Genomic DNA, 115,343 nt, shown 5'->3' on the forward strand with positions numbered 1-115,343 from the left:
GGCGGATCGGTGATCTTCCTCCCGGACCCCGACCAGCCGCCCACCCTGCTCGCCTTCACCGCCGCGACCCTCGGCGTCCAACTGCTCCCGCAGGCCGCCGGGATGGCGCACTGCGACGGGGCGCGGCTGAGGGACATCCTGGCGAAGACCGGCGTCGCCCGGCTGGGGGTCCGCTCCGGCGACGGGCAGGCGATCTTCCCCGAGCAGACGCTGCGGGAGTGGGCGACTTACGGGTCCGGGGCGGAGATGCGGCTCGACTGGTCCACGGACCCGGTGGCCATCGCCCTGCGCGACGCGCTCTCCCGCCGGATCGGCGGGTTTCCCGCCGTCCGCTCGGCGTGGGTCGCGCAGGTCCGGTGGCAGGAGAGCGGCGAGCAGCACCTGCTGCTGCACATCGCGGTGGACGAGGAACTGCCCTCGGCCTCCGCCGACCGCCTGATGCAGGTGCTGCTGGGAGAGGAGGTGGAGCTGGGCCCCACCCACCCCAAGGTCGGCATGCTCGCCCTGAACACCACCACCCACGCCGACACCATCGCCGACCTGGACCGGAGGGGCCTCGACACCGTGCACCACGACGCGCAGACGGGCCGGATCAAGGTCATCTCCCGCGAGTACGACACCCCGCCGGCCGACCCCCGCCCCAAACGCCGCTGGTTCGGCCGCTCCTGAGAAGTCGGCCCCGCCGACTTCTCGTGCAGCGTCCCCCTCCCCGCCCGGCGTGGGCGCCGGGCGGGGAGGGGGGACTTCAGGGGTGGTGGGCGGTGATGGTGATGCGGTGGGTGGTCCAGGTGGTCATGCTGCCGAGGTAGAGGGTGGTGCTCCAACTGCCGTGGCGCGTGAGGCAGCTGGCGACGCCGTCGCCGCCGGCGGGGCCGATGCACAGGCGGATGAAGTCCCGGTGGGCCTCGCGGATGGGGAGGCTGCGGACCTGCTCCCAGAGAATGGGCAGCGCGCGCTCGAGGTCGGGGAAGAGCGTGGGTGGCATGAGTCCGGTGATTTCGGCCCGGACGGGGGTCACGCGGCGGCGGCCTGGAGGTGGCACCAGATGAACTTGCCGATGCCGCCCGTGCGCGGGCAGCAGCCCCACTGGGTGGAGAGTTCGCGGACGAGGAGGAGGCCACGGCCGGTCTCGTCGGAGTCGGAGGCGTCGCGGGGGGTGGGCTTCTCGTTGTCGGCGTCGTGGACTTCGATCCGGAGGATGCGGTCGCGGGAGAAGTGGAAACGGACGAAGATCAGCCGGTCGCGCGGGGCGCGGGCGTGCTGGACGGAGTTGGTGACCAGCTCGCTGACGAGCAACTCGGCGTTGGGGAGGAGGAGTTCGCCGGAGGGGAGGGGGAGGAGGAAGGAACGGAGTTCCTGGCGGGCGGCGCGGGGGGACTTGCGGTGCCGGGGGAGCCAGCAGGTGTGTTCAGGCATGGCGGGGCCACCTCTGCGTTGGTCTGGGTGAGAGCGGCTGAAGAAGGCATGGGGATGCCCGGTGAAAGCCCACCATGATCACGATGTGTCGCATGGAGGACTACGTTGAGTAGCATGCACCTGTAGCGATGCAATCTGCAAGCAAAACAAACTGCAACGATGCAGATGTGGTTCGCTGGATTGACGCATCGTCACAAGGCAGACTGGGGCGGGTCATGGAGAGGATCTATGCATGGCTGATGAACTGAGGCCGACTGTCCGTGCGCGCAGACTCGGCTCGGAGCTTCGTCGCCTCCGCGAAGCTGCGGGCAAGAGCACGGAAGATGCCGCGAAGGTGCTCGCCTGTTCTCGGGCCAAGATCAGCCGCATAGAGACCGGCGCCTCGGGCGTTCGTCGTTTGGATCTCGGGATCTTGCTGGATCTGTACGGCGTGGCAGCGAACGAACGAACTGGGCTTGAGGAGTTGTCCCGCGAGAGCAAGAAGCGGGGGTGGTGGCATGACTACGGGGACACGATCCCCTCGGCGTATGTCGATGTCCTTGGGCTTGAAGATGACGCTCGGTACATCCGCATGTGGCAGACCATGGTTGTGCCGGGCTTGCTGCAGACGGAGAGCTATGCGCGGGCGTTGCTTGAAGCCAATCCGGCTGCTGTGAGGCCGGAGCGCATCGATCAGTTGGTAAAGATTCGGATGGAGCGGAAGGAGGTTCTCGCGAAGCCGGACCCGGCCAGGTTCTGGGCGATCCTCTGGGAGCCCGCGCTCCGGTGTCCGGTGGGAGGGGCAACAGTTCACAGAGAGCAGCTCGTGCACCTGACGGAGATGGCGCAACTGCCGAACGTCACACTGCAAGTGGTGCCGCTGGGTGTTGGCGCTACGGCTGGGGCCTGTGGGGCGTTCGTGATGTATGGCTTCTCCGACTCACCCACTCCCGGGGCAGTGTTTCTGGAGACTTTGACAAGTAGCCACTACCTGGAGGAGCAGGGCGAACTGGATGGCTATGGACTGGTCTTCGAGTACTTGCGATCGGCGGCTCTGAACCCCAAGGAGTCGCTGGATATGATCGCGGCCATCGCGGCGGAGACGTGACGAGACTGAACAAGAGGGTGAGCGCATGACCGTGTCGGAGATCGCCGCTCGGGGTTGGTACAAGAGCAGCTACAGCGCCCAGGCGAATGAGTGTGTGGAGATTCGGCAGGTGGCGCCGGGTGGCGTGGCCGTCCGCGACTCGAAGGACCAGGCAGGGCCGGTTCTCGCCTTTCCGGTGGATGCGTGGGGCTCGTTCCTAGCGGGCCTCAAGGGCGGGGATTTTCCGACCGGCTGAGACAACCGAGATGCCCCGCACGAGCCTTGGCTGTGCGGGGCATCCGTTGCTTCTACATGAAGTTGTCGTACCAGAAGAACAGGGCCCTCAGCACTGCGCCGGGGGCGCCGGCGCCGAAGGTGATCACCAGGGCTTGCGCTATCGCCACATCGGTGGGGTCTATGCCCTGTGACCACGTCAACCTCGCGTGGCGGCCGGGGATGGTGGCGCCAGGCGCGTAAGCGCGCAGGGGGCTGCTGGCCCGAGCGATGACCGTGCCGTTGCGTCGTACCTCTGCTCGGCGGAGGCTGGTGGGGCGCAGTTCGTACGTTCTGTCGCCGACTACCGCTGTCCGGGCGCGGCTTCGGTTCCGGGTGGTGGGGACGGGCCTTCCACCGAAGTTGATGCTGCCGTGCTGTCGATCAGGCACCGTGGTCACGGGCGGGATGCCTGGTCCATGAATGCGCGCGACGACGGACGGCCACGGGTCGTAGTCGATCTGCACCGGGCCGAAAGGACTGTTCACTGATATTCCCCCGTAGATACAGCGGAGCTGCCGTAGGCCAACGCCTACGGCAGCTCCGCTACTAGCTGACTTAGAAGTCGTCGTCGAAGGAGACCGAACCCTCAACAGCGACCTGGTACGCCGACACCCGGCGCTCGAAGAAGTTCGTCAGCTCCTGGACGTTCTGCAGCTCCATGAAGCCGAACGGGTTGCTGGACCCGTACCGGATCGGCATGCCGAGGCGCGCGAGACGCTGGTCGGCAACAGCCTGGAGGTACTCCCGCATCGACGCGGTGTTCATGCCGGGCAGACCCTCACCGCACAGGTCCTGGGCGAACTGGAGCTCGGCCTCGACGGCCTCCTCCAGCATCTCCGTGACCTGCTTGGCCATCTCCTCGTCGAAGAGGTCGGGCTCCTCCTCGCGCACGGTGTCCACCACCGAGAACGCGAAGTCCATGTGCATGGACTCGTCGCGGAACACCCAGTTCGTACCGGTCGCGAGACCGTGCAGCAGACCCCGGCTCCGGAACCAGTACACGTACGCGAACGCGCCGTAGAAGAACAGCCCCTCCACACACGCCGCGAAGCAGATCAGGTTCAGCAGGAACGCCCGCCGGTCCTCCTTGCTCTGCAGCGAGTCGATGTGGTCGACCGCGTTCATGTACTTGAAGCAGAACTGCGCCTTCTGGTGGATCGACGGAATGTTCTCCACCGCCGCGAAGGCCGCGTTGCGGTCCTCCGGGTCCGGAAGGTACGTGTCGAGCAGCGTCAGATAGAACTGAACGTGCACGGCCTCCTCGAACAGCTGACGCGACAGGTACAGCCGCGCCTCCGGGGAGTTGATGTGCTTGTACAGGCTCAGCACCACGTTGTTCGCCACGATCGAGTCACCCGTGGCGAAGAACGCCACGAGCCGCCCGATCATGTGCCGCTCGCCCTCGCTGAGCTTCGCCAGGTCGGCCACGTCCGAGTGGAGGTCGACCTCCTCCACCGTCCAGGTGTTCTTGATCGCGTCCCGGTACCGGTCGTAGAACGACGGGTACCGCATCGGGCGCAGCGTCAGCTCGAAGCCGGGGTCGAGCAGCATCTTCTCGCGGTCGTCGGGCTGGGACATCACTGGCACGCCTCGCAGGACTCGGGGTTCTCCAGGGAGCAGGCGATGGCGTCCTGCTCGGCCTGGGACATGGTGGGGGTGTTCACCGGAACCGGCGCGGGCGCAGCCGTACGCGCGGCGCCGGAGGCGGCCTGGGCGATGCGGGTGGCCGGGCGGGAGCGCAGGTAGTAGGTGGTCTTGAGACCCACCTTCCACGCGTAGGCGTACATCGAGCTGAGCTTGCCGATGGTGGGCGCCGCCATGAAGAGGTTCAGCGACTGGCTCTGGTCGAGGTACGGCATGCGGGCCGCGGCCAGGTCGATCAGGGCGCGCTGCGGCAGCTCCCACGCGGTGCGGTACAGCGAGCGCACCTCGGCGGGCAGCCAGCTGAGCTCCTGCACCGAGCCGTTGGCGTCGCGCAGGGAGTCGCGGGTCTGCTGGTCCCAGACGCCGAGGTCCTTGAGCTCGCGCACCAGGTACGGGTTGACCTGGAGGAACTCGCCGCTGAGCGTCTCGCGCTTGAACAGGTTGGACACCTGCGGCTCGATGCACTCGTACACGCCGGCGATGGAGGCGATGGTCGCGGTCGGGGCGATGGCGAGCAGCAGCGAGTTGCGCAGCCCGGTCTCGGCGATCCGCGCCCGCAGCGCGTCCCAGCGCTCGCCCCACTGCGGCGACACGTCGAAGTGGTCGATGTGCAGCTCGCCGCGGGCGGCGCGGGTCTCGCCGTACGCCTCGTGGCGGCCGAGCTGCTCGGCCAGGTCGGCGGAGCGCTCGTACGCGGTGAGCATGATGCGCTCGGCGATGAGGGTGGACAGCTTCGCGGCCTCGGCCGAGTCGAAGTCGATCCGCAGCTTGAAGAAGACGTCCTGGAGGCCCATCACGCCCAGGCCCACGGGCCGCCAGCGGGAGTTGGACGTCCCGGCCTCGGTCGTCGGGTAGAAGTTGATGTCCACCACGCGGTCGAGGAACGTCACGGCCGTACGGACGGTGGCGTCGAGGCGCTCCCAGTCCATCGCGCCGAGCAGGTCGTCGACGGAGGCCCCGACGGCCACGTGCGCACCGAGGTTGACCGACCCCAGGTTGCAGACGGCGGTCTCGGAGTCGTCGGTGACCTCGAGGATCTCGGTGCACAGGTTGGAGGAGTGCACCGTGCGGCCCGGCAGGGCGGTCTGGTTGGCGGCGCGGTTGGAGGCGTCCTTGAAGGTCATCCAGCCGTTGCCGGTCTGCGCCAGGGTGCGCATCATGCGGGCGTACAGGGTCTGCGCGGGGATGGTGCGCACGGCCTTGCCGGCCAGCTCGGCCTTGCGGTACGCCTCGTCGAAGTCGGCGCCCCACAGGTCGACGAGCTCGGGGACGTCGGCCGGGGAGAACAGCGACCAGTCCGCGTTGGCGTTGACGCGGCGCATGAACTCGTCCGGGATCCAGTGCGCCAGGTTGAGGTTGTGGGTGCGGCGGGCTTCCTCGCCGGTGTTGTCGCGGAGCTCCAGGAACTCCTCGATGTCGGCGTGCCAGGTCTCCAGGTAGACGCAGGCCGCGCCCTTGCGCCGGCCGCCCTGGTTGACGGCGGCGACGGAGGAGTCGAGGGTGCGCAGGAACGGCACGATGCCGTTGGACTTGCCGTTGGTGCCGCGGATGAGGCTGCCGCGCGAGCGGATGCGCGAGTAGGACAGGCCGATGCCGCCGGCGTGCTTGGACAGGCGGGCGATCTGCGCGTAGCGGCTGTAGATCGAGTCGAGGTTGTCCAGCGGGGAGTCCAGCAGGTAGCAGCTGGACATCTGCGGGTGCCGGGTGCCGGAGTTGAAGAGCGTCGGCGAGGAGGTCAGGTACTCCAGGCGGCTCATCAGGCGGTACAGCTCGGCGACCTCGGCCACGGACTGCTCGTCGTCGCCGACCGCCAGGCCGGAGGCGACGCGGAGCAGGAAGTGCTGCGGGGTCTCGACGACCTTGCGGGTGATCGGGTGGCGCAGCAGGTACCGGGACTGGACGGTGCGCAGGCCGAAGTACTCGAAGCGGTCGTCGCCCTCGGTGTCGATCAGGGCGTCGAGCGCGGCGGCGTGCTTGGCGACGAACGCGGCGGTGGTGTCGCCGATCAGGCCCTCGGCGTGGCCGACGGCGATGGAGGCGGAGAAGGTGGTCGAGCCCTGGCTGTTCGCCTCGTCGACGATCTCCAGGGCGAGCAGTCGGGCGGCCAGCTTCGAGTACTGGGGGTCCTCGGCGATCATCGACGCGGCGGCGTCCACGGCCAGCCCGCGCAGCTCGGCGAAGTCCGAGCCGGCGTGGCGGCCGCGCAGCGCGGCGGCGGCGACATGGCCCGGGTCCACCTCGGGGAGATCGACGCTGCGGTCGGTCAGCAGCCGCAGGAGCGCACCGCCCGGGTCGGAGACCGTCGGGTCGGTGAAGGCGGTGCCGGTGCCCTGGGCGGGCAGGGTGGCTGAGGCAGCGGTGGTCAAGGCGCTCTCTCCTGGCGGCGATCGGCGGCGTGATCGGACGGGCGCCGGACCGTTCGGGGCAGGGGAGCTCGGCGCGAACGCGAGGAACGCGTACGCGCGACGGTGACTCCCCGGCCCGCCCGCGAGGCCCGGAGGGGGTGTGCTGGTGCTGGCGCGGCCTCTGCGGGAGGGCCGTGGGCACGCCGTCGGCAGGTACTCGGACTTACGGGCAGGGCTCTTCGAGCCGCCCGTTCACCGCTGCGGGGCAGTCCCGGACTTCCACCGGGTTCCCCTGCTTCGACAGCAGGAGTGAGCATACATCTAGTGCCAGTAATCCAATGCAGCACCACATGTAGTGTCGCCGGAGTGTTGCGCGGCGAAGTTGTTCGACTACGTGTGCGATAAGCTGATCAAGCCGGGGGGTGCCATTCCTGGCCCGGACGGGCCGCGCAGGGTCGCATACGCACCTGTGCGGAGGCCCCTGCGGAGACCCCTGGATTCTCCAGGCAGCGCCCCGTGTCCTGGTTCGCGAGCTGGCCCGTTCGGGTGACCCCCCAGCGCTGCCCGTAGCCCGCCGAACAGCCGGTGAGGACGGGCGCGCCGAGGTTGGAGTCCTCCACGCAGCGCCCGCTCTGTTCGATCGTCCCGGTGTCCCCCATCGTCCAGGTCTGCGCGGGGGAGCCGTCGCAGGTGCCGGCCCCGACCGCGGCCGGATCGCCGCTCACGCGGCTGTCGAGGCAGAGTCCGGGCAGGGCCGAGGTGATCGCCCCGCTGGGCGCTCCGGCGGCCGCCTGGAACGAGAACGAGTCGCCGGCGAGCCCGGCGCCGCCCTCCCAGATCTCGAACCCGGCCTGGACGGCGCACAGGTACGAGCCGGCCGGGACGTAGCCGCGCTGGACGGCGTCGCGGGTGAAGGCCCGCAGGTCGAGGTCGGTCACGGAGGTGGTGCTGGTGGCGGCCTCGTAGGTGATCAGGGTGTGGCTGCTCTTCTTGGGCGCCTGGAAGACGCGGTAGGAGGCGCCGCCGGCCTTCAGCTCCCCGGCCGCGTCGCCGAAGGGCGATTTGCCGTTGCCCCGCAGCCAGATCATCAGCTCGGCGCTCTCGGTGAAGGAGCAGCTGGTGCGGCTGCTGCTGTACCAGAGGTCGTACGAGACGTTGTAGACGCCCGAGTCGACCTGGGTGGTGTGCCAGCTGCTGGTGGCGTACCGCAGGTTGCCGACGGGGATGGGCAGCGGGCCCGCGCCGCCCTGGAGCGGGGTGCTGACGTACGGGTAGGCACCGGGTCCGCGGTCGGGGTCGGTCAGGCTCTCCGGGCCGACGCCGCTGCGGGTGACCCGGAAGCCGGTGGCGCCGTCGGTGCTGCCGATGCACAGGCCCCCGGTGGAGTTCCACTCGTTGGGGTTGAGCAGGTAGCGGCCGGAGTCGACGGCCTGCGAGGGGTAGCGGTTCTCCCCGGTGGAGCAGATCTCCCCGGCGGTGGCGGCCGGCAGCGGTGTGACGGCCCTGGTGGGCGTGGCGGCGGCCGCCGGGGTGCCGGGGCCGGCCTGCGGGCGGTCGCGGGGCAGGAGGACGGCGCACAGGATCAGTGCGACCACGGCGGAGGGCGCGAGCCACCACCACGAGCGCCGGTCCGCGCGCCCGGGGCCGGGCGTGGCGGAGATGGGCGTGGCGGGGTCGGCCATGGGGTTCTCGCCTCGCTGCTGCGGTGTGTCCGGCCGGTACGCGGGCCGGGTGGGGGGCGCGTTCACCCGTCGGAGGTGGGGGTCTTGGGCCGGGTCGCGGTGGGCGTCGGCTTCCTCGCGGGAGGCTTCGTGGTCGGCGCGGGCGTGGCCGGGGGATCGGTCGTCGGTGCCGGGGCCGGTGGGGGCGGCGGCGGGACGCTCAGCGTGGGCTCGGAGTGGACCGTCCAGGAGGTGTTGTACCGGGGCGCGGAGACGCCGTTGGCGAACGCCTCGGAGGCGGCGGGGGAGACCGAGACCCGCCAGTCGACCTCCTTGCGCGACTCGTACCAGATCACGCCGATGATGTCGGGGTGCTGGGACAGCTGCGAGAACATCTCGGTGATCCACTGCGCCTTGAGGCCCGAGGTGTCGGTGGCCCCGGTCTCGGTGATCACCACGGGCTTCTGGCTGAAGCCACGCAGCTGCGCGATGGTCGGTCCGAAGATCTGGTCGAACGACTTGTACTTCTCGACGCCGGTGGTGCCGTAGTAGCCGGACAGGCCGAGCCAGTCGACGTAGTCGTCACCGGGGTAGAGCGTGCCCAGGGTGGTGGCGTTCTCGTAGTCGACGTTGGGGCTCCACACCCAGGCGACCCTGGTCGCGCCCGCCTGCTTGAAGAGGTCGTGCACGTGTCTCCACGCCTGGACGTACTGGCCCTTCTGGTTCCCGTTGGCCTGCTCGCACCACGGGTACCAGTAGCCGTTCATCTCGTGGGCGAAGCGCAGTGCGACGGGGTAGCCGAGGTCCTTGATGCCCTGGGCCCAGGCCTTGATGTAGTCGTCGAAGCTGCCGTCGAGGATGTGCGCGAGGGAGTACTCGGGCTGCAGGCCGCGCAGCTTGTCCTCCTTCGCCTCCTTGCGGTAGTCCCAGGGCTCCCAGGCGACCATCGGCATGATGCCGCGTTCGGCGACGGTGTCGAAGACCCGGCGGTCGAACTTCCGGTCCCACCAGCCGACCGAGAACTCCAGCACGTTCGGCTGGTGCTTGACGGCCGTGGCGAACTCGTCGAGCGGGCCGAGGTCGTACGGGCCGGCCTTGGTCATGATGCCGGTGAACGCGGTGCCCGCGGCCGGGAAGCGCGGCGCCGGGGGCGGCCCGGGGGTCGCCGTCGCGGAGGGCGTCGCGGCGGGGGTGCCGGGAGCCGGGGTCGGCGTGGGCGGCGGCAGGGCCAGGGCGGCGGTCAGCCAGCTCGGCTTCGCGGTGGGGGCGCTGCCGGCGAAGGCGTACGGGTCCTGGTCGTGGTTGCGGGAGAGCCGGGGCGCGAGCACGAAGGTGTACCCGACCATCAGGGCCAGGGCGAGCAGGGCGGCGATCCGGGGGGCGGTGATCCGCAGCATCAGCGGGCCCCCCGTTCACGTCGTCCGCCGGCCCGGGCGGGCTCGCGAGGTTCCTCGAACGCGTCCTCTTCCGCCGGCCGGGCCGGTTCGGCCGCCGTACGCGGCCCCCGCTGGACGGGTACGGGTACGGGTACGGGCGCGGGCTCGGGCTCGGGCTCGGCCGCCCGCTCCGCCTCGGCCCGGGCCTCGGCGGCCCGCTGGGCCCGGCGCTCGCGGCGCGCGCCGACGAAGGAGATCACCGGCGGCGCGACGCCCGTGAACAGGCTGATCCCGGCCCAGAAGCGCAGGATCCAGATGTCGTGGTGGAGCGTGAAGCTCGCCCCGAGCAGCCCGCCCGCGACGGCCGCCCACAACAGGTGCAGCCGGAACGTGGACAGGGACTCGGCGCTGCGCAGGTCCCCCTTGGCGGTGACGGCGTAGGCGAGCGGGCGGCGCAGCAGCGCCGCGATGGCGGCGGCGACGTACACCGGCCCGGCGAACAGGGCGAGCCCCATCCCCGCCACGCCGATCTCGCGCCGCTCGTGCGCGGCCAGGTTGAAGCGGCGCAGCCAGAGCCACAGCACGAACCAGCTGCCCATGCTGGCGCCCCACAGGGCCATCCAGTGGGTGCTGTTGAGGTGGATGGAGGTGACGCCGAGGGCGAGGTAGACGGAGGTGGCGAGGCTGCCGAGGAGGGTGCTGATCGCCACGCTCGGGTAGTAGAACTGGACGAGCCCGTAGAGCACGCGCTGGCGCAGCCGCAGTCTGGGGCCCGAGCGCAGCCGGCTCCGGGTGAGGATCTCCCAGATGCCGTACGCCCAGCGCTTCTGCTGGTTGAAGTAGTCGGTCCAGGAGGTGGGGCCCTCGCCGACGGCCAGGACGTCGGGCGTGTAGACGCCCTTCCAGCGGTGCCCGGTGGCGGGGTTGGCGGTGGCCTGGACCCGCATGCTGGTGAGGTGGTCCTCGATGATCGAGTCCTGGTAGCCGCCGATCTGGCGCCAGGCGGTGGGCCGGTACAGGTGGTTGGTGCCGATCAGCAGCGGCGCGTCCATGCCGTTGCCGCCGCGCTCGACCAGGCCGGAGAAGAGGTACTGCTGCACGGAGGCGCCGTGGGCGACCCAGTTGTCGTACATGTTGCCGTACACCTGGGGGGCGACGACGAAGGCGACGTCGGGGTCGCGGAAGTAGCCGAGGGTGCGCTGCAGGAAGCAGGGCAACGGGACGTGGTCCGGGTCCATCTGGGCCACCACGTCGTAGCCGTGCTCGTGCTCGGCGCGCCAGGAGTTGTGGTTGCCGGACTTGGTCCGGGCGCGGAACTCGCCCTCGGCCTGGTTGTACTCGGGGCGTCCCTTGCGGCTGAAGTGGTGGACGCCGAGGCGGGCGGCCATCTTCTTGACGCGGTCGTCGTCGCCCTCGTCGAGGATCCAGACGTCGACCCGGCCGTCGTACTCGATCCGCAGCATCGCGGCGAGGGTGCGCTCGACGATCTCGATCGGCTCCTTGGAGGGCACGATCGTGGTGAGCACCGCGACCCGCAGACCGGAGGGCGCGGTGACCGGCACCGGGTCCTTGGCGCGGAACGCGAAGACCCAGACGGCGAGGTTCTGAACCAAACGGATGGCTTCGACCGTGATAACAGCACAGAAGCAGATTCGCGCGAGGTTGATCCGCCAGTCCGGGGACCAGCCCACGCCGGTACCGGGGATGTGCTCGGGAAGGAGCAGCCAGCCGACGAAGGCGAGGCCCGCGAGGGCGTTGACGGCCACCAGGAGGGTGGTCGTGAACGTGACGCCGCGCGAGGAGACGGAGCGGTAGCGGACGGCGGCGCCGTCCTCGCCCGGGGTCAGTGGCCCGGCGGTCTCCGCGCAGGCGATGTAGGCGCGTTGGGCCGAAGCGTTGCGTAACTCCCGCCGGACGATGCGCCGTTCGTGCCGGGCACGCGGAAGGACGCGTCCGTGGCGTCCGCGCCCCCGCTTGCCCCGGTCCGTCGTGTGCTCGTTGGTGGAATCCACCAGGTAAACCCCCGTACCACCGCCTCGACGGGCGGTGGGCCTGCGCTCATAGGTTTGGCTGATGTTCAGTCAAGCTGTCTTTGCACGCGGCCTAGCATACGGGTCGTGGTCGAGCGATCACGGGCCGGACCCCGGTTCCGGTGGAACCGGGGCGTCCCGGCAGGTGAGGCGCGGTGCGCGTCGCCCGGACAGGGCCCAGACCCGTCAGGGAGTGATCTTGACGGTGTTGGCGATCTGGTCCATCAGGGCCAGCGGCGGCGCCTCGGCCGCCTGGTCCAGGCAGATCTGCAGCACCGGCACGGTCGTGGCCCCGGGGGACGGGGTGACCTCCAGGACGCCGCAGTAGCTGTCCGGCGCGGAGGAGTTGCTGGACATCGGGACGTGCCAGAGCGCGAGGTAGCCGTCCAGGCCCTGGATCTTGACGGGCGACTGCTTCACCGGCTCCGGCGGCGTCGGCGAGTCGGAGCCGTAGCGGGCGTTGTAGAGCAGCTGGCCCATGCCGAGCACCAGCGACTTCGGGTCGGACCAGCCGCCGTTGAGCACCCGGAGGTTCTGGACGACGAGGCCGCGGGTGCAGGCGCCGCTGCCGTGGCCCACGCAGGCGTACGGGTTCACCGCGTAGCGGATCTCGTTCGGGGCCTTGGCGTCGACCTGGACCTGCCACTCCTGGGGCAGCATGAAGTTCATCTTCGAGTCCTGGCCGGTGATCTGGCGCCCGCCCGGGAGCTGCTGACCGCCGGTCAGGGCGGTGCCCATGAAGCCGTTCGGGCTCTTGGGGTCGGCGGCGGGGGCCGAGGGCTTGGCCGGGTCGGCGGCCTTCGTGCCGGGGCCGGAGCCCTTGTGACCCACCAGGTAGCCGCCCGTGGCCATGACGGCCGACAGCACCACGGCGCCGACCGCCAGCAGCACGCGCTTCTTGCCGCGGTTCGGCTCGACGGTCTCGAACACCACCGAGGTGGGGACGGGCTTGACGGGCGGCAGGCCGGGCGAGGGCGAGGCGACGGGCTCGGGCCGGGGCTGGGACTGGGGCGAGGCGGCGGCCTGGAACGGCACGGAGGGCATCGTCGCCGTGGGCGGAACCGGTGCCGGAGCCGGGGGCGGACCTGGCATCGGGGCCTGCTGCCGCGGCGGCGCCGTCTGCGTGGTCGCCGTCGGTGAGACGGCGTCCGCCGCGGCGTGGCCGGGGAAGGGGCTCACCGGCGCAGCGCCGCTCGCCGGTTTGGCCTGAACCTTGTCGGTCCAGGTCGAACCGTCCCACCAACGCACCGTGTTGGGCTGCCCCGATGGATCGTCGTACCAGCCGCTAGGAACACTCCCCGTCGTCATGCGGCGGATATTAGCAGTGCGTCGATGGGATGGTCATTTCAAGTCACCGCAGAGGTGCGCGGACTGACCGTGCCTCAGAACGCCATGGTGTAGACCATGAGGTTCATGCCCGGGATCGGTGCCCAGTCGCGCTCGGGGGTGCGCAGGAAGCCGATGCGCTCGTAGACGCGGTGGGCGGTGGTCATGGTGGGCTGGGTGGAGAAGGCCATGCCGACCAGGCCGAGTTCGCGGCTGCGGGCGATGCCCGCGCGTACGAGGGACTCGCCCACGCCGCGGCCCCGGGCGGCGGCGTCGGTGGCGAGCATCCGGATCTCGCCCTCCTCGGGGGTGGCGATGTCGGCCCACTCGGTGCCGCCGACGGCGAAGGTCACGCAGCCGAGGACCCGCTGGTCGGACACGTCGACGGCGACCAGGAGCTCGGCCTCGCGGGAGCGACGCCCGGCGTCGCCCAGCAGGTCGACGTAGGGGCTGTCGGGCCGGGTGAAGCCGCCGCCGACGAAGGCGTCGACGGTGATCCGGCCGGCGTCGGCGAGGTCCTGGGGGAGGGCGCGGCGGATGAGGATGTCCATCGGGCCAGTGTGCCGGAGTCGGGTGCGGTGCTGGTCAGGGGGGTGGTCCGTACCGGAACGGCGTGGGCGGCGCGGTGGCCGCCGGGGCGGTGGTAGGTGCCGGCGGCCGGGCCGCGGGCGAGGTCGCGGCCGATCAGGGTGCCGAGCAGGCCGAAGCCGCCGACGGCGCCCGCGAGGGCCAGCGCCGAGGCAAGGGTGTCGCTGTCCATGACTCCACTGTGGCCGGGCGGTGCGGGTGCCCACGAGTGGCAGGAACGGCCGATGACCGCGAATTCCTGCCACCGGGGCCCTTCCCCCGCCCACCGGCTGCCGGGCATCCTGGGCGGCATGCTGAAGAACGTCGTCGCGGTGGTGCTGGAGGAGGTCCACCCCTTCGAACTGGGCGTGGCCTGCGAGGTGTTCGGCCTGGACCGCACCGCCGAGGGACTGCCGGGGTACGAGTTCGCGATCGCGGGCGAGCGCCCGGGCCCGCACGCCACCCACGCCGGGTTCACCCTCGACGTGCCGCACGGGCCCGAGCGCCTGGCCGGCGCCGACCTCGCCCTGGTGACGGCCTCCGGGGTGCGCGAGACGTACCCGGAGCCGCTGCTGGAGGCCCTGCGCCAGGTGGTGGCCGACGGCGGCCGGGTGCTGTCCATCTGCAGCGGCGCCTTCGTGCTCGGCGCCGCCGGACTGCTGGACGGGCGCCGCTCGGCCACCCACTGGCGCTACAGCCGGCAGCTGGCCGCGCGGTTCCCGGCCACCACCGTCGAGCCCGACGTGCTGTACGTGGACGACGACCCGGTGCTCACCTCGGCCGGTACGGCCGCCGGCATCGACGCCTGTCTGCACCTGGTGCGCAAGGTGCAGGGCGCCGAGGTGGCCCGGGAGATCGCCCGCCGGATGGTGGTGGCGCCGCACCGGGAGGGCGGACAGGCCCAGTTCGTCAACCGCCCGCTGCCGGAGCGCGACGGCGTCTCGCTGGCCCCGCTGCTCGACTGGATGCGCCACCACCTGGCCGAGGAGGCCACCGTCGAGCAGCTGGCCGCCCGGGCGCACCTGTCCCCGCGCACCTTCGCCCGGCGCTTCCAGCAGGAGACGGGCACGACCCCGCACCGCTGGCTGGTCGGACAGCGGGTGCTGCTGGCGCAGCGGCTGCTGGAGTCCACCGCCGAGTCGGTGGACGCGATCGCCGCCCGCTGCGGCTTCGGCAACGCGGCGGCGCTGCGGCACCACTTCGGGCGCCGGCTGGGCACGACACCGGTGGCCTACCGGCGGGTTTTCGGTGAAGGCTGAGGCGGGGGCTGAGGTGGAGGCTGAGGCAAGGGCGGAGGCGAGGGCCGGCCCGAGCGGCGGTCAGTCCGCGTCGAGGTGCCCGAGGCCGTTCCACTGCTCGGCCCGCAGCCGCCCGTCCTGGGCGCGCCACAGGCTGGTGGAGCAGTTGTGCACCGGCCCGAGCCCGACGAGCTGCTCCTCGCTGAGCCGGTCGAGCACGTAGCGCAGCATCAGCACGGTGCAGTCGTGCGCCACGAGCAGGACGGGCCGCCCGGCCTCCTCCTCGCCGAGGTCCCGCAGCAGGCTGCGCACCCGCAGCGCGACGTCGGCCCAGGACTCGCCGCCCGGCGGGCGGTAGTACAGCTCGCCCATCTTGCGGCGGCGGGCCGCCTCCTCCGGGTGCCTGGCCTCGATGGCGGCCTTGGGCAGCATCTCCAGGATGCCGAGCTCACGGTCGCGCAGCCGCTCGTCGTAGCGGACGGCGAGGGTGACGGGTACGGCGCCGAGGCCCGCGGCCTGGGCGAGCGCGATGCGGGTGGTCTCGGCGGTGCGCACGTACGGCGAGCACCAGACGCTGCGCGGGCGGTCGGCGGCGGGCAGGCCCGCCCACCAGCGGCCGAGGTCCTGGGCCTGCTGCCGGCCGTGCAGGGAGAGCGGGATGTCGGCGTCGCGGCAGCTGATCGGGACGCTGAGGGCGCCGGAGGCCTCGGCGAGCTGGAACTCGACGTTCGCGGTGGACTCGCCGTGCCGGGTGGCGATGAGCAGGGACGGCAGCGGCCGGACGGCGGCGTGCCGGTGGGCGTTCAGGTGGTGGTGGCCGTTCGTGTGCTGGCCGTTCTGGTGCTGCGTGGGCTGGAGTTGCGTGGGCTGGTGCTGCGTGGGCTGGTGCTGGCCGTTGAGGGTGGTGCCGAGTTCTGCCATGGCCGCGAGCTCCCCGTGGGTCGATCAGGTCCCGGCCGTTCGCCGGTCCGGTGAGGTGGTGCCCGGCGTGCACGTCGGTTCATACATATGATCGCGCCGCCTTTTCCAGTGTTCACGGAGAAGGCGGCGCGACCACAGGGCGCGTGAGGCGTGAATCAGTGCGCCGCTACGGGCTCCGGCGCGCTCTTCGGCTCGTCCCCGCCGCCCTCGGCGCCGTAGTCGGCGGGCGAGGTCTCGTCCGGTCCGACCGGCGCCTTCGCGGCCCGCAGCACCAGGGTGAGCACCACCGCGACGAGCAGGTTGAGCACGAAGGCCGTCAGCCCGATGTAGCCGAGCTCGCCGATCCCGGGGATCTCGGCCGAGTTGCCGCCGAAGTGCTTGGTGGCCTTGCTGGGGATGTCGTACGCCTTCCAGGTGCCGTAGACCATGCCGGCCGCCCACCCGGCGAACAGCGCCCAGTGGTGGAACCAGCGGGTGAACAGGCCGCCGACGATCGCCACGAAGGTCTGCAGGATCCACAGGCCGCCCAGCAGCTGGAGGTTGATCGCGGCCTGCTTGTCCATGCCGAGGACGAAGATCAGCGCGCCGACCTTCACCAGCAGCGAGACCAGCTTGGCGACCCGGGTCTCGTCGGCGGGGGTGGCGGTGGGCCTGAACCACTCCTTGTAGATGTTGCGGGTGAACAGGTTGGCCGCCGCGATGGACATGATGGCGGCCGGCACCAGCGCGCCGATCCCGATCGCGGCGAAGGCCACGCCGGTGAACCAGTCCGGGAACATGCTCGCGAACAGCTGCGGCACCGAGAGCTGGGGGTTGTAGCCCTTCTCCTTGGTGCCGACGCCGGCCGCGATGGCCATGAAGCCCAGCAGCGCCAGCAGGCCCAGCATCAGCGAGTACGCGGGCATGATCGCCATGTTGCGGCGCACGGTGTTGCGGGACTTGGAGGCCAGCACGCCCGTGACCGAGTGCGGGTACATGAACAGCGCCATCGCCGAGCCGAGGCCGAGCGTGGCGTACACCCACTGCTTGTCCTCGGGGACGGTCATCGAGCCGGTCTTGGTCTGCTTGAAGTGCTCCGCGACCGAGTCGAAGATGTGGCCGTAGCCGCCGAGCCGGATCGGGATGTAGATCACCGCGACGATGATCACGATGTAGACCAGCGCGTCCTTGACGAAGGCGATCAGCGCCGGGGCGCGCAGCCCGGAGGAGTAGGTGTAGGCGGCCAGCACGCCGAAGGCGATGAACAGCGGCAGGTCCTTGGCGAACCAGCCGGCGTTCGCCCCGCCGCCGAGGCCCAGCACGTCCAGCACCGCCTGGATGCCGACGAGCTGCAGGGCGATGTACGGCATGGTGGCGAGGATGCCGGTGAGGGCGACCACCAGGGACAGCGGCCGCGAGCCGTAGCGCCCGCGCACGAAGTCGGCCGGGGTGACGTAGCCGTGCACCCGGGAGACCGACCAGAGCCGGGGGAGGAAGAGGAACACCAGCGGGTAGGCGATGATCGTGTACGGCACCGCGAAGAAGCCCGCCGCGCCCGTCGCGTACACCGCCGCGGGGACGGCGATGAAGGTGTACGCGGTGTAGAGGTCGCCGCCGAGCAGGAACCAGGTCACCCAGGTGCCGAAGCTGCGCCCGCCCAGCCCCCACTCGCTCAGGTGGGCCGCGTTGTCCGCGCGGCGCCAGCGGGAGGCGAGGAAGCCCATCACGGTGACCAGGGCGAAGAAGAGGACGAAGACCACGAGGGCCGGAACGTTGACGTCCTTCATCGGGCACCCCCGGTCCGGGCCGCCTTGCGGGCCTTCTCGTCACGGTTGATCAGCAGGTAGGCGGCGACGGTGAAGACCGCCGACACCGGCACCCAGAGCAGCTGGTACCAGTAGAAGAAGGGGACACCGGACACCGCCGGGTCGGTCTTGTCGTACGAGGACACCCAGAGCATCGCGACGATGGGCACGAGCAGGGCGAGCCCGGCGAGCACCCGTTCGGGCGTCACCGCCGGGACGGTGGGCCCGGTCGACTGGGGCATGACATCTTCGAGTGGATCGGGTTCTGACGGCATCTCGGCTCCGCTCCGGAGGGCTTCTTACCCGTCGATGCCGCAGCCCCCGGGATACCGCACGCCCCCGCGAGCCCGCCGAGCGGCACCAGAGGTGATCGACGGTCGGTACGGCTGCGAAATGTAGAGCATGGCGTGACCCGTGTCACCGGGAACGGCGGAACTTCCCACCGGTCGGACCGGCCGCGCGCCCGCGTGCGCCGGTCCGCGGCCGGTCCCCTCCTGCTACTCCGGGCGCTTGAGGCGGGTGATGAACTTGTAGCGGTCGCCGCGGTAGATGGAGCGGACCCACTCGACCGGGTCGCCGTCCGCGTCGAAGGAGTGCCGGGAGAGCTGGAGCATCGGCAGGCCCAGGTCGGAGCCGAGCAGCCCGGCCTCGCGCGGGTTGGCCAGGGTGGTCTCGATGGTCTCCTCCGCCTCGGCGACGGTGACCCCGTAGACCTCGCGCAGCGCGGTGTAGAGGGAGTTGTGCTTGGCCAGGTTCTTGCGCAGCGCGGGGAAGCGCTTGGCGGACAGGTGGGCGACCTCGATGGCCATCGGGTCGCCGTTGGCCAGGCGCAGGCGCTCGATGCGCAGCACGCGCCCGCCGGGCTTGATGTCCAGCAGCGGGGCGAGCCGGTCGTCGGCGGTGATGTAGCCGATCTCGATCAGCCGGGAGGCGGGCTCCAGGCCCTGGGCGCGCATGTCCTCCGTGTAGGAGGTGAGCTGCAGCGCCTGGGCGACCTTGGGCTTGGCGACGAAGGTGCCCTTGCCCTGGATGCGCTCCAGCCGGCCTTCGACCACCAGCTCCTGGAGGGCCTGGCGCACGGTGGTGCGGGAGGTGTCGAACTGCGCGGCGAGCGCCCTCTCCGGCGGTACGGGCGTGCCGGCGGGCTGGGTCTCGGTGAGCTGGAGCAGGTGGCGCTTGAGGCCGTAGTACTTGGGGACGCGTGCGGTCGGGTCGGTGCCGGCCTGCGTGGCCAGGTTTCTCACCTCGGGGTCGTTGACCTGGGCGCTGGTTCCCCCGTCGCTGCTCATCCGGCCTGTTCTCCCGCTTCTCGCGGGGCCTTTTACGGCCCCGCCACATCGTTAACGGACCACATCGTTGCATGTATGGCTACGGAACGAATACCTCATCACGCGATGAACGATGTGCGGTGTCGGCTTGATAACGGGTGGTCGAGATCGGTCCAACGGCCGTTGACAGGCCCATTGGTCTAGGCCAAGCTCCAGGCATCTGGTCTACACCACTAGGCCGGTTCCGATGAATCCCCCCACCCGTTCGAAGGGGTCCGCGGCACCTTTCCTCCCGCTTTGCGTGGGTCTGCCGCTGCCGCCCGACGTGGGGTAACCCAATGGCATCCCTCAGGAGGATGGCGTGAAGCGTCAGCTCATCGCGGCGGTCGGCGTCGCAGCAATGGTCGTCGGCGTGGCGGCTTGTGGCTCGGACAGCAAGAAGTCGGAGGACAAGGGTTCGTCGACCTCCGCTGCCTCCTCGGCCGACAAGTACAAGGGCAAGACGCTCAAGGTGTGGACCATGAGCGGCACGGCCCCCAAGGGCTGGACCGACTCCGTGAAGACCGAGTTCGAGACCGCCTACCCGGGCTCGAAGGTCGAGTTCGCCATCCAGGAGTGGGGCGGCATCGGCGCCAAGGTCACCGCCGCGCTCTCCGAGGGCTCGGTCGACGTCCTGGAGGTCGGCAACACCCAGACCGCCGGTTACGCCGCCTCGGGCGGTCTGCTGGACATCACCAAGGACAAGTCCGCCCTCGGTGGCGACGACTGGGCCGCCAACCAGAACGAGTCCGCCGTCCTGGACGGCAAGCAGTACGCCGCTCCGTGGTACGTCACCAACCGCGTCGTCGCCTACAACAAGGACCTCTGGGCCAAGGCCCAGCTGACCGACGCCCCGAAGACCCTCGACGAGTTCTACGCCGACCTCGACAAGCTCAAGGCGACCCCCGGTGTCGCCGACCCGATCTACATTCCGGGTCAGGAGTGGTACGTCTACTTCGGTCTGCTCACCAGCGAGGGTGGCAAGATCGCCAAGAAGGACGGCGACAAGTGGGTCGGCGGCCTGTCCTCCCCCGAGGCGAAGGCGGCGTTCGAGACCTACAAGACGCTGCAGAGCCACTCGGTCACCGGTCCGAAGGACAAGGACGAGGCCACCCCGCAGCAGAAGGACGTCTTCGGCAAGGGTGACGTCGGCGCCATCATCGGCCTCGGCTGGGAGCTCCCGAAGGAAGAGGTCATCCCGGCCAGCAAGATCGGGTTCTTCCCGCTCCCCGGCAAGACCGCGGACAAGGCCTCCGGCGTGTTCCTCGGTGGCTCGAACCTGGCGATCGCCGCGCAGAGCAAGAACACCGACATGGCCAAGGACTTCCTGAAGATCGCTCTCAACGACAAGAACGAGAGCATGTTCGCCGCGGCCGGCAGCATCCCGAACAAGGCCAAGCTGAACAGCCAGATCAAGGGCGACTTCGCCGTGGCCGCGCAGAAGGCCGCCGCGGTCGGCGCCATCACCCCGAACACCCCGAACTGGGCGAGCGTCGAGGACAACCCGAACCCGGTCAAGGAGTTCCTGACCGCGGCCCTGACGGGTGACTACGCCGCCGCCGCCAAGAAGGCGGACGACGAGATCGCGAAGCGTCTCAACCAGAAGCAGTAAGTGCTGAGCGGCGTCGCTCACCGGCCCCCGGCGGGGGGCCGGTGGGCGGCGCCTGTCCGTCGTGGCCGGTTGTGAGGAAGTGAGAACGATGGCTGTGCATTCGGAGCGGGTGCAGACAGCGTCCCCGGAGGCTGGGGACGAGGTCGTGGCCAAGGAAGTGAGCGGTGCCGGGAACGGCGGGGGCAGGCGCTCCACGCCGAAGGGCACCAGATCCGCGGGCGGCCCGAGCCTGGGCGCCCGCTTCGCGCCGTACGCGCTGCTGCTGCCCGCCACCGTGGCGACCCTCGCCCTGCTGGGCTGGCCGCTGGTGAAGATCTTCCTGGTGTCGTTCCAGAACCTCAACCGGCGCCAGATCGTCATGCACCTCACGGAGTGGGTGGGCTTCGACAACTACTCCGAGCAGCTGAAGGACCCGGAGTTCTGGGCCGTCACCGGGCGCACCGTCGTCTTCACCGGCGTCAACGTGGCGCTGACCATGGTCGCCGGCACCCTGGTGGGCCTGCTGCTCAACATCCTCGGCAAGAAGATGCGCCTGGGGCTGTCGATCGCGCTGGTCCTGGCCTGGGCCATGCCGATCGTCGCCGCCACCACCGTCTACACCTGGCTGTTCGACTCCCAGTACGGCGTCGTCAACTGGATCCTGGACAAGGCCGGCTGGCACTCGATGGCCGGCTACAACTGGATGAGCCAGGAGTACACGACGTTCTTCGTCGTCACCCTGCTGATCGTCTGGCAGTCGATCCCGTTCGTGGCGTTCAACATGTACGCCGCGCTGACGACCATCCCCAAGGAGCTGTACGAGGCCGCCCGCATGGACGGCGCCGGCTCCGGCAAGATCTTCAGCCTGGTGATCTTCCCCAACCTGAAGCCGTTCTTCCTGGCCACGACGTTCCTGGAGATCATCTGGATCTTCAAGAGCTTCACCCAGGTCTACGCCATCAACGCCGGCGGCCCCGACAAGCTCACCCGGACCCTGCCCGTGCACGCCTACCTGGAGGGCACCTCCAGCCAGCACTACGGCGTCGGCGCCACGATCGCCGTGCTCACCATCCTGATGCTGTGCGTGCTGATGGCGTACTACTTCCGCATCCTGATCAAGCAGGAGGACGAGCTGTGAGGCGCTCTCTCTTCGGACGTACCTGGCCGAACGCGATCGCGGCCGTCCTCATCGTCTTCTTCATCTTCCCCGTCTACTGGATGATCGCCACGTCCTTCAAGAAGGACCAGGACATCAGCAGCAAGACGCCGGTGTTCATCCCGTTCAACGGCACCCTGGAGCACTACACCACCGCCACCGGCGTGGAGAAGTTCTGGGAGTACGTCACCAACAGCGTGGTCGTCACCGTCGCCGCGGTGCTGCTGTCGCTGGTGATCGCGACCATGGCCTCCTTCGCCATCGCGCGCATGAGGTTCCGCGGCCGCAAGGCGTTCGTGCTGGTCGTGATGATGGCGCAGATGGCGCCCTGGGAGGTCATGACCATCGCGGTCTACCTCATCTCGCGCGACAACGACATGCTGAACAGCCTGGTCCCGCTGACCCTCTTCTACATGATGATGGTCCTGCCCTTCACCATCTGGACGCTGCGCGGCTTCATCGCCGCCGTGCCCAAGGAGTTGGAGGAGTCGGCCATGGTGGACGGCTGCACCCGCACCCAGGCGTTCGTGAAGGTGATCTTCCCGCTGCTGGCCCCCGGCCTGATGTCGACCTCGCTGTTCGGCTTCATCACGGCGTGGAACGAGTTCCCGCTCGTCCTGACCCTCAACAAGGAGCAGGGCAAGACCCTCCCGCTCTGGCTGTCCTCCTTCAAGACCGCCTTCGGCAACGACTGGGGCGCCACCATGGCGGCCTCGACGATGTTCGCCCTGCCGGTCCTGATCCTGTTCATCTTCCTGCAGCGCAAGGCGGTCGGCGGTCTGACCGACGGCGCCGTGAAGGGCTGAGCCGACGTGAGCATCCTCGTCCCCACCTCCCTGGACAGTGACCAGCTGCACCGGGACGCGCTGACCGTCCTGCAGCCCGGCTTCGTCGGCACCGAGCCGCCGGAGTGGCTGCGCCGCCACCTCGCCGCCGGTCTCGGCTCCGTCGCGCTGTTCGACCGCAACGTGGCCGACCTCGAGCAGCTGTCCGCGCTCACCGCCGCGCTGCGCGCCGAGAACCCCGACCTCCTCATCGCCATCGACGAGGAGAGCGGCGACGTCACCCGGCTGGAGGCCGGCTCCGGCTCCTCCTGGCCCGGCAACCTCGCCCTCGGCGCGATCGACGACCCGGCGCTGACCCGGGACGTCGCCCGCGAGCTGGGCCGGGCGCTGGCCTCCGCCGGCGTCAACTACAACTGGGCGCCCACCGCCGACGTCAACTCCAACCCGCGCAACCCGGTCATCGGCGTCCGCTCCTTCGGCGCCGACCCCGAGCTGTGCGCCCGGCACACCGCCGCCTGGGTGGAGGGCCTGCAGTCGGCCGGCGTGGCCGCCTGCTCCAAGCACTTCCCCGGCCACGGCGACACCGCGGTGGACTCCCACCACGGCCTGCCGGTCATCGACGTCGACCTGGACGTGCTGCGCGCCCGCGACCTGGTGCCCTTCCAGGCCGCCATCGCCGCCGGCACCAAGGCCGTGATGACGGCCCACATCATGATCCCGGCGCTCGACCCGAAGCTGCCGGCCACCCTGAGCCCGACCGTGCTGCGCGACCTGCTGCGCGCCGCCCCGGCCGAGGGCGGCCTCGGCTACCAGGGCCTGATCGTCAGCGACGCGATCGAGATGGGCGCCATCGCCGACACCTTCGGCATGGGCGAGGGCACCGTCCTGGCCCTGGCGGCCGGCGCGGACGCGATCTGCGTCGGCGGCGGGCTGGCCGACGAGGAGACCGTGCTGATGCTGCGCGACGCCATCGTGGCGGCCGTGCGCTCGCGCCGGATCTCCGAGGAGCGGCTGGCCGACGCGGCCGAGCGGGTCCGCTCGCTGGGCAGCTGGGGCCGGATCGCGGCCCAGGGCGACCAGCCGGAGCCGGACCTCGCGGTCGGCCTGCGCGCCGCCCGCCGGGCGCTCAGGGTCGTCCGGGCGCCGGGCCGCGAGGTGCTGCCGGTGACCGAACGCCCGTACGTGGCCTCGTTCTCGGACGAGCCGAACATCGCCGTCGGCGACGTCACCCCGTGGGGCGTGGCCGGCATGCTGGCCGACCGCTTCCCCGGCACCCGCACCCGCGAGGTGTCGGCCGCCGAGGCCGCCCCCGAGCTGCTGGACGCGCTGGTCGAGGAGCTGGTGGCCGGCGCCGAGGGCCGCCGCCTGGTGCTGGTGGTCCGGGACGCGCACCGGCACGCCTGGATGTCCGCCGCGCTGGGCCGCCTGGTGGCGGCCCGGCCGGACGCCGCCGTGGTCGAGATGGGCCTGCCCCAGTCCGAGCCCTCCGGCGCGCTGTACATCGCCACCCACGGCGCCGCCCGGGTCTGCGGGCTGGCGGCCGTGGAGGTCCTCACCGGGCAGCCGGGAGCGATCGGCTGACACCTTTGAAGGCGTCACCCACAGTGATCGGGGGCGCCGCGCGAACGGGCCCGTCATGCGCATGCCGCATGGCGGGCCCGCCGCGTTTCCACCCCGTTGACCTGCGCGATCATCGAATGACCGTGCTCCCTCAAGTGGGCCTTAAATCGGCCTTAAGTTCCACTTAGGGTGACCATGAGGCAACTGATCGCCACCGGGTACAACGGCTCTGCAACGGCCTTGGCAACAAGGGCTGTTGGCCGTTGACACCACACTTGGTCTAGGCCAGAGTCCACTGCAACCGGTTCGAACTTCAACCTCACCGGTGTGGTATCAGCGCTCCCGAAGCACCTCGCTGCCCCGGCCCGGACTCTCCGTGGCGGGCACCATCACGCTCCCGGCGGGCATCACGGCTCTCACAACCCCTCGGAGGATGGCGTGAAGACGCGTCAACTCAAGACGACGTTCGGCATCATGGCGCTGGCGATCGGACTCACCGCCTGCTCCTCGTCCGGCTCGACCTCGGCCGACAAGAGCCCCGCCTCCGACCCCAAGGCCGCCGGCGGCAGCGTCACCGTCTGGCTGATGGACGACGCCCAGAAGAACTGGCCCGACCTGGTCCAGCGCGTCAACGACGAGTTCGCCGCGAAGTACCCCAAGGTCACCCTGCGCCTGGTGTACCAGGGTTGGGCCGACAAGGTCACCAAGCTGGACAAGGCCCTCGCCGACGGCAACGCCCCCGACGTGGTCGAGCTGGGCAACACCGAGACCATGAAGTACGTGCTCTCCGGCGCCCTCGCCCCGGTGGACCGCAGCAGCTTCGACAACTCCGACGCCTGGATCAAGGCGCTCGCCAACACCTGTACGTACCAGGACAAGCTCTGGTGCGTGCCGTACTACGCCGGCGCCCGCGTCGCCATCTACAACTCGGCGGCCTTCCAGCAGGCCACCGGCAGCGGGGAGTTCCCCAAGACGGAGACCGACCTGCTGGCCGCGCTGGACCGCATCGCCGACAAGAACAAGGACAAGTCCTTCTCCCCGCTCTACATGCCGGGCCCGTACTGGTACGCGGCGGCGAGCTACGTGGCCGCGTACGGCGGCAGCATCGCCAAGTTCGACTCCTCCGGCAACTGGCACGGCACGCTGCACGACGCCAAGTCCCAGCAGGGCATCAGCCACTTCGTCGACCTGGTGCGCAAGTACAACAAGGGCGACCTGACGGTCAACGAGCAGAACCAGTACGAGGCGATGGCCCGCGGCCGCGCCGCCTCCTTCTACGGCAACGGCTACGAGGCCGCCAGCGTCGCCGCCCCCGGCACCGGCGACCCGAGCCTCAAGGACGCCGTCAAGCTCGCCACCATGCCCGGCCCGGACGGCAAGCCGCTGCCCACCTTCATCGGCGGCTCCGACCTCGCCGTCACCGCCAAGTCCCAGCAGACGGCGCTGGCCGCCGACTGGGTGCGGATGTTCACCAGCGGCAAGTCGCAGCAGGCGCTGGCCGACAAGGACATCCTGCCGAACAACCTCACCCAGCTGGCCCCGCTCAAGACCAAGCCGTCCACCGCCGCCGCGGCCAACGCCGTGCCGGATGCCTGGTTCACCCCGCTGGCCCCCGGCTGGGGCGCGGTCGAGAAGCAGAAGATCCTGCCCGACATGCTGACCGCGATCCTCAAGGGCAAGTCCGTGGACCAGGCCACCAAGGAGGCCGACGCCGCGATCGACCAGCTCATCAACAAGCAGTCCTGACCGACGAACCCCAGGCTTCCACGGCCCGGTGTGCCCGCGAGCGCGGGCACACCGGGCCGTTTGTTCCTAGGATTGCCGCCAGGAAGGCCCGGAAGAAGACCGGAGGCACCAGCAGATGTCCGACCCCCAGACCGCTCCCGGCCGGATCATGGCGGCGGAGATGGCCGAGCAGCCGGCCGTCCTGCGGCGCATCCTCGACGAGGGTGCCCCGAAGATCCGCGAGATCGCGGCCGAGATCGCCGCCCGCAAGCCCCGATTCGTCCTGCTGACCGCGCGCGGCACCTCGGACAACGCCGCGCTCTACGCCAAGTACCTGATCGAGATCCTGCTCGGCAAGCCGGCCGGTCTGACCTCCATGTCCACCACCACGGCGTACGGGGCCAAGCCCGATCTGACCGACGTGCTGGTGATCACCGTCAGCCAGTCCGGCGGCTCGCCCGACCTGGTGGCCTCCACCAAGGCCGCCCGCGAGGCCGGGGCGATCACCCTCGCCGTCACCAACAACCCCGACTCCCCGCTCGCCGAGGTCTCGGAGTTCCACATCGACGTGCTGGCCGGGCCGGAGAAGGCCCTGCCCGCCACCAAGACGTACACGGCCGAGCTGCTCGCGCTCTACCTGCTGGTCGAGGGCCTGCGCGGCGGGGACGGCGCCGCCGCCCGGGAGCTGCCCTCGCTGGCGGCCGGGGTGCTGGCGCGCCAGGCCGAGGTGAAGGCGCTGGCCGAGCGCTACCGCTTCGCCCAGCGGCTGGTGATCACCTCGCGCGGCTACGGCTACCCGACCGCCCGCGAGGCGGCGCTCAAGCTGATGGAGACCACCTACATCCCCGCCACGCCGTTCTCCGGCGCCGATCTGCTGCACGGGCCGCTGGCGATGGTGGACAACGTCTCGCCGGTCATCGCGATCGTGCCGGACGGCAAGGGCGGCGAGGCGCTCCAGCCGGTCCTGGACCGGCTGCGCGGCCGCGGGGCCGATCTGGTGGTCGTCGGCCAGCGGGCCCAGGTGGACGCCGCCTCGGCCGGGTTCGCCCTGCCGCCGGGCGTGCCGGAGGAGGTCCAGCCGATCCTGGAGATCCTGCCGCTGCAACTGCTGGCGTACGAGGTGACCATCGCCCGCGGCCAGGACCCGGACGCCCCGCGCGCCCTGGCGAAGGTCACGGAGACGCGCTGAAAGCACTACGGGCCACGGCGCCGACGCGGGACCCTCAACCCACGCGGCACCGCAGCCCGGAGCTGTCGTCGGCCACCGGGAACGATCGAGAACTGTGCGGGGTCCTCGTTCGGCGGTGTCCGACCGAGGAGCGGCCTCGCGCGGTCAGGGCAGTTGCGCGGTGGACCTCTCCTTGGTGCCCTTTCATTGTGGACTAGACCAATCGGGCTTGTCCAGGCCCCTCGGCAAATTGGTCTAAACAACTCCAGGGGGTCCGAACCGGGCCCACGGAGCACACCGGGCTCACGGAGCACATCGGACCCACGGAGCACATCGGACCCACGCGCCCCGCCCGTGCGGCGCTACCCTCGCCATGTGCCCTCGCTGAACGAACTCGTACGCCGCCACACCACCCTCACCGGGGCCGACGTGGAATGGCTCCACCTGCTGGTCTCGGAGTGGCAGCTGCTCTCCGACCTCTCCTTCGCCGACCTGGTGCTCTGGATCCCCACCTGGGACGGCATCCGCTACGTCTCCGTGGCCCAGATGCGGCCCAACACCGGCCCCACCTCCTATCAGGACGACATGGTCGGCCACCTCGTCCCGCGCGGGCGCCGCCCGCTGCTGGACGCCGCCTTCGACGAGGGCCGGATCGTGCGCGAGGGCGACCCGGAGTGGCGCGAGGAGGTGCCCGTACGGGTCGAGTCGATCCCCGTGCGGCGCGAGGGCAAGGTGCTCGGGGTCATCGCCCGCAACACCAACCTGCTGACCGTGCGCACCCCCAGTCGGCTGGAGCTCACCTACCTGCAGAGCGCCTCCGACCTGGCCCAGATGATCGCCGCCGGCAGCTTCCCCTTCCCCGGCGTCGAGCAGGCCGACATGGACGCGGCCCCCCGCGTCGGCGACGGCCTGATCCGCCTGGACGCGGATGGCATCGTCACCTACGCCAGCCCCAACGCCCTCTCCGCGTACCACCGCCTGGGCCTGACCACCGACCTGGTCGGCAGCCACCTGGGCCGCGCCACCGCCGACCTCACCCCGCCCTCGCGCTCGGCCGTCCACGAGGCGCTGGTGAAGATCGCCAGCGGCTGGGCGCCCCGGCAGACCGAGGTCGAGGCCCAGGGGGGAGTGGTGACGCTGCGGGCGATCCCGCTCAAGCCCAAGGGCACGCTGACCGGTTCGCTGGTGCTCTGCCGGGACGTGACGGAACTGCGCCGGCGCGACCGTGAGCTGATGACCAAGGACGCCACCATCCGGGAGATCCACCACCGGGTGAAGAACAACCTCCAGACCGTCGCCGCCCTGCTGCGGCTCCAGTCGCGCCGGATGGAGTCCGAGCCCGCCCGGGCGGCGCTCGACGAGGCCGTGCGCCGGGTCGGCTCGATCGCCATCGTCCACGAGACGCTCTCCCAGGCGCTGGACGAGCAGGTGGCCTTCGACGAGATCGCCGACCGGGTGCTGGCCATGGCGATGGAGCTCTCCCAGGACGGCCGGGTGCACACCCGGCGCACCGGCAGCTTCGGCATCCTCTCCGCCGAGGTGGCCACCCCGCTGTCGATGGTGCTGACCGAACTGCTGCAGAACGCGCTCGAACACGCGTTCGGCCCGACGGCCTCCGGCAATCTGGAGGTCAGCGCGCTGCGCGGACGGGCGCCGGCCACGGGCATGGGCTGGTCGGACAGCTGGAACGGCGGCGCCAAGCCGGAGGAGTACCTGCTGATCACGGTGCAGGACGACGGCCGGGGCATGCCGGAGGGGTTCGACCCGCAGTCCGCGGGCAACCTGGGCCTCCAGATCGTCCGCACGCTCGCCTGCGGGGAGCTGGGCGGGACCTTCGACATGGTGGCCGGCCCGGACGGCGGCACCAAGGTGATCCTGGAGATCCCGGTCCGCTGAGACGCGCTGGTGTGCGGCGGGGGCGTGCGCACGGCCGACGCGCCGGGTGCATGCTCCGCGCGCGGGCGCGGCAACGCGGGGGAGCGAGGGGCAGGCGCGGGCGTGCGGTGGCGCACCGGGCGCACGGGGCGAACCAGGCGCACCGGGCGCGGAAACAGAAACGAGGCCCTGTCGACCGGGGGGGTGGGTCGACAGGGCCTCTCAACCCGTTCCGGCCGTCGGGGGGAGTCGGCCGGAGCAGGGGCTCTGGGTGGTGCGACACCTCACCGATGCGTTGCACACGGTGAGCGCCTCAGCTCCACAATATTGCTCTGTGTGAACAGTATCAAGTGCCTGGGCGGTCCGATGTCGCAGGGCCTGGTCCAGCAAGGCCCTTTGTGCGGAAGGCTTCACCAGGAGGTGCAGGGAAGCCTGTGATCATGAGTCGATCGTTGGTGCGGTCACTGCTGGTGTGCAGCCTGTGTCACGTGGTGTGATCAGGCGGCGGAATTCTCAGGCGTGTTTCAGGCGGTGCGGGCGCGGTTGCGGGCGGCGCGGCGCTTCATCGCACGACGCTCGTCCTCGCTCATACCGCCCCAGACGCCGGCGTCCTGGCCGGTCTCGAGCGCCCACTGCAGGCACTGCTCCATGACCGGACAACGGCGGCACACGGCCTTGGCTTCCTCGATCTGCAGCAGAGCAGGACCGGTGTTCCCGATCGGGAAGAACAGCTCCGGGTCCTCTTCGCGGCAGACAGCGCGGTGGCGCCAGTCCATGGTCGTCCAACTCCTCCTGCCGACGGGGGTCACCCGCGCGGCATAATCGATGGCCTTGTGAATGTGAACGCTTTCACGAATCCCACAACAGCAAAAGAGACCAAAGGCCCATCGGGCCCGGAGTCTGTGCTGGGAGGGGATTCGGCGATTCGAGGGGCGTCTCGCGGTCAGCTCCCCTGTGATGCCGGGGTGGCCGTCGCTGCGATGTGTCCCGATCGCCATGTAGAGGTTCGCAAACCTCGGGCTCGGATACAACCCCCTTCGAGGAGGAATTTTTGATTCTTCGGTGTCGCCTAGCTCACAGCCAGTACTTCTATGGAGTGAAGGGGGCTTGTGCGTTCGAGAAGAAGGGCGAACCCCACTTCCGGTCACACAATCACACGCAGTGCCCGGCGTACGCCTGTGAAACTGACCCGACTCCGGTCTCCAAGATGGTCCCCGTCGACCTGGAACGGGGCGGGTTCCTCCGAAACCAAGGTGAAGTGTCTGACGTCGTGATAGGAGACGACGTGCTTCCCGCTCGGCCCGGCAGGCGGGGCGCCGTCGCTCGAAGGCGCGTACGACCGCAGGATCTGACGGACCGTTCGAGCAGTACCGAACGCCGTCATCCGGGTGATCCCGAAGACGTCGAGGTCCGTGTCGAAGGAAGCCTGAGGGGAGGGGTAGACCGGCCGGTTGCCGAGGAAGGTCCACGGCGAGGTGTTGCTGACTATGGCCATGACCAGGCCCGGAACCCTTTCGTGGCCCGGAATTTCCAGGCTCACCGGGCCCCGGCGGCGCTGCTCACGCTGGGTGAAGTAGTGCCGGACGGCCTGCCCCACGTACAGGGCGTGGGTGGACTTGCGCCCGGCCCTGCGCTGCTCCTCGACCCGGCCGACCACCCCGGCGTCGAAGCCGTAGCCGGCGGTGAAGGTGAACCAGCGATCCGGCAGCCCCTCCGTCATCGCCTTGCCCAGCCCGATCGGGCGCTCCCGCCCGCGCTCCAGCGCGTCCAGCAGGGCCCCGGTGGCCTCCACGGGGTCGTTGGGCAGGCCCAGGGCGCGGGCGAAGACGTTGGTCGAACCGCCCGGCACCACGGCCAGTCGCGGGACCTTCTCGCCCGGGCCGTGCGTGAGCAGCCCGTTCACCACCTCGTTGACGGTGCCGTCGCCCCCGAGGGCCACGACCAGGTCCACCGCGCCGTCCCGGGCCGCCTCCTCCGCGAGGTCGCGCGCGTGGCCCCGGTACTGCGTCTCCGCGACGTCCAGCTTGAGGTCGCTGCGCAGGGCGTGGATCAGCACGTCCCTGGTCCGGCCACTGGTGGTGGTGGCCTTGTGGTTCACGACCAGGAGAGCGCGCATGGGGAAAGCCTACGGGTCGGTACGGAGCAACCGGCGGCTACCCTGCTGGAGTGACCGCAGAAACCACCGCACCCGCCACCGCCCGCCCGGTTCCGCTCACCCTGGGCGCGGCCATCACCGCCCTGGAGGGCGCCGCGCTGGCCGTCGTCGGCGTCTGGGACATGGTGTCCGCGCTGTCCGGCCAGTCCAAGCAGATGGCCCTCAACGAGTTCGGCGGAGCGGTCATCGTGCTGCTCGGCGTCCTGCCGGTGCTGGCCGCCCGCGCCCTGCTCAAGGAGCGCCGCTGGGGCCGCAGTCCGGCCGTGCTGACCAACTCGATCTGCCTGCCGGTCGCGTACTACATGATCGAGAGCGGCGGGGCGATGATCGCAGTCGGCGCGGTCGTCGGCCTGCTCGGGCTGGTGGGCATCGGGTCGCTGCTGAACCCGAGGACGACGGCGGCCCTGTACACCCAGCGCGAGGGCTGAGCGCACAGGGCCGGAGAGGTCCTGAACCGCCGTCAGGTCTACTCCTCCACGAGGAGCTTCTCGCGCAGCTGGGCCAGCGTGCGGGCCAGCAGCCGGGAGACGTGCATCTGGGAGATCCCCACCTCGGCGGCGATCTGCGACTGGGTCATGTTGCGGAAGAACCGCAGCACCAGGATCTTCTGCTCCCGGGGCGGCAGTTGGGCCAGCAGGGGCTTGAGGGACTCGCGGTACTCGACGCCCTCCAGCGCCTCGTCCGTGGCGCCCAGGGTGTCCGCCACGGCCGGCGACTCGTCGTCGCTGTCCGGGACGTCCAGGGACAACGTGGAGTACGCGTTGGCGGACTCGAGGCCCTCCAGGACGTCCTCCTCGGAGATCCCCAGGTGCTCGGCCAGCTCGTGCACCGTGGGGGAGCGGCCGTGCCGCTGGGAGAGCTCGCTGGTCGCCGTGGTGAGCGACAGCCGCAGCTCCTGGAGGCGGCGCGGCACCCGGACCGCCCAGCCCTTGTCGCGGAAGTGGCGCTTGATCTCGCCGACGATGGTCGGCGTGGCGTAGGTGGAGAACTCGACCCCGCGCTCGTGGTCGAAGCGGTCCACCGACTTGATCAGGCCGATGGTGGCGACCTGGGTGAGGTCGTCCAGCGGCTCGCCCCGGTTGCGGAACCGCCGGGCCAGGTGCTCGACCAGCGGGATGTGCATCCGCACCAGTTGGTTGCGCAGCTCGACGCGCTCCGGGGAGCCCTCGGGCAGCGCGGACAGCCGGACGAACAGCGCCCTGGCCGCCTCCCGGTCCGGCGCGCCGGACCGGTGCGAGCTCTGGGCGGGCACCGCGCCGTGCGGCTCCCCGGCCTCGTCCGCCGGCTCGGGCGGGTTCGGCGAGGAGTGCGACGGATCAGACGTCGGCTCGGTCGGCTGGCTCATCCGGTGGGCGTCCTTCGGGTGCGCTTCGTCGTTGGCGGCGAGGCCGGGAACGCTCGCCTGGGTCGGTACGGCAGGGCCCGCCGTCGCGAGGCCGGTACGGTCCAGATCACTCACGGCCATTCCCCCGTTCCGTTCCGGGAGCACCGGGGCCGCCGGCCCCGGTTTCGTCTCGTTGGTCGTACCGCCCGGGGGCGGTACCGGGAGCCGCCCGCCCCGCCCCCGGTGGGGGAGCGGCGGACGGCCCTTGCACGGGTGTTGCTCAGGGGCCGGCTATTGGTAGGCGGTGGGGCCGCCGCGCTTCTTGTGCAGGCTGATGGAGACGGTCTTGTCCTCGGCGACCGAGGAGTCGACCTCGCCGGCGAGCGCCGAGAGCACCGTCCAGGCGAAGGTGTCCCGCTCGGGGGCGTTGCCGTCGGTGGTCGGCGCGGAGACGGTGACCTTCAACGCGTCCCCCACCAGGCGGAACACGCAGGTCAACACGGAGCCCGGCACGGCCTGCTGGAGCAGGATGGCGCAGGCTTCGTCGACCGCGATCCTCAGGTCCTCGATCTCGTCGAGGGTGAAGTCCAGCCGGGCCGCGAGCCCGGCGGTCGCTGTTCGCAGCACGGAGAGATAGGCCCCGGCCGCGGGCAGCCGGACCTCCACGAAGTCCTGAACTCCGAGATCGTCGTCGATCTGGGACACCCTTGCCTCCTGGGTGGCGTGCTGTGCTTCCTTGGTACCCCGTGAAGGGGTTCGATGCCAGGTGTTCCCGCCATCGAGGTCGATGCCTTCCGCACACGGTGCGGGAGTTACTCATGGTAAGGCATTGCGACGCAGGGTGGCAGGGGCTTTGCCGGACTGCGCCGGTTGCTTCAGGAACCGGTCGTTCAGCTAGAGGTGCCCGGCCCTGGTGAGTGCCTCGCCGGTGAGCCGGTAGACCGTCCAGCCGGCCATCGGGACGGCTCCGAGGGACTCGTAGAAGTCGATCGAGGGCCGGTTCCAGTCCAGCACCGACCACTCGACACGGGAGTAGCCCCGCTCCACGGCGATCCGCGCCAGCTCCAGCAGCAGCGCCTTGCCGTGGCCGCCGCCGCGCGCCTCGGGGCGGACGTACAGGTCCTCGAGGTAGATCCCGTGGGTGCCGCGCCAGGTCGAGAAGTTGAGGAACCAGACCGCGAAGCCGACCGGCTCACCGGTGGCCTCGTCCTCGGCGATCAGGCCGAACAGCGCGGGCTCGGGGCCGAACAGCGCCTCGTGCAGCTGCTCGTCGGTGGCCACGGCCGCCTGCGGTTCCTTCTCGTACTCCGCGAGATCGCGGATCATTTCGCGGATGAGGGGGACGTCGCTGGCGACGGCGGTGCGGATCATGCCTCCGAGCGTACCGACCGGGCCCCGCTTCTCCCAGGGCCCGGCCGATGAAGATCTCGAGCTCAGCGGGCTTCCGGCGGATGGCCGAGGAACCGGGCCAGCGAGGTGATCGCCGCCGGGTTGCGGGGGCTCTCCACCAGGTCGACGTAGTCCATCACGAAGATCCGGTCGTTCCTGATCGCCGAGACGCCGGCCAGCGCGGGCAGGGACTTGAGGAAGTTCCGCTTCTCCTCGGCGCTCACCGAGCCGTAGTCGTTGATCACGATCACCTCGGGGTCGCGCTGCACCACGCTCTCCCAGCCGGCCGTCACCCAGGAGTCGTTCAGGTCGTGCATGACGTTGGTACCGCCGGCCTTGCCGATGATCTCGTCCGCGGCGGCGAACCTGCCCGCCGTGTACGGCTTGTCCTTCCCGCTGTCGTACAGGAAGACGGACGGGCGGCGCTCCGGCCTGGGGACGGCGTCGACCTGCGCCTTGAAGCGGGCGATCAGCCTGTCGGCGCGCTCGCGGACGTCGAAGATCTCGCCGAGGTTGGCCAGGTCGGTGTAGAGCGCCTCCAGCGGGTCCATCACGCCGCGCTCGGAGCCCTTGCCGCTGCGGCAGGACTCGGTGAGCACGTAGGAGGCCACGCCGAGGGCCTTGAACGCCTCCGGGGTGACGCCGCTGCCCTCGTCGAAGCCGTAGTGCCAGCCGGCGAAGACCAGGTCGGCCCTGGCGTCCAGGGCGATCTCCTTGGTGAGCACCTTCTTGGAGAGCCAGGTGGTCCTCTCGTACCCGTCCTTCCACTCGACGGTGTCGATCCGCCCCTTGTCCTCGGGCATCACGTAGCCGGCCATCCGGTCGGCGAGGCCGAGGGCGAACATCATCTCGGTGATGCCGACGTCGTTGGTGACCGTCCGGGCGGGCTTCTGCGCGAAGGTGAGCCCGGTGCCGCAGTTGTCGACGGTCACCGGGTAGTGCGCCGAGGAGCCGGAGGCTTCGTCGGTGGAAGCCCTGTCGGCGGGGGCGATCTCGGCGCCGCAGGCGGTGAGGCCGAGGGCGAGCAGGGTGACGGCGGCAAGGGCTTTGGTACGCAAGGGGGTTCTCCTCCCGGAGAGGTCGGCAGAGGTCGGCAGAGGTCGGCAGAGGTCGGCCGGCGAGCTCAGAGGCGGTCGAACAGCAACTGGAGGGCGCCGGTCAGCGGGTGCCGTACGGGCGTGGCCCGCACGCCGAACACCTCGGCCAGCAGCTCGGGCCGGAGCACCTCCTCGGGCGGCCCCGAGGCGACGATCCGGCCGGCGCGCAGCACGTACAGCAGGTCGCAGTGGGCCGCCGCCAGGTTGAGGTCGTGCAGCGCGGTGAGCACGGTCGGGCCGGCCTCGCGGGCCAGCGCCAGCACCTCCAACTGGTGGGCGACGTCCAGGTGGTTGGTGGGCTCGTCCAGCACCAGCAGCCTCGGTTCCTGGACGATCGCGCGGGCGATCAGCGTCCGCTGCTTCTCGCCGCCGGACAGGTGCAGGAAGCCCCGCTCGGCCAGGTGCTCCACGCCGACCCGGCGCATCGCCTCCGCGCAGCGCTCCGCCTCGTGGGCGCCGGGGCCGGACAGGCCCCGCCGGTGCGGCAGCCGTCCCATGACGACCACCTCGGCCACGGTGAAGTCGAACTCGGCCGAGTGCTCCTGCGTCAGCGCGGCCACCCGGCGGGCCGATTCGCGCGGGGTCAGCGCGTGCAGGTCGTCACCGTTCAGCCGTACGGACCCGCCCGCCGGGCGCAGCACCCGGTAGACGCAGCGCAGCAGCGTGGACTTGCCGCTGCCGTTGGGCCCGATCAGCCCGACCACCTGCCCGGGCGCGGCCCTCAGACCCACCTCGTGGACGAGCCTGGTGCCCGCCAGTTCGACGCTGACGCCCTCGACGAGCAGTTCCTCGGGGTTCGCCATCATCGCCCTCCCAGGGCCTGGCCGCGGCGGCGCATCATCAGCAGGAAGGCGGGCACCCCGAGCACGGCCGTGAAGACCCCGACGGGCAGTTCGGCGGGTGCCAGCAGGGTCCGTGAGGCGATGTCCACCCAGACCAGCAGCAGCGCCCCGGCCGGCGGCGCGACGAGCAGCACCCGGCGGTGCGAGGCGCCGACCAGCATCCGGGCCAGGTGCGGCATCAGCAGCCCGACGAAGCCGATCGCCCCGCTCACGGCGACCACGGTGCCGGTCACGGCGGCCGTCACCACGAACAGCTCGCGGCGCAGCCGGTCCGGGTCCACGCCGAGCGAGGCGGAGGTCTCGTCGCCCATCGCGAGCGCGTCCAGCCGCCCGGAGGCGCAGGCCAGGTACACCAGCCCGGCCAGGACGGTGGCGGCGGCGATCGGCACCGAGCCCCAGGTCGCGCCGCCGAGGCTCCCGAGCAGCCACATCATGACGTCCCGGGCGGCCTCGCCGCGGTCGGCGGCGAAGACCATCAGGGAGGTGACGGCGGAGAACCCGTAGGACAGCGCGGTGCCGGTGAGCACCAGCCGCAGCGGGGTGAGCCCGTACGCGGTGCGGGCGGCGAGGTAGACCAGCACCATCGCGGCCAGCGCGGAGGCGAAGGCGGAGACGGATATCGCCCAGATCCCGAGCGCGGCGAAGGCGCCGAGCAGCATCACGGCGTTGGCGCCGACCGCCGCTCCGGAGGAGATGCCGAGGACGAAGGGGTCGGCGAGCGCGTTGCGCACCAGCGCCTGCACGGCCACGCCGGTGGCGGCCAGGCCCGCGCCGACCACGGCGGCCAGGAGGGTGCGCGGCAGCCGGATCTGCCAGACGATCGCGTACGCGGCCGCCTCGTCGGCCTCCAGCCGGCCGCCCGTCAGGCCGGCGCCCAGCAGCCGCAGGACCTGCGGGACGTCCAGCCCGGCGGAGCCGAGGACGACCCCGCAGACCAGCGAGACCAGCAGGGCGAGGAGCAGCCCGAGCGCGAGGGGCGGGGCGGGTGTTCGGCGTGGGGGCGGGCTGGTGCTCACGGTCACGGGCGGCTGCGCCTTGCCTCGGGCCGGGGGCGCGCCGGGCCGGGCCGCCTGCCGGGCTGCGCCGGAGGGGGCCGTCCCCTCGCAGTCCACGGCGAGTCGTCGGGAGTACAGCGGCCGGGGGCGATCGGGCTGGCGGGGCCGTACGGGTACGGGCTCCGCTCACCGTTGCGGGTCAGCGCCGGACTCTCACCGGACTTCTCCCTCGGACGCCCAGGCAGCATAACAGCCACTCAGGCTAGGCAACCCTTACCAGGTTTGGCGGGGTGGGGCGGGGCGCGAGTCGGCGCGGCCGTGAACGCACGACCGCCCCCGTCCGGCGGTGCGGACGGGGGCGGCCGGGTGGCGACGCGTCAGGCTCAGGCCTGCTTGGTCTCCCAGAAGATCTTGTCGACCTCGGCGATCAGGTCCAGCAGGGCCTGGCCGGTGGCCGGGTCCGTCGACGCCTTCGCGGCCGAGGCGGCCTTGAGGGTGTCGTTGATCAGCTGGTGCAGCTGCGGGTACTTCTCGAAGTGCGGGGCCTTGAAGTAGTCGCTCCACAGCACCGAGATGTGGTGCTTGACGGCCTCGGCGCGCTGCTCCTTGATGATGATGGCGCGGGCGCGGAAGTGCGGGTCCTCGTTGGCCTGGTACTTCTCCTGGGTGGCCTTGACCGACTCGGCCTCCAGCTTGGCCTGCGCGGGGTCGTACACACCGCAGGGCAGGTCGCAGTGGGCGTGCGCGGTGACGCGCGGTGCAAACAGACGAGAGAACATGGGAGTCCTTCCTTAGATCGTCTTCCCGCGGCCGAGACTACCGCCACCCCCTCGTGGTTTCGCGATCGGGCGGTGGGCCTAGGGCAAAAGGCCGAGTCGCGCACGGGCCGCGGCCGAGTCGAAGCGCACGTCGAACCGGTGACGGTCCGTACGGCAGACTGGGGGCGGTCGGCGCGGGAGGAGGAGTCGTGGCGCGGAGCACGGGAGCGGAGGGCGTGGCCCGGGGCGGAGCGCTGCCGTTCGGGCTGGTCGACGTGGCCGGCCCGTCCATGGTGCCGACCCTGCGCGAGGGCGACCAGCTGCTCGTCCGCTACGGGGCGCCGATCAGGCCCGGGGCCGTGGTGCTCTTCCGGCACCCCCTCCAGCAGGACCTGCTGGTGGTGAAGCGGGCCGCCGAGCGCCGGGCGAAGGGCTGGTGGCTGCTCTCCGACAACCGCCCCGTGGACAGCGACAGCCGCTCCTACGGCGCCGTGCCGGACGAACTGGTCCTCGGCCGGGTGCTGCTGCGGCTGCGCCCCGCCCCGGCCTGGCTGGCGCCGGGGCGGCGGCTGGAACGGCTGCTGCTGGGCTCCCGGCTGGTACGGCTGCCGGGGCTGGCCCGCCGCCTCGGCGTCTGGGTCGAGGAGACCCCGTAGCGCCTCTCCTGGCTAGGACTGCTCAGGACTGCTCAGGACTGCTCAGGGCTGCTCAGGGCTGCTCCTGGAGCGCCGCCGCGGCCTCCAGGCGCTTGCGGGCGCGGTAGGCGGCCACGTTGGCGCGGGTGGCGCAGCGGTCGGAGCAGTAGCGCCGGGAGCGGTTGGTCGAGGTGTCCAGGTAGGCGTTGCGGCAGGGCGCGGCCTGGCAGATGCCGAGGCGGTCGGCGCCCAGCTCGGTGAGGTGGACGGCCAGGCCCATGCAGGCCACCGCGCTGAAGTGGGCGGTGGCGGTGGGGGAGTTGTCGGCCAGGTGCAGGTGCCAGCGCGGGCGGCCGGCGTCGTCCAGGAAGTCGTGGCCGGAGACCAGCGGGCTGACGGGGTACTCCATCAGCAGGCTGTTCAGCAGGTCGACGGAGCGGATCTCGTCCCCCTCGGCGGCGGACTCGAAGACGCCGCGCAGCCGGGTGCGCACGGCCCGCAGCCGGGGCACGTCGGACTCGTCCGCCAGGGCGGCGGCCCGGGAGGAGTCGGAGAAGAGGGCGCGCACCGCGTCCACCGAGGTCAGGGTGTCGGTGCCGCGCTCGGGCTCCTCGGTGTTCACCAGCCGAACGGCGAGGTCGGCGTACGAGGCCAGCTCCACGGCGGTCCTTCCAGGTTTCGGTAACGGGCTGACGGCATCCAGCCTATTACCTTGAGAGGGAAAACGTCGGCGCCCGGCAGGATCCGCCTGCCGGGCGCCGATCGTACGTGCTCAGAGCACCTTGGACAGGAAGGCCCTGGTGCGCTCGTGCTGCGGGTTGCCGAGCACCTCGCGGGGGTTGCCGGACTCGACGACCACGCCGCCGTCCATGAACACCAGCGCGTCGCCGACCTCGCGGGCGAAGCCCATCTCGTGGGTGACGACGATCATCGTCATCCCCTCCTCGGCCAGGCCGCGCATGACGTCCAGCACCTCGCCGACCAGCTCCGGGTCGAGCGCCGAGGTGGGCTCGTCGAAGAGCATCAGCTTGGGCTTCATGGCCAGCGCACGGGCGATCGCCACGCGCTGCTGCTGGCCGCCGGAGAGCTGCGAGGGGTAGCTCTTCGCCTTGTCGGCGAGTCCGACCCGCTCCAGCAGGGCCATGCCGCGCTCGCGGGCCTCGGCCTTGCTCTCCTTCTTGACCTGGACCGGGGCCTCCATGACGTTCTCGACGGCCGTCATGTGGGGGAACAGGTTGAAGCGCTGGAACACCATGCCGATGTCACGCCGCTTGAGGGCGACCTCGCGGTCGCGCAGCTCGTGGAGCCGGTCGCCCTTCTGCCGGTAGCCGACGAGTTCGCCGTCCACCCACAGGCGGCCGCCGTTTATCTTCTCGAGGTGGTTGATGCACCGCAGGAAGGTCGACTTGCCGGAACCGGACGGCCCGACCAGGCAGAACACCTCGCTCTGCCTGACCTCCAGGTCGATGCCCTTGAGCACCTCGACCAGGCCGTACGACTTGTGCACGCCCTCGGCCCGGACCATCGGCCGGTCGGCGGCCGGTGCGGCGTCCGCAGGGGTCTTGGTCAGATCGGTCATACGTGACCACCTCCCTCGAGCCCCGGGACGACGTCGTGCTCCTTCGGGGCCGGCTTTCCGGCGAACAGCCTGCGCACCCGCTGAAGCGGTGTCGGCGGCAGCGTTCGGTTCGCACCACGAGCGTAGTGCCGCTCGATGTAGTACTGCCCGATGGTGAGGATCGAGGTCATGATCAGGTAGTAGATGCTGACCGCGACCAGCACCGGGACGGTCTGGAAGGTGCGCGAGTAGATGTCGTGGCCGGCCGTGAACAGCTCGGTCAGCGAGATGACCTGGACCAGCGAGGTGGTCTTCAGCATCGAGATGGTCTCGTTGCCGGTCGGCGGGATGATCACCCGCATCGCCTGCGGCAGGACGATCCGGCGCAGCGTGGCCGCCCGGCTCATGCCCAGCGCGTGCGCGGCCTCGCTCTGGCCCTCGTCGACGGACTGGATGCCGCCGCGGACGATCTCCGCCATGTACGCGGCCTCGTTGAGGCCGAGGCCGAGGAGCGCGGCGGTGAAGGTCGGGATGAGGGTGTTGGTGTCCTCGGACCAGAACGACGGGCCGAACGGGACGCCTACCGAGAGGGTGTGCCAGAGCGTGCCCAGGGTGTTCCAGAACACGAGCTGGACCAGCACGGGGGTGCCGCGGAACACCCAGATGTAGAACCAGGCCGTCCCGGACAGCAGCGGGTTCGGCGAGAGTCGCATGATCGCCAGGAGCACACCGCCGACCACGCCCATGAGCATGGCGAACAGGGTGAGTTCGAGCGTCTTGCCGATGCCGGCGATGATCGTCTCGTCCTGCATCGTGTCGCGGACGACGTCCCACTGGAACGCGGGGTTGTAGATCAGGGCGTGGAGCAGCATCGCCGCGAGGACGAGGACGACGAGGGCTCCGGCCCAGCGTCCGGGGTGGCGCACCGGGACGGCCTTGATGGGCTCAGGCCGTCCCGGCTTCGCCAGCCCCTGGTCTGAAGAATTCACAGTTGAGTGGCCTCAGGGGGTGTGGTGGAGCGGAGGGTCAGCTCTTGGCGGCGTTGACTTCGGACTTGTCGATCGCGCCGGCCTCGACGCCCCACTTGGCGAGGATCTGCTTGTAGGTGCCGTCGGCGATCAGCGACTGGACGGCGCCCTGCACGGCCTTGGTGAGCGGCGAGTTCTTGTCCAGGACGACGCCGTAGGGCGCGCTGTCGTAGGTGTCGCCGATCTTCTCGAGCTGGCCGTTGGTCTGCTTGAGGGCGTAGTCGATCACCGGCGAGTCGGCCATCATGGCCTGGTCGCGGCCGGCGAACAGGGCCTGGGTGACGTCCGTCTGCAGCGGGAACTTGTCGCCGTCGTTGGGGATGGTCGGCTTGCCGGCCTTGGAGCAGTCCGGGTTGCGCTTGTCCTTGATCTCGTCGGCCTGGGTGGTGCCGGTCTGGACGGCGACCTTCTTGCCGCAGAGGTCCTTGGCGTCGATCTTGTCCGGGTTGCCCTTCTTCACCGCGATGGCCGAGCCGGCGGTGAAGTAGGTGACCATGTCGACGGTCGCCTCGCGCTCCTTGGTGTCGGTGAAGGAGCTCATGCCGGCCTGGTACTTCTTCGCCGAGATGCCCGGGATGATCGAGGTGAAGTCGGCGTTCTGGACGTCGGCCGTCAGCCCCAGCTTCTTGGCGATGGCGTCGGCCAGGTCGACGTCCATGCCGACGATGTTGCCCTTCTCGTCCTTGAACTCGTTGGGCGCGTACGAGGCGTCGGCGGCGACCACGAGCTTGCCCGAGGACTTGACGTCGGCGGGGACGAGGTCGGCCAGCTTCGGGTCGGCCGTCACGGCGCCGACCGTGGCGCTCGGGTTGGTGCCCGCGCCGGCGGTGGAACCGGAGGAGGACTTGCTGCTGCCGCAGCCGGTCAGGACGAGGGACACGGAGGCGGCAACCGCGCAGGTGGCGAGGAGCCGGGTGCGGGTACGGGCGGTCATGAGGGGGATCTCCTCCTGGGAGAGAAGCAGTGCCTGGGCGCGGGGGCGCGCAGGGGGCTTGCGGGTACTGCGTCCGCCACCCTCCGCCGAGGTGGACGTTGACGGAACCGCCTCGACCAGTGGTCGGCTCGATCCGAGATGGGGGGAATCCTGCCATCTGAGGACGGTCAGGTGGCCCTTATTCAGATCAAAATCGGATAACGAGGGCGCGTAGTGTCCGCTATTCGGACCAATACCGTGGACCTGTCACCCTCCGTATAAGTATGCAGACCTCTCCGGTCCGGGCCCGGAGGCCCGCCGGAGGCTTCCGGGGGCCGCCCGCCCTGCCGGGGCGAGGGGTGGGTGTGCCAGAATTCGGTACCCGGGTGACCCCCGGACGCTCGAACCGGACCGACGAGCCCCGACAGGCTCGGGGTGCCCGGGAACGGAAGTCATCACGAGGCTCCGTATCCATGGCACCGGCTCCTCCTGGTCCGTGTTCACTCCTGGCCCGACGCGACGGCACGGCGATGAACAGTGCGCGACGAGGACGAAAAGGCATAGGTGCGATGCCTTCGTCCGACCTACGCTCGGCCCGGAAGCACTCATCAGTCCAACAGACCCCATAACCCTCATCCGAGGGCGCCGCCCGGCGGCTGCGCCCCGACCCCGCCCCCGGGTACCGCTTTCGCGTACCCGGTTTCCGGTTTCCCGGACGGGTCGCCCAGTCCGTCGGCCGCGCACCTCGCCAGAACAATGACGAAGAGGTCATCGTGGCAGCGGAGATCATCCACAGCAGCACCCAGGACACCGACGATCCGGTCGACGCCGTGTTCGCGCTTCACCGCGGCGGCAAGATGGAGATCCGGTCGACCGTCCCGGTGCGCGACGCGGACGACCTGTCCCTCGCCTACACCCCCGGTGTCGCCCGGGTCTGCACGGCCATCGCCGAGCAGCCGGAGCTGGTCAACGACTACACCTGGAAGTCCAACGTCGTCGCGGTGGTCACCGACGGCACCGCCGTGCTGGGCCTGGGCGACATCGGCCCCGAGGCCTCGCTGCCCGTGATGGAGGGCAAGGCCATCCTGTTCAAGCAGTTCGGCGGCGTGGACGCGGTGCCGATCGCGCTGGCCTGCACCGGGGTCGACGAGATCGTCGAGACCGTGGTGCGGATGGCGCCCTCCTTCGGCGGCGTCAACCTGGAGGACATCTCCGCTCCGCGCTGCTTCGAGATCGAGCGCCGGCTCCAGGAGGCCCTGGACATCCCGATCTTCCACGACGACCAGCACGGCACCGCGATCGTCACCACCGCCGCCCTGTGGAACGCGGCCAAGGTGACCGGCCGCGAGATCGGCTCGCTGCGGGCCGTCATCTCCGGCGCCGGCGCGGCCGGCATCGCCATCGCCAAGATGCTGGTGGCCGCCGGGATCGGCGACGTCGCGGTGTGCGACCGCAAGGGCGTGGTGTACGAGGGCCGCGGCGACCTGACCGACGTCAAGGCCGAGATCGCCGGGCGGACCAACCGCACGGGCCTCAAGGGCAGCCTGGCCGAGGCGCTGAAGGGCGCCGACGTCTTCATCGGCGTCTCCGGCGGCACCGTTGCGGAGGAGGCCGTGGCGACCATGGCCGAGGGCGCGTTCATCTTCGCGATGGCCAACCCCAACCCGGAGATCCACCCCGAGGTCGCGCACAAGTACGCGGCGGTCGTCGCCACCGGGCGCAGCGACTTCCCGAACCAGATCAACAACGTGCTGGCCTTCCCCGGCATCTTCGCGGGCGCCCTCCAGGTGCGGGCCTCCCGGATCACCGAGGGCATGAAGCTGGCCGCCGCCAAGGCGCTGGCCGGCGTGGTGGCCGACGAGCTGACCCCGCAGAAGGTCATCCCCTCGCCCTTCGACGAGCGGGTCGCCCCGGCGGTGACCAAGGCCGTCGCCGAGGCCGCCCGCGCGGAGGGCGTCGCCCGGGCGTAAGGGTTCGACCCTCCGAGGCCGGGACACGCGTCACATGTTCGCGTGCTTCCCGGCCTCGGCCGTACCGGGCTAACGTCCGGGGCATGTTCGCCGCCTACGCCGCACGCATCGACACCGACGATCCGCTAAGCGGGCTGGAGCTCGGGGAGTTGCCCGAGCCGCAGGCCCGTCCGGGCTGGAGCGTGGTCACCGTCCGGGCCGCCAGCCTCAACCACCACGACCTCTGGTCGCTGCGCGGGGTCGGTCTGCCCGCCGAGCGGCTGCCGATGATCCTCGGCTGCGACGCCGCCGGGATCGACGAGGACGGCAACGAGGTCGTCATCCACTCCGTGATCGGCCAGAGCGGCCACGGGGTGGGCCCGGCCGAGCCGCGCTCCATCCTGACCGAGCGCTACCAGGGCACCTTCGCCCAGAAGGTGGCCGTGCCCACCTGGAACCTGCTGCCCAAGCCCGCCGAGCTGAGCTTCGAGCAGGCCGCCTGCCTGCCCACCGCCTGGCTGACGGCCTACCGGATGCTGTTCACCAACGCCGGGGTCAAGCCCGGCGACACCGTGCTGGTGCAGGGCGCCGGCGGCGGGGTCTCGACCGCGCTGGTGGTCCTCGGCAAGGCGGCGGGCCTACGGGTCTGGGTCACCGGACGGGACGGCGCCAAGCGGGAGCGGGCCCTGGGTCTCGGCGCCGACGCGGTGTTCGAGAGCGGCGCCCGGCTGCCCGAGCGGGTGGACGCGGTGATGGAGACCGTCGGCGCCGCGACCTGGTCGCACTCGGTGAAGTCGCTGCGCCCGGGCGGCACGATCGTCATCTCGGGTGCGACCTCCGGCGCCAACCCGAGCGCCACCGAGCTGAACCGGATCTTCTTCCTGGAGCTCAAGGTGGTCGGCTCGACGATGGGCTCCAAGGAGGAGCTGGCCGGGCTGCTCTCCCTGTGCGCCACCTCCGGGGTGCGGCCGGTGATCGACAGCGTGCTGCCGCTGGCCGGGGCCCGGGACGGCTTCGCCCGGCTCGCCGCCGGGGACCTCTTCGGCAAGATCGTGCTGAACCCGTAAGCGGGAGACGGTCCGGTGCCTCCCCCCGGAGGCACCGGACCGTCCGTCCGTACGGTGTGGCCTGTCAGCCTGTCAGCCTGTCAGCCCAGCAGCCGCCGCAGCCGCTCGCCGGCCGTGCCCAGCACCGTGCGGGCCGCGGTCAGCCGGTCGGCGTCGACCCCGCCGTCGCGGGCCGCGTCGCGGACCTGGTCGCGGAAGCGGTCGAGCAGCCGCTCCAGCTCGCGGGCCGGGTCCCCGGAGGGGTCGGTGTGCGCCCAGGCCGGCAGGTCGACGGGCTCGGCGGCCGCGTCCTTGTCCAGATCGACCCGGGTGACGGTGATCCGCTCACCCGTGGGTGCGGACGGTGGGGACGGCGGGGACGGCGGGCTCGGCGGCGAGGGTTCCTCGCCCGCCGGGTGGCCCCAGCGGGCCGCGTCGGCCAGCCCGGCCAGGCCCTTGGTCAGCTCGGACAGGCCCTCGGCCAGCCCGGTCGGCCAGTCGCCCTTGGCGGCGTGCTCGCGCACCTGCTGCTCGACCCGGCGCTTGATCCGCAGGGCCTCCTGCTGCGCCGCCGCGCGCGAAGCCTTGGCCTCCTCGCGCAGCCGGCGGGCCTCCGCCTCGGCGGCCTTCGCCTTGGCCTTGGCGGCCTTCTCCTGCTCGCGGGCCCGCTTGGCCTGCTCCGAGGCCTGCCGCTTGAACTGGGCGAACTCCTCCTTGGCGCGCTGCCAGGACTCGTTGTCGCCCCAGGGGCCCGACCACGGGTCGCCGCCCGCGGAGCGCTCCGGCTTCGGCGCCTGGCCGGCGGCTCGCCACAGCTCCTCGCGCAGGTTCTTGGCGCTGTCCCTGACGTCCTCGCGGATCGCCCCGGCCAGCTGCGCCACCGAGTCGTGGATCTCCCGCTCCAGCTCGTCCAACTCGCCCCGGCGGGCTTCGAGTTCGGCCCGGCCGGCGTCGGTGAGCCGGTAGACCTTGCGGCCGCCCTCGGTGCTGTGGCTGACCAGGCCCTCCTGCTCCAGCTTGGCCAGGCGCGGGTACACCGTGCCGGCGGAGGGCGCGTACAGGCCCTGGAAGCGCTCCTCCAGCAGGCGGATCACCTCGTAGCCGTGCCGGGGGGACTCCTCGAGGAGCTTGAGCAGGTAGAGCCGGAGCCGGCCGTGGCCGAAGACGGGGGTCATCTCACGCCTCCTTGGTGAAGTCGGGGCCGGCCGGCTTGTCGAGGCTCGGGCCGGGGAGCTCGCGCACCGGGGCCTCCTCCTCGCTCTCGGGGCGGCGCAGGACCGTCACGGCGCCGGAGACGGTGGTGACGTTGAGGCTGCCTCGGCCCTCGCCGAGCTGGCCGGACAGTCGCTTGGCGCCCCAGTTGCCGGCGATCTTGAGCTGCTCGAAGGTGCTGGTGATGTCGCCGCTGGTGGAGCCGGCCTCGACCTTGGCGTCGGCCAGGGAGGGGATGCGGATGGCGACCGCGCCGCTGACGGTGGTGACCTTGACATCCGTCTCGGCCGCGACGTCGAGGTCCAGGGTGACGGCACCGGTCACCGAGTTCACCTGGACGCGGTCGGCGGTCCCGGCGACCACGGTCAGCCGGCCGGAGGCGGTGTTGACCTTGAGCTGGCCGGCCACCGACTGGGCGTCCACGTCACCGCTGACGGTGTTGGCGTCCGTCCTGCCGTTCAGGCCGACCAGGGTGGCGTCGCCGCTGAGGCTCTGCACCGAGACGTGCTCCGCGAACCCGGAGACGGTGGTGCCGGCGGAGACGGTGCCGACCTTGACCTCGGTGGAGGCCGGGACGGTGACGGTGACGCCGACGACCCGCTTGTTGCGCAGGGCCGAGAACCAGGTCTTGACCGAGTCCATCGACTTGAGGACGTTGCCGAAGTCCCCCCAGCTGTTGAGGTCCTTGTACGTCACGGTCAGCACGCCGTCCACCAGCGTCACGTGCAGCGGCTCGCCGCGCAGTTCGGTGACCTCCAGGCGCGCCGGGCCCTCGGCGGCCACGACGTTGACCGTGCCGTCGATGACGCGCACGTGCAGCGCCCGGATCGCCTCGTCGACGGTGATCCTCTCGGGCCCCTCGACCGTCCACTGGTTCATCTCTGCCGCCTCCCGTCCAGGATCGCGATGTATCGCGTTCTCTTCCAAAGACGATATATCGCGTGCCGGGAAAAGCAAGCGGTTCCGCCCCGGAGACCGTCCCGGACGCGACCCGGACACGACCCGGACGCGACCACGGACGCGACCCCTACGGGAGAACGCGAGGGCCCCCGGAGGCGGTCGCCTCCGGGGGCCCTCAACGGCATCTCCTCAGGTCACTCGTCGTCCTCGTCGTCGAGGCGGGCCAGCCAGGTGGCCAGCCGCTCGACCGGGATCTCGAAGTCCGGGTTGAGGTCGACGAACTCGCGCAGGCGCTCGGCCAGCCACTCGAAGGTGACCTCCTCGTCGCCGCGCCGGCTCTCCAGCTCCTCGATGCCGCGGTCGGTGAAGTACACGGTTCGCTCCGGTCCGATGGGGATTGACCTGGTCAGGATAGACCGGGCTGGTCGTTCGCCCGCCAGGTGCTCACCGTCACCGTGACGCCCCCGGAGGTGGTGTCGACGGAGTCGATGGCCGCGACCGAGATGTTGCGGGTGACCCGGTCCCGGATGCAGAGCAGCCGTCCCGCGGTGACGCGGTTGAAGCTCAGGTCGGTGTCGGGCCGGGAGTCGATCGCCGTCTGGCACTGCTCGGGGGTGACCGTGGCGTCGGTGATCAGCGCGAAGTCGGAGGCGTCGTCGCCGAAGCCGTAGAAGGTGTCGGCCTTGCCGCCGCAGCAGTCCTTCTTGCCGACGCCGAAGCCCCACTTCAGCTTGGTCTGCCGGGGGACGACCTTGCCCGACTCCAGGTCGATCCGGTAGGCGTCACTGGAGTCGTTCGCCCCGGGGATGGCGAGGGAGACCTTGCTGAGCGCAGGGGTGTAGCCGGTCGGCCGGGAGGGCGCGGAGACGGTGCTCCGGGGGCTCTTCGAGGGCGCGGCCGTCGCCGGCGCGTTGGAGACGGGGCCCGAGCTCGGGGAGGCGTCGCCCCCGGTCGGCGCCGGCGGGTTGGCCGCGGGGGTCGTCGAGGGGGCCTGGGCGGAGGAGCCGCTGTCCTTCTTGCCGTCGTCCAGCTTCTTCATCAGGGCGACGCCGCCGGCGGTGCCGCCGATCGCCATCACCAGGGCGACGACGAGCAGCACCTTCCAGGAGACCCCGCCCTTCTTCTTCGCGGGCTCCGGCTCCTTCTTCTCGGGCTGCGGGGCGGAGGTGACCACCGGGCCGGGCGGCGGGGTGTCGAAGGTCGGGGGCTCGGCGCGCAGCTGCATGGTCGGCGGGGCGGACGGCACCGGCGCGGTGGGCGCCTCGGTGACGGGCTGCGGCGGGCCGTACGCGCCCAGCGCGGGCGGCGCGAAGCCGGGCGGCGGGGTGACGGGCTGCTGCGGCGGGGGCGGGACGGCCGCGGTGGCGGGGTGGGTCTGGTGGGTCTGGTGGAGCGGCTGGGTCGGCGCGGTGGCCGGCGGCGGGGGAGTGACGGGGGCGGCCGGGGGCACGGCGGGCGCGGCCGGGACGACCGGGGCGGCCAGCACGGGGGTGGGCGGGGTCTTCGGCAGGTCCGAGCGGCGGGTGATCTCGGTGTTGACCTGGCGCGGCAGCCAGTCCTCCCCGAAGCGCAGCTGCCCGCCGACCTCCGGGTGGTTGCGGGCGACGCCGATGATCTCGGCCGGCGTCGGCCGGTCCTCGGGGGACTTCGCCAGGCAGCGCTGGATCAGCTCCCGCAGGTCCTCGGGGACGCCGGTGAGGTCGGCCTCCTCGTGCACGACGCGGTAGAGCACCGCGGTGTCCGGGCCGTCGCCGAAGGGCGCCACGCCGCCGGACACGTACGCGGCCAGGGCGCCGAGGGCGAACACGTCGGTGGCCGGGGTGACGGCCCGGCCCTGGGCCTGCTCGGGGGCCATGAAGGAGGGGGAGCCGATCCGGTAGCCGGTGCCGGTCAGGGCGGTGGCGTCGGCGGCCCGGGCGATGCCGAAGTCGATGACCCGGGGGCCGTCCCCGGCGACCAGGACGTTGGCCGGCTTGAGGTCGCGGTGCACGACCTCCACGCTGTGGATCGCCTGGAGCGCCTCGGCGATGCCGCCCATGAGCAGCAGCACGGTGCGCACCGGCAGGGCGCCGTGCTCGCGCACCACCTGCTGGAGGGAGGGACCGGGGACGTACGCGGTGACCAGCCAGGGGGCGTCGGAGTCCAGGCCGCCGGAGTCGATCACCTGCGCGGTGTAGAGGCCGTGGATGCGCTGGGCGCTGCTGACCTCCTGGGCGAAGCGGCGGCGGAACTCGCCGTCCTCCGCGAACTCGGGGCGCACCACCTTGAGCGCGACCGGGCGCCCGCCGGGCGTGTACGAGAGGTAGACCCGGCCCATGCCGCCGGCGCCGAGCCGGGCGTACAGCCGGTAGCCCCCCACCTCGCGGGGGTCGTCGGGGAGCAGAGGCTGGAAGACCGGCGGGAGCTTGCTGGCATCCCGGGGAGTGTCGGCGGTCATGTGGTGAGGTCCCCCTGAGAGCGGTGAGGTCGTACGGCCGGGCCGCCGCTGGCGCGAAGACGGTACGCCGGGCGGCCGACATGGCGAGGCATAACCTATCGATCCGTCAGCGGGGCGTGCAGCGGTGATGCGCATCGGTTGCACAACCGTGAACTGCGAACGCCCGCGGCCCCCGTCCTCCCAGGTCGGGAGGGCGGGGGCCGCGGGCGTCGGAACGTCGGCGCGGGGGCCGTCGTCAGAGGGCGAACACCTCGTCCACCAGGGCCGCCTGCTCGGCGCCGTGGCGCTTGGCCGAGCCGACCGCCGGGGCCGAGGAGGCCGTACGGGCCACGCGGCGCAGACGGGCGTCGCCGCCGGTGCGGCCGACGACGACCTGGAGGTGGTCGACCAGGTTCATCGCGATGAACGGCCAGGCACCCTGGTTGGCCGGCTCCTCCTGGGCCCAGACGAACTGGACGTTCTCGCCGTAGCGGGCCAGCTCCTCCTGGAGCTCGGCGACCGGGAGCGGGTAGAGCCGCTCCATGCGGACGATGGCGGTGTCGGTGACGCCGCGCTCGGTCCGGGCCGCCGCCAGGTCGTAGTAGAACTTGCCGGAGGTGATGACGACCTTGCGGACCTGCGCCGGGTCGACGGTGGTGTCACCGATGACCGGGCGGAACGAGCCCGACAGGAACTCCTCGGTCGCACTCGCCGCGGCCTTCAGGCGCAGCATCGACTTCGGGGTGAAGACGATGAGCGGCTTGTGGTGCGGGTTGTGCGCCTGCCAGCGCAGCAGGTGGAAGTAGTTCGACGGCAGGGTCGGCATGGCGACCGTCATGTTGTCCTGCGCGCACAGCTGGAGGAAGCGCTCCGGGCGGGCGGACGAGTGGTCCGGGCCCTGGCCCTCGTAGCCGTGCGGCAGCAGCAGGGTGACGCCGGAGTGCTGGCCCCACTTCTGCTCGGCGGAGGCGATGTACTCGTCCACCATGGTCTGCGCGCCGTTGACGAAGTCGCCGAACTGCGCCTCCCACATGACCAGCGCGTTCGGGCGGGTCAGCGAGTAGCCGTACTCGAAGCCCATGGCCGCGTACTCCGACAGCAGGCTGTCGTAGACGGTGAAGCGGGCCTGGTCCTCGGTGAGGTACTGCAGCGGGGTGTAGTCCTCGCCGGTCTTGCGGTCGATCAGGACGGCGTGCCGCTGGCCGAAGGTGCCGCGGCGGCTGTCCTGGCCGGCCAGGCGGACCGGGTGGCCCTCCATGAGCAGCGAGCCGATGGCGAGGGCCTCGCCGGTCGCCCAGTCGATGGTGTTGTCCTCGACCGAGGCGGCGCGGCGCTGCAGCTGCGGCAGCAGACGCGGGTGGACGGTCAGCCAGTCCGGGTGGTTGACCTGCGAGGCGGCGATCCGCTTGACCATCTCCTGGGAGATGCCGGTCTGGATGGAGACCGGGAAGTCGGCGACCGGGCGGGCGGCGGTGGCGTCGGCCGGAGCCTGGGCCGCGTCGCGGACCTCGGCGAAGACCTTCTCCAGCTGGCCCTGGAAGTCCTGGAGCGCCTGCTCCGCCTCTTCCATGGTGATGTCGCCGCGACCGATCAGGCCCTCGGTGTACAGCTTGCGCACCGAGCGCTTCTTGTCGATCAGGTCGTACATCAGCGGCTGGGTGAACGACGGGTTGTCGGCCTCGTTGTGACCGCGGCGGCGGTAGCAGATGAGGTCGATGACGACGTCCTTGTGGAACTCCTGCCGGAACTCGAAGGCGAGCCGCGCGACGCGGACCACGGCCTCCGGGTCGTCGCCGTTCACGTGGAAGATCGGCGCCTCGATCATGCGGGCCACGTCGGTGCAGTACATCGACGAGCGCGAGGACGCCGGGGCGGCGGTGAAGCCGACCTGGTTGTTGACCACGAGGTGGATCGTGCCGCCGGTGCGGTAGCCCCGCAGCTGCGACATGTTCAGGGTCTCCGCGACGACGCCCTGGCCGGCGAAGGCCGCGTCGCCGTGGACCTGGATCGGGAGCACCGGGAAGGTGGTGCCGCCCTGGTCCAGGACGTCCTGCTTGGCGCGGACGATGCCCTCGACGACCGGGTCGACCGTCTCCAGGTGGGAGGGGTTCGCGGCGAGGGAGACCTTGATGGTCTCGCCGTCCAGGCCCGTGAAGGTGCCCTCGGCGCCCAGGTGGTACTTGACGTCGCCGGAGCCGTGCATGGACTTCGGGTCGAGGTTGCCCTCGAACTCGCCGAAGATCTTGCCGTACGGCTTGCCGACGATGTTGGCCAGCACGTTCAGGCGGCCGCGGTGGGCCATGCCGATGACGGCCTCGTCGAGGCGGTGCTCGGCGGCGGCGTCGATCGTGGCGTCCAGCAGCGGGATGAGGGACTCGCCGCCCTCCAGGGAGAACCGCTTCTGCCCGACGTACTTGGTCTGCAGGAAGGTCTCGAACGCCTCGGCGGAGTTCAGGCGGCGCAGGATGCGCAGCTGCTCCTCGCGCTCGGGCTTGGTGTACGGCTTCTCCAGGCGCTCCTGCAGCCACTTGCGCTGCTTCGGGTCCTGGATGTGCATGTACTCGATGCCGACGGTGCGGCAGTACGTGTTGCGCAGCAGGCCGAGGATGTCGCGGAGCTTCATCATCTTCTGGCCGCCGAAGCCGCCGACCGCGAACTCGCGCTCCAGGTCCCACAGGGTGAGGCCGTGCTGGACGACGTCCAGGTCGGGGTGCTTGCGCTGCTTGTACTCCAGCGGGTCGGTGTCGGCCATCAGGTGGCCGCGCACGCGGTACGCGTGGATGAGCTCCATGACGCGGGCGGTCTTGTTGACCTCGTCGTCGTGGGTGGTGGCGACGTCGGTGGCCCAGCGGACCGGCTCGTACGGGATCCGCAGAGACTCGAAGATCTCGTCGTAGAAGCCGTTCTCGCCGAGCAGCAGGCGGTGGATCTCGCGCAGGAACTCGCCCGAGGCCGCGCCCTGGATGACGCGGTGGTCGTAGGTCGAGGTCAGCGTCATGATCTTGGAGACGCCCAGGCGGGAGAGGGTCTCCGGGGCGGAGCCCTGGAACTCGGCCGGGTACTCCATGGCGCCGACGCCGACGATGGTGCCCTGGTTCTGCATCAGGCGCGGCACGGAGTGCACGGTGCCGATGCCGCCGGGGTTGGTCAGCGAGACCGTGACGCCGGTGAAGTCGTCCATGGTCAGCTTGTTGGCGCGAGCCCGGCGGACGATGTCCTCGTACGCCTGCCAGAAGCCGAAGAAGTCGAGCGTCTCGGCCTTCTTGATGGCCGCGACGACGAGCTGGCGGTCGCCGTTGGGCTTGACCAGGTCGATGGCCAGGCCGAGGTTGATGTGCTCCGGCTTGACCAGGTAGGACTTGCCGTCCTCCACCTTGTAGCTGTGGTTCATGCCCGGCGAGGCCTTGATGGCCTGGACCAGGGCGTAGCCGATCAGGTGGGTGAAGGAGACCTTGCCACCGCGGGCGCGCTGCAGGTGGTTGTTGATGACGATGCGGTTGTCGATCAACAGCTTCGCCGGGACGGCGCGGACCGAGGTCGCGGTCGGCACCTCCAGCGAGGCGTCCATGTTGGTGGCGACGGCCTTCGCCGGGCCGCGCAGCTGGACCAGCTCGGGGCCGGCCGGGGCGGCGACGGCGGGCGCGGCCGGGGCGGCGGCCTTCGGCGCCGGGGGCGCGGCGGGGGCTGCGGCGAGCGGTGCGGCGGGGGCCGGGGCCGCCACCGGGGCCGGGACGGCCGGCGCGGCGGGGGCGGGTGCGGCCGGAGCAGCAGCGGCGGGCGCGGGGGCGGCGGCGGGGGTCGGCGTGGTGCCGACCGGGGTCGCGGCCTGGGTCACTGGGGTCACCTCGGTACCGGGCTTGTAGTCGGCGAAAAAGTCCCACCAGGCTCGGTCGACCGAGTTCGGGTCCTGGAGGTACTGCTGGTAGATCTCGTCGACGAGCCACTCATTGGGGCCGAAGCCCGTGGAGCTTGCCGAGCTGTTGGGGGTTTCTTGGGACTGTGGCGACACGGCGGCAACCGCCCTCTTCCGCTTCCTTTTGGGATGTTTGGACAGCGGGGATTAAGGCTACGCCCCTGACCAGTGATCGCGCAGTCTTCGGGCCCCAGGCGTCGCCCAGATCACAGTCCTGACCTGCACTTTGGCTGAAAAAGTGCGTTAGGAAGCCGTATCTGAGGGGAACTGATCGGCCTTCGCCAGCGGTCAAAACAGTCCTAATCCAGACATTTCTCCGCTTGGGGACGTACGCGATCTTCGGCGATCACTGTGTCGGTTCTGTGACAAATGACCGGTGTGATGAACCGATCACCCTTGGGTCACTCCCGGGTCACCCAAGGGTCAAGCCTGTCGCTGTCCCGGGAGCCGGACCTCGATCCGGCAGCCGCGGGGGGACTCGGCCACCGCGATCCGCCCGCCGTGCAGGTCCACCGCCCAGCGGGCGATCGCGAGGCCCAGCCCGGTACCGCCGTCCGCGGCCGGGCCGGCGGCCGTCGCGGTGCCGCTGCGGCTGAACCGCTCGAAGACCCGGTTGCGGTCCGCGGGCGGGATCCCGGGGCCCTCGTCCTCGACCTCCAGCAGCAGGCCGCCGTCCTCGTCGTCGGGACGGGCGCGCACGGTGACGGTGCCGCCGGAGGGGGAGTGCTTGCAGGCGTTGTCGACCAGGTTGGCGACCACCTGGTGCAGGCGCTCGGTGTCCGCCACGCCCGTCAGGCCGCTCGGGCTGACCTCCAGGGCGAGGCGGACGTCGCCCCGGCGGGAGAAGGCCCCGCCGGCCGTCGCGCCGTCCACGGTGACGCCGCGCAGCACGCCGTCCAGGAACTCGCGCACCTCGAAGGGGCGGGCGTCCAGGTCGACCACGCCGTCGTCGATCTTGGAGAGGTCCAGCAGGTGGGTGACCAGGCGGCCGAGCCGCTCGGTCTGCTCCAGGGCCGCCTCCAGGGTGGCCGGGTTCGGCTGGACGACGCCGTCCACCACGTTCTCCAGGACGGCGCGCAGCGCGGCGATGGGCGTGCGCAGCTCGTGGGAGACGTTGGCGACCAGCTCGCGCCGGTGTTGGTCGGCCGCCTGCAGGTCGGCGGCCATCGCGTTGAAGGTGACGGCCAGCTCGCCGATCTCGTCGCGGGAGCCGACCTCGACCCGGCGGCTGTAGTCGCCGGAGGCCATCGCGCGGGCGGCGGCCGTCATCTCGCGCAGGGGGGAGGTCAGCCCGTGCGCGAGGAACTGCATGAACAGCAGCGAGGCGATCATGGAGAAGACCATGATGATCCGGATCTGGGTCTCGGACCGGATCGCCACGACCACCATCCCGGTGGCCAGGAAGACGGAGACGATCACCAGCAGGGCGAGTTTGCCCTTGATCGAGCGGACCGGGTCGAGCGGCCGGATGTCGGCCCAGACCCGGCGGGCGGCGCGGGAGGCGAGGGTCTGCGGACGCGCGGTCTCGGCGTCCCCGTCGCGTTGCTGTGGAAAGGTCATGGGTCCCCCGAGCGGGCCCCGCGTGCGTCCTGGTGCGGTCGGTCGTTCGGGACACGGGCCCCCCGGAGGCCCGTCGCCCGAGGTCCGCCGTCAGGACAGCGGGGCCTCCAGTGCGTAGCCGACGCCGTGCACGGTGCGGATCCAGCTGGCGCCGATCTTGCGCCGCAGCGCCTTGACGTGGCTGTCCACCGTGCGGGTGCCGGAGGCGTCGGTCCAGTCCCAGACCTCGGCCAGCAGCTGCTCGCGGGTGAGCACGGCGCGCGGCTGGGCGGCCAGGCAGGCGAGCAGGTCGAACTCGGTGGGCGTCAGGTGGACGTCGCCGGAGGCGAGCCGGACCCGGCGCTGCACGTGGTCGATCTCCAGCTCGCCGAAGCGCAGGCTGCCGAGCGCGGGCGTGCGGGCGGCCTGCTGGGCGCGCTCGACGCGGCGCAGCAGCACGTTGACCCGGGCCGCGAGTTCGCGCATCGAGAACGGTTTGGTCATGTAGTCGTCCGCGCCGACGCCGAGCCCGACCAGGAGGTCCGTCTCGTCGTCGCGGGCCGTCAGCATCAGTACCGGCACCGGCCGCTGGGCCTGGATGCGGCGGCACACCTCCAGGCCGTCGAAGCCGGGCAGCATGATGTCGAGGACGACCAGGTCCGGCTGCCAGGTGTGGAAGCCGTCGACCGCGCCCGGTCCGTCGTGGGCCACGGCGACCTTGAAGCCCTCCGCGCCCAGCCGGGCCGCGATCGACTCCGCGATCGTGGGCTCGTCCTCCACCACCAGCACTCTGCGCTGGCTGTTCACCGTGCCGCCGGTGTTGTGGTTGTCCTGCTGAATCTCTGTCACGGTCACGCCACCGCCCCCAGGGCTGCGGGCCGGCCACCTGTGGGGATGGCGGGCTCCGCTCGTAGTCTTGTTCCGTCGTGGACTGTGCCGGGTCCGCCGCCCCGCCGCGCGATCGGGAACGGGCCGGGCGGTGGTCGGCCGCCCGATGCTCCCGCGCACTTCGCAGCGTACGGACAGCGGATGCTTCCCGGCAGGTGGACCGGACGTTTCCGGCCCGTGGGGCGGCCTTCCGGGCCGCCCGGAGGCCCACCGAAGGGGTGGGCACGGGGCGATACCTTACCCGGGGAATTTTCGCCGGATGACGGTACGTATGCGATGGGGTTCAGGGCGAGCTGCCGGTCAGAGCCGATGCCGAAGCGTTCTCCGGAACTAGGTCCAGACCAATTTTTCGGTAATCGGACTCACTGACTCCGGGACAGTCTTCACGGGCTTTTCTCAGGTGCCTCTCAGAACCTCGACGTAACGTCGTCGCGACGCCGCCCCGCCGCGCGGAATCCCTCGCTCCCGCCGGTACGTTGGGCACGGGGCGGGGAGAACCGGGTGGCTGCGGGCACGGAGCGGAGGCGGCATGGCGGCAGTGTGGCGTGAGTCCGGAGGGCGCGCTCAGGCGCCCGTCGGCGTGCCGTACGGAATGTTCCGCCACGGACTGCGCACCGTCGTCCTCGACTGGTTGCTGGAACGCCTGCCGACGCCCCGGCGCAATCCGTTCACGCTCGGATACCTCGCCGTCGTCGGCGTCACCACGACCTTCGCGAAACTCGCCGACCCGGAACTCGTGCAACGCCTCCAGGAGGCGTCCAGTTCGGACGGGCACAACCTTCTGCAGCACCCTTTGCGGGCTCTCGTGCTCAGCGGATTCTGGGTCGCCGGCGAGGCGTGGATGCCGTACCTGTGGGGATTCGCGATCACCCTCGCGCCGCTGGAGCGCAGGGTCGGCCCGGCGCGGGCGGCGGCGGTGTTCGCGATCGGGCACGTCGGCGCCACGCTGCTCTCCCAGGGCGTGGTGATGGGCGCGGTGGCCACCGGGCGGATGGAGCCCGAGGCGATGGACCGGCTGGACATCGGGGTCAGCTACGGCGTGCTCGCCTGCCTGGGCGCGGTGGCCGGACTGATGTCCACGCGCGGGCGGGTGCTCGCGCTGGGCGCGACCGGGCTGATGATCGCCGGGCAGATCGCCGAGGACCGGGACGTGGTCACGGCCGTCGGGCACCCGGCGGCGGTGCTCGCCGGGGTGGCGCTGTGGCGGTGGCTGCGGCGGGTTCGGCGGCGGCCTCCGACCTCGCGCCCGCGCCGGGTGGCGGCCGCGGCGGTCAAGGGTGTGGCCGCGCGGGGCGGGTTCCCGGCGACGCGCTGAGCCCCGCCGGGCGAGCGGGCCCGTTTTTGACATCCCCTACCGAACGGTCGTTCGCCGGTTGTCCAGGGCCTTCTGGTGTTCGCTCACGGCGAACAAAGCCGCGGGAACATCCGGGGCCCGCCGAGCCTTAGTCAGGTCGACTCAAGTTCACTGACTGGGGAGAGATCATGGCATCGACGTCCACACCGCTCACCCTGCCCGTGCTGCCGCTCGACGACGAGGTCGTGCTCCCGGGCATGGTCGTCCCGCTCGACCTGAAGGACACGGAGGTGCGCGCCGCCGTCGAAGCCGCCCGCGCCGCGGCCACCGGCTCCGGCAAGCCCCAGGTGCTGCTCGTCCCCCGGGTCGACGGCTCGTACGCGGCGGCCGGCACCCTCGCCACCGTCGAGCAGGTCGGCCGCCTCGCCGACGGGGACCCGGCCGCCCTCGTGCGCGCCGTGCGCCGGGTGCGCATCGGTGTGGGCACCACCGGGCCCGGCGCCGCCCTGTGGGTGGAGACCACCCCGTTCAAGGAGTCCTCCGTCGGCACGCCCGTCGCCGGGCGGGCCGCCGAGCTGGTCAAGGAGTACAAGGCGCTGTCCACCCAGTGGCTGCGCAAGCGCGGCGCCTGGCAGATCGTCGACCGCGTCGCCCAGATCGAGGGCGTCGGCGAGCTCGCCGACAACATCGGCTACGCGCCCTTCGCCACCGCCGAGCAGAAGCTCAAGGTGCTCCTGGAGGCCGACCAGGTCGCCCGGCTGGAGTACGCGCTCACCCTCCTGCGCGACCACCTCGCCGAGGAGGAGGTCAACGACACCATCCGCAAGGACGTCGAGGAGGGCGTCGCCAAGCAGCAGAAGGAGTTCCTGCTCCGCCGCCAGCTGGAGGCCGTCCGCAAGGAACTCGCCGAGCTCAACGGCGACCCGGCCGACGAGGAGGGCGACTACCGCGCCCGCGTCGAGGCCGCCGACCTGCCCGAGAAGGTCCGCGAGGCCGCGCTCAAGGAGGTCGACAAGCTGGAGCGCTCCTCCGACCAGTCGCCCGAGGGCTCCTGGATCCGCACCTGGCTCGACACCGTCCTGGAGCTGCCCTGGAACGAGCGCACCGAGGACGCCTACGACATCGCCGGCGCCCGGGCCGTCCTGGACGCCGACCACGCGGGCCTGGCCGACGTGAAGGAGCGCATCGTCGAGTACCTGGCCGTGCGCAAGCGCCGCGCCGACCAGGGGCTCGGGCTGATCGGCGGCCGCCGCGGCGGCGCGGTTCTCGCCCTCGTCGGCCCGCCCGGGGTCGGAAAGACCTCGATCGCCGAATCGGTGGCCCACGCGATGGGCCGAAAGTTCGTCCGCGTCGCCCTCGGCGGGGTGCGGGACGAGGCCGAGATCCGGGGCCACCGGCGCACCTACGTCGGCGCGCTGCCCGGCCGGCTCGTCCGGGCCGTCAAGGAGGCGGGCTCGATGAACCCCGTCGTCCTGCTCGACGAGATCGACAAGGTCGGCTCCGACTACCGGGGAGACCCGGCCGCCGCCCTGCTCGAGGTGCTCGACCCGGCGCAGAACCACACCTTCCGCGACCACTACCTGGAGGTCGAGCTCGACCTCTCCGACGTCGTCTTCCTCGCCACCGCCAACGTGCTGGAGTCCATCCCCGAGCCGCTGCTCGACCGCATGGAACTGGTCCGCCTGGACGGCTACACCGAGGACGAGAAGGTCGTCATCGCCCGCGACCACCTGCTCCCGCGCCAGCTGGAGAAGGCGGGCCTCGGCGACGGGCAGGTCGGCGTCGAGGAGGAGGCGCTGCGCAGGCTCGCCGGGGAGTACACCCGGGAGGCCGGCGTACGGAACCTGGAACGCTCCATCGCCCGGGTGCTGCGCAAGATCGCCGCACAGGCCGAGCTCGGCGAGCGCGAGCTGCCCGTCACCGTCGGCCCGAAGGACCTGCGCGCCCTCATCGGCCGGCCGCACCACGTGCCCGAGGCCGCCCAGGAACCCGCCGAGCGGCGCACCGCCGTCCCCGGCGTGGCCACCGGGCTCGCCGTCACCGGCGCCGGCGGCGACGTCCTCTACATCGAGGCCTCCCTCGCCGACGCCGAGACCGGCGGCACCGGGCTCACCCTCACCGGGCAGCTGGGCGACGTCATGAAGGAGTCCGCGCACATCGCGCTCTCCTACCTGCGCTCGCGCGGCGCCGAGCTGGAACTGCCCGTCACCTCGCTGCGCGACCGGGGCGTCCACCTGCACGTCCCCGCCGGGGCCGTCCCCAAGGACGGGCCCAGCGCCGGCATCACCATGACCACGGCGCTCGCCTCGCTGCTCTCCGGCCGCAAGGTGCGCACCGACGTGGCGATGACGGGCGAGGTGTCGCTCACCGGGCGGGTGCTGCCCATCGGCGGGGTCAAGCAGAAGCTCCTCGCCGCCGACCGGGCCGGCGTCACCACGGTGATCATCCCCAAGCGCAACGAGGCCGACCTGGACGACGTCCCGGCCGAGGTGCTGGAGCGGCTCACCGTCCACCCGGTCGCGGACGTGCGGGAGGTGCTGAAGCTGGCGCTGGAGCCGGCCGGAGTACTCCTGGCCGTTTAGGGGCCCGCCCAGCGGCGTTGAAAGGCGGACGGCATCCGGGCGTGTGACACTGCTCGGATGCCGTCCCCCACGCAGCGAGCCCTGGCGCGGGTGCCGCCGCCGCTGCGGCCCCTGCTCCTCAGGCACCGGCGGCTGGTGAAGTTCCTGCTCGTCGGCGGGCTCTGCTTCCTGCTCACCGTGGTGATCGACTTCGAGCTGAAGTTCACCGTGCTGGAGCACAAACCGGTCGTCGCGCTGACCGTCGCCACCGTCATCGGCACCGTCGTGTCGTACGTGCTCAACCGGCGCTGGGCCTTCCGCACCGGGTGGCGGCGGCGCGAACCCCTGCTGTTCGCGCTGGTCAGCGCCGTCGCCATCGCGGTCAACGACCTCCCGCTGATCGTCTCCCGCTACCTGCTCGACCTGCGCGAGCCGTACGTCGGGCCGCTCGCCCAGGAGATCGCCGACTTCCTCAGCGGGATGGTCGTCGGGACGTTCGTCGCCATGCTCTTCCGGTTCTGGGCCGTGCAGCGGTGGGTGTTCACGACGCCGCCGCCGGCGCCGGAGGACGGTTACGCTGCAACCGAGGTGCCGGGGATGTCGGAGATGTGAAAGATGTCGAAGATGTCGAGGACGCCACGGGATGCGCGATGAAACCGTGAGGTGAGGAACCATGCGCGGGGAACCCGAAGGCCTCAGGGCCGGGCCCGCCAGCCAGCAGGGCATGCGACGGGCCAACCTCGCCCTCGTCCTCGGCGTCATCGCCCGCGCCCCGCGCTCCCGCGCGGAGGTCGCCACCGGCACCGGGCTCACCCGGGCCGCCGTCTCCTCCCTCGCCGAGCAGCTCATCGCCGCCGGGCTCGTCGTCGAGGAGGGCCCCTCCGCCCCCAGTGGCAAGGTCGGCCGACCGGGCACCGCCCTCGGCCTCAACCCCGACGGCCCCGCCGGCCTCGGCGCGGAGATCGGCGTCCGGCACCTCGGGGCCTGCGTCGTCGACCTGCGCGGCGAGATCCGCGCCTGGCGCCGCGAGGAGGCCGCCAACGCGGACCGCCCGCCGGGCGCCGTCCTGGCGGACCTGGCCGCACTCCTGCGCGAGACCGTCGCCGAGGCGGGCCTCGCGCCGGCGGGCCTGACCCTGGCCGTCCCCGGACTGGTCGACGCGGGCGGGGTACTGCAGCGCGCGGCCAACCTGGGCTGGGCGGACGTGCCGCTCGCGGCGGAGCTCCGGGCGGCGCTGCGCGCGGGGGAGGACGCCGCCGCGGGCGCGAGTGCCGCGGAGCCGCGACCGGGCCGGGGCGGATCGGGCGGCGGCGGGCTGGCGGAGCTGCCGATCGAGGTGGACAACGAGGCGAACCTCGGCGGGCTCGCCGAGCGGTGGCTGGGGGAGGGCCCCGAGGACTTCCTCTACGTCTCCGCCGAGGCCGGGGTCGGTGCGGCGATCGTCATCGGCGGGCGACTGCTGCGCGGAGCCCGCGGCTACGCGGGCGAGTTCGGCCACGTCCCCGTCCACCCGGACGGCCCGCGCTGCGCCTGCGGCGCGCGCGGCTGCCTGGAGCAGTACGCGGGCGGGGCCGCCGTCCTGCGGGCGGCGCACCTGACGGACGCCCGGGGCGACTGGGCGGCGCTGGTCGCCGACCGCGCCGCAGCGGGCGACGAGGCCGCCCGCGAAGCGCTGGTCCGCGCGGGGCGTGCCCTCGGCACGGCCGCCGCCGGAGCGGTCAACCTGCTGGACCCGGCCGCGATCGTCCTCGGCGGCGGCTACGCCGGCCCGGCCCCCTGGCTGCTCCCCGCGATGCACGCCGAACTGGCCGCCCGCGTCACCGTCCGGCCTTGGTCCGACGACCGCCTGACCGTCTCCCGGCTCGGCCGCCGAGGCCCCCTCCTCGGCGCCGCCGTAGGCGTCGTCCGCGCCATCGTCGCCGACCCCGGCCCCCTGGCCACCCCGGCAGGGACCTGATACCCGGCCGGGGCGGCGGGCGCGATGAGCCGGGGCCGCATCACGCCCCCATGCCTCGCGCACGGGCTCCCCGAGGTGGGCCGGTGGTTGGAGTGGGCGGCCGGGGGAGCCGGGCTGGAGTGGCCCCCGAGGTAAGCGGGGCCAGCGGCCGGAGGGGGTCGGTTGCCGGATTCCGTGGAAGTCCGGAACGACCTGAGCCCCCGGCCGGGGGCCGGGGGCTCAGCGGGGGTGAGGGGGTCAGGCGGTTGCGGCGGCCAGTTCGCGGCCGCCGGAGCGGGGGGTGCGGAGGACGGCGAGGAGGGCCACGGCGACGCCGACGAGGGCCCAGAGGAAGAGGACCAGGAGGGGCTTGCCGATGTTGGTGGAGTCGAAGTAGGCGATCGACTTGGTGACGGCGGTGCCCGCGCCGTTGGGGATGACCGAGCCGATGGCGCGCCAGAAGGGGGGCATCATCGGGTCGGGGTAGACGCCGCCGGCGCTGGGGTTGCCGAGGACGACGAAGATCAGGACGGCGACGCCGATGCCGAGGATGTCGAAGAGGCACTGCAGGGCCATGGTGAAGGCGCCGACCGTGAAGACCACCAGGGCGCCAATCGCCGTCAGGGCGAGGATCGAGCCGGGCAGGGCGTCCAGGACGGGGCCGGCGATGATCGTGCCGCCGAGGCCCGCGACCACCGAGTAGAGGGCGAGGGCGCCGAGGCGGATCAGCAGGCGGTGGACGTTGGCGGGCTTGGAGCCGGCGCTGATGCCGAGGATGGAGGCGACCAGGTAGCCGCCGACGCACCAGCCGATGACCAGGTAGAACGACGTGAGGCCGTTGGTGTCGCCCTTGGCGAGCGGCAGGACGTCGTGGACGACGACGGTACGGCCCTGCTTCGCGTCCAGCGCGGTGGTGATGGTCTCCGCGGCCTTGGCGGCGGACGGGCCGCGGGCGCCGCCGACGAGGAGGGTGTCCTGGGTGCCCCTGGGGTCGACGACCAGGGCGGCGTAGACCTTCTGGTCCTTGATCTGCTGGGTGGCCGTCTCCGCGTCGGGCGCGGTGACGGCCTTGACGGGCTTGCCGTCGATCGCGTTGAGGGCGCCCGTGTACTTGGGGGCGACCTGCTCGGGGGCGACCACCGCGATGGAGAGGTTCTGCGGGGTCGGGTGGTGCAGCGCCCCGACGTACGAGGTGATGAAGCCGAGCTGCAGCAGCAGGACTCCGAGTACCAGGAGTGCCGCGCGCGGGGTGACCGCGCTCTTGAGTTCGGTCATGAATCCCTGCCCCGGGGCAGCCATCCGCATCTCCTTGCGTATCGGCGGAAAACGGATACTTCATACCATGAAGTAGTTGGCTTGTCGCACCCCACGCGCCGGGGCGCGGGGTCTGAGGGGGCCTCAAGTGGCGAACCTCTCTTTACTTGCCCTTGAAGAAAGTTGCCTAACTCAACCATCCGGGGATATGGTTGCGTAAGACAACGAAATCAGAGGACCCAGATGACCCCGACCACAGAGGCCGAGACCGGCGCGGTGGCAGCCGCCGCCGTCGACGACCGTCCGATGACCCACCGCCAGGTGATGGAGGCGCTCTCGGGCCTGCTGCTCGGCCTGTTCGTGGCCGTGCTCTCGTCCACCGTCGTCTCCAACGCCCTGCCGCACATCCTCACCGACCTCCACGGCGGCCAGTCCGCCTACACCTGGGTGATCACCGCGACGCTGCTCACCCTCACCGCCTCCACCCCGATCTGGGGCAAGCTCTCCGACCTGGCCAGCAAGAAGCTGCTGCTCCAGATCGCCCTGGTGATCTACATCGGCTCCTCCGCGCTGGCCGGCCTCGCGCAGAACACCGGCGAGCTGATCGCCTGCCGCGCCCTCCAGGGCATCGGCGCCGGCGGTGTCACCGCGCTGGCGCAGATCTGCCTGGCGGCGATGGTCCCGCCGCGCGAGCGCGGCCGCTACAGCGGGTACTTCGGGGCGGTCTTCGCCCTGGCCACCATCGGCGGCCCGCTGATCGGCGGCGTCATCGTGGACACCCCCTGGCTGGGGTGGCGCTGGTGCTTCTACGTCGGCATCCCGTTCGCGATCGCCGCGATCCTGGTCGTCCAGCGCACCCTGAAGCTGCCGGTGGTCAGGCGCAAGGTGAAGATCGACTACCTGGGCGCGCTGACCATCACCGCCGCCGTGAGCCTGCTGATGATCTGGATCACCCTGGCCGGCAAGAACTACGACTGGCTGTCCTGGCAGACCGCCGCGATGGTCGGCGGGGGCCTGCTGCTGGGCGCGCTGGCCGTCGTCGTCGAGCGCCGCGCGGCCGAGCCGATCATCCCGCCGGACCTCTTCCGGTACCGCACCGTCAGCCTGGCCGCCCTGGCCAGCGTGCTCGTCGGCGTCGGGATGTACGGCGCCACGACCTTCCTCAGCCAGTACTTCCAGCTGGCCCGGGCCAAGTCCCCGACGATGGCCGGCCTGATGACCCTGCCGATGATCCTCGGCCTGGCGGTGGCCTCCACCGTCGCCGGCCGGCTGATCACCAAGTACGGCAAGTGGAAGGCGTACCTGGTCGCCGGCACGCTGATGCTGGCCGTCGGCTTCGGGCTGCTCGGCACCGCGCGGGCCGACACCGACTACACCCTGCTCTCCGTCTACATGGCGATCACGGGTGTCGGCCTCGGCCTGACCATGCAGAACCTGGTGCTCGCGGTGCAGAACACCGTGCCGCGCCACGAGCTGGGCGCCGCCAGCTCGGTGGTCACCTTCTTCCGCACCATGGGCGGCGCGATGGGCGTCTCCGCGCTCGGCGCGCTGATGAACGACAAGGTGACCCACTACCTGGCGGAGAACCTCGCGGCCGCGCACATCCCGGCCGGGCACGGGACCGGCGGCGGCATCCCGGACCTGCACAAGCTGCCCGCCCCGGTCGTCCCGCTGGTGACGGACGCCTTCGGCCACGGCGTCGGCATGGTGTTCCTGTTCGCGGCGCCCTTCGCGCTGCTGGCCTTCGTCACCGTGCTGTTCATCCGCGAGACGGTGCTGAAGACCAGCCAGGTCTGAGCCGCCCGCGCAGACGGAAGGGCCGGGGAGTGCCATCGCACTCCCCGGCCCTTCCGGCGTTCGTCCTAAGCCCTACGAGCCCTACGAGGCCTGCGAGCCCTGCGAGCCCTACGGCGCCGCGATCAGCACCAGGCCGTAGACCACGGCGGAGGCGCAGAGCGCGAAGCAGGCGTACGCGCCGGCCAGCAGGGCGGGCTTGCCGGTGCTCCGGCCCTCGCCCTCACGGGCGCTCAGCACGGCCTCGCGGCGCGACAGCGCCAGGATGCCGAGCGCGAAGACGGCGACCACGGCGACGGTGATGCCGAAGCTGGCGCAGGCGGTCTGGGCCAGGGCGGTCCACTTGATGTGCATGGTGCGTGCTCCTCAGCGGGCGGCGCTCAGGCCGCGACCGTGGTCGAGGCGGGGGACGTGACGGTGGGGGTGGTCGGGGCGAGCTCGACCGGGGTCACCTCGTCCGCGTCGTTGACGTTGTGCGCGCTGACGGGCTGGCGGCGCGAGATGATCCACATCGCGCCCGAGCCGGCGACCAGCAGCACGCCGACCACGACGACGCCCCAGGTGCCCTGGCGGGCCAGCAGGGCCGCGCCGCCGGAGACGAGGGCGGCGGCCGGCAGGGTCAGGCCCCAGGTGTAGACCATGCGGCGCACCAGGCTCCAGCGCAGCTGGCCCTTGGGCCCGCCGAGGCCCGCGCCCATGATGCCGCCGGAGCAGACCTGGGTGGTGGAGAGGCCGAAGCCCATGTGCGAGGAGGTCAGGATGACGGTCGCGGCGGCCGACTCGGAGGCGAAGCCCTGCGGCGCCTTGATGTCCGCCAGGCCCTTGCCCATCGAGCGGATGATCCGCCAGCCGCCCATGTAGGTGCCGAGCGCGATCGCGGCGCCGGCGGAGACGATCACCCAGGTGGGGGGCAGGGCGCCGTGCGGCAGGGCGCCGACCGAGACGAGGGTGAGGGTGATGATGCCCATGGTCTTCTGGGCGTCGTTGGTGCCGTGCGCGAGCGAGATCAGCGAGGAGGAGAAGATCTGGCCGGTCTTGAAGCCCTTGGTGACGGTGCCCTCGTCGCTACGGCGGGTGATCGCGTACGCCAGCTTGGTGGCGCCCCAGGAGGCCAGGCCCGCGACGAACGGGGAGGCGATCGCGGGGATCAGGATCTTGGAGACGACGGTGTCGAAGTTGACGCCGTTCATGCCGACACCGACCACGGTGGCGCCGATGAGGCCGCCGTAGAGCGCGTGCGAGGAACTGGACGGCAGGCCGCGCAGCCAGGTGAGCAGGTTCCAGAGGATGGCGCCCGCCAGTGCCGCGAAGATGATCTCCGGGTGGACGCCGCTCTTCTCGTTGACGATGCCGCCGGAGATGGTGGTGGCGACCTTCACGGACAGGAACGCGCCCGCGAAGTTGAGCACGGCCGCGATGGTGACCGCGACCTTCGGCCGGAGGGCTCCCGTCGCGATGGAGGTGGCCATCGCGTTGGCGGTGTCGTGGAACCCGTTGGTGAAGTCGAAGGCGAGCGCCGTGATGATCACAACGGCTACCAGGAACGAGATGTGTTCCATACCCAAACAATCGTCGTAGTTGTCGCACGGACGTTGGTGTCGTCGTGACGGTAGGTCTGTCAGGTGAACGAAAGGTGAACTGGGACGGGAATCGTGGTTCTGATGGTGTCCTGGCGATGGCTGAGAGCTTTCGCAGGGGTGAACCGTGGCGTGTTGACCAGGCCTTCGAAGGGGAACGTCCGGTTTCGATCGGTTTTGTTGAGAGTTGTCTCACAGTTCGCACGGAGAATTAACCCCCTGGTCGGGGTGTGCTCTGTTTCCGACCGGTAACCCATGGGAGGATCTGCGGCAACCCGGCGAACACACGGGGGCAGGTAGCAGGTTCGGTGCGGGGAGGACCAACCATGGGCGGGGCTGCACAGCGCACGGAAACGGCGGGCGTACGCCCCTGGGTGCGGGCGGCGTTGCGCTGCGGAGCCGCCCTCGCGGCCGCCGCGCTCTCCCTCCCCCTGGCCGCCGGCGCGGCCTGGGCCAGCCCGGACCCGGGCACCACCGGAGTGAGCGTCGCCCCCGGCCAGGACCCGCTCGCCGCCACCAAGGCCACCCTCGGCCCGATGCTCGACCGGCTCCACGACCTCTACCAGAGCGCCGAGGCCGCCACCGAGCAGTACAACGGCTCCGTCGCCAAGGTCGCCGCGCAGCAGGCCGCGCTCACCGAGGTCCAGGGCAAGCTCGACCGCCAGCAGAAGCAGGTCGACGCGGGCACCGACATCGCCTCCCAGCTGGCCGCCGCCCAGTACCGCAACGGCGCCACCTCCGCCTACGCCGAGCTCCTGCTCTCCAAGGACCCGTACGAGGCCGTCACCATCGCCGAGCTGCTCAGCGCCGCCAGCCGCTCGCAGTCCGACTTCCTCGCCAAGCTCAAGGGCGACCGCGACGCGCTCGACACCCTCAAGCAGCAGAGCGAGGAGGCGCTGAAGACCTCCAAGACGCTCGTCACCCAGCAGGAGGCGGCCAAGACCAAGGCGGCCGCCGACCTCGCCGCCGTCGAGCTGACGGTCTCCTCCCTCACCGGCGCCCAGCGCGCCGAGCTGGAGCAGCTGGAGAAGGCCCGCGCCGACGAGGCCCAGCTCGCCTTCCTCGCCTCCGGCGCCCTCGGCAAGGGCGAGCGCACCCCCTCCGCCCAGGGGCGCGGGGCCATCGCCTTCGCCCTCGCCCAGCTGGGCAAGCCGTACCTGTGGGGCGGCACCGGGCCCGAGTCCTACGACTGCTCCGGCCTCACCTCGCAGGCGTGGCTGCACGCCGGGCGGTCGATCCCGCGCACCAGCCAGGAGCAGTGGGCGCAGCTCCAGCACGTGCCGCTCAACCAGATCCGGGCCGGCGACCTGGTCATCTACTTCAAGGACGCCACGCACGTCGGGATGTACATCGGCGGCGGGCTCATCGTGCAGGCGCCCCGGCCCGGCGCGTACATCAAGGTCTCGCCGATCGGCTCGATGCCGATCCTCGGCGCGGTGCGGCCCGACCCCGACGGTGCGGCCGACGACGCCGGCGGCGCCTGGAAGGTGCCGGACCTGCCCGCCGGCTGGGACGCCACCACGCCGATAGCGCCCAGCCCGGTGCCGCAGACGCCGCCCGTCACCCCGGGGACCCCGGCCACGCCGACCACCCCGGTCACCCCCGAGCCGGGGACGTCCACCGGCACGCCGTCCGGTACGGGCTCGCCCACGCCGACCCCGACGGACACGGCGACGACCAGCCCGACGCCGACCGGCACCACGACCCCGGGCACGCCCTCGGGTACCGGCACGCCCTCGGGCACCGGCACCGGCACCGGCACTTCGGCGCCGACCGCGACCGGGACGGGTACGGGCACGCCGAGCTCCACCGGGACGTCGACCGGCACGGCCGGCGCCTCGGCCCCGGGCAGCGCCACGGCGACGCTGCCGCTGGGCGGCACGGTCTCGCCCAACCGAGGCTGAACAGGCAGGAGGCCCGCCCGGTGACACCGGGCGGGCCTCCTGCCTGTTCCACGGCGTCTACGGCGCGGTGTCGGGCTCGAAGCGGACGACGACGGCCTTGGAGGTCGGCGTGTTGCTGATGTCGGCCGTGGAGTCCAGCGGGATCAGCACGTTGGTCTCCGGGTAGTACGCCGCCGCGCCGCCCCGGGCGACGGGGTAGTGGACGACCCGGAAGTGCGGGGCGCGGCGCTCGACGCCGTCCGTCCACTCGCTCACCAGGTCGACGTACGCGCCCTCGACGAGGCCGAGTCCGGCCGCGTCCGCCGGGTTGACCAGGACGACGCGGCGGCCGCCCTTGATGCCCCGGTAGCGGTCGTCGAGGCCGTAGATCGTGGTGTTGTACTGGTCGTGGGAGCGCAGGGTCTGCAACAGCAGGCGGCCCTGCGGGACTTCGGGGGCGGTCAGCGGGTTGACCGTGAAGTTGGCCTTGCCGGTGGCGGTCGGGAAGGTGCGGCTGTCGCGCGGGCCGTGCGGCAGGGTGAAGCCGCCGGGGCGCTGGAGCCTGGCGTTGTAGTCCTCGAAGCCGGGGACGACGCGGGCGATCCGGTCCCGCAGGGTGCCGTAGTCGGCGGCGAACTCCGCCCAGGGCACGGAGTCCTCCGGGCCGAGGACGGCCTCGGCGAGGCGGCAGACGATGGCGGTCTCGGAGAGCAGGCCCTCGGCGGGCGGGCGCAGCCGGCCGCGCGAGGCGTGCACCTGGCCCATGGAGTCCTCGACGCTGACGACCTGGTCGCCGAGGCGGGTGGTGTCCCGGTCGGTGCGGCCGAGGGTGGGCAGGATGAGGGCGCGGGCGCCGGTGACCACGTGCGAGCGGTTGAGCTTGGTGGAGACGTGGACGGTCAGCCGGCAGCGGCGCATCGCGGCCTCGGTCACCTCGGTGTCCGGGGTGGCGGCGACGAAGTTGCCGCCCATCGCGAAGAACACCTCGACCTTGCCGTCGCGCATGGCGCGGATGGTGTCCACCGAGTCGTAGCCGTGCGCGCGCGGCGGCTCGAAGCCGAACTCCGCGCCCAGGGCGTCCAGGAAGGCGGCGCTCGGCCGCTCGAAGATGCCCATCGTCCGGTCGCCCTGGACGTTGCTGTGCCCGCGCACCGGGCAGACCCCGGCGCCGGGGCGGCCCACATTGCCGCGCAGGAGGAGGAAGTTGACCACCTCGCGGATGGTCGGGACGGCGTGCTTGTGCTGGGTGAGGCCCATCGCCCAGCAGACGATGACCTTCTTCGAGGCGAGGACCATCCGGCCCAGCTCCTCGATCTGCTCCCAGGGCAGGCCCGTGGCGGCGAGGACCTCCGCGCGGTCCGTCTTCAGGGCCTGGGCCTCGAACTCCTCGTAGCCGTGGCAGTGTTCGGCGACGAAGGCGCGGTCCACCCCGTCGGCCTCCAGGACGATGCGGTTGAGCGCGCGGAAGAGCGCCAGGTCCCCGCCGAGGCGGATCTGGAGGAAGAGGTCGGTCAGCTTGGTGCCCTGGCCGACCAGCCCGCGGGCGTTCTGCGGGTTCTTGAAGCGCTCCAGGCCCGCCTCCGGCAGCGGGTTGACGCTGACGATCGTGGCGCCGGCCCGCTTGGCGCGCTCCAGGGCGGAGAGCATCCGGGGGTGGTTGGTGCCGGGGTTCTGGCCGGCCACGATGATCAGGTCGGCCTGGTAGAGGTCCTTGAGGCTGACGCTGCCCTTGCCGATGCCGATGGTCTCGGTGAGGGCCGAACCGGACGACTCGTGGCACATGTTGGAGCAGTCGGGCAGGTTGTTGGTGCCCAGGCGGCGCGCGAACAGCTGGTAGGCGAAGGCGGCCTCGTTGCTGGTGCGGCCGGAGGTGTAGAAGGCGGCGCCGTCCGGGGTGTCCAGGGCGCGCAGCTCCTCGGCGATCAGGGCGAAGGCGTCGTCCCAGGAGATCGGCGCGTAGTGGGTGGCGCCCTCGTCGAGCAGCATCGGGTGGGTGAGGCGGCCCTGCTGGCCCAGCCAGTAGCCGGAGCGCTCGGTGAGGTCGGAGATCGGGTGGGCGGCGAAGAACTCGGCGCGGATGCGGCGCTCGGTGGCCTCCTCGGCGACGGCCTTGGCGCCGTTCTCGCAGAACTCGGCGAGGTGCGGCTTGTCCGGCTCGGGCCAGGCGCAGCCGGGGCAGTCGAAGCCGCCGTGCTGGTTGAGCCGGCCCAGGGTGGCGAGGGTGCGCCGGGGGCCCATCTGCTCGGCGGCCATCCGCAGGCTGTGGCCGACGGCGGGCAGACCGGCGGCCGCGTGCTGGGGCGCGGACACCTGCGGGGCGTCCTGCGCCGGGTCGCTCTGCGGGGCCTGCTTGGCCATGACTGCGCTCCTTGGACTGTGCCTGTTCGGGCCGCCGCACCCTTGCGGGGCCCGGTGCCCATCCTTCCACCCAGGTGGAGGCAGGGGGAGGGGAGAGGCCCGGCCTCGGTAGAGTCTGCTCGTCACAGGGGAAGGGGGAGGGGCGCATGCGGGTCGGTGACGTCCTCGACGGACGGTACGAGCTGCTGGAGAAGCTCGGGCAGGGCGGCTTCGGGGTGGTGTGGAAGGCGCAGGACACCCGGATGCAGCGGCCGGTGGCCGTCAAGGTGATCGGGCACCACGGCGGTGACCAGGCGAAGGCCGCGCTGCGGTTCGTCCGGGAGGCGTGTGCGGCGGGCAACCTGTCCCATCCGCACATCGTGACCGTGCACGACCTCGGGCAGAGCGAGGTCGCCGACGAGCAGGTGACCTTCCTGGTCATGGAGATGCTGACCGGCCGCACCCTGACGGAGGTGCTGCGCGCCGGGGTGCCCGAGCCCGCGCAGAGCCTGCGGTGGGGGCGGGAGATCTGCGGGGCGCTCGCGGCGGCGCACGACGCGGGGATGGTGCACCGCGACATCAAGCCGGACAACATCATGATCACCGACGTCGGCCGGCTCAAGGTGCTGGACTTCGGCATCGCCCAGCTGGACACCGGCGCCGGAGGGCTCACCACCACCGGGACGATCGTCGGCAGCCCCGCCTACATGGCGCCCGAGCGGTGGACCGGCGGGCGCGTGGACGGGCGGGCGGACCTGTACGCGCTGGGCTGCGTGCTCGTCGAACTCTTCACCGGGGCACGGCCGTTCGGCGGTGACTCCACGCCGGTGCTGATGTACCAGCACCTCAACGAGCCGCCGCCCGCGCTGGACCCGGCGCAGTTCGGGCTGCCGCCGCAGGTGGCCGGGCTGATCGCCGAGCTGCTCGCCAAGGACCCGCAGGCGCGGCCGGCGGACGCCCGTACGGTCGAGGCGCGGCTGGCGGAGCTGGCCGACTGGCGCGGGGAGGCGGCGGTGGCCCCGGCGTCGACGGTGAAGGAGCAGCCGCCGGAGCCGGAGCCGGTGGTCCCGTCGACGCCGCAGCCCGTGGCCCCGTCGACGCCGCAGTCCGTACCGCAGGTTCCGCCGATGCCCGCCTCGCCGCCGCCCTTGTTCCCGGTGCAGCCGTCGGCGCCGAACGTGCCCACGCCCTCGCAGGTGCTGCCGCCGCTGACCACGCCGCCCGTGGTGGCCGCCGCCGGGCCCTCCGATGCCGTACGGGCCTCGCTGCGCGAGCGGCGCACGGCCGCCTACCGGGCCGCGACGGCGGGCGAATCGGCGATCCAGCTGCAGGCGATCGCCCAGGAGTGCGTGGCCGCGCTCGGCGCCGACGACCGCGACACCCTGTGCACCTGGCGGGACTTCAGCTGGTACCTCAGCCGCGCGGGGGACGTCGAGGGCGCGATCCGGCTGCTGCTCACCGTCGTCGAGGACATGAAGGCGGCGTTCGGCCCGGCCGACCCCGACACCGTCAGCGCCCGCTACCACCTGGCGTGGTGCGTGGGCGAGAGCGGCGCCGAGGTCACCGCGATCCGGCTGCTGTCCGAGCTGCTGCCCGACCTGCACGTGGCCGGCGGCCCGCAGGACCCGCGGGTGCTCAAGGCCCGGCACGACATCGCCGTGCGCCAGGCCAACCGGGGCGACCTCAACGGGGCGATCGCCGGGCTGCGGGCGCTGCTGCCCGACCTCGCCCAGGCCCTCGGCGAGCGCCACCCCAGCGCCGTGCAGGCGTGGCAGGACCTGATGACCTTCCAGCAGCGGTTGGTCGTCACCGGCACCAAGCGCCGCAACCGGGCGCCGAAGATGAGCCGGATGGAGGCGCTGATGCTGGTGCGCCGCCTGCGGCTGTGGGACTTCGTCAACGACCGGGACGGGCAGCTGGCCGTGCAGACGCTGGAGCGCGGGATCGGCCTGAAGGGCGTCGCGAGCGTGGTCTTCGAGGCTCCGGACCACGTCTCGGACGAGGACCTGGTGGAGGAGATCTTCGGGCCCTGACCCGTACGGTCTTCATGCGGCCAGCACCGCCGCCGGGAGGGTGGCCAGAGCCCGGAGAAGGGCCCGGGCGGCCGCGTCGTTCTGGCGGAACGCCGGGGCGTCGGTGCGGGGCCGGGCGAAGGCGGCGGCGGAGCGCAGGCTGGTGTGCGGGCCGAGGGCGGTGCGGCGTGGGTGCGGGGTGTCGCCGAGGGCGGGGTCGAGCAGGCGGCTGTCCTCGGGGTCGATGGTGACCAGGCCGGAGCGGTGGGTGTACTCCTCGTCGGCCACCACCTCCTCCACCAGCCGTCCGGCGCGGTGGAGTTCGCGCAGCAGCGGGTCCCCGGTGCGGGCCAGGGCGTGCTTGGGCAGGTACGCCTCGATCAGCGCGGTGGCGGTGACGGTGTGGCCGGGGACGGTCGTGCCGCCGGCCCGCCAGGTGCCGGTGGCCTCGTCCCGGACGACCCGGACGTTCGCCCCGAGGAAGGTCACCACCCCGGCCTCGGAGAGGGCGAGCAGCTGACGCAGCCGGAAGCCGGGCGGGCCGGAGGCGAGGAAGCTGAAGTAGCCGAAGAACCACTCGTCGGACTCCTCGGCGACCGAGCGGGCGGTGAGCCGGCCGCTGGCCAGCACCCGGGGGAGCTGGCCGAAGATCGACAGCAGGGCGAGGAAGGCGCCGAGGTCGGCGCTGTGGGCGGGGTCGGCGCGGCGGTCGGCGTCCTCGGTGACGTACGCGCGCAGATGGGCCTGGAGCTCCTCGGCGGTGGCGAGTTCGAGGCCGGCCAGCGGGTGGTCGAGGCGCTCGAAGTGGATCCGGTCGGCCGGGTCGGGCACGGCCTCGGCCTCCAGGGCGGCGCGCTCGGGGGTGTACCAGCCGTGGGCGTCGTAGCGGGCGAGGAACTCCGTCCAGGGCAGGGCGGTGCGCCCGGGGTGGGCGTGGAAGAGCTCGTGGTAGTGCCCGAAGGCGATTTCCTTGGCGATCAACGGCCAGAAATCGCGCCGCAGTTCGAGCGCCCCCTCGGTGGCGAGCACCGCGTCCACGGCGGCCGCGTCGAAGTAGCGGGGCAGGGGCGCGGGCGGGCCCTGGAGGCGGTAGCCGGTCTTGGAGTGGTACGGCACGCCGCGCCGGGAGCCCAGGTGCAGCACCGGCTCGCGGCCGGAGGGCAGGTAGCGCAGGGCGGGGCCGTCGCCGACGGGCTCGAAGCGGCCGCCGCGGCCCTCGGTGAGCATCGCGACCAGGTCGACGGCGGCCAGGCCCAGGCCCCGCAGCACCACGTGTTCGCCGGGGGCTATGGCGGTCAACTCCTCGGCCACGTCGGCGGAGTAGGCGGGCGGCAGGTGGACGCGGCCGTGCCGGGCGGCGAACTCGGTGTCGGCGTGGTGGCGGGGGTCCGGGGCGGAGTCGAGGTGGCCGAGGGTGAGGGTGACGTGGTCGGCGGTGAGCACGGTCCCGTCCTCGAGGTGGACGCGCTGCGGGCCGTCCGCCGGGCCCTCGATCCGCCGGGCCCTCGTACGGTGGACGGTGACGGTGGCCTGCGGCGGCAGATCGGCGACGGCGCGGCGGAACGCCCAGTCCAGGTAGGCGCTCTGGGCCCGGCGGGTGGGGAAGTCGGTGGGCGCGAGGGCCGCCAGCTCGGCCCGTACGGCCGGGTCGGCGACCTCCCGGTACGGCGCGAACTCCCGCTGGGCGCCGGCCCATTCGGCGAGGGAGGGGCCCGGGCGGACGGGGCCCTCGACGGTGGAGCGCTCGTCGGTGAACATGGTGACGTCCTCGGCCATGGAGTTCATCCGCAGCAGGGGCGACTGGTCGGCGCGCCAGATCCGGCCCGCGCCGGGCGGGTACGGGTCGACCAGGTGGATCTCCAACGGGTGGTCGGCGGGCAGGAGTTCGGCGGCGTTGGCGGCGATCCGCTCCAGCAGCCCGGCGCCGCGCGGGCCCGCACCGACGATCACGAGCGTGCCGCTCATGCCTTCACCGCCCGTCGCAGGGCCGCGCGGGTGCGCTGCAGCGGGGTGGGCGGCAGACCCTCGCGGGTGGCGCCCTTGGCGAAGTGCCGCTCCACGTAGTACTGGCCGACGGACAGCACGGTGGTGACCACCAGGTACCAGAGGGTGGCGACCATCAGCATCGGGATCACCTGGTAGGACTGCAGGTAGACCAGCTGCACCGAGTAGAGCAGGTCGGAGACGGCCAGCACGCTGACGATGCTGGTGTTCTTGAGCGCGCCGATCAGCATGTTCCCGGCCGTCGGCACGATCGCGCGCATCGCCTGCGGCACCACGATCCGGCGCAGCACCCGCCACCGGCCGAGCCCCAGCGCGGAGGCGGCCTCCAGCTGGCCGCGGTCCACGGAGAGGATGCCGCCGCGGATCACCTCGGCGGCGTAGGCCGTCTCCAGCAGGGTCAGGCCGATGACGGCCGTCAGGGTGGGCCCGAACAGGTTGACCGTCTTCACGGTGAGGAACTCGGGGCCGAACGGGATGCCCAGGCCCAGGGTCGGGTAGAGCGCGCCGATGTTGAAGAAGAACAGCAGCTGCACCAGCGGCGGGGTGGAGCGGAAGATCCAGATGTACGTCCAGCTCAGCGTGCGCAGCACCGGGTTGCCGGACAGCCGCATGGTGGCCAGCACGGTGCCGAGGACGAAGCCGAGGCCGAGGGTGAGGCCCGTCAGCCACAGGGTCAGGGCGAGGCCGTCGAGGACGGACCGGGCGGTGAACCACGCGCCGACCACGTCCCACTGGAAGGCGTCGTTGCGGATCACCGAGCCGACCACCATCGCGGCGAGCAGCAGGGCGACGGCCGCGGCGGTCCACTGGCCGGGCTTGCGGCGGGCGACGATCCGGGCCTCGGCGAAGTCGTCGAGGGCGGATCCGTCGCCGGCGGATCTGCCGCGGGTGGGGGAGGGCTGGTCGGGTACGGACTGTGCGGGCAGGACGTCCGGTGGGGTGGCCATGGCTACGGCTCCTGGCGGGAGTGCGGGCGGGGCATGGGTACGGGCGGTCGTCACGTACGGGCCTGGCGCCGGTTCGCGTCCCTCAACGCGGCCGGCGCGGTGGTGCTGCACTCCGCCGTCGATCGTACGCGGGTGCGATCGACGCCTGTCAAGGAGGCCGGGACGGCCGGGGGCGGTGTCTCGGAAGTGACAGGAGATCGCAACAGTGCGGCAATGATGGATGGTTGACGGAGCAGTCGGACGACTGTTCACTTGTGCCCATGAACGCCGTGGAGCCCCTGGTCACCCGCGACCACATCGACTTCGGTCGGGTGTGGTCCGCGGCGTGTCGCGGCTGACCCGGCGGCGGGCCGCCCGTCCGGCCTGATCTCCCCCGGGGAGCCTCCCTCGGCCTTCCCCGTCGCGGGCCCTCGCTCCGCCCGCCGCCTCCCCTTTGACTGACGCTCTGTCAGCTCTCCTCCCGTGCACGAGACTTCGCGCTGCGCTCCGGCAGTCCGCCCACGTCACGTACCCGCGCACCCCCTGCACGACGGCCGCCCTGCCGCGGCCTCCTCCGGCCTGCCCACCCGCGGCCGGCGGCTCCGCCCCGCCCGAAAGGTCCCGTCATGCCCGTCGAAGTGAAGCCGCGCGCCCCGGAGTTCCGCCGGGTCGCCCTGGACGACCCGCTGGTCGAGCCACTGCTGCGCGAGCTCGCCGAGGAGTACGTCAGCCGCTACGGGCCGCACGCGGACGAGGAGTTGACCCGTTACCCCGCGGAGCAGTTCGCCGAGGCCAACGGCGGGGTGCTGCTGCTCCTGCTGGAGGGCGGCGAGCCCGTCGCCGGAGGCGCGTACAAGCGCTACGACGAGCGCACCGCCGAGGTGAAGCGGATGTGGACCCACTCCGCGCACCGCCGCCGGGGCCTGGCCCGCCGGGTGCTGGCCGAGCTGGAGAACACCGCCGCCGAGGCCGGCTACGACCGGATCTACCTCACCACCGGGCCGCGCCAGCCCGAGGCCCGGGGCCTCTACCTGACCACCGGCTACACCCCGCTGTTCGACGTCACCGCCGATCCGCTGACCATCGGCCCGCTGCCCTTCGAGAAGCAGCTGGCCGCAGCGGTTCCCGCCCCGAAAGGCCGCAAGTGAAGCGCACCACCGCCCGCCGCCTGTCCGTCTCCCTCGCCGCCGTGCTGCCCGTCCTGGCCCTGGCCGCCTGCGGCTCGGACCCGAAGATCGCGGGCGCGGCCGGGGCGAGCGGGCCCGCCGCCGCCACCGCCACCGAGGACGTCGTCTCCGCCGTCGCGAAGTCCGATGCCGCGGCCGCCCTGCTGCCCGAGGAGGTCCGCAAGGCCGGCACGGTCAGGTTCGGCTCCTCCTTCGGCGCCCCGCCCGCGGCCTACTACCCGGACCCGGCCACCAAGAAGGCCGCCGGCATCGACATCGACTTCTCCGACGCCGTCGCCAAGGTCCTCGGCCTGACCGTCCAGCGCGAGGACGCCGCCTTCGAGACGATCCTGCCCGCCCTGGGCAGCGGCAAGTACGACGTCGGCACCGGCAACTTCGGCGTCACCACCGCGCGGCTCAAGACCATCGACTTCGTCACCTACATCGACGACGGCCAGGGCTTCTCGGTGAAGAAGGGCGACACCGCGCTCCAGCCGGTCACCGACCTGACGCAGCTGTGCGGGCTGACCATCGGCACCGGCGCCGGGACCACCTTCGAGAGCACCCTCAACAGCCGCAAGAACGTCTGCACCGACGCCGGCAAGAAGGCGTACGAGGTCAAGGCGTTCAGCGACAACGGCGCACTGCTCACCGCCGTCCAGCAGGGCCGGGTGGACGTGCAGATGTCCACCATCAACGGCCTGCGCTACCAGGCGGCCAAGGACGCCTCCGGGGTCCGCTTCCTGAACGAGTACCACCGGCTGGACGTCGGCTTCGCCTTCGCCAAGGGCTCCAAGCTCACCCCGGCCTTCCAGGCGGCGGTCAACCAGCTGATCAAGGACGGGACGTACGACCGGATCCTCCGCAAGTGGGGCGTCACGGACTCCGCGATCAAGGAGTCGCAGATCAGCCCGCCCGAACACGCGTGACCCGCCGCGCCGCAGGAGCCCCCGAAGGAGCCCCGCCATGACCGCCACCACCGACACCGCCACCGCATCCGCCGGTCCCAGACCCGGCCGGGCCGCCTCGGCCGACCCCGACCCGCTCGACCGGCGCGACGGACGCGACGAAATCGACGGGCGCGACGAACTCGACGAACTCGAGGGCCTCAGGACCGTCCCCGCTCGCCACCCCTGGCGCTGGGCCGCCGGAGCCGTCGCCCTCGTGCTGCTGATCCAGTTCGGCCACGGCCTGGCCACCAACCCCGGCTGGGACTGGCCCACCTTCCGCGCCTACTTCACCGCCGACGTGATCGTCACCGCCGTCGGCCGCACCCTCGAACTCACCGTCTACGGCACCCTGCTGGGCTTCGTGCTCGGCGCCGGGGTGGCGGCGCTGAGGCTCTCCCGCAGCGCGATCCTGCAGACCATCGCCTGGGCGTACGTCTGGGTGTTCCGCTCGATCCCGCTGATCGTGCAGCTGGTGTTCTGGTTCAACCTCTCCTACCTGTACAAGGAGTTCGGCTTCGGCATCCCCTTCGGGCCGACCTTCGGCGAGTTCCGGACCATCGACGTGCTCAGCGCCCTCGGCGCCGCCGTCCTCGGCCTCGGGCTGCACCAGGCCGCGTTCGCCGCCGAGATCATCCGCGGCGGCATCCTCGCCGTGGACGCCGGCCAGCGCGAGGCCGCCGCCGCCCTCGGCATCCCGCGGTGGCGGCAGGCCTGGCGGATCGTGCTGCCGCAGGCCATGCGCGGCATCCTGCCGGCCGCCGCCAACGAGGTGATCTCGCTGCTCAAGGGCACCTCGGTGGTCTACGTGATGGCGATCGGCGAACTCTTCTACCAGGCGCAGGTGGTGTACGGCCGCACGGGCCGGGTGGTGCCGCTGCTGATGGTCGCCACCGTCTGGTACGTGGTGCTGACCACCGTGCTGTCCATCGGCCAGTACTACGTCGAGCGGTACTTCGCCCGCGGCTCCGAGCGCACCCCGCCGCCCACGCCCTGGCAGCGCCTGCGCGCCTTCACCAGGAGCCTCCCCACCCGTACCGCTGGAGGACGATCGTGACGACCCTGACCAAGAAGCCCGAGACCGGATCCGCCGCCCCGATGGTGCGGGTGCGGGGACTGCACAAGAGCTTCGGCGACCTGGACGTGCTGCGCGGCGTCGACCTGGACGTCCCGGCCGGTTCGGTGACGGTGGTGCTCGGCCCCTCCGGCTCCGGCAAGTCCACCCTGCTGCGCGCCATCAACCACCTGGAGAAGCTCGACCGCGGCTACGTCGCCATCGACGGCGAGCTGATCGGCTACCGCCGCTCCGGCGACCGGCTGCACGAGCTCAAGGAGCGCGAGGTGCTGCGCCAGCGCACCGGCATCGGCTTCGTCTTCCAGAACTTCAACCTGTTCCCGCACCTGACCGTGCTGGAGAACCTCGTCGAGGCGCCCGTCGCCGCGCTGCGCCGGCCCAAGGCCGAGGCCCGGGCGACGGCGCTGGCCCTGCTGGAGCGCGTCGGGCTGGCCGACAAGGCGTCCGTCTACCCCCGGCAGCTCTCCGGCGGTCAGCAGCAGCGGGTGGCGATCGCCCGCGCGCTGGCGCTGGAGCCCAAGGTGCTGCTGTTCGACGAGCCGACCTCGGCGCTGGACCCGGAGCTGGTCGGCGAGGTCCTCGACGTGATCAAGGACCTGGCGCGCAGCGGCACCACGATGATCGTCGTCACCCATGAGATCGGCTTCGCCCGCGAGGTCGCCGACACCGTGGTCTTCATGGACGGCGGCGTGGTCGTCGAGCAGGGCCCGCCCGCCGAGGTGCTGGACAGCCCGCAGCACGAGCGCACCCGGGCCTTCCTGGCCAAGGTCCTCTGAATCCCCTTTCTCTTCCGTACGTCCCTTCCACCGAGCAGGAGTCCCGCCGTGTCCGTACCCCGTCGCGCCCTCGTGACCGCCGCCGCCGCGTTCGCCGCCGCCCTCACCCTGGCCGCCTGCGGCAGCGGGGCCACGGGCGCCGCGGCGGACCTCGCCCCCGCCAAGGGCAGCGTCGCGCCCAACGGCGTCAAGGTGAACCTCACGCCCAACCAGGACCGGGTGACCACGCCCAAAGTCGAGGCGATCGCTGCGCTGGTACCGGAGGAGATCCGGAAGAGAGGCACGCTGACGGTCGTCGACTCCCTCGGCACCACCCCGCCGCTGGACTTCTACGCGAACGACGACAAGACCGTCATCGGCGTCGAGCCGGACCTCGCGTACCTGCTCGGCAACGTGCTCGGCCTCAAGGTCGAGATCACCCCGGCGTCCTGGGAGAACGTCTTCGTCGGCCTGGACAGCGGCAAGTACGACGTCGGCATCTCCAACATCACCGTCACCGAGGCCCGCAAGGAGAAGTACGACTTCGCCACCTACCGGCTGGACGTCCTCGGCTTCGAGACGAAGAAGGGCAGTGGCCTCAAGGTCACCGGTGCCGCCGACCTCGCCGGGAAGTCGGTGGGCGTCAACTCGGGCACCAACCAGGAGAAGCTGCTGATCGCCTGGAGCGAGGAGAACACCAAGGCCGGCCGCAAGCCGATCGACATCAAGTACTTCCAGGGCACCGAGTTCTACCTCGCGCTCTCCTCCGGCCGCATCGACGCCTACGTCGGCCCCAACCCCAACCTCGCCTTCCACGCCGCGCAGACCGGCGAGACCGAGGTCGTCGGCACCTACTCCGGCGGCGGCGCCGACGTCCAGGGCAAGATCGCGACCACCACGAAGAAGGGCAGCGGGCTCGTCCAGCCCCTCAACCAGGCCCTCAACGAGGTGATCAAGAACGGCACGTACGCCCAGGTGCTCAAGCGCTGGGGCCTGGACAACGAGGCCGTGCCGACCTCCGAGATCAACCCGCCCGGCCTGCCCAAGGTGCAGCCCTGACACAGTCCGCGGCTCGTTCACCCGTTCGTCCCCGGCCGCCGCTATGGTGGCCCGACCCCGGCGAACGCCGGGCGGGGACGGGCGGGTTGGGGGCGCACATGCAGCAGGGAGACCTGCTCGGCGGCAGGTACGAGCTGGTCAGGCAGCTGGGCAAGGGCGGCTTCGGCGTGGTCTGGCTGGCGGTCGACACCGTGCTCCACCGCGAGGTCGCGGTGAAGCTGCTCCGGACCGAGCACGCCACCGACCGCGAGCTGGTGGAGAGGTTCGTCCTGGAGGCCAGGGCGGCGGGCGGCCTGAAGAACCCGCACATCGTCACCGTGCACGACTACGGCCGCATCGTGGACGGCGACGGCGAGACCCACTACCTGGTGATGGAGTACGTCGAGGGCCGGGCGCTGTACGAGGTCCTCGGCAGGAAGCCTTCGCCCGAGCCCGCCTTGGCGCTCAAGTGGATGGTCCACGTCTGCAAGGCGCTGGACGCGGCGCACCGCAAGGGCGTCGTCCACCGAGACATCAAGCCCCAGAACGTCATGATCGACGCCGAGGACCGGGCCAAGGTGGTGGACTTCGGCATCGCCCGGCTGCTCGGCCAGAGCGGAGCCGGCCTCACCTCCGCCGGCGTCGTCGTCGGCACCGTGCCCTACCTGGCCCCCGAGTGCTGGGGCGACGGCGTCATCGACGGCCGCGCCGACCTCTACGCGCTCGGCATCATGATGTACGAGATGTGCGCGGGCGGCCGCCCGTTCCACGCCGACACCCCCATCGGGTACATGACCAAGCACGCCACCGAGATCCCGCCCCGGCTGCGCAGCATCGACCCGGCCCTGGCCGACCTCGTCGCCGACCTGCTCGCCAAGGACCCCGCCGACCGGCCCTCCACCGCCGCCGAGGTCCGCGAGCGGCTGCGCGGGATCCGGCCCGGGATGCTCGCCCCGGGCGACCTCAACGCCGAGGAGCTGCGCCGCCGCGCCGACCAGGCGTGGCGCCAGGGCGAGGAAGGGGAGTACGGCAACGCCGTCGAGATGCTCGTCGAGATGCTCCCCCGCTACGCCCGGATCTACGGCCCCACCGACCCGCGCACCCTGCGCACCTGCCACGACCTGGCCCTGTGGCTGGCCCGCGACGGCCGCCGGGGCACCGCGGTCGCACTGCTGCGCGAGCTGCTGCCCGGCCTCGCCGGCGAGCCCGCCGCCCGCGCCGACGTCGAGCGCGACCTGCGGTACTGGCAGGCGGCGGTGGACCGCGACGGCGAGGGCGAGGCGGGGCCGGCGCTGGCCCTGGCCCGGCTGCTCGAAGGGGTCTAGGTCGACAGGGGTCTAGGTCAGCAGGGGCCCAGGTCAACAGGGGTCTAGGTCAGCAGGGGCCCAGGTCAACAGGGGTCTAGGTCAGCAGGGGTCCAGGTCGACAGGGGCCCAGGTCAGCAGGGGTCCAGGTCAACAGGGGCCTGGGGCTGGGCCGCCCGTTCGGAGGCGGCGCGCAGGGCGGCCGAGGCGCCCTCGGCGATCGGGTCGCCGTGGCCGAACACGGCCGTCTCCACCGGGAGCGCGGCCAGGCGGTGGAAGGACTCCAGCGCCTGCTTCGGGTCGGTGTGGAACACTCCGGGCCGGGGCTGCCCGCCGACGTTGCTCGCGAGGTCCCCGGTGAAGAGCACCCCCGCGCCGGGCAGGTGCAGGGCGATGCTGCCGTCGGTGTGGCCGGGCACGTGCACCACCACCGCGCCGCCGCCGATGTCCAGCACGTCACCCTCGCCGACCTCCCGGTGCACCGGGCAGGGCTCGGCGGGCGGTATCGGCGGCAGCCCGTCCCAGATCTCCTGTTCGAACGGGCTGAGCACGGGCGGCACGGGAGGCTGCTCGCGCCGGATCACCGGGGCGTCCAGGCGGTGCGCGACCACCTCGGCGCCCCAGCGGCGGGCGAGTTCGGCGGCCGAGCCGGTGTGGTCCTCGTGGTGGTGGGTGAGGACGATGCGGCGCAGCGCCTCCGGGTCCAGTCCGAGCTCGCGCACGGCCCGTTCGATGTCCTGGGCCGATCCGGCGATGCCGGTGTCGACCAGGGTGAGCCCGTGCGGGTCGCGCCACAGGTAGGCGGCGCCGAACTCCAGTGTGATCATGTGCAACTCATCGCGTACCCGGATGATCTCCATGGCCCGAATCCTGGGCCCTGGGGTGATGGGCGCGCCCGCCCGTTCGCCCACGGCGCAGGCGGCGTCAATCGTGCGCGCGCCCGATCCGGTACGGCCGGGGCCGGGCAGGGTTGGGAGGATTTCGCCCATCGGGACGGGCTGGTCCGGCGCCGGGGCCGTTGATATACCTCGTCACCGAGCTGCGACCGAGCTCGACTGAGCAGCGACGAAAGGCTGGTGACGGATCGATGAAGCTCCTGCGTGTCGGACCGGTGGGCGCCGAGCGCCCGGTCGTCCTGGGCGAGGACGGCACCGCGTACGACCTCTCCGGACGGGCCCGCGACATCGACGGGCCCTTCCTCTCCGGGCTGGACCGGGCCGCCCTGGCCCGGGAGGTGGCCACCAGCGCCCTGCCGGTGATCGACCTGGACGGCCTGCGGGTGGGTGCGCCGGTGGCCAGGCCCGGCAAGGTGGTCGGCATCGGGCTCAACTACCGCGACCACGCGGCCGAGGCCGGGGCGGCGATCCCGGCCGAGCCGGTGGTCTTCCTCAAGCCGTCCAGCACCGTGGTCGGCCCGTACGACGAGGTGCTGGTGCCGCGCGGCGGCGAGAAGACCGACTACGAGGCCGAACTGGCGGTCGTGATCGGCCGCACCGGCCGGTACCTGGAGTCGCACGCCGAGGCGGCCGGGGTGATCGCCGGGTACACGATCGCCAACGACGTCACCGAGCGGGCCTTCCAGTTCGAGCGCGGCGGCCAGTGGGACAAGGGCAAGTCGGCGGAGACCTTCACCCCGCTCGGCCCCTGGCTGGTCACCGCGGACGAGGTGCCCGACCCGCAGGCGCTGACCCTGCGGCTGTGGGTCAACGGTGAGCAGCGTCAGCACGGCAGCACCGCGGAGATGATCTTCCCGGTGCTCGAACTCGTCCGCTACGTCAGCCACTTCATGGTGCTGGAGCCCGGCGACGTGATCGTCACCGGCACCCCGGCCGGCGTCACCCTGGGCCGCCCCGGCACGCCGTACCTCGCCCCGGGGGACGTCGTCGAGATCGAGGTGGACGGCCTCGGCCGCCAGCGCCAGGTGCTCGGCAAAGCCTGACCACGGCCGCCGCCCGACCCTTGGCACGGGGGTCGGGGTCGGGGCCGGGGCCGGAGGTGGGGTCGGGGGTCAGGCCGCCTCACCGTACGGACAGCACCTCGCGCAGCCGCCCGGCCCGCGTCGAGTCCGGCCCCTCCAGCGTGAGCAGCAGGGCCAGCACCTCCGCCGTCTGCGGGTCGTGCAGCGCCGTCGCCGCCGCCATCGCCGTGAACTGGTCCACCAGCCAGTCGCGCAGCTCCGGCACCGGCAGCACGCGTCCCTCGTCCAGCCAGCTCAGCGAGGCCCCCTCGACCACCGCGATCCAGGAGCGCACCAGCAGCGTCAGCCGCGGACCGGCCTCCCGGACGCCCAGGTGCCGCAGGGTGCGCCGCAGCGCCGCCCGCCGGACGTCGTCGACGATCGCCGAGGTGCGGGCCGTCTCCACCACCGAACCGCCGCGCAGCAGCGCGGAGTAGCCCGCGTCGTGCTCGGCGACGAACGCGAAGTAGCCGTCCAGCACCGCCGCCAGCTGCTCGGTCGGAGTGCCGGAGACGGGCACCGCGAAGCGGCTGGTCAGTTCGTCGGCCGCGGAGCGCAGCGCAGCCTCGTACAACTGCTGCTTGCCGCCCGCGAAGTAGCGGTAGACCAGGGGGCGGGAGGCTTCGGCGGCCTCGGCGACGTCGTCGAGGCTGACCTCCTCGGGGGGCCGGGAGGCGAAGAGCTCCAGGGCGACGGCGATCAGCTGTTCGCGCCGCTGCTGCACCGGCAGCCGCCGGTAGCCGGCGCGTCGCCGACGCGGCTCGGATGCGTCCGGGGCTTGGTTCGGGACGTCTGCCGTGGTGGGGCGGGCTTCCATGGCCGCCAGCGTAATGGGCATCGGGCCGATCCGGTCCTGTCTCCGCACGGTTGTTTCCGAACGGACGTCCGCACCTCGCAAGCCGTCCCGGCGGTCACCGATCGTGACCGACTGGGGGTTGAAATCGCCTGACGTCACGCGATGATGTGCGGATGGTTGAAGAACTGATCACCACCGACGGCACCACCCCGCGCCGCCTCGCCGACGACTACGTCCGCGAACTGGCCGAGCTGAACCCGCTGATCGCGGTCTACCTCGGTCTCGACCCCGACGGCGACCAGCTGCCCGACCTGTCCCCGGCCGGCTCCGAGGCCCTCGCCGACCTCGCCCGCCGCACCCTGGCCCGCCTGGACGAGGCCGAGCGCTCCGTCGCAGCCGACGACGACGCGGAGCGCCGCTGCGCCCGGCTGCTGCGCGAGCGGCTCATCGCCGAACTCGCCGTCCACGACGCGGGGGAGAGCTACCGCTCCCTGCGCAACCTGGGCTCGCCGGTGCACGACGTCCGCGAGTGCTTCACCCTGATGGCCACCGACACCGAGGCCCAGTGGCAGGTGGTCGGCCGCCGCCTGGCCCGCGTGCCGCTGGCGCTGGAGCAGTACCGGCAGACCCTCGCCGAGGGCGTCGAGCGGGGCCTGTTCTCGGGCCCGCGCCAGGTGTCCACCGTGATCGGCCAGTTCGCCGACTGGCTGGAGGGTGAGACCCCCGGCGGCTGGTTCGGCACCTTCGTCCAGGACGCCCCCGAAGCCCTGCGCGCCGAGCTCGCCGGGCACGCCGTGGCCGCCGCCGAGGCGCTGGCCGCGCTGCGCGACTGGTTGCGCGACGTGTACGGCCCGGCCGTCGCCGACGCCCCGGACCCGGTGGGCCGGGAGCGCTACGGCCGCTTCGTCCGCTTCTGGACGGGCTCCGACCTCGACCTGGACGAGGCGTACGCCTGGGCCTGGAGCGAGTTCCACGACCTGCGCGCCCAGATGGAGACCGAGGCCGAGAAGGTCCTGCCCGGCCAGGGCCCGATGGCCGCGATGAAGTGGCTGGAGACGGACGGACCGGCCGTCGAGGGCTCCGAGGCCGCCCGCGAGTACCTCCAGGGCCTGATGGACCAGGCGATCCGGGACCTGCAGGGCACCCACTTCGACCTGGCCGAGCCGGTCACCCGCGTCGAGTCGCGCCTGGCCCCGGCCGGCAGCGCCGCCGCGCCGTACTACACCCAGCCCTCGCTGGACTTCTCCCGCCCCGGCCGCACCTGGCTGCCGGTGCTCGGCGGGGACCGCTTCCCCGTCTGGGACCTCGTCTCGACCTGGTACCACGAGGGCGTCCCCGGCCACCACCTCCAGCTCGCGCAGTGGGTGTACGTCGCCGACCGGCTCTCCACCTACCAGGTGAGCCTCGGCGGGGTCAGCGCCAACATGGAGGGCTGGGCGCTGTACGCCGAGCGCCTGATGGACGAGCTGGGCTACCTCACCGACCCCGGCCACCGCCTCGGCTACCTCAACGCCCAGATGATGCGGGCGCTGCGGGTGATCGTCGACATCGGCATGCACGTCGGCCTGGACTTCCCCGCCGACAGCCCGTACAGGCCGGGCGAGGGCGTCACCCCCGAGCACGCCCGGGAGTTCTTCGGCCTGTACTGCGGCCTGTCGGCCGACTTCCTGGACAGCGAGCTGGTCCGCTACCTCGGCCTGCCGGGCCAGGCGATCGGCTACAAGCTCGGCGAGCGCGCCTGGCTGAGCGGCCGCGCGGCGGCGAGGGCGGCGCACGAGGCGCGCGGCGAGGAGTTCGACCTCAAGGCGTGGCACATGGCGGCGCTCTCGCAGGGCTCGCTGGGCCTGGACGACCTGGTCGCGGAGCTGTCCGCGCTCTGATCAGGCACGATCCGCTCGGCCCGGCGTCCCGGGAGCGTGGTGCCAGGGCCCCTCGGAACTCCGTCCGGAGTCCCGGGGGGCCTGGTTCTTTGGTCCCGTATCGGGCGATTTGTCCAGCATTTTCCTTGCGATCCGCCCGCCCCGGATGTCGACTGGAAGGCGACTGCGTGACCTCTCCGACCACTCCGGAAGGCTCTACCAGTGACTGCTCAACCAGCCACCGCTCATGGGCAGGCGGACAACCGCCGATGGTGGGCACTGGCGGTCATCGCCATCGCCCAGCTCATGATCGTCCTCGACATCACCATCGTGAACATCGCCCTGCCCTCCGCCCAGCGGGACCTCGGCATCTCCGACGCCGACCGGCAATGGGTGATCACCGCCTACACCCTCGCCTTCGGCGGCCTGCTGCTCCTCGGCGGACGCCTGGGCGACCTCTACGGCCGCAAGCGCGTCTTCACCATCGGCCTGCTGGGCTTCGCCCTCGCCTCCGCCATCGGCGGCGCGGCGGCCAGCCCCGAGATGCTCTTCGGCGCCCGCGCCCTCCAGGGCGGCTTCGGCGCCCTCCTCGCCCCCTCCGCGCTGGGGCTGCTCTCGACCACCTTCACCGACCCCAAGGAGCGCAGTACGGCCTTCGGCATCTTCGGCGCCATCGCGGGCGGCGGCGCCGCCATCGGCTTCATCGCCGGCGGCGTGCTGACCGAGTACCTGAACTGGCGCTGGTGCCTGTTCGTCAACACCCCGATCGCCGTGGCCACCGCCTTCGCCGCCTTCTCGGTGCTCGAACGCGACCACGTGGCCAAGGGCCGCCGGATCAAACTCGACCTGCCCGGTGCGCTGATCGGCAGCGCGGGCCTGCTGGCGATCGTCTACGGCACCTCCGAGGCCGTGACCCGCGGCTGGGTCGACGCCCTGGTGCTGGGCTCGCTGATCGGAGGCGTCGCCCTGCTCGTGCTGTTCGTCCTGGTCGAGAAGCGCTCGCGGCACCCGCTGCTGCCGATCCACATCGTCGCGGACCGCAACCGCGGCGGCGCCGCGCTCTCGGTGGGCCTGGCCATGGTCGGCATGTTCGGCCTGTTCCTGTTCCTGACCTACTACCTCCAGGCCATCAAGCACTTCTCGCCGATCGTCTCCGGCCTGTCCTTCCTGCCGATGACGGGCGCCATCATCCTCAGCTCCACGGGCTTCGCGGCCCGGCTGATGACCAGGGTGCCCTCGCGGAACCTGATCGGCCCCGGGCTGCTGCTCGCCGGCGGTGGCATGGCCTGGCTGACCCAGATGAAGGTGGACAGCCCCTGGGCCGGGATGGTGCTCCCCGCGGAGCTGCTGCTCGGCTTCGGGATGGGCATGGTGTTCATGCCGTCGATGAGCCTGGCCACCCTCGGCGTCGCCCCCAACGAGGCGGGCGCCGCCTCGGCCACCATCAACTCGGCCCAGCAGGTCGGCGGTTCGGTCGGCACCGCGTTGCTGAACACCGTCGCGGCCAGCGCCACCGCGACGTACCTGTCCACCCGGCTCGCCTCGGACAAACTCGTCCAGGCCCAGGGCGCGGTGCACGGCTACGTGGTCGCGACCTGGGTGGCGATGGGCGTGCTGCTGCTCGCCTCGCTGGTCGCCTTCGTGATGATCGACCACCGGCCGGCGCCCGGCGAGGCGACCACCGTCCCGGGCGGCGCGGCCCGGCAGCCCGGGCAGGAGGCGCAGGCCGCCCCGGCCGAGCAGCCCGCACGGGCCGCGGCCGTCGCGCCCGACGACCGCGAGAGAGCGGGGTGAAAAGGCCCCTGACCTGCGACGTCGCGTGGGATCAAAACGGCTTACCGGGAGGTCGGTGACATATTTCTCATCGACCTCCTAGGCTTCGGTAACGACCTTTCGAGGCTGAGGCGTCATAGTCGTTGATCGGTACACCACCACCGATCGACGGCAGGGGAGTCAAGGCATGGGTCAGCACCGCCGCCCGAGGTCGCGCCGCCGCATGCTCGCCCCGGCCCTGTTCACCGGTCTCTCGGCGGTCGTCGTGGCCGGCGTCGTCGCCGGAACCCACGGGCTGGACCTCTCCGACACGTCGGCCGCCGCGAAGGCCCGCAGCACCCGGCCCGCCGTCCAGCCCGCCCAGGACGCCGCCCCCGCGGCCCCCGCCTCGCCCGTCGCCGCGGCCGCCCCCAGCGCGACGGCCACGCCGAGCGCCCCCGAGACGACCCCGGCCGCAGTTCCCGCCCCCGCCGCGACCACCCCGACCCCGGCCGCCGTGCCCGCCCAGCGCACCGCGGGCCTCGGCGCCACCGCCCCCGCCCCCGCCGACGCCCGCGAGAGCGCCACCGTCGGCGCGCTGTTCACCGGCTCCGTCGCGGCCGGCAACCACTTCTGCACCGCCAGCGTGCTGCACAGCGCCGGCGGCAACCTGCTGCTCACCGCCGCCCACTGTCTGAGCAGCACCGACGGCGTCAGCTTCGCCCCCGGCTACCGCGACGGCAACGCCCCGTACGGCACCTGGCAGGTCACGGCGATCCACACCACCGCCGGCTGGTCCCAGAAGGGCGACGTGGACGAGGACTTCGCCATCCTGGAGACGGCCCCCAACAACGGCCGTAAGATCGAGGACGTGGTCGGCGGCAACAAGCTCGGCACCGACGAGCCCTTCGGCGCCACCGTCCGCCTCTACGGCTACCCGGCCGGCTCCGAGACGCCCAGCCTCTGCACCAACACCACCGACCAGCAGAGCGCCTACCAGCGCTCCATCCAGTGCCCGTCCTACCCGGCCGGCACCAGCGGCGGCCCGTGGATCAACACGGCCACCGGCGACGTCGTCGGCGCGATCGGCGGCTACCAGCAGGGCGGCGACACCGACGACACCTCGTACAGCGCCTACTTCGACCACACCATCGCCGCGCTCTACACCCAGGTCGAGGGCTCCTGAGGGGGCGCCCGGGGCTCGGCGTGGAAACGTGGAGACGTGGAGACGTGGAAACACGGAAAAGGCCCAGATCCGTGGACCAACTCCACTGACCTGAGCCTCTGTTGCACCTACTGCGAAGTGCCCCCGGTAGGATTCGAACCTACGCACCCGCCTCCGGAGGGCGGTGCTCTATCCCCTGAGCTACGGGGGCCTGACGGCCTGCCGGTCGCTCGCGCTTCCGACGTGGAGAACACTACCAGGCCCGCGCTGTGGTCCGTGCACGGGTTTCCCGGCCCGCCGGTGCGGGGCCCCGGGGGGCGGAAGTGCCCAAAGGCCGGACGCGCCCGGGGCCCCGCCGATACCCTCGGTGAGGTGTCGGGAGTGTCCGGGCGGGTCCTCGTGGTGGACGACAGCGAGGTGATCCGCCAGCTGATCAGGGTCAACCTGGAGCTCGAAGGCTTCGAGGTCGTGACCGCAGCCGATGGCGCCGAATGCCTGGAGGTCATCCGCCGGGTGAAGCCCGACGTGGTGACCCTGGACGTGATGATGCCCCGGCTGGACGGCCTGCGGACGGCGGCCCGGCTGCGCGCGACCCCGGACACGAGCGGCCTGCCGATCGCGATCGTCAGCGCCTGCACCCCGGCGGACCTGGATCTGGGGGAGACGGTCGGCGTCGACGGCTACCTCGGCAAGCCCTTCGACCCGGCCGACCTCGTGGCCCTCGTACGGAGGCTGATGAGGCTCAACGGGCAGGAGGAACAGCCCGAACGGTTTCGCCCTGAGCGAACAGAGCGCACCGATCGCGGCTGACACCCCCGCTGCGGCGGCGCGGCACCGGTCTCACCGCCGGTCTCACAGGGCAAACCGAGTGGCGGGCGGCACCCCTGTCTCGCCTACGCTTGGCGTCGTGACCCCCGCAGACCTTTCCCAGGCAATCCAGGCCGCAGTGAGTTCCGCCGTCGAGGCGGGCGAGCTGGCCGTCGCCGTGCCCGAGCACGTGACGGTCGAACGGCCCAAGAACCGGGACCACGGCGACTACGCGACGAACGTGGCCCTCCAGCTCGCGAAGGCGGCCGGCAAGCCGCCGCGCGTCATCGCCGAGGGCCTGGCCGAGCGTCTGCGAGGGATCACCGGCATCGCCAAGGTCGACATCGCCGGTCCGGGCTTCCTGAACATCACCCTGGACACCGCCACCGCCGGCGCGCTCGCGCGCACCGTCGTGGAGGCGGGCGCGGAGTACGGCCGCAACGAGGCCCTCAAGGGCCTGCGGATCAACCTGGAGTTCGTCTCCGCCAACCCGACGGGCCCGATCCACATCGGCGGCGTCCGCTGGGCCGCCGTCGGCGACTCGCTGGCCCGCGTGCTGCGCGCCTCCGGCGCCGACGTCACCACCGAGTACTACCTCAACGACGCCGGCGTGCAGATCTCCAAGTTCGCCGCCTCCCTCCAGGCCGCCGCGAACGGCCGCAAGGCCCCCGAGGACGGCTACGTCGGCGAGTACATCGTCGACATCGCCAAGGCGATCACCGACGCCGTCCCCGGCGTGCTCGACCTGTCCGAGGACGAGCAGCTCCAGGTGTTCCGCACCCAGGGCCTCGCGCTGATGGTCGCCGAGATCAAGCGGTCGATGGAGGAGTTCGGCACCCACTTCGACGTCTGGTTCTCCGAGAAGACGCTGCACGACTCCGGCGCCGTCGAGAAGGCGATCGACCGGCTGCGCGAGCAGGGCCACGTCTTCGAGCAGGACGGCGCGGTCTTCCTGCGCACCACCGACTTCGGCGACGACAAGGACCGCGTCCTGGTCAAGGCGGACGGCGACAAGACCTACTTCGCCGCCGACGCCGCGTACTACCTGTCCAAGCGGGACCGCGGCGCCGAGGTCGCGGTCTACATGCTGGGCGCCGACCACCACGGCTACGTCAACCGCCTCAAGGCGATCGTGGCCTGCGCGGGCGACGACATGGACCGCAACATCGAGGTCCGCATCGGCCAGTTCGTGAAGATGCTCCGCGACGGCGAAGAGGTCCGCATGTCGAAGCGGGCCGGCAACATCATCACCATCGACGACGTCGTCGACTGGATCGGTGTGGATGCCGCCCGCTACACCCTCGCGCGCTCCTCCACGAACTCGACGATCACGCTGGACATCAACGTCCTGACGAGCCAGACCAACGAGAACCGGGTCTTCTACGTCCAGTACGCCCATGCCCGGATGTCCTCGCTCCAGCGCAAGGCCGCCGACATGGGCATCACGCGCGGGGACTTCAAACCGGAACTGCTGAGCACGGAGTGGGAGTCGGACCTGCTCGGCCAGCTCGCCGACTTCCCGCGCGTGATCGCCGCCGCCGGCGAACTGCGTGAGCCGCACCGGGTCGCCGTCTACCTGGAGGAGCTGGCCGGCGCGTACCACCGCTTCTGGGACAACTGCAACGTCCTTCCCAAGGGCGACGACGAGGTCACGGACCTCACGCACGCCCGCCTCTGGTTGGTCGAGGCGACGCGCACCGTGCTCGCCAACGGTCTGACGCTCCTGGGCGTATCGACGCCCGAGCGGATGTAGGCACCACCCCCCAAGCGCGCAGCGGGGGCGGCTGACCGGTCAACGGGGACCGGCGGCCGCCCCTCGCCATGAGTCTCGAAGGAATCGAGAAGATGAGTCGCTCCGCACACCCCGCAGGCCCGCGCCACGGTGACGTGCTCCCCGAAGGCCACTACCAGGCCCCGCCGGCCGACCTGAACGCCCTGGACCCGAAGGTCTGGTCGCGCACCGTCGCCCGCGACGCCGAGGGCGTGGTCACCGTCGGCGGGATGGACGTCAAGCGCGTCGCGGCCGAGTTCGGCACCCCGGCCTACGTGATGGACGAGGAGGACTTCCGCGGCAGGGCCCGTGCGTGGCGCGACGCGTTCGGCACCGAGGCGGACGTCTACTACGCCGGAAAGGCGTTCCTCTCCAAGGCGGTCGTGCGCTGGTTGCACGAGGAGGGCCTGAACCTGGACGTCTGCAGCACCGGCGAGCTGGCGGTGGCACTGGCCGCCGGGATGCCGCCGGAGAGGATCGCGCTGCACGGCAACAACAAGTCCGTGGACGAGCTGGAGCACGCGGTGAAGACCGGCGTCGGCCACGTCGTGGTCGACTCCTACCAGGAGATCGAGCGCCTGGCCGCGGTCGCCGCCCGGCAGGGCGTGCGCCAGAAGGTGCTGATCCGCGTCACCGTCGGCGTCGAGGCGCACACCCACGAGTTCATCGCCACGGCGCACGAGGACCAGAAGTTCGGCCTCTCCCTGAACGGCGGCGCCGCGGCCGAGGCGGTGCGCCGGGTGCTCGGCCACCCCGACGGCCTCGAACTGGTCGGCATCCACTCGCACATCGGCTCGCAGATCTTCGACATGGCCGGATTCGAGGTGGCCGCCCGCCGCGTGGTCGGCCTGCTGGCCGAGGTCCGCGACGAGCACGGCGTCGAGCTGCCGGGGATCGACCTCGGTGGCGGCCTGGGCATCGCCTACACCAGCGACGACGACCCGCGCGAGCCGGCCGAGATCGCCGCCGCCCTGGCGGAGATCGTGCGCCGCGAGTGCGCCGCCGCGAACCTGAGCGCCCCCCGGCTGAGCGTGGAGCCGGGCCGCGCGATCGTCGGCCCGACGGCGTTCACGCTGTACGAGGTCGGCACCGTCAAGCCGCTCGAGGGCCTGCGCACCTACGTCAGCGTGGACGGCGGCATGTCCGACAACATCCGCACGGCGCTGTACGACGCGGAGTACTCGGTGGCCCTGGTGTCGCGCACCAGCGAGGCGGCGCCGATGCTGGTCCGGGTGGTCGGCAAGCACTGCGAGTCCGGCGACATCGTCGTCAAGGACGCCTTCCTGCCCGCCGACCTGGCCCCGGGGGACCTGATCGCGGTGCCCGCCACCGGCGCCTACTGCCGCTCGATGTCGAGCAACTACAACCACGCCCTCAGGCCCCCCGTGCTCGCCGTCAAGGACGGCGCGGCCCGGGTGATCGTCCGGCGCGAGACGGAGGAGGATCTCCTGCGTCTCGATATCGGATGACGAAATTCTCGTCTCAGATCATGGAACGACCGTAGATCCGTGCGGGAAGTCCCCGAGACTGGTACGGACCGAAGGCTCCGGCGGCCCCTGAAAACCGCCGGAATTACCGAAGCACGAAGAATGCAGAGCGGAGTCGGATGATGCGTACGCGCCCGCTGAAGGTGGCGTTGCTGGGTTGTGGTGTGGTGGGCTCCGAGGTGGCGCGCATCATGACGACGACGGCCGACGACCTCACCGCTCGCATCGGTGCCCCGGTCGAACTCGCCGGGATCGCGGTACGCCGGGCCGGGCGGGCCCGCCCCGGCGTACCCGAGCACCTCATCACCACCGACGCCGAGGCCCTGATCAACCGGGGCGACATCGACGTGGTGGTCGAGGTGGTCGGCGGGATCGAGCCCTCCAAGTCCCTGATCCTGTCCGCCTTCAAGCAGGGCGCCTCGGTGGTCAGCGCCAACAAGGCCCTGCTCGCCCAGGACGGCACCGAGCTGCACGCGGCCGCCGCCGCGGCCGGGGTCGACCTGTACTACGAGGCCGCGGTGGCCGGCGCGATCCCGCTGCTGCGCCCGCTGCGCGAGTCCCTCGCGGGGGACAAGGTCAACCGGGTGCTGGGCATCGTCAACGGCACCACCAACTTCATCCTCGACAAGATGGACACCAGCGGCGCCGGCTACTCGGAGGCGCTGGAGGAGGCCACCGCGCTCGGCTACGCCGAGGCCGACCCGACCGCCGACGTCGAGGGCTTCGACGCCGCCGCCAAGGCCGCGATCCTGGCCGGCATCGCCTTCCACACCAAGGTGACCGCCGCGGACGTCTACCGCGAGGGCATCACCGAGGTGACCGCCGCCGACATCGCCTCCGCCAAGGAGATGGGCTGCGTCGTCAAACTGCTCGCCATCTGCGAGCGGGCGGCGGACAACGAGTCCGTCACCGCGCGCGTCCACCCGGCGATGATCCCGCTCTCGCACCCGCTGGCCTCCGTCCGCGAGGCGTACAACGCGGTGTTCGTCGAGGCCGAGGCCGCCGGCCGGCTGATGTTCTACGGCCCCGGCGCGGGCGGCTCCCCGACCGCCTCCGCGGTGCTCGGCGACCTCGTCGCCGTCTGCCGCAACAAGCTGGCGGGCGCCACCGGCCCCGGTGACTCGGTGTACACCCGGCTGCCCGCCAAGCCCATGGGCGAGGTCGTCACCCGCTACCACGTCAGCCTGGACGTGGACGACCGGGCGGGCGTGCTCGCCCAGGTCGCGTCCGTCTTCGCCGAGCACGGCGTCTCCATCGACACCGTGCGCCAGCAGGGTCGTGACGGGGACGCCTCGCTCGTCGTCGTCACCCACCGTGCCACCGACGCCGCGCTGTCGGCGACGGTCGACAAGCTCCGCGCGCTGGACAGCGTGCGGGACGTGGCCAGCATCATGCGGGTCGAAGGGGAATAAGGAACAGCCATGAACGCCGTTGCCGAGAACGTCGTCCGAGGCGCGCACACCCACCAGTGGCGCGGCCTGATCGAGGAGTACCGGGACCGCCTGCCGGTCTCCGCGGCCACCCCGGTGGTCACCCTGCTGGAGGGCGGCACGCCGCTCGTCCCCGCCCAGGTGCTGTCCGAGCGCACCGGCTGCGAGGTCTACCTCAAGGTCGAGGGCGCCAACCCGACCGGTTCCTTCAAGGACCGCGGGATGACGATGGCCATCTCCAAGGCCAAGGAGGACGGCGCCCAGGCCGTCATCTGCGCCTCCACCGGCAACACCTCGGCCTCCGCCGCCGCGTACGCGGTGCGCGCCGGGATGGTCTGCGCGGTGCTCGTCCCGCAGGGCAAGATCGCCCTGGGCAAGATGGGCCAGGCGCTGGTGCACGGCGCGAAGATCCTCCAGGTGGACGGGAACTTCGACGACTGCCTGACGCTCGCGCGCGAGCTGTCCGAGAAGTACCCGGTGGCGCTGGTCAACTCGGTGAACCCGGTGCGCATCGAGGGCCAGAAGACGGCGGCCTTCGAGATCGTCGACATGCTCGGCGACGCCCCCGACATCCATGTCCTCCCCGTCGGCAACGCGGGCAACATCACCGCGTACTGGAAGGGCTACCGCGAATACGCCACCGACGGCCTCGCCGCGCGCACCCCGCGCATGTGGGGCTTCCAGGCGTCCGGTTCGGCCCCGATCGTGGACGGCGCCCCGGTGCTGAAGCCGCAGACCATCGCCACCGCGATCCGCATCGGCAACCCGGCCTCCTGGGACTTCGCGCTCGCCGCGCGGGACGAGTCCGGCGGCCTCATCGACAAGGTGACGGACCGTCAGATCCTCAGCGCCTACCGGCTGTTGGCCTCCCAGGAGGGCGTCTTCGTCGAGCCCGCCTCGGCCGCCTCGGTGGCCGGTCTGCTCGCCAAGGCGGAGGCCGGACTGGTCGACCCCGGCCAGCGGATCGTCTGCACCGTGACCGGCAACGGCCTCAAGGACCCGGACTGGGCGGTGGCCGGCGCGCCGCAGCCGCAGATCGTCCCGGTCGACCCGGAGGCGGCCGCCCGCCGCCTGGGCCTGCTGGACTGACCGGACGGGACCTCACGGGGCCTCATGGGGCCTGACGGTTCGACGGGCCGACCCTTTCGGGGGTCGGTCCGTCGGCGTTCTCCGATGACACTTTGGTGTCAATCCCGGCGTGCATTCCGGAGCTTTTCCACGGCGATTCCAGGACGCATTCCGGCCAGAAGCGGCAACACACCAGATCGAAGGTCCACGGGGTGTACCACTGGGGAACCTGTCTTCGATACTCTGGCTCCGGCCGTTTGGCACCTGCCCCGGGCTCGGCCTGGTAGGGGCCGTGCCGACGACCGAGACCGCCCGCCCCCGACGGGGCACTCGGCGCCCTCCCCACCCTCGCACCGACGACGCGCTCCGCGCCGCCACGAATTCCCCAGGAGAGTCCACCGCATGGCCGGTCCAGCGTTCCGTGCCGCCGCCGTCCGGGTCAGGGTTCCCGCGACCAGCGCCAACCTCGGTCCGGGCTTCGACGCCTTCGGACTCGCCCTGGGTCTGTACGACGACGTCGTCGTCCGGGTCGCCGACTCCGGCCTCTCCGTCGACATCGCCGGCGAGGGCGCCGGGACGCTGCCGCGCGACGAGCGCCACCTGCTGGTCCGCTCGATGCGCGCCGCCTTCGACCGGCTCGGCGGGCAGCCCCGCGGCCTCGAAGTGGTCTGCGCCAACCGGATACCGCACGGCCGGGGCCTCGGCTCCTCCTCCGCCGCGATCTGCGCCGGGATCGTCGCCGCCCGGGCCGTCACCATCGGCGGCCCCTCCGCGCTCGACGACGACGCGCTGCTGGCCCTCGCCTCCGAGCTGGAGGGCCACCCCGACAACGTCGCGGCCTGTCTGCGCGGCAACTTCACCATCGCGTGGACGGAGGAGGAGACGGCGAAGGCGGTCGCGCTGGAGCCCTCCGGCCAGGTCGTCCCCGTGGTGTTCGTGCCGGCCGGCGAGGTGCTCACCGAGACCGCCCGGGGCCTGCTGCCCAGGACCGTCCCGCTGGCCGACGCCGCCGTCAACGCCGGCCGCTCCGCGCTGCTGGTCGAGGCCCTGACCAGGCGCCCCGAGCTGCTCCTCGCCGCCACCGAGGACCGGCTGCACCAGGACTACCGCGCCTCCGCGATGCCGGACAGCGCCGGACTCGTCGGCGCGCTGCGCGCCGAGGGCGTCCCGGCCGTCATCTCCGGCGCCGGCCCGACGGTGCTCGCGCTGACCGACGAGGCGAACGCCGACAAGGTGCTCTCCTTCGCCGGACACCACGGCCACGGCGGCGATCCGGCGTTCGCCGCACACCGGTTGGACGTCGACCGCACCGGGGCCACCGTGCTGCCGATGGACGCCTGAAACAGGCGCTGAACAGGGCGTTGGGGCCCGGCGTCGAGCCGGGCCCGCCGGACACGATTGGCAGGCCTGAGGCCGGGGAATGTGTGAGGGGGTCGGTAGTGTTAACCTCATTGCTGCACCAGGTGCCCTCCGGGGCTCGGTGCGCCGCGTCCCGATCCCAGCACTCCACGGCCGTGGAGTCGCGGCGATGTACGGGGCGACGATTCTCCGGGAGCCCACCGCAGCGCGTACGCAGCCTGCCTGCGCGACACGCGGCCGCATCCCGAAGCCGTGACGGCACCTGACTCCCACCCGCGGCCTCCACCACCCGGAGGCCAGGACGGGCGGCGCGGGCCACCGTCACGCGACGGGGGCCCGGGATTCACAGGCAGCGTGGGGGCAACGCCCTCAGGGGAGGTCGACACACGACCGGCCCACGCCACTCAGCACCACCGTGCTTCAAGCACCGCACCTCCCAGCTCTCCCTCGACGGGCTCCCGCCATTCGAGGGGATCACCGCCTCGGACCGACGCAGTCGAGCGTTGGTCAGGACAGCACAACCGGTCGCCGAGCCAGACAGGCCGACGTCCGCTCCAGGGAAGGACCCTTAGTGAGCGACTCCACCGATCTGATGGGCGCGCGTTCGGACGCCGAGGCGTCGGACGCAGCCGCCGCCCCCGCCGCCCCGGCACGGCGCCGCCGCAGTGCCGCCGCCGGCCTGGACGGCATGGTTCTGGCCGAGCTGCAGAAGCTCGCCGCAGACCTGGGCATCACCGGTACCGGACGCATGCGCAAGAGCAGCCTCATCGAGACCATCAAGGAGAAGAGCGGCGGGGACCCGCTGCTCGCCGCCGGTGGCACCGCCCCGGCCGCCGCCAAGCGCACCGCCGCCAAGGCGGAGGGCGAGACCGCCGAGAAGCCGGCCCGCCGCACCAAGGCCGCCGCCGCTGCCGCCGTCGAGGCCCCGGCCGCCGCCGAGGCGCAGCAGGCCCAGATCGACATCCCGGTCCAGGCCGCCGCCGAGACCGCCGCGCCCGCCCGTACCGAGCGCCCCCGCCGCCGTGCCACCTCGGCCGCCGGCGCCCCCGTCGCCGACACCGTGGCCGAGGCCGCCGTCGTCGCCGCCGAGTCCAAGCAGGCCGAGGCCCGCACGGGCGAGACCCGCGCCTTCGAGGGCCGCGAGGACAGCCGGGAGACCCGCCGCGACCGCCGTGAGCGCCGTGACCGCCGCGAGGGCGGCGAGCGCACCGACCGGGCCGAGCGCACGGAGCGCACCGAGCGCGTGCAGGACGCCGGCGAGGGCCAGGACGGCGACGGCCGCGAGTCGCGCCGCGACCGCCGCAACCGCCGCGACCGCACCGAGCGCACCGACCGCACCGAGCGCCAGACCCAGCAGGGCGGCCAGCAGCAGGGCCAGGGCGAGGGCCAGCAGAGCCGCCAGGGCGGCCAGCAGACCCAGCAGCCGCAGACCCAGCAGGGCGGTGGCGCCTTCGACGACGACGAGTTCGGCGACGGCCGTCGCGGCCGCCGTGGCCGCTACCGAGACCGCCGCGGCCGCCGTGGCCGTGACGGCTTCGAGGGCCCCGCTGTCGCCGAGCCGCAGGTCGGCGAGGACGACGTCCTGATCCCCGTCGCGGGCATCCTCGACATCCTCGACAACTACGCGTTCGTGCGCACCTCCGGCTACCTGCCGGGCCAGAACGACGTCTACGTCTCGCTCGCCCAGGTCCGCAAGAACGGCCTGCGCAAGGGCGACGCCATCACCGGCGCCGTGCGCCAGCCCCGCGACGGCGAGCGCCGCGAGAAGTTCAACGCCATGGTGCGGCTGGACTCCGTCAACGGCATGGACCCGGACAGCGGCCGCGGCCGCCCCGAGTTCAACAAGCTCACCCCGCTGTACCCGCAGGACCGGCTGCGCCTGGAGACCGACCCGGGCGTGCTGACCACCCGGATCATCGACCTGGTGTCGCCGATCGGCAAGGGCCAGCGCGGTCTGATCGTCGCGCCGCCGAAGACCGGCAAGACGATGGTGCTGCAGGCGGTCGCCAACGCGATCACCCACAACAACCCCGAGTGCCACCTGATGGTCGTCCTGGTCGACGAGCGTCCGGAAGAGGTCACCGACATGCAGCGGTCGGTCAAGGGCGAGGTCATCTCCTCGACCTTCGACCGCCCGGCCGAGGACCACACCACCGTCGCCGAGCTGGCCATCGAGCGCGCCAAGCGCCTGGTGGAGCTGGGCCACGACGTGGTCATCCTGCTGGACTCGATCACCCGCCTGGGCCGCGCCTACAACCTGGCGGCGCCGGCCTCCGGCCGCATCCTGTCCGGTGGTGTCGACTCGACCGCGCTGTACCCGCCGAAGAAGTTCTTCGGTGCCGCGCGCAACATCGAGAACGGCGGCTCGCTGACCATCCTGGCCACCGCGCTGGTCGAGACCGGCTCGCGCATGGACGAGGTGATCTTCGAGGAGTTCAAGGGCACCGGCAACATGGAGCTCAAGCTCGACCGGAAGCTCTCGGACAAGCGCATCTTCCCGGCCGTCGACGTGGACGCCTCCAGCACCCGCAAGGAGGAGATCCTGCTCGGCAGCGAGGAGCTGGCCATCGTCTGGAAGCTGCGCCGGGTGCTTCACGCGCTCGACTCGCAGCAGGCGATCGAGCTGCTCCTGGACAAGATGAAGCAGACCAAGAGCAACGCCGAGTTCCTGATGCAGATCGCCAAGACCACCCCGGGCTCCAACGACTGACCGTAGCCGTACGGCTGTCGAGCACCGAACCCCGGACCGCGCGAGCGGTCCGGGGTTCCGTGCGTCCGGTCGGGGTCTGTTTCAGGCTTGGGACGTCTTGGGGCCATTTCGGCTACTTGTCCGATTTACTCTGGACCGTATGGCCGAGCACAAGAGGGTTCCGAGTCGCCGCCGCAAGGTCCTGCGGGTGGCCGCCTGCGCGTTCGTCGCGCTCGTCGTCCTGGGCGGCGGAGCGGCCGTGTACGCGTACGTGCGGCTCAACGACAACATCAAGAGCGTCGACATCAACCGGCAGCTCGGCGACGCCCGTCCGCCGGCCGCCACCGACGGCTCGTTCAACATGCTCGTCCTCGGCTCCGACTCGCGCTCCGGGGACAACGGGAACCTCGCCGGCGGGGCCGTCGGCGACACCGCCCGCTCGGACACCGCGATGGTGGTCCACATCAGCCAGGACCACACGCACGCGCAGGTCGTCTCCATCCCGCGCGACACCCTGGTCGACCGGCCCGCCTGCACCGACGCCACCGGGAAGACCGTCCCGGCCGTGAAGCGCGCGATGTACAACAGCGCCTTCGAGACCGGCGGCGCCGCCTGCGCCGTCAAGACCACCGAGCAGCTCACCGGGTTGCGGATGGACCACTACGTGCAGATCGACTTCGCCGGGTTCGCCCGGGTCGTCGACGCGATAGGCGGGGCCACCGTGACCACCACGGTGGCCATCCACGACAAGGACAGCGGGCTCGACCTGCCGGCCGGCGAGCACCACTTGAACGGGCAGCAGGCGCTGGCCTTCGTCCGCACCCGGCACGGCGTCGGCGACGGCAGCGACCTCGGCCGGATCGAGCTGCAGAAGCAGATGGTGAGGTCGCTGCTCAAGCAGGCCGGCGGCGCCGGGCTGTTCACCGACCCGCTCAAGGCGTGGTCGCTCGGCGACACCGTCACCAAGAGCATCACCACCGACTCCGCGCTCGGCTCGGTGAACTCCCTGGTGGGGCTGGTGCAGGAACTCAAGGGGATCGGGCCCGACCAGCTGGGCATGGTCACCCTGCCCGTCGTCACGGCCCCGAGCGACCCCAACCGCGTCGTTCCGCAGCAGCCGCAGGCCGGGCAGCTGTGGGCGGCCCTCAAGGCCGACCAGGCGATCCCGCAGACCGTCGTCTCGGCGCAGCCCGAGAACCCCGCGCAGGCCGCGCCCACCGCCGCCCCGACGGCCTCCGCGGGCCCCTCGAGGAAGGCCGTTCCGGCCCGCTGAGCGGCGCCCGGAATATCCGCGAACGGGACCCGGTTTGGGAAGATGCGGCCGGTCCTGGCAGACTGGTCCGTCGGTCCCGGTTCACGTGCGGCACTCCTGCCGCCGACCCGGTGCCCTCCCGAAACCTAGGAGAACCCCTTGAAGTCCAACGTTCACCCGGAGTACGTGGTCACCCATGTGACCTGCACCTGCGGCGCCGAGTTCACCACCCGCTCGACCGAGACCAGTGGCGAGATCCGCGCCGAGGTCTGCTCGCAGTGCCACCCGTTCTACACCGGCAAGCAGAAGATCCTCGACACCGGTGGCCGCGTGGCCCGCTTCGAGGCCCGCTTCGGCAAGCAGCACAGCGCGAAGGCCTAGCGCTCCCTCGGCGCCGGTTCCCGGTGCCCCCGTACTAGCAGTCGGGGGCATCCGGGGGCCGGCGCCGTTCGCGTCCCCCCGTACGGGCCGTACACGCCGTACGAGCGGCCCGCGCCGCCCGCGTCCCCTCACCGATCCGATCCCCGGGAAGAAGGCCACCCCATGTTCGAGGCAGTCGAAGAGCTCCTCGTCGAGCACGCCGCCCTCGAGACGAGGCTGGCAGACCCGTCCGTCCACGCGGACCAGGCCAACGCCCGCAAGCTGGCCAAGCGCTACGCCGAGCTGACGCCGATCACCCGGGTGTACCGGGCCTGGCGCCAGACCGGGGAGGACATCGAGGCCGCCCGCGAACTCGCCGCCGAAGACCCGGAGTTCATCTCCGAGGTGAAGGAGTCCGAGGCCCGCCGCGAGGAGCTCACCGAGGAGCTGCGCCTCCTGCTGGTGCCGCGCGACCCGAGCGACGAGAAGGACGTCATCCTGGAGATCAAGGCGGGTGAGGGCGGCGAGGAGTCCGCGCTGTTCGCCGGCGACCTCCTGCGGATGTACCTGCGCTTCGCGGAGCGGATCGGCTGGAAGACCGAGATCATCGACTCCAACGAGTCCGACCTCGGCGGCTACAAGGACGTCTCCGTGGCCGTGAAGACCAAGGGTGGCAACACCGAGCCCGGCCAGGGCGTCTGGGCCCGGCTGAAGTACGAGGGCGGCGTGCACCGCGTGCAGCGCGTCCCCGCCACCGAGTCCCAGGGCCGCATCCACACCTCCGCGGCGGGCGTGCTCGTCACCCCCGAGGCGGAGGAGGTCGAGGTCGAGGTCGTCGCCAACGACCTGCGCATCGACGTCTACCGCTCCTCCGGCCCCGGCGGCCAGTCGGTCAACACCACCGACTCCGCCGTCCGGATCACCCACCTGCCGACCGGTATCGTGGCGTCCTGCCAGAACGAGAAGAGCCAGCTGCAGAACAAGGAGCAGGCGATGCGCATCCTGCGTTCGCGGCTGCTGGCCGCCGCGCAGGAGGAGGCCGAGCGCGAGGCTTCGGACGCGCGCCGCAGCCAGGTCCGCACGGTGGACCGCTCCGAGCGCATCCGGACGTACAACTACCCGGAGAACCGCATCTCGGACCACCGCACGGGGTTCAAGTCGTACAACCTGGACCAGGTCCTGGACGGCGACCTGAACGCGGTGATCCAGTCCTGCGTCGACGCGGACGCGGCGGCCAAGCTGGCCGCGGCCCAACAGAACTGAGACCGGCGCGCCCCGGCCGGCCGAGCATGGAGCCGGGGCGCAGAAACAAGAGGTCGTACGGATGAACCTGCTGCTCGCCGAGGTGGCCCAGGCCACCCAGCGGTTGGCCGCGGCCGGCGTGCCGTCGCCGCGCTTCGACGCGGAGGAGCTCGCCGCCTACGTCCACCACGTCAAGCGCAGCCAGCTGCACACCGTGCAGGACGGCGACTTCGACGCCCGCTACTGGGAGGCCGTCTCGCGCCGCGAGGCGCGCGAGCCGCTGCAGCACATCACCGGGCGGGCGTTCTTCCGCTACCTCGAACTGGAGGTCGGCCCCGGGGTGTTCGTGCCCCGGCCGGAGACCGAGACGGTCGTCGAGTGGGCCATAGAGGCCGTCCGCGAGATGGACGTGGCCGAGCCGCTGGTCGTCGACCTCTGCTCCGGCTCCGGCGCGATCGCCCTCGCCCTGGCGCAGGAACTCCCGCGCTCCACCGTGCACGCCTTCGAACTCGACGAGGGCGCGCTCGAGTACACCCGGCGCAACATCGAGGCCAGCCCCGACCGGGCCCGGGTCACCCTGCACGCCGGCGACGCCACCAAGGCGTTCGAGGACGACCGCTCCTGGGACGGTCGCTTCGACCTGGTGATCTCCAACCCGCCGTACATCCCGCTCACCGAGTGGGAGTACGTCGCGCCGGAGGCCCGCGACCACGACCCGCAGATGTCCCTGTTCTCCGGCGAGGACGGCCTGGACACCATCCGCGGCATCGAGCGCGTGGCCGCCCGGCTGCTGCGCCCGGGCGGCGCGGTGGTGGTCGAGCACGCCGACCAGCAGGGCGGGCAGGTGCCGTGGATCTTCAACGAGGAACACGGCTGGACGGACACCGCGGACCACCGCGACCTGAACAACCGGCCCCGCTTCACGACCGCCCGCAGGGTCGGGTCGTGAACAATCCGGCGCTGCACGACGGCCCGCAGGGTCGGGTCGTGACGCGCGTCGGCCACGTCATGAGCCACTTCGGAAGGGAACCGCACCGATGAGCCGCCGCTACGACTGTGCCGACGCCGGGGACCGCACCACCGGCCTGCGTGAGGCCGCCTCGGCCATCCGCCGTGGCGAACTCGTCGTCCTGCCCACCGACACCCTCTACGGGGTCGGCGCGGACGCCTTCTCCCCGGAGGCCGTCGGCGAGCTGCTGGCCGCCAAGGGCCGTGGCCGCAACATGCCCTCGCCCGTGCTCGTCGGCTCGCCGACCACCCTGCACGGCCTGGTCACCGACTTCTCCGAGCAGGCGTGGGAGCTGGTCGACGCCTTCTGGCCCGGCGGGCTCACCCTCGTCGCCAAGCACCAGCCCTCGCTGCGCTGGGACCTCGGCGAGACCCGCGGCACCGTCGCCGTCCGGATGCCGCTGCACCCGGTGGCCATCGAGCTGCTGAACAACACCGGCCCGCTCGCCGTCTCCAGCGCCAACAAGACCGGCGGCCCGTCCCCGGTCACCTGCGACGACGCCCAGCAGCAGCTCGGCGACGCCATCTCGGTCTACCTGGACGGCGGCGCGGCCGACTACGCCACCGCCTCGTCCATCGTCGACGTCACCGGCAAGGTGCCGGTCCTCCTGCGGGCCGGCGCGATCAGCATCGAGCAGCTGAGGGAGGTCGTCCCCGACCTGGAGGCCGGCAGTTGACGGCCGTCGCCTCGCTCCATGCCGGGCCCGGCATAGCGCCGTACCTGAGTGTGGGCCCCAGGCCGCTGGACCACTTCCGCATCCTGTTCGTCTGCACCGGCAACATCTGCCGCTCGCCGATAGCCGAGCGGCTCACCCGGCGTGAGCTGGACACCCGGCTGAGCCCCCGGGTGGCCGGCCGGATCCTGGTGGAGAGCGCCGGCACCTGGGGCCACGAGGGCGCGCCGATGGAGGCGCACGCGGCGACCGTGCTCGACGAGTACGGGGCCGACAGCGGCGGCTTCACGGGCCGCGAGCTGCTGGACGAGCACGTGGTCGAGGCCGATCTCGTGCTCACGGCCACCCTGGACCACCGCGCCCAGGTCATCTCGATGGGTCACGAGGCGGGTCTGCGCACCTTCACCCTGAAGGAGTTCACCCGCCTGGTGCGCACGATCGAACCCGGCACCCTGCCGGACCCGCGCCGGGGCGCCGACGTCACCGAGCGGGCCCGCGCGCTGGTCCGCGCGGCCGCCGCCCTGCGGGGCTGGCTGCTGGCCGCCACCCCGGAGTCGGACGAGCTGGACGACCCGTACGGGGCACCGATCGGCATGTTCCGCAACTGCGGCGAGGAGATATTCCACGCGGTCGACCCGGTGGTCACCGCCCTGACGGGTCTGTCCGCCAGCCGGTAGGCCCGGTGGGCCCCGTCCAGCGGGCCGGGCCGGGGGTGCGGTCCTACGCTGGAGGCACCGTCCCCGCACGTGCCCGGGAGTACCGCCATGACCGTCACCGATGCCGCGACCGGCCCGACCACGACGACGGGGCGCCCCTGGGCGTCCGAGGCGCTGCACCGGACGGATCCTCAGATCGCCGACCTGCTGGCGGCGGAGGCCGAGCGGCGGGCGGAGACGGTCCAGCTGCTGGCGGGGGAGAACCTGACCAGCCCGGCCGTCCTGGCGGCGCTGACCGGGCCGCTGATCGACAAGTACGCCGAGGGCTACCCCGGCCGCCGGCACCACACCGGGTGCGCGCTCGCCGACGCCGCCGAGCTGCTGGCGATCGACCGGGCCCGTGAGCTGTTCGCCGCCCCGCACGCCAACGTCCAGCCCCGGTCGGGGACTTCGGCGATGCTGGCGGCCTACGCGGCGCTGCTGAAGCCCGGTGACGGGGTGCTCGCGATGTCCCTGGAGCACGGCGGCCACCTCAGCTGCGGTTCGCGGGCCAACTTCTCCGGCCGCTGGTTCGCCTTCACCGGGTACGGCGTGCGCGAGGAGGACGGCCTGCTCGACCTCGACCAGGTGCGCGAACTCGCCCGGCTGGAGCGGCCGAAGGCCATCGTGGCCGGCTCGATCTCCTACCCCCGGCAGGTGGACTGGGCGGCCTTCCGGGAGATCGCCGACGAGGTGGACGCCTATCTGATCGCCTCCGTCGCGCAGACCACGGGCCTGGTCGCGGCGGGCCTGGCCCCCTCCCCGGTGCCGTACGCGGACGTCACGGTGGCGGCCACCCACAAGCTGCTGCGCGGCCCGCGCGGCGGTCTGCTGCTGTGCACGGCGGAGCTGGCCGAGCGGATCGACCGGGCGGTGTTCCCGTTCAGCCAGGGCGGCGCGGCGATGAACGAGGTGGCGGGCAAGGCGGTGGCCCTCGCGGAGGCTTCCACGCCCGCCTACCGGGCGTACGCGGCGCGGGCGGTCTCCGGGGCGCGGGCGCTCGCGGAGGGGCTCGCGGAGGCCGGTCTGCGCCCCCTGACGGGCGGGACGGACACCCACCTGGTGACGGCCGACGTCAGCGCGCTGGGCGTCACCGGCGCCGAGGCCGAGCGGCGCTGCGCGGCGGCCGGGCTGCTGCTCGGCAAGTGCGCGCTGCCGTTCGACCCGGCACCGCCCGCCGAAGCCTCCGGCATCCGGCTGGGCACGGGCACGGTGACCAGCCAGGGCATGGGCGAGGGCGAGCTGAGGCTGATCGCCGGGCTGATCGCCGAGGCGCTCTCGGGGCCCGTCACCGAGGGCGTCCGCGCGCGCGTACGGAGCCTGGCGGCGGCCTTCGCCGGGCGGCGCTGACCCGCGACGGGGCGGGCGGGAGGCGGAAGCGGGGAGCGGGGATTCGGATCTCCTACCCGGGAGGGCGAACCGCGATGCACGGACCGGGCGTCCGACTCAATAAGGTGTGTGCCGTGGCGACGCACCTCGAACCCCGGGAACGCAGGGGAGTACCTTCGGTACCTCCCCGTTCGACAGTGATGCAGGAGGCCAGTGGTGCGTGAGTATCTGCTGGTGCTGTTCTGCACCGCCGCCGTCACCTACCTGCTGACCGGCCCCGTGCGGAAGTTCGCCATCGCGGCCGGAGCGATGCCGCCGGTGCGCGCCCGTGACGTGCACCGCGAGCCCACCCCGCGCCTGGGCGGCATCGCCATGTTCGGCGGGCTCTGCGCGGGCATCCTGGTCGCCTCGCAGCTGGACAACCTGAGCAAGGTCTTCTCCGGCGGCACCGACATCCGCGCCCTGCTCTCCGGCGCGGGGATCATGTGGCTGCTCGGCGTGCTCGACGACAAGTGGGGCGTGGACGCGCTGGTCAAGCTCGGCGGTCAGATGATCGCCGCGGGCGTGATGGTCTGGCAGGGCGTCACCGTCATCACCATCCCGGTGCCCGGTGTCGGCGCCGTCGCCGTCAGCCCGACCCAGGGCATGGTCATCTCGGTCATCCTGGTCGTCGTCATGGTCAACGCGGTGAACTTCATCGACGGCCTGGACGGCCTGGCCGGCGGCATGGTCTGCATCGCCGCGATGGCCTTCTTCCTGTACAGCTACCGGCTCTGGTACGGCTACACGATCACCGACGCGGCGCCCGCCGTGCTGTTCAGCGTCCTGCTGATCGGCATGTGCCTGGGCTTCCTGGCGCACAACATGCACCCCGCGCGGATCTTCATGGGCGACTCCGGATCGATGATGCTGGGCCTCATGCTCGCCGTCGCCGCGATCTCCATCACCGGCCGCGTCGACCCCGACCTGATCACCAGCGAGACCGGGTCGCAGACCGCCACCGTGCACGCCCTCGTGCCGATCTACGTCCCGCTGCTGCTGCCGCTGACCGTCATCGCGCTGCCGCTGGCGGACCTGCTGCTCGCCGTGGTGCGCCGCACCTGGGCCGGGCAGTCGCCGTTCGCCGCGGACAAGCGCCACCTGCACCACCGGCTGCTGCAGGTCGGGCACTCGCACAGCCGTGCCGTGCTGATCATGTACTTCTGGGCCGCGCTGATCGCCTTCGGCACCGTCGCCTTCTCGGTGACCAACACCGGGCGCACCGTGGTGCTGACGCTCGCGGGCCTGTGCCTGGTCGGCCTGGTGGTGCTCCTGACCCCGCGCTTCCGGCCGACCGCGCCGAAGGCCGTGCAGTCCTTCGTCCCTCCGCGGTACCGCCGTCAGCAGTCGGGCCCGATGGCCGAACTGTCGGCGAAGGACAAGCAGATTCTCGGTGAAGCGAGCCGGGGCTCCTCGGCGCCGCCGCCGCAGGACAAGGCCGGCGGCCGCCGCTGACGGGTGAGTTGACGTTGCGTCAAACGGGCTCACCCGAACGGCGGATACGTTGCTCCGTCGGTGTGACAGGTGCCACACATTCATGGTAAAGCTCTCATCAAATAGTTTGTGATACCGTTCACGAGTACCGAGAACACGCCGAAAGACCTGACAGGTGGAGGACTTCCGTCCCTGGTCGGTCTCCTTCGACGGGCCCGCCGCTCCAGCGGGCGGCCCGGCGGCTGATTCTCGGAAGGTCTCACCACCGCCGTTGTGCCCCGTCCCCCGTCACATCGACATGCCGCCGGAGCTGCCGACATGCCGTCCACCGACGCCCGGATTCTCCGAGGCGCCGCGATCCCCACTGCGGTCGCCGGGATCATCGCCATGGCGATCTCCTTCGCCGTCGCCGGTGGGAAGGGTCTGCTCGGCGCCCTCTTCGGTTCACTGCTCGTGATGGCCTTCTTCAGCTTCGGCCAGGTCGCGCTCGACCGGCTGACCAGGTCGAACCCGCAGATCATGATGGCCGCGGCGCTCCTCGTGTACACCACGCAGATCCTGCTGGTCGGCATCGTGCTCGCCGTGTTCAAGGACACCGACCTCTTCCACCGGCAGGCTTTCGCCTTCACCCTGCTGGGCTGCGCGCTCATCTGGACGGGCTTCCAGGTGCGCGGCGCCCTCAAGGCCAAGACTTTCTACGTCGACCCCGACGCCTCGGAAAGCAAGGGCGACAAGCCCTCCGACAAGGGTCGTCAACAGTGACGAGGCCCAACTGTCCCCCCAACGAGGGGGGCGGTGTTTATGCCGCACTGACGGGCTGCTATCGTCCGTCGCAACAACGGAGTACGGGAAGCGGCCAGGTCTGTCCTGACACTGGACGGATCGCCCCCCGGACCCGCGCAGTCTTCGATGATCCCGCGGCGGTGCAGCGCACCGCCGGGTGGGGTCGGCGAGAAACCCATCAAGTTCCAGTGCCGCTTTGTGGCCGCAGGCCACGCCGACACACCGAGGTTGCCGTATCCATGCGTCACGACGAAGGAGTCCGTGGTGAGTTCTGACCTCACGTCCCTCGCCTCAGGCAGTTGCCACTTCGGGGACGCTGGCTGCGGCTTCCCGGCCCCGGGTCTGAACGAGTTCCAGTTCAAGCCGATCTTCACGATCGGCGGCGTCGACTTCAACAAGCCGATGCTGCTGTCGGTCATCGTCGCGCTGCTGGTCGTCGTGTTCTTCTGGGCCGCCTTCGCGAAGCCGCGCCTGGTCCCCGGCAAGCTGCAGCTGGTCGGCGAGATCGGCTACGACTTCGTCAAGCGCTCCATCGTGCTGGAGACGATCGGCAAGAAGGGCGAGAAGTACGTCCCGATGCTCGTCTCGATGTTCTTCTTCATCTGGCTGATGAACATCATGTCGATCATCCCCTTCGCGCAGTTCCCCGTGTCGGCGGCGATCGCGTTCCCGGCCGGCCTCGCGGCCGTCGTGTGGATCACCTACATGACGCTGACCTTCAAGAAGCACGGCTTCGTCGGCGGTCTGAAGAACCTCTGCTGGCCGTCGGGCATCCCCGGCTGGGTCATGTTCATCCTGGTGCCGATCGAGTTCTTCTCGAACATCTTCGTGCGCCCCTTCACGCTCGCGGTCCGAGCCTTCGCGAACATGTTCGCCGGCCACCTGCTGATCGTGATGTTCTCCATCGCCTCCTGGTACCTGCTCAGCCCGTCCCTGGGCGCGCTCTACGGCTCGGCCTCGTTCATCGTCGCCGTCGGCCTGACCGCCTTCGAGCTGCTGGTCCAGTTCCTGCAGGCCTACATCTTCGTGATGCTGGCCAGCAGCTACATCGCCGGTGCCCTGGAAGAGGCGCACTGAGCCCCGAGGCCCTGAGCCTCGCACGAACCACCTCCCGGATCGCCCGGTGGCCAATCACCACCGGTTCACCACCCCTGCAAAGGACAACGTCAATGAGCATCCTCGCTGAGGGCACTGTCTACGGTTCCGTCGCCTCCCTGGGCTACGGCCTCGCCGCCATCGGCCCCGGCATCGGTGTCGGTCTGATCTTCGGCAACGGTGTCCAGGCGATGGCCCGTCAGCCCGAGGCTGCCGGTCTCATCCGCTCCAACATGTTCATCGGCTTCGCGCTGACCGAGGCGCTCGCCCTCATCGGCATCGTCATGCCGTTCGTCTTCGGCAACAAGTAATCCTGCCGCAGACCCTTTCGAGGAAGGTCCAGAAATGAGCATCGTGGCTCACCTCGCGGCTGAGGAGAAGATGAACCCTCTTCTCCCCAACACGCCCGAGATCGTTATCGGCCTGCTCTGCTTCTTCATCGTCTTCGGTCTGCTCGGCAAGAAGCTCCTCCCCAGCATCGAGAAGGTGCTGTCGGAGCGCCGGGACGCCATCGAAGGCGGCATGGAGCGTGCCGAGGCCGCTCAGGCCGAGGCCCAGGCCCTGCTTGAGCAGTACCGCGCCGAGCTCGCCGAGGCGCGCCACGAGGCTGCCCGGATCGTCGAGCAGGCTCGCGAGCAGGGCGCCGCCCAGCTCGCCGAGATGCGCGAGGAGGGCCAGCGTCAGCGCGAGGCCATCGTCGCCGCCGGTCACGCGCAGATCGAGGCCGACAAGAAGCAGGCGACCACCGCCCTGCGCCAGGACGTGGGTTCGCTGGCCACCCAGCTGGCTTCCCGCATCGTGGGTGAGTCCCTCGAGGAGCACACCCGGCAGAGCGGCGTCGTCGACCGTTTCCTGGACGAGCTGGAGGCCAAGGCCACCGTTGCTCAGGGTGCGGCCAAGTGATCGGCGCCAGCCGTGAGGCACTCCTCGCCGGCCGGAAGAACCTGGAGAGCCTGACCGACTCCACCTCGGTGGACGCGGCCAAGCTCGCCGAGGAGCTCACCGCCGTGACGGCCGTGCTGGACCGCGAGGTGTCGCTGCGCCGAGTCCTGACCGACCCCTCGCGGTCGGGCCAGGACAAGGCCCAGCTGGTCTCCTCGCTCCTGACCGGTCAGGTCTCCGGCGAGGCCGTGGACCTGGTCTCCGGTCTGGTCCGCTCCCGCTGGTCGGGTTCGCGTGACCTGGTGGACGCGACCGAGGAACTCGCCGCGTACGCCGAGATCATCGCCGCGGACGGGGCCGGCGCCCTGGACGACGTCGAGGACGAGCTCTTCCGGTTCGGCCGGGTGGTGAGCGGCTCGCACGAGCTGCGCGCCGCGCTGACCGAGCCGAAGGCCGGCGCCGCCGCCAAGGCCGCGCTGATCACCAAGCTCCTCGGCGGCCGCGCCAACGCCGGCACCGTCCGGCTGGTCACCGCCCTCGTCAACGCGCCGCGTGGCCGTAGCCTGGAGCAGGGCCTGGAGTCCTACTCGAAGCTCGCCGCCGCTCGCCGCGACCGCATGGTGGCCCTGGTCACCACCGCGGTGCCGCTGTCGGACACCCAGAAGGAGCGCCTGTCCGGCGCTCTGGGCCGGATGTACGGCCGCCGTGTCCACCTGAACATCGACGTCGACCCCGAGGTCGTCGGCGGCGTCCGGGTGCAGATCGGCGACGAGATCATCGACGGCACCGTGTCGAGCCGCCTCGAAGGCGCTCGTCAGTCGCTCGAAGGCTGAGCACCGAAGCAGCACATCCGACCCTCGGTCGGGAACCGGCTCCAGTGCGGAGCCGGGAAATCGTACGGCCGGTTCGGTAGACCCGGCCGAGAGTCGAATACTTGCGGCCCTCAATGGCGGGCCGAGGATCGCAAACTAGGAGAGCAGGGAAGCCTGATGGCGGAGCTTACGATCCGTCCGGAGGAGATCCGGGACGCGCTGGCCGACTTTGTCCAGTCGTACCAGCCGGACGCCGCTTCTGTGGAAGAGGTCGGCACGGTCACTGACGCGGCGGACGGCATCGCGCATGTCGAGGGCCTGCCCTCGGTCATGGCGAACGAGCTGCTGAAGTTCGAGGACGGGACGCTCGGCCTCGCGCTGAACCTCGACACCCGCGAGATCGGTGTCGTCGTCCTCGGTGAGTTCGGCGGCATCGAGGAGGGTCAGACCGTGCGCCGCACGGGCGAGGTCCTCTCGGTTCCGGTCGGCGACGGCTTCCTCGGCCGCGTCGTGGACCCGCTGGGCAACCCGATCGACGGCCTGGGCGAGATCACCGCCGAGACCCGTCGCGCCCTTGAGCTGCAGGCCCCCGGCGTCATGGCCCGCAAGTCGGTCAAGCAGCCGCTGCAGACCGGTATCAAGGCCATCGACGCGATGACCCCGATCGGCCGCGGCCAGCGCCAGCTGATCATCGGCGACCGCCAGACCGGCAAGACCGCGGTGGCCGTCGACACGATCATCAACCAGCGCGACAACTGGCGCTCGGGCGACCCGGAGAAGCAGGTCCGCTGCATCTACGTCGCCGTGGGCCAGAAGGGCTCCACCATCGCGTCCGTCCGCGGCGCCCTGGAGGAGGCCGGTGCGCTGGAGTACACCACGATCGTGGCTGCTCCCGCCTCCGACCCGGCCGGCTTCAAGTACCTCGCCCCGTACACCGGTTCGGCCATCGGCCAGCAGTGGATGTACGCCGGCAAGCACGTCCTGATCATCTTCGACGACCTGTCGAAGCAGGCCGAGGCCTACCGTTCCGTCTCCCTGCTGCTGCGCCGCCCGCCGGGCCGCGAGGCGTACCCGGGTGACGTCTTCTACCTGCACTCCCGCCTGCTGGAGCGCTGCGCCAAGCTGAACGACGCCCTGGGCGGCGGCTCGATGACCGGTCTGCCGATCATCGAGACCAAGGCGAACGACGTCTCGGCGTACATCCCGACCAACGTCATCTCCATCACCGACGGCCAGTGCTTCCTGGAGTCCGACCTGTTCAACGCCGGCATCCGCCCGGCCGTGAACGTCGGTATCTCGGTCTCCCGCGTCGGTGGCTCCGCCCAGATCAAGGCCATGCGCTCCGTCGCCGGCCGCCTGCGTCTGGACCTCGCCCAGTACCGCGAGCTCGAGGCGTTCGCCGCCTTCGGCTCCGACCTGGACGCGGCCTCGAAGGCCCAGCTGGAGCGCGGCGCCCGCATGGTCGAGCTGCTCAAGCAGGGTCAGTACCAGCCCTTCCCGGTCGAGGAGCAGGTCGTCTCGATCTGGGCCGGCACCAACGGCAAGCTGGACGACGTCCCGGTCGCCGAGATCCGTCGCTTCGAGCGCGAGTTCCTGGACCACGTGCGCCTGCAGCACAAGGACCTGCTCGCCGGCATCGTCGAGACCGGTCTGCTCGCGGACGGCACCGTCGACGCCCTGACCAGCGCGATCGAGAGCTTCAAGGCCGGCTACCAGACCGCCGACGGCAAGCTGCTGTCCGAGCAGGTCTGAGTCCGGTAGCGAGGGAAAGGACGTAACGACCCATGGGAGCACAGCTTCGGGTCTACAAGCGCCGGATCCGCTCTGTCACCGCGACGAAGAAGATCACCAAGGCGATGGAGATGATCTCCGCGTCGCGCATCGTCAAGGCGCAGCGCGCGGTGGCCGCCTCCACTCCGTACGCCGATGAGCTCACCCGGGCGGTGACGGCGGTGGCCACCCGGTCCAACGCCAAGCACCCGCTGACGACCGAGAACCCGAGCGCCACGCGCGCCGCGGTCCTCGTGATCACGGCGGACCGCGGCCTGGCGGGCGGTTACTCGACCAACGCCATCAAGGCATCGCTGGCGCTCTCCGAGCGTCTGCGCGCCGAGGGCAAGGACGTGTCGACCTACATCATCGGCCGCAAGGGCGTCTCGTACTACGCGTTCCGCAACCTGGCGGTGGCGGGCTCGTGGACGGGATTCTCGGACAAGCCGACCTACGGTGACGCGAAGACGGTCTCGGCCGAGCTGATCGAGGCCTTCACGGCGGAGACCGGCGGTGTGGACGAACTGCACCTGATCTCGACCGAGTTCGTGTCGATGCTGACGCAGAACGCGGTCGAGGCCCGGCTGCTGCCGCTCAAGCTGGACGAGGTCCAGCTGAGCGACAACCGGCCGGCCAAGGCGGAGATCTTCCCGCTGTACGACTTCGAGCCGTCGGCCGAGGGCGTCCTCGACGCGCTGCTGCCGCGGTACGTCGAGAGCCGGATCTACAACGCGATGCTGCAGTCGGCCGCCTCCGAGCACGCCGCCCGCCGCCGCGCGATGAAGAGCGCGACGGACAATGCCGGCGAGCTCATCAAGTCGCTCACGCGGCTTGCCAACTCGGCCCGCCAGGCCGAGATCACCCAGGAAATCAGCGAGATCGTCGGCGGTGCCAACGCCCTCGCCGACGCTAGCCGCGGGAGCGAATGAGAATGACCACCACTGTTGAGCCGACCACGGCGACGGGCCGCGTCGCGCGGGTCATCGGCCCGGTCGTCGACGTGGAGTTCCCCGTCGACGCGATTCCGAACATGTTCAACGCCCTGCACGTCGAGGTGGACAACCCCGACGGCACCGGCAAGAAGATCCTCACCCTCGAGGTCGCCCAGCACCTCGGCGACGGCATGGTCCGCGGCATCTCGATGCAGCCGACCGACGGCCTCGTCCGTGGCGCGCAGGTGTCCGACACCGGTGCCGCCATCTCGGTGCCGGTCGGCCAGATCACCAAGGGCAAGGTCTTCAACGCCCTCGGTGACGTGCTGAACGTGGACCAGGCGGAGTTCGACAAGCAGGTCGAGGTCCGCTGGCCGATCCACCGCAAGGCCCCGGCGTTCAAGGACCTCGAGTCCAAGACCGAGATGTTCGAGACCGGCATCAAGGTCATCGACCTCCTCACCCCGTACGTCCAGGGTGGCAAGATCGGTCTGTTCGGTGGTGCCGGTGTCGGCAAGACCGTTCTGATCCAGGAGATGATCTACCGCGTCGCCGAGAACTTCGGTGGTGTGTCGGTGTTCGCCGGTGTCGGCGAGCGCACCCGTGAGGGCAACGACCTCATCGACGAGATGGTCGACTCGGGCGTTCTGGACAAGACCGCGCTGGTCTTCGGCCAGATGGACGAGCCGCCGGGCACCCGTCTGCGCGTCGCGCTGTCCGCGCTGACCATGGCGGAGTACTTCCGTGACGTCGAGAAGCAGGACGTGCTCCTCTTCATCGACAACATCTTCCGGTTCACCCAGGCCGGTTCCGAGGTGTCGACCCTGCTCGGCCGCATGCCCTCCGCGGTGGGCTACCAGCCGAACCTGGCCGACGAGATGGGCCTCCTCCAGGAGCGCATCACCTCGACCCGCGGTCACTCGATCACCTCGATGCAGGCGATCTACGTCCCCGCGGACGACCTGACCGACCCGGCCCCGGCCACCACCTTCGCCCACCTGGACGCGACGACCGTTCTGTCGCGCCCGATCTCGGAGAAGGGCATCTACCCGGCCGTCGACCCGCTGGACTCCACGTCCCGCATCCTCGACCCGCGGTACATCGAGCAGAAGCACTACGACACGGCTCTCCGTATCAAGGGCATCCTGCAGAAGTACAAGGACCTCCAGGACATCATCGCGATCCTCGGTATCGACGAGCTGTCCGAGGAGGACAAGGTCACGGTCCACCGTGCCCGCCGCGTCGAGCGCTTCCTCTCGCAGAACACCTACGTGGCGAAGCAGTTCACCGGTGTCGAGGGCTCGACCGTCCCGCTGTCGGAGACCATCGAGGCGTTCAACTCCATCGCGGACGGCAAGTACGACGCCATCCCGGAGCAGGCCTTCTTCATGTGCGGTGGCATCGAGGACCTCGAGAAGAACGCCGCCGAGCTGGCGAAGAAGTAATCGCGGCCGGTAGCAGCCAGTGACCGTGAGGGGTGGCCCCCGAGCCTGGGGTCCACCCCTCACGTCGCATCGGCTGTGATTCCGGTCAAATCCGTGCCGCCGGTTTCATGCCGGGGGCGCGGGGCCGTTATTCTTACCGAAACTCCCGAGTAATCGGGGGTTGCCTGAGCCTAGGAGCCCACGTTGGCTGAGCTGCACGTCGAGCTGGTCGCAG

General features: G+C 71.5%; 97 protein-coding genes, 1 tRNA gene, 1 pseudogene and 2 riboswitches (2 of these 101 only partly in view). Of the genes and pseudogenes, 56 read left to right on the forward strand and 43 right to left on the reverse strand.

Annotated elements, in window-relative coordinates; genetic code table 11:
- On the forward strand, window positions 1-669 hold the 3' portion of the coding sequence (locus ACIBCA_RS06435) for a hypothetical protein (protein ID WP_396281676.1). Its footprint begins 123 nt before the window's first position; the window shows 669 of its 792 coding nt (coding positions 124-792); the start codon falls outside the window, past its left edge; it ends in the stop codon at window positions 667-669.
- 76 nt (window positions 670-745) lie between these two features.
- On the opposite strand, the gene ACIBCA_RS06440 is transcribed toward ACIBCA_RS06435, so the two are convergent.
- A complete protein-coding gene (locus tag ACIBCA_RS06440) occupies window positions 746-985 on the reverse strand; it encodes a hypothetical protein (protein ID WP_396281677.1) in 240 nt (79 codons plus the stop codon).
- A 29-nt stretch (window positions 986-1,014) separates the two neighbouring features.
- Window positions 1,015-1,416: an ATP-binding protein gene (locus ACIBCA_RS06445; protein ID WP_396281678.1), complete on the reverse strand. Its 402-nt coding sequence runs from the start codon at window positions 1,414-1,416 to the stop codon at window positions 1,015-1,017.
- A 232-nt stretch (window positions 1,417-1,648) separates the two neighbouring features.
- Here ACIBCA_RS06445 and ACIBCA_RS06450 point away from each other — a divergent pair, with 232 nt between their 5' ends.
- Together ACIBCA_RS06450 and ACIBCA_RS06455 are read left to right on the forward strand one after the other, a co-directional pair.
- On the forward strand, window positions 1,649-2,503 hold the full coding sequence (locus tag ACIBCA_RS06450; RefSeq protein ID WP_396281679.1) for a helix-turn-helix domain-containing protein: 855 nt from the start codon (window positions 1,649-1,651) through the stop codon (window positions 2,501-2,503).
- A gap of 25 nt (window positions 2,504-2,528) precedes the next feature.
- Window positions 2,529-2,738 (forward strand): DUF397 domain-containing protein, encoded by a 210-nt coding sequence (locus ACIBCA_RS06455; protein WP_396281680.1) that lies wholly within the window; start codon window positions 2,529-2,531, stop codon window positions 2,736-2,738.
- Window positions 2,739-3,313: 575 nt separating this feature from the next.
- On the opposite strand, the gene ACIBCA_RS06460 is transcribed toward ACIBCA_RS06455, so the two are convergent.
- The 8 genes and pseudogenes from ACIBCA_RS06460 to ACIBCA_RS06495 form a co-directional block, all read right to left on the reverse strand.
- Window positions 3,314-4,336: a ribonucleotide-diphosphate reductase subunit beta gene (locus tag ACIBCA_RS06460; protein ID WP_396281681.1), complete on the reverse strand. Its 1,023-nt coding sequence runs from the start codon at window positions 4,334-4,336 to the stop codon at window positions 3,314-3,316.
- Window positions 4,336-6,744: a ribonucleoside-diphosphate reductase subunit alpha gene (locus tag ACIBCA_RS06465; protein WP_396281815.1), complete on the reverse strand. Its 2,409-nt coding sequence runs from the start codon at window positions 6,742-6,744 to the stop codon at window positions 4,336-4,338. The genes ACIBCA_RS06460 and ACIBCA_RS06465 overlap by 1 nt, the downstream gene beginning before the upstream one ends.
- Window positions 6,745-6,937: 193 nt before the next feature.
- Window positions 6,938-7,081: riboswitch (cobalamin riboswitch) on the reverse strand.
- 76 nt (window positions 7,082-7,157) lie between these two features.
- Entirely contained in the window at window positions 7,158-8,429 is a 1,272-nt protein-coding gene (locus tag ACIBCA_RS06470) for a ricin-type beta-trefoil lectin domain protein (protein WP_396281682.1), read from the reverse strand.
- Window positions 8,430-8,491: 62 nt separating this feature from the next.
- On the reverse strand, window positions 8,492-9,805 hold the full coding sequence (locus tag ACIBCA_RS06475; RefSeq protein ID WP_396281683.1) for a glycoside hydrolase family 26 protein: 1,314 nt from the start codon (window positions 9,803-9,805) through the stop codon (window positions 8,492-8,494).
- The gene (locus ACIBCA_RS06480) at window positions 9,805-11,796 is read right to left on the reverse strand and encodes a glycosyltransferase family 2 protein (RefSeq protein ID WP_396281684.1); all 1,992 of its coding nucleotides are present in this window, start codon (window positions 11,794-11,796) and stop codon (window positions 9,805-9,807) included. The genes ACIBCA_RS06475 and ACIBCA_RS06480 overlap by 1 nt, the downstream gene beginning before the upstream one ends.
- A 204-nt stretch (window positions 11,797-12,000) precedes the next feature.
- Window positions 12,001-12,849 (reverse strand): hypothetical protein, encoded by an 849-nt coding sequence (locus ACIBCA_RS06485; protein WP_396281821.1) that lies wholly within the window; start codon window positions 12,847-12,849, stop codon window positions 12,001-12,003.
- 162 nt (window positions 12,850-13,011) lie between these two features.
- Window positions 13,012-13,122, reverse strand: a pseudogene (locus tag ACIBCA_RS06490) (DUF2510 domain-containing protein); the annotation flags it as partial.
- A 74-nt stretch (window positions 13,123-13,196) separates the two neighbouring features.
- A complete protein-coding gene (locus tag ACIBCA_RS06495) occupies window positions 13,197-13,691 on the reverse strand; it encodes a GNAT family N-acetyltransferase (RefSeq protein ID WP_396281685.1) in 495 nt (164 codons plus the stop codon).
- A 327-nt stretch (window positions 13,692-14,018) separates the two neighbouring features.
- On the opposite strand from ACIBCA_RS06495, the gene ACIBCA_RS06500 reads away from it, so the two are divergent.
- The gene (locus tag ACIBCA_RS06500) at window positions 14,019-14,966 is read left to right on the forward strand and encodes a helix-turn-helix domain-containing protein (RefSeq protein ID WP_396281816.1); all 948 of its coding nucleotides are present in this window, start codon (window positions 14,019-14,021) and stop codon (window positions 14,964-14,966) included.
- Between the two features lie 60 nt (window positions 14,967-15,026).
- Here the strand turns inward: ACIBCA_RS06500 and ACIBCA_RS06505 are convergent, their stop codons facing one another.
- The 4 genes from ACIBCA_RS06505 to ACIBCA_RS06520 form a co-directional block, all read right to left on the reverse strand.
- Window positions 15,027-15,866 (reverse strand): histidine phosphatase family protein, encoded by an 840-nt coding sequence (locus tag ACIBCA_RS06505; protein WP_396281686.1) that lies wholly within the window; start codon window positions 15,864-15,866, stop codon window positions 15,027-15,029.
- A gap of 155 nt (window positions 15,867-16,021) precedes the next feature.
- Window positions 16,022-17,632, reverse strand: coding sequence for a monocarboxylate uptake permease MctP (gene mctP, locus ACIBCA_RS06510; RefSeq protein ID WP_396281687.1), 1,611 nt, complete (start codon window positions 17,630-17,632; stop codon window positions 16,022-16,024).
- Entirely contained in the window at window positions 17,629-17,892 is a 264-nt protein-coding gene (locus ACIBCA_RS06515; protein ID WP_396281688.1) for a DUF3311 domain-containing protein, read from the reverse strand. The genes mctP and ACIBCA_RS06515 overlap by 4 nt, the downstream gene beginning before the upstream one ends.
- A gap of 255 nt (window positions 17,893-18,147) precedes the next feature.
- Window positions 18,148-18,939, reverse strand: coding sequence for a GntR family transcriptional regulator (locus ACIBCA_RS06520; RefSeq protein ID WP_396281689.1), 792 nt, complete (start codon window positions 18,937-18,939; stop codon window positions 18,148-18,150).
- Between the two features lie 340 nt (window positions 18,940-19,279).
- Here ACIBCA_RS06520 and ACIBCA_RS06525 point away from each other — a divergent pair, with 340 nt between their 5' ends.
- The 7 genes from ACIBCA_RS06525 (at window position 19,280) to ACIBCA_RS06555 (ending at window position 28,838) form a co-directional block, all read left to right on the forward strand.
- Window positions 19,280-20,569: an extracellular solute-binding protein gene (locus tag ACIBCA_RS06525; RefSeq protein ID WP_396281690.1), complete on the forward strand. Its 1,290-nt coding sequence runs from the start codon at window positions 19,280-19,282 to the stop codon at window positions 20,567-20,569.
- Window positions 20,570-20,657: 88 nt separating this feature from the next.
- On the forward strand, window positions 20,658-21,686 hold the full coding sequence (locus ACIBCA_RS06530) for a carbohydrate ABC transporter permease (protein ID WP_396281691.1): 1,029 nt from the start codon (window positions 20,658-20,660) through the stop codon (window positions 21,684-21,686).
- Window positions 21,683-22,510 (forward strand): carbohydrate ABC transporter permease, encoded by an 828-nt coding sequence (locus tag ACIBCA_RS06535; protein ID WP_396281692.1) that lies wholly within the window; start codon window positions 21,683-21,685, stop codon window positions 22,508-22,510. Before ACIBCA_RS06530 ends, ACIBCA_RS06535 begins: the two co-directional genes overlap by 4 nt.
- Before the next feature lie 6 nt (window positions 22,511-22,516).
- Window positions 22,517-24,070 carry a glycoside hydrolase family 3 protein gene (locus ACIBCA_RS06540; RefSeq protein WP_396281693.1) on the forward strand — a complete coding sequence of 518 codons (1,554 nt, stop codon included), beginning with the start codon at window positions 22,517-22,519 and terminating at the stop codon, window positions 24,068-24,070.
- A gap of 453 nt (window positions 24,071-24,523) precedes the next feature.
- Window positions 24,524-25,795, forward strand: a complete 1,272-nt coding sequence (locus ACIBCA_RS06545) for an extracellular solute-binding protein (RefSeq protein ID WP_396281817.1) — start codon at window positions 24,524-24,526, stop codon at window positions 25,793-25,795.
- 115 nt (window positions 25,796-25,910) lie between these two features.
- Window positions 25,911-26,963 carry an SIS domain-containing protein gene (locus tag ACIBCA_RS06550; protein ID WP_396281694.1) on the forward strand — a complete coding sequence of 351 codons (1,053 nt, stop codon included), beginning with the start codon at window positions 25,911-25,913 and terminating at the stop codon, window positions 26,961-26,963.
- A gap of 354 nt (window positions 26,964-27,317) precedes the next feature.
- The gene (locus ACIBCA_RS06555) at window positions 27,318-28,838 is read left to right on the forward strand and encodes a sensor histidine kinase (protein WP_396281695.1); all 1,521 of its coding nucleotides are present in this window, start codon (window positions 27,318-27,320) and stop codon (window positions 28,836-28,838) included.
- 503 nt (window positions 28,839-29,341) lie between these two features.
- Here the strand turns inward: ACIBCA_RS06555 and ACIBCA_RS06560 are convergent.
- Both ACIBCA_RS06560 and ACIBCA_RS06565 read right to left on the reverse strand, forming a co-directional pair.
- Window positions 29,342-29,593 carry a WhiB family transcriptional regulator gene (locus tag ACIBCA_RS06560; protein WP_014138019.1) on the reverse strand — a complete coding sequence of 84 codons (252 nt, stop codon included), beginning with the start codon at window positions 29,591-29,593 and terminating at the stop codon, window positions 29,342-29,344.
- Between the two features lie 368 nt (window positions 29,594-29,961).
- Complete coding sequence (locus ACIBCA_RS06565; RefSeq protein ID WP_396281696.1) at window positions 29,962-30,933, reverse strand: diacylglycerol/lipid kinase family protein; 972 nt, start codon at window positions 30,931-30,933, stop codon at window positions 29,962-29,964.
- A 50-nt stretch (window positions 30,934-30,983) separates the two neighbouring features.
- Here ACIBCA_RS06565 and ACIBCA_RS06570 point away from each other — a divergent pair, with 50 nt between their 5' ends.
- Complete coding sequence (locus ACIBCA_RS06570) at window positions 30,984-31,400, forward strand: hypothetical protein (RefSeq protein WP_396281697.1); 417 nt, start codon at window positions 30,984-30,986, stop codon at window positions 31,398-31,400.
- Between the two features lie 38 nt (window positions 31,401-31,438).
- Here the strand turns inward: ACIBCA_RS06570 and ACIBCA_RS06575 are convergent, their stop codons facing one another.
- From ACIBCA_RS06575 to sodN, 7 genes are all read right to left on the reverse strand, one after another.
- Window positions 31,439-32,431 (reverse strand): SigB/SigF/SigG family RNA polymerase sigma factor, encoded by a 993-nt coding sequence (locus ACIBCA_RS06575; protein WP_396281698.1) that lies wholly within the window; start codon window positions 32,429-32,431, stop codon window positions 31,439-31,441.
- Window positions 32,432-32,587: 156 nt separating this feature from the next.
- Entirely contained in the window at window positions 32,588-33,001 is a 414-nt protein-coding gene (locus tag ACIBCA_RS06580) for an anti-sigma regulatory factor (protein WP_396281699.1), read from the reverse strand.
- A gap of 189 nt (window positions 33,002-33,190) precedes the next feature.
- A complete protein-coding gene (locus ACIBCA_RS06585) occupies window positions 33,191-33,667 on the reverse strand; it encodes a GNAT family N-acetyltransferase (protein WP_396281700.1) in 477 nt (158 codons plus the stop codon).
- Between the two features lie 62 nt (window positions 33,668-33,729).
- Entirely contained in the window at window positions 33,730-34,743 is a 1,014-nt protein-coding gene (locus ACIBCA_RS06590; protein ID WP_396281701.1) for an ABC transporter substrate-binding protein, read from the reverse strand.
- A 65-nt stretch (window positions 34,744-34,808) separates the two neighbouring features.
- Window positions 34,809-35,588 (reverse strand): ABC transporter ATP-binding protein, encoded by a 780-nt coding sequence (locus tag ACIBCA_RS06595; protein ID WP_396281702.1) that lies wholly within the window; start codon window positions 35,586-35,588, stop codon window positions 34,809-34,811.
- Entirely contained in the window at window positions 35,585-36,640 is a 1,056-nt protein-coding gene (locus ACIBCA_RS06600; protein WP_396281818.1) for a FecCD family ABC transporter permease, read from the reverse strand. The genes ACIBCA_RS06595 and ACIBCA_RS06600 overlap by 4 nt, the downstream gene beginning before the upstream one ends.
- Before the next feature lie 106 nt (window positions 36,641-36,746).
- Window positions 36,747-36,895, reverse strand: a riboswitch (cobalamin riboswitch).
- A 107-nt stretch (window positions 36,896-37,002) separates the two neighbouring features.
- Window positions 37,003-37,398 (reverse strand): superoxide dismutase, Ni, encoded by a 396-nt coding sequence (gene sodN, locus ACIBCA_RS06605; RefSeq protein ID WP_031068859.1) that lies wholly within the window; start codon window positions 37,396-37,398, stop codon window positions 37,003-37,005.
- A 188-nt stretch (window positions 37,399-37,586) separates the two neighbouring features.
- On the opposite strand from sodN, the gene sodX reads away from it, so the two are divergent.
- Complete coding sequence (sodX, locus tag ACIBCA_RS06610) at window positions 37,587-38,033, forward strand: nickel-type superoxide dismutase maturation protease (RefSeq protein WP_396281703.1); 447 nt, start codon at window positions 37,587-37,589, stop codon at window positions 38,031-38,033.
- Between the two features lie 52 nt (window positions 38,034-38,085).
- Here sodX and ACIBCA_RS06615 read toward each other — a convergent pair whose 3' ends face one another.
- The 4 genes from ACIBCA_RS06615 to ACIBCA_RS06630 form a co-directional block, all read right to left on the reverse strand.
- The gene (locus tag ACIBCA_RS06615; RefSeq protein WP_396281704.1) at window positions 38,086-38,673 is read right to left on the reverse strand and encodes a CGNR zinc finger domain-containing protein; all 588 of its coding nucleotides are present in this window, start codon (window positions 38,671-38,673) and stop codon (window positions 38,086-38,088) included.
- 111 nt (window positions 38,674-38,784) lie between these two features.
- Complete coding sequence (locus tag ACIBCA_RS06620; protein ID WP_396281705.1) at window positions 38,785-39,591, reverse strand: amino acid ABC transporter ATP-binding protein; 807 nt, start codon at window positions 39,589-39,591, stop codon at window positions 38,785-38,787.
- On the reverse strand, window positions 39,588-40,496 hold the full coding sequence (locus tag ACIBCA_RS06625; RefSeq protein WP_396281706.1) for an amino acid ABC transporter permease: 909 nt from the start codon (window positions 40,494-40,496) through the stop codon (window positions 39,588-39,590). Before ACIBCA_RS06625 ends, ACIBCA_RS06620 begins: the two co-directional genes overlap by 4 nt.
- 100 nt (window positions 40,497-40,596) lie before the next feature.
- A complete protein-coding gene (locus tag ACIBCA_RS06630; protein WP_396281707.1) occupies window positions 40,597-41,532 on the reverse strand; it encodes an ABC transporter substrate-binding protein in 936 nt (311 codons plus the stop codon).
- A gap of 752 nt (window positions 41,533-42,284) precedes the next feature.
- Here ACIBCA_RS06630 and ACIBCA_RS06635 point away from each other — a divergent pair.
- Both ACIBCA_RS06635 and ACIBCA_RS06640 read left to right on the forward strand, forming a co-directional pair.
- A complete protein-coding gene (locus ACIBCA_RS06635; protein WP_396281708.1) occupies window positions 42,285-43,481 on the forward strand; it encodes an NADP-dependent malic enzyme in 1,197 nt (398 codons plus the stop codon).
- Window positions 43,482-43,564: 83 nt separating this feature from the next.
- A complete protein-coding gene (locus tag ACIBCA_RS06640) occupies window positions 43,565-44,527 on the forward strand; it encodes a zinc-binding dehydrogenase (protein ID WP_396281709.1) in 963 nt (320 codons plus the stop codon).
- Window positions 44,528-44,607: 80 nt separating this feature from the next.
- Here ACIBCA_RS06640 and ACIBCA_RS06645 read toward each other — a convergent pair whose 3' ends face one another.
- From ACIBCA_RS06645 to ACIBCA_RS06675, 7 genes are all read right to left on the reverse strand, one after another.
- On the reverse strand, window positions 44,608-45,681 hold the full coding sequence (locus ACIBCA_RS06645) for a PadR family transcriptional regulator (RefSeq protein ID WP_396281710.1): 1,074 nt from the start codon (window positions 45,679-45,681) through the stop codon (window positions 44,608-44,610).
- A 1-nt stretch (window position 45,682) separates the two neighbouring features.
- Window positions 45,683-46,597 (reverse strand): DUF4097 family beta strand repeat-containing protein, encoded by a 915-nt coding sequence (locus ACIBCA_RS06650; protein WP_396281711.1) that lies wholly within the window; start codon window positions 46,595-46,597, stop codon window positions 45,683-45,685.
- Window positions 46,598-46,812: 215 nt separating this feature from the next.
- Complete coding sequence (locus tag ACIBCA_RS06655; protein WP_030235677.1) at window positions 46,813-46,992, reverse strand: DUF6104 family protein; 180 nt, start codon at window positions 46,990-46,992, stop codon at window positions 46,813-46,815.
- A gap of 32 nt (window positions 46,993-47,024) precedes the next feature.
- Complete coding sequence (locus ACIBCA_RS06660) at window positions 47,025-49,055, reverse strand: protein kinase (protein ID WP_396281712.1); 2,031 nt, start codon at window positions 49,053-49,055, stop codon at window positions 47,025-47,027.
- A 235-nt stretch (window positions 49,056-49,290) separates the two neighbouring features.
- Entirely contained in the window at window positions 49,291-53,043 is a 3,753-nt protein-coding gene (locus ACIBCA_RS06665) for a multifunctional oxoglutarate decarboxylase/oxoglutarate dehydrogenase thiamine pyrophosphate-binding subunit/dihydrolipoyllysine-residue succinyltransferase subunit (protein WP_396281713.1), read from the reverse strand.
- A gap of 327 nt (window positions 53,044-53,370) precedes the next feature.
- Entirely contained in the window at window positions 53,371-54,507 is a 1,137-nt protein-coding gene (locus ACIBCA_RS06670; RefSeq protein ID WP_396281714.1) for an ATP-binding protein, read from the reverse strand.
- Window positions 54,508-54,597: 90 nt separating this feature from the next.
- Window positions 54,598-55,335: a response regulator transcription factor gene (locus ACIBCA_RS06675; RefSeq protein WP_031076843.1), complete on the reverse strand. Its 738-nt coding sequence runs from the start codon at window positions 55,333-55,335 to the stop codon at window positions 54,598-54,600.
- Window positions 55,336-55,954: 619 nt separating this feature from the next.
- On the opposite strand from ACIBCA_RS06675, the gene ACIBCA_RS06680 reads away from it, so the two are divergent.
- The 4 genes from ACIBCA_RS06680 (at window position 55,955) to ACIBCA_RS06695 (ending at window position 61,186) form a co-directional block, all read left to right on the forward strand.
- Complete coding sequence (locus tag ACIBCA_RS06680) at window positions 55,955-56,689, forward strand: rhomboid-like protein (RefSeq protein ID WP_396281715.1); 735 nt, start codon at window positions 55,955-55,957, stop codon at window positions 56,687-56,689.
- Between the two features lie 167 nt (window positions 56,690-56,856).
- Window positions 56,857-59,250, forward strand: coding sequence for an endopeptidase La (lon, locus tag ACIBCA_RS06685; RefSeq protein WP_396281716.1), 2,394 nt, complete (start codon window positions 56,857-56,859; stop codon window positions 59,248-59,250).
- A gap of 57 nt (window positions 59,251-59,307) precedes the next feature.
- Window positions 59,308-59,841, forward strand: a complete 534-nt coding sequence (locus tag ACIBCA_RS06690; RefSeq protein WP_396281717.1) for a GtrA family protein — start codon at window positions 59,308-59,310, stop codon at window positions 59,839-59,841.
- Between the two features lie 61 nt (window positions 59,842-59,902).
- Window positions 59,903-61,186: an ROK family protein gene (locus tag ACIBCA_RS06695; protein WP_396281718.1), complete on the forward strand. Its 1,284-nt coding sequence runs from the start codon at window positions 59,903-59,905 to the stop codon at window positions 61,184-61,186.
- Between the two features lie 237 nt (window positions 61,187-61,423).
- Here the strand turns inward: ACIBCA_RS06695 and ACIBCA_RS06700 are convergent, their stop codons facing one another.
- The gene (locus ACIBCA_RS06700) at window positions 61,424-62,464 is read right to left on the reverse strand and encodes an ABC transporter permease (protein WP_396281719.1); all 1,041 of its coding nucleotides are present in this window, start codon (window positions 62,462-62,464) and stop codon (window positions 61,424-61,426) included.
- Window positions 62,465-62,662: 198 nt separating this feature from the next.
- On the opposite strand from ACIBCA_RS06700, the gene ACIBCA_RS06705 reads away from it, so the two are divergent.
- Window positions 62,663-64,216, forward strand: coding sequence for an MDR family MFS transporter (locus ACIBCA_RS06705; RefSeq protein ID WP_396281720.1), 1,554 nt, complete (start codon window positions 62,663-62,665; stop codon window positions 64,214-64,216).
- 108 nt (window positions 64,217-64,324) lie between these two features.
- Here the strand turns inward: ACIBCA_RS06705 and ACIBCA_RS06710 are convergent, their stop codons facing one another.
- Together ACIBCA_RS06710 and ACIBCA_RS06715 are read right to left on the reverse strand one after the other, a co-directional pair.
- Window positions 64,325-64,567 carry a hypothetical protein gene (locus tag ACIBCA_RS06710; RefSeq protein WP_396281721.1) on the reverse strand — a complete coding sequence of 81 codons (243 nt, stop codon included), beginning with the start codon at window positions 64,565-64,567 and terminating at the stop codon, window positions 64,325-64,327.
- 26 nt (window positions 64,568-64,593) lie between these two features.
- On the reverse strand, window positions 64,594-65,772 hold the full coding sequence (locus ACIBCA_RS06715) for an anion permease (protein WP_396281722.1): 1,179 nt from the start codon (window positions 65,770-65,772) through the stop codon (window positions 64,594-64,596).
- A 344-nt stretch (window positions 65,773-66,116) separates the two neighbouring features.
- On the opposite strand from ACIBCA_RS06715, the gene ACIBCA_RS06720 reads away from it, so the two are divergent.
- Complete coding sequence (locus ACIBCA_RS06720) at window positions 66,117-67,694, forward strand: C40 family peptidase (RefSeq protein WP_396281723.1); 1,578 nt, start codon at window positions 66,117-66,119, stop codon at window positions 67,692-67,694.
- Window positions 67,695-67,751: 57 nt separating this feature from the next.
- On the opposite strand, the gene ACIBCA_RS06725 is transcribed toward ACIBCA_RS06720, so the two are convergent.
- Entirely contained in the window at window positions 67,752-70,031 is a 2,280-nt protein-coding gene (locus ACIBCA_RS06725) for an FdhF/YdeP family oxidoreductase (protein ID WP_396281724.1), read from the reverse strand.
- 146 nt (window positions 70,032-70,177) lie between these two features.
- On the opposite strand from ACIBCA_RS06725, the gene ACIBCA_RS06730 reads away from it, so the two are divergent.
- Window positions 70,178-72,043: a protein kinase gene (locus tag ACIBCA_RS06730; protein WP_396281725.1), complete on the forward strand. Its 1,866-nt coding sequence runs from the start codon at window positions 70,178-70,180 to the stop codon at window positions 72,041-72,043.
- A gap of 12 nt (window positions 72,044-72,055) precedes the next feature.
- On the opposite strand, the gene ACIBCA_RS06735 is transcribed toward ACIBCA_RS06730, so the two are convergent.
- A complete protein-coding gene (locus tag ACIBCA_RS06735; protein WP_396281726.1) occupies window positions 72,056-73,987 on the reverse strand; it encodes an FAD/NAD(P)-binding protein in 1,932 nt (643 codons plus the stop codon).
- Window positions 73,984-74,973, reverse strand: coding sequence for an amino acid ABC transporter permease (locus ACIBCA_RS06740; RefSeq protein ID WP_396281727.1), 990 nt, complete (start codon window positions 74,971-74,973; stop codon window positions 73,984-73,986). Before ACIBCA_RS06740 ends, ACIBCA_RS06735 begins: the two co-directional genes overlap by 4 nt.
- A 605-nt stretch (window positions 74,974-75,578) precedes the next feature.
- On the opposite strand from ACIBCA_RS06740, the gene ACIBCA_RS06745 reads away from it, so the two are divergent.
- From ACIBCA_RS06745 to ACIBCA_RS06770, 6 genes are all read left to right on the forward strand, one after another.
- Window positions 75,579-76,100, forward strand: coding sequence for a GNAT family N-acetyltransferase (locus ACIBCA_RS06745; protein ID WP_396281728.1), 522 nt, complete (start codon window positions 75,579-75,581; stop codon window positions 76,098-76,100).
- Entirely contained in the window at window positions 76,097-77,047 is a 951-nt protein-coding gene (locus tag ACIBCA_RS06750; RefSeq protein WP_396281729.1) for an ABC transporter substrate-binding protein, read from the forward strand. Before ACIBCA_RS06745 ends, ACIBCA_RS06750 begins: the two co-directional genes overlap by 4 nt.
- Before the next feature lie 37 nt (window positions 77,048-77,084).
- Window positions 77,085-78,122 (forward strand): amino acid ABC transporter permease, encoded by a 1,038-nt coding sequence (locus ACIBCA_RS06755; protein WP_396281730.1) that lies wholly within the window; start codon window positions 77,085-77,087, stop codon window positions 78,120-78,122.
- Window positions 78,123-78,163: 41 nt separating this feature from the next.
- On the forward strand, window positions 78,164-78,916 hold the full coding sequence (locus ACIBCA_RS06760) for an amino acid ABC transporter ATP-binding protein (protein ID WP_396281819.1): 753 nt from the start codon (window positions 78,164-78,166) through the stop codon (window positions 78,914-78,916).
- A 48-nt stretch (window positions 78,917-78,964) separates the two neighbouring features.
- Window positions 78,965-79,954 (forward strand): ABC transporter substrate-binding protein, encoded by a 990-nt coding sequence (locus ACIBCA_RS06765; protein WP_396281731.1) that lies wholly within the window; start codon window positions 78,965-78,967, stop codon window positions 79,952-79,954.
- A 98-nt stretch (window positions 79,955-80,052) separates the two neighbouring features.
- The gene (locus tag ACIBCA_RS06770; RefSeq protein WP_396281732.1) at window positions 80,053-81,258 is read left to right on the forward strand and encodes a serine/threonine-protein kinase; all 1,206 of its coding nucleotides are present in this window, start codon (window positions 80,053-80,055) and stop codon (window positions 81,256-81,258) included.
- 113 nt (window positions 81,259-81,371) lie between these two features.
- Here the strand turns inward: ACIBCA_RS06770 and ACIBCA_RS06775 are convergent, their stop codons facing one another.
- A complete protein-coding gene (locus ACIBCA_RS06775) occupies window positions 81,372-82,064 on the reverse strand; it encodes an MBL fold metallo-hydrolase (RefSeq protein ID WP_396281733.1) in 693 nt (230 codons plus the stop codon).
- A gap of 260 nt (window positions 82,065-82,324) precedes the next feature.
- Here ACIBCA_RS06775 and ACIBCA_RS06780 point away from each other — a divergent pair, with 260 nt between their 5' ends.
- Window positions 82,325-83,176 carry a fumarylacetoacetate hydrolase family protein gene (locus tag ACIBCA_RS06780; RefSeq protein WP_396281734.1) on the forward strand — a complete coding sequence of 284 codons (852 nt, stop codon included), beginning with the start codon at window positions 82,325-82,327 and terminating at the stop codon, window positions 83,174-83,176.
- Window positions 83,177-83,255: 79 nt separating this feature from the next.
- Here the strand turns inward: ACIBCA_RS06780 and ACIBCA_RS06785 are convergent, their stop codons facing one another.
- Window positions 83,256-84,011 (reverse strand): TetR/AcrR family transcriptional regulator, encoded by a 756-nt coding sequence (locus ACIBCA_RS06785; RefSeq protein WP_396281735.1) that lies wholly within the window; start codon window positions 84,009-84,011, stop codon window positions 83,256-83,258.
- Window positions 84,012-84,163: 152 nt separating this feature from the next.
- Here ACIBCA_RS06785 and ACIBCA_RS06790 point away from each other — a divergent pair, with 152 nt between their 5' ends.
- The 3 genes from ACIBCA_RS06790 to ACIBCA_RS06800 all read left to right on the forward strand — a co-directional run bounded on the left by ACIBCA_RS06790 (window position 84,164) and on the right by ACIBCA_RS06800 (window position 88,787).
- Window positions 84,164-85,870: a DUF885 domain-containing protein gene (locus tag ACIBCA_RS06790; protein ID WP_396281736.1), complete on the forward strand. Its 1,707-nt coding sequence runs from the start codon at window positions 84,164-84,166 to the stop codon at window positions 85,868-85,870.
- A gap of 201 nt (window positions 85,871-86,071) precedes the next feature.
- Window positions 86,072-87,643: an MFS transporter gene (locus tag ACIBCA_RS06795; RefSeq protein WP_396281737.1), complete on the forward strand. Its 1,572-nt coding sequence runs from the start codon at window positions 86,072-86,074 to the stop codon at window positions 87,641-87,643.
- A 166-nt stretch (window positions 87,644-87,809) separates the two neighbouring features.
- Window positions 87,810-88,787: a trypsin-like serine peptidase gene (locus ACIBCA_RS06800; protein ID WP_396281738.1), complete on the forward strand. Its 978-nt coding sequence runs from the start codon at window positions 87,810-87,812 to the stop codon at window positions 88,785-88,787.
- A 118-nt stretch (window positions 88,788-88,905) separates the two neighbouring features.
- On the opposite strand, the gene ACIBCA_RS06805 is transcribed toward ACIBCA_RS06800, so the two are convergent.
- A tRNA-Arg gene (locus tag ACIBCA_RS06805) sits at window positions 88,906-88,977 on the reverse strand.
- Between the two features lie 161 nt (window positions 88,978-89,138).
- Between ACIBCA_RS06805 and ACIBCA_RS06810 the strand changes: the two genes are divergently transcribed.
- From ACIBCA_RS06810 to ACIBCA_RS06925, 24 genes are all read left to right on the forward strand, one after another.
- Window positions 89,139-89,576, forward strand: coding sequence for a PleD family two-component system response regulator (locus tag ACIBCA_RS06810; protein WP_396281739.1), 438 nt, complete (start codon window positions 89,139-89,141; stop codon window positions 89,574-89,576).
- A gap of 97 nt (window positions 89,577-89,673) precedes the next feature.
- Window positions 89,674-91,326 carry an arginine--tRNA ligase gene (gene argS, locus ACIBCA_RS06815; protein ID WP_396281740.1) on the forward strand — a complete coding sequence of 551 codons (1,653 nt, stop codon included), beginning with the start codon at window positions 89,674-89,676 and terminating at the stop codon, window positions 91,324-91,326.
- Window positions 91,327-91,418: 92 nt separating this feature from the next.
- Window positions 91,419-92,813 carry a diaminopimelate decarboxylase gene (gene lysA / locus ACIBCA_RS06820; RefSeq protein WP_396281741.1) on the forward strand — a complete coding sequence of 465 codons (1,395 nt, stop codon included), beginning with the start codon at window positions 91,419-91,421 and terminating at the stop codon, window positions 92,811-92,813.
- 137 nt (window positions 92,814-92,950) lie between these two features.
- Complete coding sequence (locus ACIBCA_RS06825) at window positions 92,951-94,243, forward strand: homoserine dehydrogenase (RefSeq protein ID WP_396281742.1); 1,293 nt, start codon at window positions 92,951-92,953, stop codon at window positions 94,241-94,243.
- Between the two features lie 9 nt (window positions 94,244-94,252).
- On the forward strand, window positions 94,253-95,350 hold the full coding sequence (gene thrC, locus ACIBCA_RS06830) for a threonine synthase (protein WP_396281743.1): 1,098 nt from the start codon (window positions 94,253-94,255) through the stop codon (window positions 95,348-95,350).
- A gap of 381 nt (window positions 95,351-95,731) precedes the next feature.
- Entirely contained in the window at window positions 95,732-96,670 is a 939-nt protein-coding gene (gene thrB, locus ACIBCA_RS06835) for a homoserine kinase (RefSeq protein ID WP_396281744.1), read from the forward strand.
- 589 nt (window positions 96,671-97,259) lie between these two features.
- Window positions 97,260-99,398 carry a transcription termination factor Rho gene (rho, locus tag ACIBCA_RS06840; RefSeq protein WP_396281745.1) on the forward strand — a complete coding sequence of 713 codons (2,139 nt, stop codon included), beginning with the start codon at window positions 97,260-97,262 and terminating at the stop codon, window positions 99,396-99,398.
- Between the two features lie 139 nt (window positions 99,399-99,537).
- On the forward strand, window positions 99,538-100,650 hold the full coding sequence (locus ACIBCA_RS06845) for an LCP family protein (protein WP_396281746.1): 1,113 nt from the start codon (window positions 99,538-99,540) through the stop codon (window positions 100,648-100,650).
- 138 nt (window positions 100,651-100,788) lie between these two features.
- Window positions 100,789-101,010, forward strand: coding sequence for a 50S ribosomal protein L31 (rpmE, locus tag ACIBCA_RS06850; RefSeq protein WP_396281747.1), 222 nt, complete (start codon window positions 100,789-100,791; stop codon window positions 101,008-101,010).
- 162 nt (window positions 101,011-101,172) lie between these two features.
- Window positions 101,173-102,252, forward strand: a complete 1,080-nt coding sequence (prfA, locus tag ACIBCA_RS06855) for a peptide chain release factor 1 (protein WP_396281748.1) — start codon at window positions 101,173-101,175, stop codon at window positions 102,250-102,252.
- A gap of 61 nt (window positions 102,253-102,313) precedes the next feature.
- On the forward strand, window positions 102,314-103,180 hold the full coding sequence (gene prmC, locus ACIBCA_RS06860) for a peptide chain release factor N(5)-glutamine methyltransferase (protein WP_396281749.1): 867 nt from the start codon (window positions 102,314-102,316) through the stop codon (window positions 103,178-103,180).
- A gap of 88 nt (window positions 103,181-103,268) precedes the next feature.
- Window positions 103,269-103,916, forward strand: coding sequence for an L-threonylcarbamoyladenylate synthase (locus tag ACIBCA_RS06865; RefSeq protein WP_031074301.1), 648 nt, complete (start codon window positions 103,269-103,271; stop codon window positions 103,914-103,916).
- Window positions 103,917-103,948: 32 nt separating this feature from the next.
- Window positions 103,949-104,590, forward strand: coding sequence for a protein-tyrosine-phosphatase (locus tag ACIBCA_RS06870; protein WP_396281820.1), 642 nt, complete (start codon window positions 103,949-103,951; stop codon window positions 104,588-104,590).
- 87 nt (window positions 104,591-104,677) lie between these two features.
- Window positions 104,678-105,958, forward strand: coding sequence for a serine hydroxymethyltransferase (glyA, locus tag ACIBCA_RS06875; RefSeq protein ID WP_396281750.1), 1,281 nt, complete (start codon window positions 104,678-104,680; stop codon window positions 105,956-105,958).
- A 195-nt stretch (window positions 105,959-106,153) separates the two neighbouring features.
- Window positions 106,154-107,431, forward strand: coding sequence for an MraY family glycosyltransferase (locus tag ACIBCA_RS06880; RefSeq protein WP_037973406.1), 1,278 nt, complete (start codon window positions 106,154-106,156; stop codon window positions 107,429-107,431).
- Window positions 107,432-107,728: 297 nt separating this feature from the next.
- Complete coding sequence (locus tag ACIBCA_RS06885) at window positions 107,729-108,172, forward strand: hypothetical protein (RefSeq protein ID WP_396281751.1); 444 nt, start codon at window positions 107,729-107,731, stop codon at window positions 108,170-108,172.
- A gap of 285 nt (window positions 108,173-108,457) precedes the next feature.
- A complete protein-coding gene (gene atpB / locus ACIBCA_RS06890) occupies window positions 108,458-109,270 on the forward strand; it encodes a F0F1 ATP synthase subunit A (RefSeq protein ID WP_396281752.1) in 813 nt (270 codons plus the stop codon).
- 92 nt (window positions 109,271-109,362) lie between these two features.
- A complete protein-coding gene (gene atpE, locus ACIBCA_RS06895; protein ID WP_031074289.1) occupies window positions 109,363-109,599 on the forward strand; it encodes an ATP synthase F0 subunit C in 237 nt (78 codons plus the stop codon).
- Window positions 109,600-109,633: 34 nt separating this feature from the next.
- Window positions 109,634-110,191 carry a F0F1 ATP synthase subunit B gene (locus tag ACIBCA_RS06900; RefSeq protein ID WP_396281753.1) on the forward strand — a complete coding sequence of 186 codons (558 nt, stop codon included), beginning with the start codon at window positions 109,634-109,636 and terminating at the stop codon, window positions 110,189-110,191.
- Window positions 110,188-111,003, forward strand: a complete 816-nt coding sequence (locus ACIBCA_RS06905; protein ID WP_396281754.1) for a F0F1 ATP synthase subunit delta — start codon at window positions 110,188-110,190, stop codon at window positions 111,001-111,003. Before ACIBCA_RS06900 ends, ACIBCA_RS06905 begins: the two co-directional genes overlap by 4 nt.
- 156 nt (window positions 111,004-111,159) lie before the next feature.
- Entirely contained in the window at window positions 111,160-112,734 is a 1,575-nt protein-coding gene (gene atpA / locus ACIBCA_RS06910; protein ID WP_396281755.1) for a F0F1 ATP synthase subunit alpha, read from the forward strand.
- A gap of 32 nt (window positions 112,735-112,766) precedes the next feature.
- A complete protein-coding gene (locus ACIBCA_RS06915) occupies window positions 112,767-113,681 on the forward strand; it encodes a F0F1 ATP synthase subunit gamma (protein WP_396281756.1) in 915 nt (304 codons plus the stop codon).
- Between the two features lie 2 nt (window positions 113,682-113,683).
- Entirely contained in the window at window positions 113,684-115,129 is a 1,446-nt protein-coding gene (atpD, locus tag ACIBCA_RS06920; RefSeq protein WP_396281757.1) for a F0F1 ATP synthase subunit beta, read from the forward strand.
- A gap of 183 nt (window positions 115,130-115,312) precedes the next feature.
- On the forward strand, window positions 115,313-115,343 hold the start of the coding sequence (locus tag ACIBCA_RS06925; protein WP_316526266.1) for a F0F1 ATP synthase subunit epsilon. Its footprint extends 353 nt past the window's final position; only the first 31 of its 384 coding nucleotides appear in the window; the start codon lies at window positions 115,313-115,315; its stop codon lies off the right edge, out of view.

The organism is Kitasatospora sp. NPDC051170 (assembly GCF_044455705.1).
In the GTDB taxonomy this organism is placed as follows: domain Bacteria; phylum Actinomycetota; class Actinomycetes; order Streptomycetales; family Streptomycetaceae; genus Kitasatospora.

Bases quoted from the DNA above. Each gene is read 5' to 3' on its own strand.
- ACIBCA_RS06455 (WP_396281680.1), top strand. From the start codon at position 2,529: ATGACCGTGTCGGAGATCGCCGCTCGGGGTTGGTACAAGAGCAGCTAC.
- atpD (WP_396281757.1), top strand. From the start codon at position 113,684: ATGACCACCACTGTTGAGCCGACCACGGCGACGGGCCGCGTCGCGCGG.
- ACIBCA_RS06645 (WP_396281710.1), bottom strand. From the start codon at position 45,681: ATGACCCCCGTCTTCGGCCACGGCCGGCTCCGGCTCTACCTGCTCAAG.
- ACIBCA_RS06695 (WP_396281718.1), top strand. From the start codon at position 59,903: ATGCGCGGGGAACCCGAAGGCCTCAGGGCCGGGCCCGCCAGCCAGCAG.
- ACIBCA_RS06700 (WP_396281719.1), bottom strand. From the start codon at position 62,464: ATGGCTGCCCCGGGGCAGGGATTCATGACCGAACTCAAGAGCGCGGTC.
- sodN (WP_031068859.1), bottom strand. From the start codon at position 37,398: ATGTTCTCTCGTCTGTTTGCACCGCGCGTCACCGCGCACGCCCACTGC.
- ACIBCA_RS06725 (WP_396281724.1), bottom strand. From the start codon at position 70,031: ATGGCCAAGCAGGCCCCGCAGAGCGACCCGGCGCAGGACGCCCCGCAG.
- atpE (WP_031074289.1), top strand. From the start codon at position 109,363: ATGAGCATCCTCGCTGAGGGCACTGTCTACGGTTCCGTCGCCTCCCTG.
- ACIBCA_RS06440 (WP_396281677.1), bottom strand. From the start codon at position 985: ATGCCACCCACGCTCTTCCCCGACCTCGAGCGCGCGCTGCCCATTCTC.
- ACIBCA_RS06530 (WP_396281691.1), top strand. From the start codon at position 20,658: ATGGCTGTGCATTCGGAGCGGGTGCAGACAGCGTCCCCGGAGGCTGGG.
- ACIBCA_RS06595 (WP_396281702.1), bottom strand. From the start codon at position 35,588: ATGATGGCGAACCCCGAGGAACTGCTCGTCGAGGGCGTCAGCGTCGAA.
- ACIBCA_RS06545 (WP_396281817.1), top strand. From the start codon at position 24,524: ATGGCGCTGGCGATCGGACTCACCGCCTGCTCCTCGTCCGGCTCGACC.
- ACIBCA_RS06755 (WP_396281730.1), top strand. From the start codon at position 77,085: ATGACCGCCACCACCGACACCGCCACCGCATCCGCCGGTCCCAGACCC.
- ACIBCA_RS06450 (WP_396281679.1), top strand. From the start codon at position 1,649: ATGGCTGATGAACTGAGGCCGACTGTCCGTGCGCGCAGACTCGGCTCG.
- lysA (WP_396281741.1), top strand. From the start codon at position 91,419: ATGAGTCGCTCCGCACACCCCGCAGGCCCGCGCCACGGTGACGTGCTC.
- lon (WP_396281716.1), top strand. From the start codon at position 56,857: ATGGCATCGACGTCCACACCGCTCACCCTGCCCGTGCTGCCGCTCGAC.
- ACIBCA_RS06785 (WP_396281735.1), bottom strand. From the start codon at position 84,011: ATGGAAGCCCGCCCCACCACGGCAGACGTCCCGAACCAAGCCCCGGAC.
- ACIBCA_RS06585 (WP_396281700.1), bottom strand. From the start codon at position 33,667: ATGATCCGCACCGCCGTCGCCAGCGACGTCCCCCTCATCCGCGAAATG.
- ACIBCA_RS06705 (WP_396281720.1), top strand. From the start codon at position 62,663: ATGACCCCGACCACAGAGGCCGAGACCGGCGCGGTGGCAGCCGCCGCC.
- ACIBCA_RS06495 (WP_396281685.1), bottom strand. From the start codon at position 13,691: ATGGACATCCTCATCCGCCGCGCCCTCCCCCAGGACCTCGCCGACGCC.
- ACIBCA_RS06620 (WP_396281705.1), bottom strand. From the start codon at position 39,591: ATGACCGATCTGACCAAGACCCCTGCGGACGCCGCACCGGCCGCCGAC.
- ACIBCA_RS06520 (WP_396281689.1), bottom strand. From the start codon at position 18,939: ATGAGCAGCGACGGGGGAACCAGCGCCCAGGTCAACGACCCCGAGGTG.
- ACIBCA_RS06630 (WP_396281707.1), bottom strand. From the start codon at position 41,532: ATGACCGCCCGTACCCGCACCCGGCTCCTCGCCACCTGCGCGGTTGCC.
- ACIBCA_RS06560 (WP_014138019.1), bottom strand. From the start codon at position 29,593: ATGGACTGGCGCCACCGCGCTGTCTGCCGCGAAGAGGACCCGGAGCTG.
- ACIBCA_RS06640 (WP_396281709.1), top strand. From the start codon at position 43,565: ATGTTCGCCGCCTACGCCGCACGCATCGACACCGACGATCCGCTAAGC.
- atpA (WP_396281755.1), top strand. From the start codon at position 111,160: ATGGCGGAGCTTACGATCCGTCCGGAGGAGATCCGGGACGCGCTGGCC.
- ACIBCA_RS06885 (WP_396281751.1), top strand. From the start codon at position 107,729: ATGCCGTCCACCGACGCCCGGATTCTCCGAGGCGCCGCGATCCCCACT.
- ACIBCA_RS06735 (WP_396281726.1), bottom strand. From the start codon at position 73,987: ATGAGCGGCACGCTCGTGATCGTCGGTGCGGGCCCGCGCGGCGCCGGG.
- ACIBCA_RS06445 (WP_396281678.1), bottom strand. From the start codon at position 1,416: ATGCCTGAACACACCTGCTGGCTCCCCCGGCACCGCAAGTCCCCCCGC.
- ACIBCA_RS06565 (WP_396281696.1), bottom strand. From the start codon at position 30,933: ATGCGCGCTCTCCTGGTCGTGAACCACAAGGCCACCACCACCAGTGGC.
- ACIBCA_RS06865 (WP_031074301.1), top strand. From the start codon at position 103,269: ATGAGCCGCCGCTACGACTGTGCCGACGCCGGGGACCGCACCACCGGC.
- ACIBCA_RS06745 (WP_396281728.1), top strand. From the start codon at position 75,579: ATGCCCGTCGAAGTGAAGCCGCGCGCCCCGGAGTTCCGCCGGGTCGCC.
- ACIBCA_RS06825 (WP_396281742.1), top strand. From the start codon at position 92,951: ATGATGCGTACGCGCCCGCTGAAGGTGGCGTTGCTGGGTTGTGGTGTG.
- ACIBCA_RS06710 (WP_396281721.1), bottom strand. From the start codon at position 64,567: ATGCACATCAAGTGGACCGCCCTGGCCCAGACCGCCTGCGCCAGCTTC.
- ACIBCA_RS06470 (WP_396281682.1), bottom strand. From the start codon at position 8,429: ATGGCCGACCCCGCCACGCCCATCTCCGCCACGCCCGGCCCCGGGCGC.
- ACIBCA_RS06780 (WP_396281734.1), top strand. From the start codon at position 82,325: ATGAAGCTCCTGCGTGTCGGACCGGTGGGCGCCGAGCGCCCGGTCGTC.
- prmC (WP_396281749.1), top strand. From the start codon at position 102,314: ATGAACCTGCTGCTCGCCGAGGTGGCCCAGGCCACCCAGCGGTTGGCC.
- ACIBCA_RS06660 (WP_396281712.1), bottom strand. From the start codon at position 49,055: ATGACCGCCGACACTCCCCGGGATGCCAGCAAGCTCCCGCCGGTCTTC.
- ACIBCA_RS06460 (WP_396281681.1), bottom strand. From the start codon at position 4,336: ATGTCCCAGCCCGACGACCGCGAGAAGATGCTGCTCGACCCCGGCTTC.
- ACIBCA_RS06550 (WP_396281694.1), top strand. From the start codon at position 25,911: ATGTCCGACCCCCAGACCGCTCCCGGCCGGATCATGGCGGCGGAGATG.
- mctP (WP_396281687.1), bottom strand. From the start codon at position 17,632: ATGAAGGACGTCAACGTTCCGGCCCTCGTGGTCTTCGTCCTCTTCTTC.
- ACIBCA_RS06800 (WP_396281738.1), top strand. From the start codon at position 87,810: ATGGGTCAGCACCGCCGCCCGAGGTCGCGCCGCCGCATGCTCGCCCCG.
- ACIBCA_RS06790 (WP_396281736.1), top strand. From the start codon at position 84,164: ATGGTTGAAGAACTGATCACCACCGACGGCACCACCCCGCGCCGCCTC.
- ACIBCA_RS06915 (WP_396281756.1), top strand. From the start codon at position 112,767: ATGGGAGCACAGCTTCGGGTCTACAAGCGCCGGATCCGCTCTGTCACC.
- ACIBCA_RS06760 (WP_396281819.1), top strand. From the start codon at position 78,164: ATGGTGCGGGTGCGGGGACTGCACAAGAGCTTCGGCGACCTGGACGTG.
- ACIBCA_RS06475 (WP_396281683.1), bottom strand. From the start codon at position 9,805: ATGCTGCGGATCACCGCCCCCCGGATCGCCGCCCTGCTCGCCCTGGCC.
- ACIBCA_RS06845 (WP_396281746.1), top strand. From the start codon at position 99,538: ATGGCCGAGCACAAGAGGGTTCCGAGTCGCCGCCGCAAGGTCCTGCGG.
- ACIBCA_RS06730 (WP_396281725.1), top strand. From the start codon at position 70,178: ATGCGGGTCGGTGACGTCCTCGACGGACGGTACGAGCTGCTGGAGAAG.
- ACIBCA_RS06775 (WP_396281733.1), bottom strand. From the start codon at position 82,064: ATGATCACACTGGAGTTCGGCGCCGCCTACCTGTGGCGCGACCCGCAC.
- ACIBCA_RS06505 (WP_396281686.1), bottom strand. From the start codon at position 15,866: ATGGCAGAACTCGGCACCACCCTCAACGGCCAGCACCAGCCCACGCAG.
- ACIBCA_RS06900 (WP_396281753.1), top strand. From the start codon at position 109,634: ATGAGCATCGTGGCTCACCTCGCGGCTGAGGAGAAGATGAACCCTCTT.
- thrC (WP_396281743.1), top strand. From the start codon at position 94,253: ATGAACGCCGTTGCCGAGAACGTCGTCCGAGGCGCGCACACCCACCAG.
- ACIBCA_RS06670 (WP_396281714.1), bottom strand. From the start codon at position 54,507: ATGACCTTTCCACAGCAACGCGACGGGGACGCCGAGACCGCGCGTCCG.
- ACIBCA_RS06515 (WP_396281688.1), bottom strand. From the start codon at position 17,892: ATGCCCCAGTCGACCGGGCCCACCGTCCCGGCGGTGACGCCCGAACGG.
- ACIBCA_RS06500 (WP_396281816.1), top strand. From the start codon at position 14,019: ATGCTGAAGAACGTCGTCGCGGTGGTGCTGGAGGAGGTCCACCCCTTC.
- ACIBCA_RS06650 (WP_396281711.1), bottom strand. From the start codon at position 46,597: ATGAACCAGTGGACGGTCGAGGGGCCCGAGAGGATCACCGTCGACGAG.
- ACIBCA_RS06690 (WP_396281717.1), top strand. From the start codon at position 59,308: ATGCCGTCCCCCACGCAGCGAGCCCTGGCGCGGGTGCCGCCGCCGCTG.
- thrB (WP_396281744.1), top strand. From the start codon at position 95,732: ATGGCCGGTCCAGCGTTCCGTGCCGCCGCCGTCCGGGTCAGGGTTCCC.
- ACIBCA_RS06770 (WP_396281732.1), top strand. From the start codon at position 80,053: ATGCAGCAGGGAGACCTGCTCGGCGGCAGGTACGAGCTGGTCAGGCAG.
- ACIBCA_RS06720 (WP_396281723.1), top strand. From the start codon at position 66,117: ATGGGCGGGGCTGCACAGCGCACGGAAACGGCGGGCGTACGCCCCTGG.
- prfA (WP_396281748.1), top strand. From the start codon at position 101,173: ATGTTCGAGGCAGTCGAAGAGCTCCTCGTCGAGCACGCCGCCCTCGAG.
- ACIBCA_RS06715 (WP_396281722.1), bottom strand. From the start codon at position 65,772: ATGGAACACATCTCGTTCCTGGTAGCCGTTGTGATCATCACGGCGCTC.
- ACIBCA_RS06740 (WP_396281727.1), bottom strand. From the start codon at position 74,973: ATGGCCACCCCACCGGACGTCCTGCCCGCACAGTCCGTACCCGACCAG.
- glyA (WP_396281750.1), top strand. From the start codon at position 104,678: ATGACCGTCACCGATGCCGCGACCGGCCCGACCACGACGACGGGGCGC.